General features: G+C 72.8%; 103 protein-coding genes, 1 pseudogene and 1 riboswitch (1 of these 105 running past the window's edge). Of the genes and pseudogenes, 36 read left to right on the top strand and 68 right to left on the bottom strand.

What is annotated here, in order from left to right:
• The 10 genes from AB0D66_RS11210 to hisD all read right to left on the bottom strand — a co-directional run.
• Positions 1 to 323: the beginning of an NYN domain-containing protein gene (locus AB0D66_RS11210; protein ID WP_362300094.1), read on the bottom strand. The gene continues 325 nt to the left of window position 1, outside the view; 323 of the gene's 648 nt are visible here — the first part of the coding sequence; its start codon is at positions 321 to 323; its stop codon lies off the left edge, out of view.
• Between the two features lie 126 nt (positions 324 to 449).
• The gene (locus AB0D66_RS11205; RefSeq protein WP_362300091.1) at positions 450 to 1,652 is read right to left on the bottom strand and encodes a DNA sulfur modification protein DndB; all 1,203 of its coding nucleotides are present in this window, start codon (positions 1,650 to 1,652) and stop codon (positions 450 to 452) included.
• 132 nt (positions 1,653 to 1,784) lie between these two features.
• On the bottom strand, positions 1,785 to 2,540 hold the full coding sequence (gene hisF, locus AB0D66_RS11200) for an imidazole glycerol phosphate synthase subunit HisF (RefSeq protein WP_362300088.1): 756 nt from the start codon (positions 2,538 to 2,540) through the stop codon (positions 1,785 to 1,787).
• Positions 2,537 to 2,932 carry a RidA family protein gene (locus AB0D66_RS11195; protein ID WP_362300085.1) on the bottom strand — a complete coding sequence of 132 codons (396 nt, stop codon included), beginning with the start codon at positions 2,930 to 2,932 and terminating at the stop codon, positions 2,537 to 2,539. The genes hisF and AB0D66_RS11195 overlap by 4 nt, the downstream gene beginning before the upstream one ends.
• Positions 2,929 to 3,666: a bifunctional 1-(5-phosphoribosyl)-5-((5-phosphoribosylamino)methylideneamino)imidazole-4-carboxamide isomerase/phosphoribosylanthranilate isomerase PriA gene (priA, locus tag AB0D66_RS11190; RefSeq protein WP_362300082.1), complete on the bottom strand. Its 738-nt coding sequence runs from the start codon at positions 3,664 to 3,666 to the stop codon at positions 2,929 to 2,931. The genes AB0D66_RS11195 and priA overlap by 4 nt, the downstream gene beginning before the upstream one ends.
• Entirely contained in the window at positions 3,666 to 4,310 is a 645-nt protein-coding gene (gene hisH / locus AB0D66_RS11185) for an imidazole glycerol phosphate synthase subunit HisH (protein WP_362300079.1), read from the bottom strand. The genes priA and hisH overlap by 1 nt, the downstream gene beginning before the upstream one ends.
• Complete coding sequence (locus AB0D66_RS11180) at positions 4,307 to 4,474, bottom strand: hypothetical protein (protein ID WP_031148344.1); 168 nt, start codon at positions 4,472 to 4,474, stop codon at positions 4,307 to 4,309. The genes hisH and AB0D66_RS11180 overlap by 4 nt, the downstream gene beginning before the upstream one ends.
• Before the next feature lies 1 nt (position 4,475).
• The gene (gene hisB / locus AB0D66_RS11175; protein WP_361751629.1) at positions 4,476 to 5,069 is read right to left on the bottom strand and encodes an imidazoleglycerol-phosphate dehydratase HisB; all 594 of its coding nucleotides are present in this window, start codon (positions 5,067 to 5,069) and stop codon (positions 4,476 to 4,478) included.
• Positions 5,066 to 6,181 (bottom strand): histidinol-phosphate transaminase, encoded by a 1,116-nt coding sequence (locus AB0D66_RS11170; protein ID WP_362300075.1) that lies wholly within the window; start codon positions 6,179 to 6,181, stop codon positions 5,066 to 5,068. Before AB0D66_RS11170 ends, hisB begins: the two co-directional genes overlap by 4 nt.
• A complete protein-coding gene (hisD, locus tag AB0D66_RS11165; RefSeq protein WP_362300073.1) occupies positions 6,178 to 7,500 on the bottom strand; it encodes a histidinol dehydrogenase in 1,323 nt (440 codons plus the stop codon). The genes AB0D66_RS11170 and hisD overlap by 4 nt, the downstream gene beginning before the upstream one ends.
• Positions 7,501 to 7,639: 139 nt before the next feature.
• On the opposite strand from hisD, the gene AB0D66_RS11160 reads away from it, so the two are divergent.
• From AB0D66_RS11160 to ybaK, 3 genes are read left to right on the top strand one after another with little or no spacing between them, the layout of a single operon-like run.
• A complete protein-coding gene (locus AB0D66_RS11160; RefSeq protein ID WP_362300070.1) occupies positions 7,640 to 9,235 on the top strand; it encodes an oxidoreductase in 1,596 nt (531 codons plus the stop codon).
• 34 nt (positions 9,236 to 9,269) lie between these two features.
• Complete coding sequence (locus tag AB0D66_RS11155; RefSeq protein ID WP_362300067.1) at positions 9,270 to 10,007, top strand: LON peptidase substrate-binding domain-containing protein; 738 nt, start codon at positions 9,270 to 9,272, stop codon at positions 10,005 to 10,007.
• 23 nt (positions 10,008 to 10,030) lie between these two features.
• Complete coding sequence (gene ybaK / locus AB0D66_RS11150) at positions 10,031 to 10,528, top strand: Cys-tRNA(Pro) deacylase (protein WP_362300064.1); 498 nt, start codon at positions 10,031 to 10,033, stop codon at positions 10,526 to 10,528.
• Positions 10,529 to 10,873: 345 nt separating this feature from the next.
• Here ybaK and AB0D66_RS11145 read toward each other — a convergent pair whose 3' ends face one another.
• The 4 genes from AB0D66_RS11145 to AB0D66_RS11130 all read right to left on the bottom strand — a co-directional run bounded on the left by AB0D66_RS11145 (position 10,874) and on the right by AB0D66_RS11130 (position 14,816).
• Entirely contained in the window at positions 10,874 to 11,500 is a 627-nt protein-coding gene (locus AB0D66_RS11145) for a hypothetical protein (protein WP_362300061.1), read from the bottom strand.
• Between the two features lie 55 nt (positions 11,501 to 11,555).
• Positions 11,556 to 12,443 (bottom strand): ABC transporter permease, encoded by an 888-nt coding sequence (locus tag AB0D66_RS11140; RefSeq protein ID WP_362300058.1) that lies wholly within the window; start codon positions 12,441 to 12,443, stop codon positions 11,556 to 11,558.
• The gene (locus tag AB0D66_RS11135; protein WP_362300350.1) at positions 12,440 to 13,402 is read right to left on the bottom strand and encodes an ABC transporter ATP-binding protein; all 963 of its coding nucleotides are present in this window, start codon (positions 13,400 to 13,402) and stop codon (positions 12,440 to 12,442) included. Before AB0D66_RS11135 ends, AB0D66_RS11140 begins: the two co-directional genes overlap by 4 nt.
• Before the next feature lie 103 nt (positions 13,403 to 13,505).
• Positions 13,506 to 14,816, bottom strand: coding sequence for an NYN domain-containing protein (locus AB0D66_RS11130; RefSeq protein ID WP_362300055.1), 1,311 nt, complete (start codon positions 14,814 to 14,816; stop codon positions 13,506 to 13,508).
• 223 nt (positions 14,817 to 15,039) lie between these two features.
• On the opposite strand from AB0D66_RS11130, the gene AB0D66_RS11125 reads away from it, so the two are divergent.
• Positions 15,040 to 15,204, top strand: a complete 165-nt coding sequence (locus tag AB0D66_RS11125) for a hypothetical protein (protein WP_362300052.1) — start codon at positions 15,040 to 15,042, stop codon at positions 15,202 to 15,204.
• A gap of 74 nt (positions 15,205 to 15,278) precedes the next feature.
• On the opposite strand, the gene dnaE is transcribed toward AB0D66_RS11125, so the two are convergent.
• Complete coding sequence (gene dnaE, locus AB0D66_RS11120; RefSeq protein WP_362300049.1) at positions 15,279 to 18,821, bottom strand: DNA polymerase III subunit alpha; 3,543 nt, start codon at positions 18,819 to 18,821, stop codon at positions 15,279 to 15,281.
• Between the two features lie 168 nt (positions 18,822 to 18,989).
• Between dnaE and AB0D66_RS11115 the strand changes: the two genes are divergently transcribed.
• The 6 genes and pseudogenes from AB0D66_RS11115 to AB0D66_RS11090 all read left to right on the top strand — a co-directional run.
• Entirely contained in the window at positions 18,990 to 20,342 is a 1,353-nt protein-coding gene (locus tag AB0D66_RS11115) for a DUF2252 domain-containing protein (RefSeq protein WP_362300047.1), read from the top strand.
• Between the two features lie 69 nt (positions 20,343 to 20,411).
• A complete protein-coding gene (locus AB0D66_RS11110) occupies positions 20,412 to 21,098 on the top strand; it encodes a hypothetical protein (RefSeq protein ID WP_362300044.1) in 687 nt (228 codons plus the stop codon).
• A 45-nt stretch (positions 21,099 to 21,143) separates the two neighbouring features.
• On the top strand, positions 21,144 to 21,938 hold the full coding sequence (locus tag AB0D66_RS11105) for a DsbA family protein (protein WP_362300041.1): 795 nt from the start codon (positions 21,144 to 21,146) through the stop codon (positions 21,936 to 21,938).
• Positions 21,939 to 22,068: 130 nt separating this feature from the next.
• The gene (locus AB0D66_RS11100) at positions 22,069 to 23,730 is read left to right on the top strand and encodes an alkaline phosphatase D family protein (protein WP_362300037.1); all 1,662 of its coding nucleotides are present in this window, start codon (positions 22,069 to 22,071) and stop codon (positions 23,728 to 23,730) included.
• A gap of 224 nt (positions 23,731 to 23,954) precedes the next feature.
• Complete coding sequence (locus AB0D66_RS11095) at positions 23,955 to 24,908, top strand: zinc metalloprotease (RefSeq protein ID WP_362300348.1); 954 nt, start codon at positions 23,955 to 23,957, stop codon at positions 24,906 to 24,908.
• Between the two features lie 41 nt (positions 24,909 to 24,949).
• Positions 24,950 to 25,771, top strand: a pseudogene (locus AB0D66_RS11090) (serine/threonine-protein kinase); the annotation flags it as partial.
• Between the two features lie 148 nt (positions 25,772 to 25,919).
• Here AB0D66_RS11090 and AB0D66_RS11085 read toward each other — a convergent pair.
• A complete protein-coding gene (locus tag AB0D66_RS11085; protein WP_362300034.1) occupies positions 25,920 to 26,498 on the bottom strand; it encodes a dienelactone hydrolase family protein in 579 nt (192 codons plus the stop codon).
• A gap of 48 nt (positions 26,499 to 26,546) precedes the next feature.
• On the opposite strand from AB0D66_RS11085, the gene AB0D66_RS11080 reads away from it, so the two are divergent.
• Entirely contained in the window at positions 26,547 to 27,590 is a 1,044-nt protein-coding gene (locus tag AB0D66_RS11080) for a mechanosensitive ion channel domain-containing protein (protein WP_362300345.1), read from the top strand.
• 31 nt (positions 27,591 to 27,621) lie between these two features.
• Here AB0D66_RS11080 and AB0D66_RS11075 read toward each other — a convergent pair whose 3' ends face one another.
• The gene (locus tag AB0D66_RS11075) at positions 27,622 to 29,019 is read right to left on the bottom strand and encodes a HAMP domain-containing sensor histidine kinase (RefSeq protein ID WP_362300031.1); all 1,398 of its coding nucleotides are present in this window, start codon (positions 29,017 to 29,019) and stop codon (positions 27,622 to 27,624) included.
• Positions 29,016 to 29,711 (bottom strand): response regulator transcription factor, encoded by a 696-nt coding sequence (locus AB0D66_RS11070; RefSeq protein ID WP_362300029.1) that lies wholly within the window; start codon positions 29,709 to 29,711, stop codon positions 29,016 to 29,018. Before AB0D66_RS11070 ends, AB0D66_RS11075 begins: the two co-directional genes overlap by 4 nt.
• A 72-nt stretch (positions 29,712 to 29,783) precedes the next feature.
• Between AB0D66_RS11070 and AB0D66_RS11065 the strand changes: the two genes are divergently transcribed.
• Together AB0D66_RS11065 and AB0D66_RS11060 are read left to right on the top strand one after the other, a co-directional pair.
• Positions 29,784 to 30,980: a UDP-N-acetylglucosamine--N-acetylmuramyl-(pentapeptide) pyrophosphoryl-undecaprenol N-acetylglucosamine transferase gene (locus AB0D66_RS11065; RefSeq protein WP_362300026.1), complete on the top strand. Its 1,197-nt coding sequence runs from the start codon at positions 29,784 to 29,786 to the stop codon at positions 30,978 to 30,980.
• The gene (locus AB0D66_RS11060; protein ID WP_362300023.1) at positions 30,977 to 31,972 is read left to right on the top strand and encodes an SDR family NAD(P)-dependent oxidoreductase; all 996 of its coding nucleotides are present in this window, start codon (positions 30,977 to 30,979) and stop codon (positions 31,970 to 31,972) included. The genes AB0D66_RS11065 and AB0D66_RS11060 overlap by 4 nt, the downstream gene beginning before the upstream one ends.
• 22 nt (positions 31,973 to 31,994) lie before the next feature.
• Here AB0D66_RS11060 and AB0D66_RS11055 read toward each other — a convergent pair whose 3' ends face one another.
• From AB0D66_RS11055 to AB0D66_RS11035, 5 genes are all read right to left on the bottom strand, one after another.
• The gene (locus tag AB0D66_RS11055) at positions 31,995 to 33,584 is read right to left on the bottom strand and encodes a Na+/H+ antiporter (RefSeq protein ID WP_362300020.1); all 1,590 of its coding nucleotides are present in this window, start codon (positions 33,582 to 33,584) and stop codon (positions 31,995 to 31,997) included.
• Between the two features lie 105 nt (positions 33,585 to 33,689).
• Positions 33,690 to 34,160, bottom strand: a complete 471-nt coding sequence (locus tag AB0D66_RS11050; protein ID WP_362300017.1) for a GNAT family N-acetyltransferase — start codon at positions 34,158 to 34,160, stop codon at positions 33,690 to 33,692.
• Complete coding sequence (locus AB0D66_RS11045; protein ID WP_362300013.1) at positions 34,157 to 35,098, bottom strand: RluA family pseudouridine synthase; 942 nt, start codon at positions 35,096 to 35,098, stop codon at positions 34,157 to 34,159. The genes AB0D66_RS11050 and AB0D66_RS11045 overlap by 4 nt, the downstream gene beginning before the upstream one ends.
• A 41-nt stretch (positions 35,099 to 35,139) precedes the next feature.
• Complete coding sequence (lspA, locus tag AB0D66_RS11040; RefSeq protein WP_362300010.1) at positions 35,140 to 35,700, bottom strand: signal peptidase II; 561 nt, start codon at positions 35,698 to 35,700, stop codon at positions 35,140 to 35,142.
• Between the two features lie 98 nt (positions 35,701 to 35,798).
• Positions 35,799 to 36,737: a TraR/DksA C4-type zinc finger protein gene (locus AB0D66_RS11035; protein ID WP_362300007.1), complete on the bottom strand. Its 939-nt coding sequence runs from the start codon at positions 36,735 to 36,737 to the stop codon at positions 35,799 to 35,801.
• Between the two features lie 578 nt (positions 36,738 to 37,315).
• On the opposite strand from AB0D66_RS11035, the gene ileS reads away from it, so the two are divergent.
• Positions 37,316 to 40,462: an isoleucine--tRNA ligase gene (ileS, locus tag AB0D66_RS11030; protein ID WP_362300004.1), complete on the top strand. Its 3,147-nt coding sequence runs from the start codon at positions 37,316 to 37,318 to the stop codon at positions 40,460 to 40,462.
• 938 nt (positions 40,463 to 41,400) lie between these two features.
• Here ileS and AB0D66_RS11025 read toward each other — a convergent pair.
• The 16 genes from AB0D66_RS11025 to rsmH form a co-directional block, all read right to left on the bottom strand.
• Positions 41,401 to 42,579, bottom strand: a complete 1,179-nt coding sequence (locus AB0D66_RS11025) for a DivIVA domain-containing protein (protein WP_362300001.1) — start codon at positions 42,577 to 42,579, stop codon at positions 41,401 to 41,403.
• Between the two features lie 82 nt (positions 42,580 to 42,661).
• Positions 42,662 to 42,958, bottom strand: a complete 297-nt coding sequence (locus AB0D66_RS11020) for a YggT family protein (RefSeq protein ID WP_362299998.1) — start codon at positions 42,956 to 42,958, stop codon at positions 42,662 to 42,664.
• Positions 42,959 to 43,018: 60 nt separating this feature from the next.
• Complete coding sequence (gene sepF, locus AB0D66_RS11015; protein ID WP_362299995.1) at positions 43,019 to 43,642, bottom strand: cell division protein SepF; 624 nt, start codon at positions 43,640 to 43,642, stop codon at positions 43,019 to 43,021.
• Positions 43,643 to 43,791: 149 nt separating this feature from the next.
• Positions 43,792 to 44,511 carry a YggS family pyridoxal phosphate-dependent enzyme gene (locus tag AB0D66_RS11010; protein WP_362299993.1) on the bottom strand — a complete coding sequence of 240 codons (720 nt, stop codon included), beginning with the start codon at positions 44,509 to 44,511 and terminating at the stop codon, positions 43,792 to 43,794.
• Positions 44,512 to 44,514: 3 nt separating this feature from the next.
• On the bottom strand, positions 44,515 to 45,246 hold the full coding sequence (pgeF, locus tag AB0D66_RS11005) for a peptidoglycan editing factor PgeF (protein WP_362299990.1): 732 nt from the start codon (positions 45,244 to 45,246) through the stop codon (positions 44,515 to 44,517).
• Positions 45,243 to 46,448 carry a cell division protein FtsZ gene (gene ftsZ / locus AB0D66_RS11000; protein ID WP_362299988.1) on the bottom strand — a complete coding sequence of 402 codons (1,206 nt, stop codon included), beginning with the start codon at positions 46,446 to 46,448 and terminating at the stop codon, positions 45,243 to 45,245. The genes pgeF and ftsZ overlap by 4 nt, the downstream gene beginning before the upstream one ends.
• A 278-nt stretch (positions 46,449 to 46,726) precedes the next feature.
• Positions 46,727 to 47,431 carry an FtsQ-type POTRA domain-containing protein gene (locus AB0D66_RS10995; RefSeq protein WP_362300342.1) on the bottom strand — a complete coding sequence of 235 codons (705 nt, stop codon included), beginning with the start codon at positions 47,429 to 47,431 and terminating at the stop codon, positions 46,727 to 46,729.
• 166 nt (positions 47,432 to 47,597) lie between these two features.
• On the bottom strand, positions 47,598 to 48,692 hold the full coding sequence (gene murG, locus AB0D66_RS10990; RefSeq protein WP_362299985.1) for an undecaprenyldiphospho-muramoylpentapeptide beta-N-acetylglucosaminyltransferase: 1,095 nt from the start codon (positions 48,690 to 48,692) through the stop codon (positions 47,598 to 47,600).
• A 6-nt stretch (positions 48,693 to 48,698) separates the two neighbouring features.
• Positions 48,699 to 50,060, bottom strand: a complete 1,362-nt coding sequence (gene ftsW / locus AB0D66_RS10985; protein ID WP_362299982.1) for a putative lipid II flippase FtsW — start codon at positions 50,058 to 50,060, stop codon at positions 48,699 to 48,701.
• A gap of 67 nt (positions 50,061 to 50,127) precedes the next feature.
• Positions 50,128 to 51,573, bottom strand: coding sequence for a UDP-N-acetylmuramoyl-L-alanine--D-glutamate ligase (murD, locus tag AB0D66_RS10980; protein ID WP_362299979.1), 1,446 nt, complete (start codon positions 51,571 to 51,573; stop codon positions 50,128 to 50,130).
• Positions 51,555 to 52,625, bottom strand: coding sequence for a phospho-N-acetylmuramoyl-pentapeptide-transferase (gene mraY / locus AB0D66_RS10975; protein ID WP_069919922.1), 1,071 nt, complete (start codon positions 52,623 to 52,625; stop codon positions 51,555 to 51,557). The genes murD and mraY overlap by 19 nt, the downstream gene beginning before the upstream one ends.
• A complete protein-coding gene (gene murF / locus AB0D66_RS10970; RefSeq protein ID WP_362299975.1) occupies positions 52,622 to 54,046 on the bottom strand; it encodes a UDP-N-acetylmuramoyl-tripeptide--D-alanyl-D-alanine ligase in 1,425 nt (474 codons plus the stop codon). Before murF ends, mraY begins: the two co-directional genes overlap by 4 nt.
• Positions 54,043 to 55,737 carry a UDP-N-acetylmuramoyl-L-alanyl-D-glutamate--2,6-diaminopimelate ligase gene (locus AB0D66_RS10965; protein WP_362299973.1) on the bottom strand — a complete coding sequence of 565 codons (1,695 nt, stop codon included), beginning with the start codon at positions 55,735 to 55,737 and terminating at the stop codon, positions 54,043 to 54,045. Before AB0D66_RS10965 ends, murF begins: the two co-directional genes overlap by 4 nt.
• 46 nt (positions 55,738 to 55,783) lie before the next feature.
• Positions 55,784 to 57,790, bottom strand: a complete 2,007-nt coding sequence (locus AB0D66_RS10960) for a penicillin-binding protein 2 (RefSeq protein WP_362299970.1) — start codon at positions 57,788 to 57,790, stop codon at positions 55,784 to 55,786.
• A gap of 159 nt (positions 57,791 to 57,949) precedes the next feature.
• On the bottom strand, positions 57,950 to 58,393 hold the full coding sequence (locus AB0D66_RS10955; protein ID WP_362300339.1) for a hypothetical protein: 444 nt from the start codon (positions 58,391 to 58,393) through the stop codon (positions 57,950 to 57,952).
• A gap of 98 nt (positions 58,394 to 58,491) precedes the next feature.
• Positions 58,492 to 59,451, bottom strand: a complete 960-nt coding sequence (gene rsmH, locus AB0D66_RS10950) for a 16S rRNA (cytosine(1402)-N(4))-methyltransferase RsmH (RefSeq protein WP_362299967.1) — start codon at positions 59,449 to 59,451, stop codon at positions 58,492 to 58,494.
• 311 nt (positions 59,452 to 59,762) lie between these two features.
• Here rsmH and AB0D66_RS10945 point away from each other — a divergent pair, with 311 nt between their 5' ends.
• The 4 genes from AB0D66_RS10945 to AB0D66_RS10930 all read left to right on the top strand — a co-directional run bounded on the left by AB0D66_RS10945 (position 59,763) and on the right by AB0D66_RS10930 (position 65,242).
• Positions 59,763 to 60,314 carry a carbonic anhydrase gene (locus AB0D66_RS10945; RefSeq protein WP_362299965.1) on the top strand — a complete coding sequence of 184 codons (552 nt, stop codon included), beginning with the start codon at positions 59,763 to 59,765 and terminating at the stop codon, positions 60,312 to 60,314.
• 136 nt (positions 60,315 to 60,450) lie between these two features.
• On the top strand, positions 60,451 to 61,461 hold the full coding sequence (locus AB0D66_RS10940; RefSeq protein ID WP_069919928.1) for a MoxR family ATPase: 1,011 nt from the start codon (positions 60,451 to 60,453) through the stop codon (positions 61,459 to 61,461).
• The gene (locus AB0D66_RS10935) at positions 61,461 to 62,828 is read left to right on the top strand and encodes a DUF58 domain-containing protein (RefSeq protein WP_362299961.1); all 1,368 of its coding nucleotides are present in this window, start codon (positions 61,461 to 61,463) and stop codon (positions 62,826 to 62,828) included. Before AB0D66_RS10940 ends, AB0D66_RS10935 begins: the two co-directional genes overlap by 1 nt.
• Entirely contained in the window at positions 62,825 to 65,242 is a 2,418-nt protein-coding gene (locus tag AB0D66_RS10930) for a transglutaminaseTgpA domain-containing protein (RefSeq protein WP_362299958.1), read from the top strand. Before AB0D66_RS10935 ends, AB0D66_RS10930 begins: the two co-directional genes overlap by 4 nt.
• Positions 65,243 to 65,532: 290 nt before the next feature.
• Here AB0D66_RS10930 and AB0D66_RS10925 read toward each other — a convergent pair whose 3' ends face one another.
• Genes AB0D66_RS10925 through AB0D66_RS10915 form a run of 3 tightly spaced genes read right to left on the bottom strand, consistent with a single transcriptional unit; the run spans position 65,533 to position 69,051 of the window.
• The gene (locus AB0D66_RS10925; protein ID WP_069919931.1) at positions 65,533 to 66,159 is read right to left on the bottom strand and encodes a TetR/AcrR family transcriptional regulator; all 627 of its coding nucleotides are present in this window, start codon (positions 66,157 to 66,159) and stop codon (positions 65,533 to 65,535) included.
• 29 nt (positions 66,160 to 66,188) lie between these two features.
• Entirely contained in the window at positions 66,189 to 68,276 is a 2,088-nt protein-coding gene (locus AB0D66_RS10920) for a YhgE/Pip domain-containing protein (protein WP_362299954.1), read from the bottom strand.
• On the bottom strand, positions 68,248 to 69,051 hold the full coding sequence (locus tag AB0D66_RS10915; protein ID WP_362299951.1) for an ATP-binding cassette domain-containing protein: 804 nt from the start codon (positions 69,049 to 69,051) through the stop codon (positions 68,248 to 68,250). Before AB0D66_RS10915 ends, AB0D66_RS10920 begins: the two co-directional genes overlap by 29 nt.
• Positions 69,052 to 69,223: 172 nt before the next feature.
• Here AB0D66_RS10915 and AB0D66_RS10910 point away from each other — a divergent pair, with 172 nt between their 5' ends.
• The 5 genes from AB0D66_RS10910 to AB0D66_RS10890 all read left to right on the top strand — a co-directional run bounded on the left by AB0D66_RS10910 (position 69,224) and on the right by AB0D66_RS10890 (position 73,440).
• The gene (locus AB0D66_RS10910; RefSeq protein ID WP_362299948.1) at positions 69,224 to 69,706 is read left to right on the top strand and encodes an SAV_6107 family HEPN domain-containing protein; all 483 of its coding nucleotides are present in this window, start codon (positions 69,224 to 69,226) and stop codon (positions 69,704 to 69,706) included.
• Positions 69,707 to 69,825: 119 nt separating this feature from the next.
• The gene (locus AB0D66_RS10905; RefSeq protein WP_362299945.1) at positions 69,826 to 70,584 is read left to right on the top strand and encodes a methyltransferase; all 759 of its coding nucleotides are present in this window, start codon (positions 69,826 to 69,828) and stop codon (positions 70,582 to 70,584) included.
• Positions 70,585 to 70,864: 280 nt separating this feature from the next.
• Positions 70,865 to 71,266: a DUF3040 domain-containing protein gene (locus AB0D66_RS10900; protein ID WP_362299942.1), complete on the top strand. Its 402-nt coding sequence runs from the start codon at positions 70,865 to 70,867 to the stop codon at positions 71,264 to 71,266.
• A 91-nt stretch (positions 71,267 to 71,357) separates the two neighbouring features.
• Entirely contained in the window at positions 71,358 to 71,984 is a 627-nt protein-coding gene (locus tag AB0D66_RS10895; protein WP_362299939.1) for a DUF4126 domain-containing protein, read from the top strand.
• Positions 71,985 to 72,015: 31 nt separating this feature from the next.
• The gene (locus tag AB0D66_RS10890; RefSeq protein ID WP_362299937.1) at positions 72,016 to 73,440 is read left to right on the top strand and encodes an NAD(P)/FAD-dependent oxidoreductase; all 1,425 of its coding nucleotides are present in this window, start codon (positions 72,016 to 72,018) and stop codon (positions 73,438 to 73,440) included.
• A 22-nt stretch (positions 73,441 to 73,462) separates the two neighbouring features.
• On the opposite strand, the gene AB0D66_RS10885 is transcribed toward AB0D66_RS10890, so the two are convergent.
• The 5 genes from AB0D66_RS10885 to AB0D66_RS10865 form a co-directional block, all read right to left on the bottom strand.
• Positions 73,463 to 74,383, bottom strand: a complete 921-nt coding sequence (locus tag AB0D66_RS10885; protein WP_362299934.1) for a hypothetical protein — start codon at positions 74,381 to 74,383, stop codon at positions 73,463 to 73,465.
• Between the two features lie 51 nt (positions 74,384 to 74,434).
• Positions 74,435 to 75,349 carry a methylenetetrahydrofolate reductase [NAD(P)H] gene (gene metF, locus AB0D66_RS10880; RefSeq protein ID WP_362299931.1) on the bottom strand — a complete coding sequence of 305 codons (915 nt, stop codon included), beginning with the start codon at positions 75,347 to 75,349 and terminating at the stop codon, positions 74,435 to 74,437.
• An 84-nt stretch (positions 75,350 to 75,433) separates the two neighbouring features.
• Complete coding sequence (gene thiE / locus AB0D66_RS10875) at positions 75,434 to 76,081, bottom strand: thiamine phosphate synthase (RefSeq protein WP_362299928.1); 648 nt, start codon at positions 76,079 to 76,081, stop codon at positions 75,434 to 75,436.
• 76 nt (positions 76,082 to 76,157) lie between these two features.
• On the bottom strand, positions 76,158 to 76,523 hold the full coding sequence (locus tag AB0D66_RS10870) for an Rv2175c family DNA-binding protein (protein WP_069919941.1): 366 nt from the start codon (positions 76,521 to 76,523) through the stop codon (positions 76,158 to 76,160).
• Positions 76,524 to 76,649: 126 nt separating this feature from the next.
• A complete protein-coding gene (locus AB0D66_RS10865; protein WP_362299924.1) occupies positions 76,650 to 77,870 on the bottom strand; it encodes an FAD-dependent oxidoreductase in 1,221 nt (406 codons plus the stop codon).
• An 80-nt stretch (positions 77,871 to 77,950) separates the two neighbouring features.
• Positions 77,951 to 78,063: riboswitch (TPP riboswitch) on the top strand.
• Here AB0D66_RS10865 and thiO point away from each other — a divergent pair.
• From thiO to AB0D66_RS10835, 6 genes are all read left to right on the top strand, one after another.
• A complete protein-coding gene (gene thiO, locus AB0D66_RS10860; RefSeq protein WP_362299921.1) occupies positions 78,061 to 79,230 on the top strand; it encodes a glycine oxidase ThiO in 1,170 nt (389 codons plus the stop codon). (Overlaps the previous riboswitch by 3 nt.)
• The gene (thiS, locus tag AB0D66_RS10855) at positions 79,227 to 79,427 is read left to right on the top strand and encodes a sulfur carrier protein ThiS (RefSeq protein WP_361751536.1); all 201 of its coding nucleotides are present in this window, start codon (positions 79,227 to 79,229) and stop codon (positions 79,425 to 79,427) included. Before thiO ends, thiS begins: the two co-directional genes overlap by 4 nt.
• Before the next feature lie 5 nt (positions 79,428 to 79,432).
• Entirely contained in the window at positions 79,433 to 80,227 is a 795-nt protein-coding gene (locus AB0D66_RS10850) for a thiazole synthase (protein ID WP_362299918.1), read from the top strand.
• Positions 80,228 to 80,393: 166 nt separating this feature from the next.
• Positions 80,394 to 82,295: a Stk1 family PASTA domain-containing Ser/Thr kinase gene (gene pknB / locus AB0D66_RS10845; RefSeq protein WP_362299915.1), complete on the top strand. Its 1,902-nt coding sequence runs from the start codon at positions 80,394 to 80,396 to the stop codon at positions 82,293 to 82,295.
• Positions 82,296 to 82,304: 9 nt separating this feature from the next.
• The gene (locus tag AB0D66_RS10840; protein ID WP_362300336.1) at positions 82,305 to 83,162 is read left to right on the top strand and encodes a deoxyribonuclease IV; all 858 of its coding nucleotides are present in this window, start codon (positions 82,305 to 82,307) and stop codon (positions 83,160 to 83,162) included.
• 92 nt (positions 83,163 to 83,254) lie between these two features.
• Positions 83,255 to 83,776, top strand: a complete 522-nt coding sequence (locus tag AB0D66_RS10835) for a DUF4396 domain-containing protein (protein ID WP_362299912.1) — start codon at positions 83,255 to 83,257, stop codon at positions 83,774 to 83,776.
• 15 nt (positions 83,777 to 83,791) lie between these two features.
• On the opposite strand, the gene AB0D66_RS10830 is transcribed toward AB0D66_RS10835, so the two are convergent.
• The gene (locus tag AB0D66_RS10830; protein ID WP_362299909.1) at positions 83,792 to 84,424 is read right to left on the bottom strand and encodes a sulfite oxidase-like oxidoreductase; all 633 of its coding nucleotides are present in this window, start codon (positions 84,422 to 84,424) and stop codon (positions 83,792 to 83,794) included.
• Between the two features lie 189 nt (positions 84,425 to 84,613).
• Between AB0D66_RS10830 and bfr the strand changes: the two genes are divergently transcribed.
• Positions 84,614 to 85,090: a bacterioferritin gene (bfr, locus tag AB0D66_RS10825; RefSeq protein ID WP_030037303.1), complete on the top strand. Its 477-nt coding sequence runs from the start codon at positions 84,614 to 84,616 to the stop codon at positions 85,088 to 85,090.
• 81 nt (positions 85,091 to 85,171) lie between these two features.
• On the opposite strand, the gene AB0D66_RS10820 is transcribed toward bfr, so the two are convergent.
• Together AB0D66_RS10820 and AB0D66_RS10815 are read right to left on the bottom strand one after the other, a co-directional pair.
• Positions 85,172 to 85,444 carry a (2Fe-2S)-binding protein gene (locus AB0D66_RS10820; protein ID WP_362299906.1) on the bottom strand — a complete coding sequence of 91 codons (273 nt, stop codon included), beginning with the start codon at positions 85,442 to 85,444 and terminating at the stop codon, positions 85,172 to 85,174.
• A gap of 145 nt (positions 85,445 to 85,589) precedes the next feature.
• Positions 85,590 to 86,939, bottom strand: coding sequence for a class II 3-deoxy-7-phosphoheptulonate synthase (locus tag AB0D66_RS10815; protein WP_362299903.1), 1,350 nt, complete (start codon positions 86,937 to 86,939; stop codon positions 85,590 to 85,592).
• A 339-nt stretch (positions 86,940 to 87,278) separates the two neighbouring features.
• Here AB0D66_RS10815 and AB0D66_RS10810 point away from each other — a divergent pair, with 339 nt between their 5' ends.
• Positions 87,279 to 89,141, top strand: coding sequence for an anthranilate synthase family protein (locus AB0D66_RS10810; protein WP_362299900.1), 1,863 nt, complete (start codon positions 87,279 to 87,281; stop codon positions 89,139 to 89,141).
• 27 nt (positions 89,142 to 89,168) lie between these two features.
• On the opposite strand, the gene AB0D66_RS10805 is transcribed toward AB0D66_RS10810, so the two are convergent.
• The 5 genes from AB0D66_RS10805 to AB0D66_RS10785 form a co-directional block, all read right to left on the bottom strand.
• Complete coding sequence (locus tag AB0D66_RS10805; RefSeq protein WP_362299897.1) at positions 89,169 to 90,167, bottom strand: 2-hydroxyacid dehydrogenase; 999 nt, start codon at positions 90,165 to 90,167, stop codon at positions 89,169 to 89,171.
• Between the two features lie 95 nt (positions 90,168 to 90,262).
• On the bottom strand, positions 90,263 to 91,291 hold the full coding sequence (locus AB0D66_RS10800; RefSeq protein WP_362300333.1) for a 6-phosphofructokinase: 1,029 nt from the start codon (positions 91,289 to 91,291) through the stop codon (positions 90,263 to 90,265).
• Positions 91,292 to 91,436: 145 nt separating this feature from the next.
• A complete protein-coding gene (locus AB0D66_RS10795; protein ID WP_362300331.1) occupies positions 91,437 to 92,081 on the bottom strand; it encodes a response regulator transcription factor in 645 nt (214 codons plus the stop codon).
• A 23-nt stretch (positions 92,082 to 92,104) separates the two neighbouring features.
• Positions 92,105 to 93,316, bottom strand: a complete 1,212-nt coding sequence (locus AB0D66_RS10790) for a DUF5931 domain-containing protein (RefSeq protein ID WP_362299894.1) — start codon at positions 93,314 to 93,316, stop codon at positions 92,105 to 92,107.
• Positions 93,317 to 93,349: 33 nt separating this feature from the next.
• Positions 93,350 to 94,093: a lysophospholipid acyltransferase family protein gene (locus AB0D66_RS10785; RefSeq protein WP_362300329.1), complete on the bottom strand. Its 744-nt coding sequence runs from the start codon at positions 94,091 to 94,093 to the stop codon at positions 93,350 to 93,352.
• Between the two features lie 170 nt (positions 94,094 to 94,263).
• On the opposite strand from AB0D66_RS10785, the gene AB0D66_RS10780 reads away from it, so the two are divergent.
• Together AB0D66_RS10780 and AB0D66_RS10775 are read left to right on the top strand one after the other, a co-directional pair.
• Positions 94,264 to 95,043 carry an alpha/beta fold hydrolase gene (locus tag AB0D66_RS10780; protein ID WP_362300326.1) on the top strand — a complete coding sequence of 260 codons (780 nt, stop codon included), beginning with the start codon at positions 94,264 to 94,266 and terminating at the stop codon, positions 95,041 to 95,043.
• Complete coding sequence (locus tag AB0D66_RS10775; protein WP_362299892.1) at positions 95,036 to 95,635, top strand: hypothetical protein; 600 nt, start codon at positions 95,036 to 95,038, stop codon at positions 95,633 to 95,635. The genes AB0D66_RS10780 and AB0D66_RS10775 overlap by 8 nt, the downstream gene beginning before the upstream one ends.
• Positions 95,636 to 95,917: 282 nt before the next feature.
• Here the strand turns inward: AB0D66_RS10775 and AB0D66_RS10770 are convergent, their stop codons facing one another.
• The 6 genes from AB0D66_RS10770 to AB0D66_RS10745 form a co-directional block, all read right to left on the bottom strand.
• Positions 95,918 to 96,667 carry an endonuclease/exonuclease/phosphatase family protein gene (locus AB0D66_RS10770; RefSeq protein WP_362299889.1) on the bottom strand — a complete coding sequence of 250 codons (750 nt, stop codon included), beginning with the start codon at positions 96,665 to 96,667 and terminating at the stop codon, positions 95,918 to 95,920.
• A 73-nt stretch (positions 96,668 to 96,740) separates the two neighbouring features.
• Positions 96,741 to 97,682, bottom strand: a complete 942-nt coding sequence (locus AB0D66_RS10765) for an ROK family glucokinase (protein ID WP_362299886.1) — start codon at positions 97,680 to 97,682, stop codon at positions 96,741 to 96,743.
• Between the two features lie 61 nt (positions 97,683 to 97,743).
• Entirely contained in the window at positions 97,744 to 98,208 is a 465-nt protein-coding gene (locus tag AB0D66_RS10760; RefSeq protein ID WP_362299883.1) for a DUF5304 domain-containing protein, read from the bottom strand.
• 76 nt (positions 98,209 to 98,284) lie between these two features.
• Complete coding sequence (locus AB0D66_RS10755; RefSeq protein ID WP_362299881.1) at positions 98,285 to 99,487, bottom strand: ArsA-related P-loop ATPase; 1,203 nt, start codon at positions 99,485 to 99,487, stop codon at positions 98,285 to 98,287.
• 11 nt (positions 99,488 to 99,498) lie between these two features.
• Complete coding sequence (locus AB0D66_RS10750; RefSeq protein WP_362299878.1) at positions 99,499 to 99,942, bottom strand: SRPBCC family protein; 444 nt, start codon at positions 99,940 to 99,942, stop codon at positions 99,499 to 99,501.
• An 80-nt stretch (positions 99,943 to 100,022) separates the two neighbouring features.
• A complete protein-coding gene (locus AB0D66_RS10745; protein WP_362299875.1) occupies positions 100,023 to 100,862 on the bottom strand; it encodes a metallophosphoesterase in 840 nt (279 codons plus the stop codon).
• Between the two features lie 230 nt (positions 100,863 to 101,092).
• Here AB0D66_RS10745 and AB0D66_RS10740 point away from each other — a divergent pair, with 230 nt between their 5' ends.
• On the top strand, positions 101,093 to 102,889 hold the full coding sequence (locus AB0D66_RS10740; protein ID WP_362299872.1) for an AMP-dependent synthetase/ligase: 1,797 nt from the start codon (positions 101,093 to 101,095) through the stop codon (positions 102,887 to 102,889).
• Between the two features lie 6 nt (positions 102,890 to 102,895).
• Here AB0D66_RS10740 and AB0D66_RS10735 read toward each other — a convergent pair whose 3' ends face one another.
• The 7 genes from AB0D66_RS10735 to AB0D66_RS10705 all read right to left on the bottom strand — a co-directional run bounded on the left by AB0D66_RS10735 (position 102,896) and on the right by AB0D66_RS10705 (position 111,577).
• Positions 102,896 to 104,506 (bottom strand): GMC oxidoreductase, encoded by a 1,611-nt coding sequence (locus tag AB0D66_RS10735; RefSeq protein ID WP_362299869.1) that lies wholly within the window; start codon positions 104,504 to 104,506, stop codon positions 102,896 to 102,898.
• Between the two features lie 518 nt (positions 104,507 to 105,024).
• A complete protein-coding gene (locus AB0D66_RS10730; protein ID WP_362299867.1) occupies positions 105,025 to 106,167 on the bottom strand; it encodes a glycosyltransferase family 4 protein in 1,143 nt (380 codons plus the stop codon).
• A gap of 32 nt (positions 106,168 to 106,199) precedes the next feature.
• Complete coding sequence (locus AB0D66_RS10725) at positions 106,200 to 107,321, bottom strand: hypothetical protein (RefSeq protein ID WP_362299865.1); 1,122 nt, start codon at positions 107,319 to 107,321, stop codon at positions 106,200 to 106,202.
• 34 nt (positions 107,322 to 107,355) lie between these two features.
• The gene (locus AB0D66_RS10720; protein ID WP_362299862.1) at positions 107,356 to 108,399 is read right to left on the bottom strand and encodes an NlpC/P60 family protein; all 1,044 of its coding nucleotides are present in this window, start codon (positions 108,397 to 108,399) and stop codon (positions 107,356 to 107,358) included.
• A 252-nt stretch (positions 108,400 to 108,651) separates the two neighbouring features.
• Positions 108,652 to 109,680 (bottom strand): NlpC/P60 family protein, encoded by a 1,029-nt coding sequence (locus AB0D66_RS10715; protein ID WP_362299859.1) that lies wholly within the window; start codon positions 109,678 to 109,680, stop codon positions 108,652 to 108,654.
• A 252-nt stretch (positions 109,681 to 109,932) separates the two neighbouring features.
• The gene (locus tag AB0D66_RS10710; protein WP_362300324.1) at positions 109,933 to 111,297 is read right to left on the bottom strand and encodes an NYN domain-containing protein; all 1,365 of its coding nucleotides are present in this window, start codon (positions 111,295 to 111,297) and stop codon (positions 109,933 to 109,935) included.
• A gap of 40 nt (positions 111,298 to 111,337) precedes the next feature.
• A complete protein-coding gene (locus AB0D66_RS10705) occupies positions 111,338 to 111,577 on the bottom strand; it encodes a hypothetical protein (RefSeq protein ID WP_008738811.1) in 240 nt (79 codons plus the stop codon).
• Positions 111,578 to 111,702: 125 nt separating this feature from the next.
• On the opposite strand from AB0D66_RS10705, the gene AB0D66_RS10700 reads away from it, so the two are divergent.
• Positions 111,703 to 112,437, top strand: coding sequence for a rhomboid family intramembrane serine protease (locus tag AB0D66_RS10700; protein ID WP_362299856.1), 735 nt, complete (start codon positions 111,703 to 111,705; stop codon positions 112,435 to 112,437).
• Positions 112,434 to 112,715, top strand: a complete 282-nt coding sequence (locus tag AB0D66_RS10695; RefSeq protein ID WP_008738815.1) for an Lrp/AsnC ligand binding domain-containing protein — start codon at positions 112,434 to 112,436, stop codon at positions 112,713 to 112,715. The genes AB0D66_RS10700 and AB0D66_RS10695 overlap by 4 nt, the downstream gene beginning before the upstream one ends.
• The last annotated feature ends 297 nt before the right edge of the window (positions 112,716 to 113,012 follow it).

The raw sequence follows: 113,012 nt of genomic DNA, 5'->3' as shown, positions 1-113,012 counted from the left end.
CGGCGGGGCGGCGCGCAGCCGCACCGGTAACCCTGTCGGCACGAGGCGCAGCGCGGCTTCTGGACGGTGTAGTGCCCGAGCTCGGTGCGGACGTCCCGGGGGCGGTGCGCGGCGAGGGCGTCCAGGTGCGTCTTCTGGTCCGCGAGTGCCGCGGGGTCCTTCACGACCAGGGTGGTGCAGTACTGGACGCGCTCGAGGGTGTCGTCGGGCCGCAGCCGCTCCACCAGTGCCGCGAGGTCCAGCCACAGGTAGCGGTGGCCGAAGACGGCTCGGATGGAGTAGTCGAGGTTGGGCCCGTCGACGTAGGCGATGACGCTGCTCACAGGTTCTCCCGGCGGGGACGGCCCGCCTGTTACGGTGGCTTCATACGAGTTCGGCGGTCACGCCGACAGGAACGGCCCCGGCGACGGGGCCGTTTTTTCGTGTGCGTCGTGGTGCCCGGGGGCGGCTCAGAGCGCCGGTGAGGCCGGCTCGCCGCGGACGACCGCGTAGGCGGGGCTCTCGGGGTCGCTCAGGGCGCCGAAGACGGCGTAGGCGGACTGCTTGGGCCCGTTGATCGTGTACTTGCCCTGCGGGGTCTTGGTCAGGACCGTGCCCAGCCAGTGGTCGCCCTTGCGCCAGTCCACCTTCCTGAGGCTGTCGAGCAGCTCTTCGAGCCGGTCCGCCCGGTCCTCGGCGGAGGCCTCCAGGATCCCGCGGCCCATCGCCCCGACGGCGGCCAGCACGCTGCCCATCGCGGCGACGCACTGCTCGCGGTCGGCGATCTCCTCCGCGAAGGCCTCGGAGTAGGCCGACAGCCAGTCGCGTGCGGCGGATTCGAGGTCGGCCAGGTCGACGTGGTCGACGGGGGCGGGCTTGGTGCCGTACTGGACGCCGGCGATGCCGTGGACCATGTTGACCACGAACTGCCGCAGGTCCTGGAGTTTGACCACCTTGGGGCTGTTCTTCTTGATCTGGCGGGAGATCCTCTCGACCTTTCCCCGGAAGAACGGGATCTCCTCCGAGAGGCGGCCCACCACCTCCATCAGCGGGTCGGCCGTGTCCATGCTGAGGGCGATGGCCGAGTTCACCCTGACCCCCAGCACGTTGAGGTCGTAGAAGAACTGGCGGGCCTCCAGCGGAGTCCTGTTGTCGTGCACCACCGCGCTCAGGTAGGCGTCGGCGTGCTGCTTGCGCTCCTCGTCCCTGCCGACGAGGGAGCGCTCCAGGTGGTAGTGGCTGGCCAGCTGGGTCTCACCGTCGATGGCGATCAGCTTCAGGCCGTGGGGGACGCAGAGGAAGTTCTGCAGGGCGCCCTGGTGCGTGGACTGCACGATGGACAGGGGGTGTTCGGTCCACAGGTGGATGGGGGGCAGCACGGCGGCGCGCTCGCGGGTCACGTGGCGCTGGATGTAGGCGGCGTACTTGGGGATGTTGGTCTTCTTCCCCAGCTCCAGACCCCGCTGCACCAGCGAGTGCAGCTCGATGTCCTCGTCCGTGACGTCGGTGGGCCGCTGTTTGGCGTTTCCCGACTGGAGCACGACCGGGTCGTGGGTGATCACCTTCAGGTGCTTGAAGGGGACCTGGATGTGCGTGGTCCAGTCGTCGACCGGCAGGCAGCGGATGAACATCCCTGCGGAGAGGTCGATCTCATCGGTGTTCGGCTTGGCCATGGTCCCCACCCGTCTCCTCGGCACCGTTGCCGATGTGAGCCAGGCTAGGGGTCAACTCCAGTTCGCCGCAGGGCTTTCTCGAGAAAAGACTTCCGTCATCTTGAGAAAGCCCCGCGGCGCAACCGGCCGGTCTCAGCGCACCGGGTGGCCCGCCTCGCGCAGGGTGGCCTTGACCTCGGAGATCCGCAGGTCGCCGAAGTGGAACACGGAGGCGGCGAGGACCGCGTCGGCGCCCGCCGCGATGGCGGGCGGGAAGTGCTCCAGCTTGCCCGCGCCGCCCGAGGCGATCACCGGGACCGTCACGTGCCGGCGCACGGCCGTGATCATCTCGGTGTCGTAGCCGTCCTTGGTGCCGTCGGCGTCCATCGAGTTCAACAAGATCTCGCCGGCGCCCAGTTCGGCCGCCCGGTGGGCCCACTCGACGGCGTCCATGCCGGTACCCCGACGGCCGCCGTGGGTGGTGACCTCGAAGGAGCCCGAGGCGGTGCGGCGGGCGTCCACCGACAGGACGAGCACCTGGCGGCCGAAGCGCTCCGCGATCTCCTGGATGAGCTCGGGGCGGGCGATGGCCGCGGTGTTCACGCCCACCTTGTCCGCACCGGCGCGCAGGAGCTTGTCGACGTCGTCCGCCGTGCGGACGCCGCCGCCGACCGTGAGCGGGATGAAGACCTGCTCGGCGGTGCGCCGCACCACGTCGTACGTGGTCTCGCGGTTGCCGGAGGACGCGGTGATGTCGAGGAAGGTCAGCTCGTCGGCGCCCTCGGCGTCATAGAGCCTGGCCATCTCCACCGGGTCGCCGGCGTCGCGCAGGTTCTGGAAGTTGACGCCCTTGACCACCCGGCCGTTGTCCACGTCCAGGCAGGGGATCACCCGTACGGAGAGGGTCATGCGGAGGCCTCCTGCACCGGGCCGTACGCCTCGACCTCCACCTCGACGACCATGCCCGGGTCGACGAAGCCGGAGACGATGAGCATCGTCGCGGCGGGGCGGACGGCGTCGAACAGCTCCTTGTGGGCGCGGCCCACCTCGTCCACGTCACGGGCGTGCGTGAGGTACATGCGGGTGCGCACCACGTGCTCGGGGCCGAGCCCGGCCTGGGCGAGGGCCTTGAAGGCCACGCCGAAGGCGGCGATCGCCTGGTCGTAGGGGCCGCCGGCGTCCGCGGCGGTGCAGCCGGAGACGAGGACCAGGCCGTTCGGGAGCTGGACGGCGCGGGAGTACGCGATGACGTCCTCGTAGGGGCCGCCGGAGGAGATGCGGCGAATCGCGTCGGAGCTCATGCGTTGACCACCTTCAGGGCTTCTTCCAGGGTGAAGGCCTTGGCGTACAGGGCCTTGCCGACGATCGCGCCCTCGACGCCCAGCGGGACCAGCTCGGACAGGGCCCGCAGGTCGTCCAGGCAGGAGATGCCGCCGGAGGCCACGACCGGCCGGTCGGTGGCGGCGCAGACGTTCCGCAGCAGCTCAAGGTTGGGGCCGGTCAGCGTGCCGTCCTTGCCGATGTCGGTGACGACGTACCGGGCGCAGCCCTCGGAGTCGAGGCGGGCCAGCGTCTCGTACAGGTCCCCGCCCTCGCTGGTCCAGCCGCGTCCCTTCAGGGTGGTGCCGCGGACGTCGAGGCCGATCGCGATCCGGTCGCCGTGGTCGGCGATGGCCTTGGCGGCCCACTCGGGGGTCTCCAGGGCGGCGGTGCCGAGGTTGACGCGGGTGCAGCCGGTGGCGAGGGCCGCGGCGAGCGAGGCGTCGTCGCGGATGCCGCCGGACAGCTCGACCTTGATGTCCATGGCCCGGGTGATGTCGGCGACCAGGGCGCGGTTGTCACCGGTGCCGAAGGCGGCGTCGAGGTCGACGAGGTGCAGCCACTCGGCGCCGGAGCGCTGCCAGGCAAGGGCGGCCTCGAGCGGGGAGCCGTAGGAGGTCTCGCTGCCGGACACCCCGTGCACGAGGCGGACGGCCTGGCCGTCGCGGACGTCGACCGCGGGGAGGAGTTCCAGCTTCGCTGCGGGCTCGGTCATCACAGGGTCTCGATCCAGTTGGTGAGGAGCTGGGCGCCGGCGTCGCCGGACTTCTCGGGGTGGAACTGGGTCGCCCACAGGGCCCGGTTCTCCACCGCCGCGACGAAGGGCTCGCCGTGCGTGGCCCAGGTGACGCGGGGGGCGCGGATCGCCGGGTTGGTGACCTCCAGGCTCCACTCGCGCACCGCGTAGGAGTGCACGAAGTAGAACCGGGCGTCGGCGTCCAGGCCCGCGAAGGCCTGGCTGTCGGCCGGGGCCTCGACGGTGTTCCAGCCCATGTGGGGGACGATCGGCGCCTTGAGCGGGCCGACGGTGCCGGGCCACTCGTCGAGGCCCTCGGTCTCCACGCCGTGCTCGATGCCGCGCTCGAAGAGGATCTGCATGCCGACGCAGATGCCCATGACCGGGCGGCCGCCGGACAGCCGGCGGCCGACGATCCAGTCGCCGCGGGCGTCCTTGAGGCCCCGCATGCAGGCGGAGAAGGCGCCGACGCCGGGGACCAGCAGCCCGTCGGCGTCCATGGCCTTGTCGTAGTCGCGGGTGATCTCGACGTCCGCGCCGACGCGGGCGAGGGCCCGCTCGGCGGAGCGGACGTTGCCGAAGCCGTAGTCGAAGACCACGACGGACTTGCGTGCTGCGCTCATTCCCAGATTCCTTGGATTCGCAGGACTCCGGCGGCGAGGCACATCGCGGAGCCGATGGCGAGCAGGATGACGACCGACTTGGGCATCTGCTGCTTCTGGAACGAGTAGACGCCGCCGGCCAGGAACAGGCCGAGGACGATCAGGATCGTGTTGAGCCCGTTCACGCTAGAGGGCGCCCTTCGTCGAGGGCAGGATGCCGGCCGCGCGCGGGTCGAACTCGGCGGCGTAGCGCAGGGCTCGCGCGAGGGCCTTGAACTGGCACTCCACGATGTGGTGGGCGTTGCGGCCGTACGGGACGTGGATGTGCAGGGCGATCTGGGCCTGCGCGACGAAGGACTCGAAGATGTGCCGGGTCATCGTCGTGTCGTAGGAGCCGATCATCGGCGCCATGTTCTCGGGCTCGGTGTGCACGAGGTAGGGGCGGCCGGACAGGTCCACGGTCACCTGGGCGAGGGACTCGTCGAGCGGCACGGTGCAGTTGCCGAAGCGGTAGATGCCCACCTTGTCGCCGAGGGCCTGCTTGAAGGCGGCGCCGAGTGCGAGGGCGGTGTCCTCGATGGTGTGGTGGGTGTCGATGTGCAGGTCGCCGTCGGTCTTGACGGTGAGGTCGAAGAGGCCGTGGCGGCCGAGCTGGTCGAGCATGTGGTCGAAGAAGCCCACACCCGTCGACACGTCGACCCGGCCGGTGCCGTCGAGGTTTATCTCGACGACGACGGAGGTCTCCTTCGTGGTCCGTTCGACCCGTCCGATGCGGCTCATGCGTGCTGCTCCTTCTTCAGTGCGCGAACCGCTTCCAGGAACGCGTCGTTCTCGTCCGGCGTGCCCGCGGTGACCCGCAGCCAGCCCGGTACGCCGTTGTCCCGGACCAGGACACCCCGGTCGAGGATCTTCTGCCAGGCGGTGTGCGAGTCCTCGAACCTGCCGAACTGGACGAAGTTCGCGTCGGACTCGGTGACCTCGTAGCCGATGGCCCGCAGTTCGTCGACCAGGCGGTCGCGCTCGGCCTTGAGCTGCTCGACGTAGCCGAGCAGGGTGTCGGTGTGCTCCAGGGCGGCCAGCGCGGTCGCCTGGGTGACGGCCGACAGGTGGTACGGCAGGCGCACCAGCTGGACGGCGTCGACGACCGCGGGGTGCGCGGCCAGGTAGCCCAGCCGCAGGCCGGCGGCGCCGAAGGCCTTGGACATGGTCCGGGAGACCACCAGGTTCGGCCGTCCCTCGATGAGGGGCAGCAGCGAGTCGCGGTGGCTGAACTCCACGTACGCCTCGTCGACCACCACCAGGGAGGGCTTGGCCGCCTGCGCGGCCGCGTAGAGGGCGAGGACCGTCTCGGCCTCGACCGCGGTGCCCGTGGGGTTGTTGGGAGAGGTGATGAAGACGACGTCCGGGGCCTGCTCGGCGATGGCCCGCTCGGCGGCCGCCACGTCGATGGTGAAGTCGTCCCGGCGCGGGCCGGAGATCCACCCGGTGCCGGTGCCGCGCGAGATCAGCGCGTGCATCGAGTACGAGGGCTCGAAGCCGATCGCCGTGCGCCCCGGCCCGCCGAAGGTCTGCAGCAGCTGCTGGATGACCTCGTTGGAGCCGTTGGCGGCCCAGACGTTCTCCCGCGTGACCGGGTGTCCGGCCGTACGGGTGAGGTAGGCGGCCAGTTCGGTGCGCAGCTCGACCGCGTCCCGGTCGGGGTAGCGGTTGAGGGTGCGGGCGGCGTCGGCGACGCGCTCGGCGATCCGCCGGACGAGCGGCTCGGGCAGCTCGTACGGGTTCTCGTTGGTGTTCAGCTGGACGGGCACGTCGAGCTGCGGGGCGCCGTACGGGGTCTTGCCGCGCAGCTCGTCCCGGATGGGGAGGTCGTCGATCGCGATGTTCGCCGTCATGCGGTCGGCACCTTCCATCCGAAACGCGCCTTGAGGGCGGCGCCGTGCGCGGGCAGGTCCTCGGCCTCGGCCAGCGTCACCACGTGGTGCGTGACCTCGGCGAGGGCGTCCCGCGTGTAGTCGACGATGTGGATGCCGCGCAGGAAGGACTGCACGGACAGGCCGGAGGAGTGGCAGGCGCAGCCGCCGGTGGGCAGCACGTGGTTCGACCCGGCGCAGTAGTCGCCGAGGGAGACGGGGGCCCACGGGCCGACGAAGATCGCGCCGGCGTTGCGGACGCGGGCGGCCCAGGCGGCCGCGTCGGCCGTCTGGATCTCCAGGTGCTCGGCGCCGTACGCGTCGACGACCTTGAGGCCGTCCTCCAGGCTGTCGACCAGCACGATCGCGGACTGCTTGCCCGCGAGCGCCGGCTTGATCCGGTCGTGGATGTGCTTCGAGGCGGCGACCTGCGGCTCCAGCTCGCGCTCGACGGCTTCCGCGAGCTCCGCGGAGTCCGTGACGAGGACGGCGGCGGCCAGCGGGTCGTGCTCGGCCTGGCTGATCAGGTCGGCGGCCACGTGCACCGGGTCGGCCGTGGAGTCCGCGAGGACCGCGATCTCGGTGGGGCCGGCCTCGGTGTCGATGCCGATCTTGCCGGTGAAGTAGCGCTTGGCGGCGGCGACCCAGATGTTGCCGGGGCCGGTCACCATGTTGGAAGGCAGGCACTCTTCGGTCCCGTACGCGAACATCGCGACGGCTTGGGCCCCGCCGGCCGCGTACACCTCGTCCACGCCGAGCAGCGCGCACGCGGCGAGGATCGTGGGGTGCGGCAGGCCGCCGAACTGTTTCTGCGGCGGGGACGCGAGCGCGATCGACTCGACGCCCGCCTCCTGCGCCGGTACGACGTTCATGACGACGGAGGACGGGTACACCGAGCGGCCGCCCGGGGCGTACAGCCCCACCCGCTCGACCGGAACCCATTTCTCGGTCACCGTGCCGCCGGGGACCACCTGGGTGGTGTGCTCGGTGCGGCGCTGGTTGCGGTGCACGATCCGGGCGCGCCGGATCGACTCCTCGAGGGCGGCGCGGACGGCCGGGTCCAGCTGCTCCAGCGCGGCCGAGACGGCCTCCGCGGGCACCCGGACCTGCGAGAGCTCGACCCCGTCGAACTTCTGCGCGTACTCGATCAGCGCCGCCGTGCCACGATGATGGACGTCCTCGCAGATGGGCCGCACCTTCTCCAGGGCGGCTTCCACGTCGAACTCGGCACGGGGCAGCAGATCGCGCAGGGCGCCGCCCTCGGGGAGGGCGTTGCCGCGCAGGTCGATACGAGAGATCACCCCCCAATTCTCTCAGACCGCATCACGCCACCGTTCGCCCGTATCACTGGCTGATACACACCCCGGGTGTCACAGGCCCCCGATAGCTTTGATCACAGACGCTTGCAGGGCATGCAGGTGACAGCGGAGGGGGGCCGCCATGACCGAGGCGCGCGCGGGCGAGGAACCGGCGGATCTCACCGCCGCCGAGCGCCGCATGTGGGAGGCGTACCGCACGGGCAGCGTCTGCGATCTCAGTGTCCGCGCCGCCGACCGGGACGATCCGCACGCCGAGCACGTCTGGGGCCCCGAGCGCGGTGTCCGCGCCGAGGTGGTGGCCCTGCTCCTGCTGCACGGGCCCGCTCCGGTGCCGGGCCGGGTGGCCTCGCTCAAGCTGCGGGGCGTACGGATCACGGGGCGCCTCGACCTGTCCGGGGGCACCGTCGGCCCGTACGTGGAACTGCAGTCCTGCCGCTTCGACAGCGAGATCCAGCTGTCCGAGACCCGGTTCGGCACGCTGCGGCTGATCAACTGCGCGATCCCCCGGCTGGAGGCGGCCCGCCTGCACACCGAGGGCGATCTGCACATGCCGCGCTGCCGGGTGGCCCGGGGCATCCGGCTGACCGACGCGCAGATAGGCACCGACCTGCTGATCAGCCAGGCGGTGGTGCAGCGGGACACCAAGGGCCGGGCGATCACCGCCGACGGGATGTCGGTGGCGCAGGACTTCCAGGGCGAGCTGCTGGAGACGTACGGGGAGGTGAGCCTGCGCGGCGCGACGGTCGGCGTGTCGATGAACCTGCGCGGCGCCCGCCTGCGCAATCCGTACGGGAAGTACGCGCTGAACGCCCCGCAGCTGACCGTCGAGCGGACCCTCTACCTGACCTCGATCGCGCTGGACTACGTCCCCGGCTCGAACTCCTCCACTCCCCCGTACGGGCTGGGCCTGACGCCGACGCGGGGGCAGCGCGCGCAGCACTTCGAGTGCCGGGGCGGGATGCGGCTGGACGACGGCCGCTTCGGGGACGCCATCGACTTCTTCGGGGCCCGCTTCGTGCTCACGCAGGAGCAGGAGATATCCCTGCGCAGGATCCAGACCCCCGAGTTCCGCTTCGTGGGCGAGCGGCCGGAGCGCGGGCGGGTCGTGGTGTCGGGGGCGAAGGTGGTCAAGCTCGTCGACACCTCCACCAGCTGGCCGGGCCCGGGCTGGGTGTCCATCGAGGGCTTCGTCTACGAGACCCTCGCCCCGCGGGGCCACTTCCCCCTGTCGCGCCGGCTCGAGTGGGTGGAGGCGGCGACCCCCGAGTACTCGCCGGAGCCGTACGAGCGCCTGGCGGCCGTGCTGCGGACCAGCGGTGAGGACGCGGACGCCCGCGAGGTGCTGCTGGCCAAGCAGCGGCGCCGCCGGGGGACCCTGCCGCCGGCGGCCAGGGCCTGGGGCTACCTCCAGGACTGGACGGTGGTCTACGGCTACCGCCCGGGCCGGGCCGCGCTGTGGATGGTGGTGCTGTGGGCGGCGGGCGCGCTGCTGTTCTCCCAGCACCGGCCGCCGCCGATCAAGGAGAACGAGCACCCCGAGTGGGATGCCGCCCTGTACGCCCTGGACCTGCTGCTCCCGGTGATCGACCTGGGCCAGCAGGCCCAGTGGAAGGTGGACGGCGGCTGGCAGTGGGGAGCGGCCGCGCTGATCCTCCTGGGCTGGATCCTGGCCACGACGGTGGCGGCGGGCGCGTCCCGCGTGCTGAGGCGAGGGTGACGGCGCCGGCCCGGCGGCCACTACCCTGTGCCTCGTGACCACCGTTCGCCTGCCCCTCTTCCCGCTGAACTCGGTGCTGTTCCCGGGACTCGTCCTCCCGCTGAACATCTTCGAGGAGCGTTATCGCGCCATGATGCTCGAGCTGCTGAAGACGAGCGAGGACGAGCCGCGCCGTTTCGCGGTCGTCGCCATCCGCGACGGCCGCGAGGTCGCGCCGACCGCGCCCGGCCTGCCCGACCAGACGGCCCTTCCCGAGCGGGGCCCGGCCGCGGGCTTCGGCGCGGACCCGGTGCAGGCCTTCCACCGGGTGGGCTGCATCGCGGACGCGGCGACGATCCGCGAACGGGAGGACGGCAGCTTCGAGGTCCTCGCCACCGGCACGGCGCGGGTCCGGCTGCTCTCGGTCGACTCCTCGGGCCCCTTCCTCACGGCGGAGCTGGAAGAGCTCCCGGAGGACGCGGGCGAGGGGGCGGGCGCCCTGGCGGAGGGGGTGCTGCGGGCGTTCCGCAACTACCAGAAGCGGCTGGCGGGGGCCCGCGAGCGGTCCCTGACGGGTGCGGAGCTCCCCGACGACCCGTCGGTGGTCTCGTACCTGGTGGCAGCGGCGGCGGTCCTGGACATCCCGGCGAAGCAGCGGCTGCTCCAGGCCCCGGACACGGCGACGCGGCTGGCGGAGGAGCTGAAGCTGCTGCGCGCGGAGACGGCGGTGATCCGCCATCTGCCCTCGCTGCCGGCGGTGGACCTGACCCGCGCCCCGACCAGCCCGAACTGAACCGACCCGACCCGACTGGACCGATGGCGAAGAAACCCAAGCAGGCGGCGGCCGGAACCCCGGCGATCGCGGCCCTCACGGCGGCGGGCGTCGCCTTCACGACGCACGCGTACGAGCACGACCCGGCGCATCCCTCGTACGGCGAGGAGGCGGCGCAGGCGCTCGGCGTCTCGCCGGCCCAGGTCTTCAAGACCCTGGTCGCGGACGTGGACGGGGCCCTGACGGTGGCGGTGGTCCCGGTGTCGGGATCGCTGGACCTGAAGGCGCTGGCGGCGGCGGTGGGCGGGAAGCGGGCGGCGATGGCCGACCCGGTGCTGGCGGAACGCACCACGGGCTACGTGCGGGGCGGCATCTCGCCGCTGGGCCAGCGGCGGCCCCTGCGCACGGTGCTCGACGCCTCTGCTTCGGCGCACGCGACCATCTGCTGCTCGGCCGGCCGCCGGGGCCTGGAGGTCGAGCTCTCCCCCACGGACCTGACCACCCTGACCAACGCCACGGTGGCCCCGATCGCCCGCCCGTAGCCTCCGGCGGTGGGCTGGGACCGACAGCCCAGGCTCCGCCACAACCCGGGCCGGCACACCGCAGCGCAAGCTCCGCGGGCCCGGCCCACACCCGCGCCTCAAACGCCGGCGGGGCTGGTTCGGGCCGACCGCCGCTGCCACGGGGCGTCACCCGCACCCGAAGGCGTACGCCGGGCACATTCAGCCCCGCCGGCGTTTGAGGCGCGGGGTCCGGGGCGGAGCCCCGAGCTGTGACGCGCGTACAAGAAGGACGCGCAGGCCCCCCAGCCCCGCCGGCGTTTGAGGCGCGGGGTCCGGGGCGGAGCCCCGAGCCGTGCCGCGGGCCGGCTTCGAGGCGGGGGCCGGTCAGGCGGGGGGCTGCGGGGGGTGGTGGTAGCCCGTCCAGCCCGGCGGCGGACCCGGGTCAGGGTCCCGGGGGGTCCACAGGGCCGTGAGGGCCAGGTGGACCAGCACGGCGGCCATCGGCCAGACCAGCAGCGCCCCGTGCGCCATCAACTCCAGCGGCGCGTCGAACGGCACCCCCTTGCCCGCCCCGGCAGCAGCCGCGGCCAGGTCCGTAGACGGCCCCAGCCACAGCCCGAACCGCCACCCCACCACCGCGGCGAACAGCGATCCGACCGCGAGCCCGACCACCAGCGGCACACCGCCGGCCCGGCGCCACAGGAAGGTGCCGGCCGCGCTCAGCACGCCCAGCCCCGCCGACAGCAGGAAGAACGTCCCGTCGGACCCGATCCGCGCCTCGCTCTCGGTGTTGCGCAGGAAGACCGCCTCCCCGTTGGAGACGTACTGCACGCGCGGCGCGAGCCACACCCACAGCAGTCCGAGCAGCACTCCGGCCACCCCGACGGCCAGGGCGACGGCGGCCCCGTCCCGGACGTCCTCGGGGGTGACGGCCACGGCGGCGGCCTCCGGCTTCTCGGGCGGGAGCGACGGCGGGTCGTAAGGCGACGGCGGGGTCACGGCTTCGGTCACCCCCACATCGTGCCAGGTCCCGAACGACACGGACCGCCCGGCACCGCCGCCGGCATCAGCGGACCGCGGCCCGCCGGTACGCCCATGTGGCGACGGCCAGCGACAGGACGCCCACCGCCCCGCACACCCCGAGGTCGAGCGCGACGACGGCCCAGTCCGGGTCCGGGGCGAAGGTCTGCGCGAAGGCCTCGACCCCGTACGTGGACGGCAGCAGGTCCCGCGCCCACACGATCACCTCCGGCATCCGCTCGGGCGGCAGCACCCCCAGCAGCAGCGCGGCCGACATGCCGAGCTGCCCGGCCAGCGTGGCCAGCTCCTGCCGCGGCGCCAGCAGCCCGAGCGCCGCGCCGAGCCCGGCCAGCGCCGCCCCGGCCAGCGGCACCACCGCGGCCAGGATCCACAGCCCGCTCATCGGCAGCCCGAACAGCAGGCACCCGAACACGGCCGTGACCAGCGTCCCCGGCAGGGTGAAGGAGGCGTACGCCGCGGCCGCGCCCAGCACCACCGAGGCGGGCGGCACCGGCAGCGTGGCGTAGTGGTCGAGCCCGCCGCTCGCCCGCAGCTGCCCGAAGTACTGCGCGAGCAGGTTCAGCGCCACGAAGGCCACGACGAGGACGGAGGAGCCGGCCACGACCGCCCGGGCCTCCGAGCCCCCGTCCACCACCCCCCGCATCAGGATCATGATCCCGACGGACTGGAAGGTGGCCACGAACAGCAGTGGGATCCGCGCCACCCGCGCCCGGGACAGCTGCGCCCGGTACACGGCGGCCAGCGCCGGGAGCAGCCCGGCCCGCGGGGCCAGCGGCGCGGCGGCCGGCTGCCGGTCCCCGGCCGGCGCGGCGGCGGCCGGTCCGGCGGCTCCCGCTCCGGCGGCTCCGGCCCCGGCGGCGCCCCGCCCGGCGCCGGCGACCGGCGCGACAGTGCCCGTCGTACGGTCGCTCACGACTTCACCAGCCCCTTCGTCTTCCCGCCGAGTGCCAGGTAGACGTCCTCCAGGCTCGGCGTGGCCAGCGTGAAGTCGTCGAGGGCGGCGAAGGCCGGCCCTCCGGTGACCGCGGCCACCGCGGCCCGCGCGTCCTCGGCCGGCAGCCGCAGCACCCAGCGCCGCCCGGACTCGGCGGCGAGCCCGCGCAGCGCCGCGACCTCCGGCACGTCCAGCGGGGCGCTCTCGCGCCACACCAGTTCCAGGCGGACCTCGCCCGAGACCATGGCCTTGAGTCCGGCCGGGGTGTCGCAGGCGATGACCTTGCCCTGATCGATGACGGCGACCCGGTCGAGGACGGTCTCGGCCTCGATGACGTTGTGGGTGACCAGTACGACGGTGGCCCCGTGCCGCTCGCGCCGCCGGTCCACGGCCGACCACACGGCGCGCCGGGCCACCGGGTCCATGCCGGTGGTGGGTTCGTCGAGGACCAGCACCGGCCGCTCGCCCACCAGCGCGGCGGCGAAGCAGGCGAGGCGCCGCTGGCCGCCGGAGAGCTTCTTCAGGGGCCGCCCGGCGATCCCGGTCAGCCCGAGCTCCTCCAGTACGTCGTCCCGCGCGGCCCGGGCCGCGCGTACGTCGAGCCCGCGCAGCCGGCCGGTGGTCTCGGCGGCGAGCGACACGGTCAGCTCGTCCAGCGCGGTCGACTCCTGGCCGAGGTAGGCCAGCAGGCGGGCGGCCCGCTCGGGGTGGCGTACGAGGTCGTGGCCGAGCAGGGTCACACTGCCGGCGTCGGGCCGCATCAGCCCGGTGAGCTGGCGGACCAGGGTGGACTTGCCGGCGCCGTTGGGGCCGAGCAGGCCGAAGATCTCGCCGCGCCGGACCTCCAGGCAGACGCCGTCGCTGGCGCGGGTCTCGGGCAGGGCCGGGGCCCCCCGCCGACCGCGTACGGCGGGATAGGTCTTGACCAGGTCACGCACCGCGCAGACGACGTCGGGACCGGCTTCCGCGCCTGCCGCTGTGCCGCTCTGCTCTTGTGCTGTGCCCGTGCTCACGAGGGAGCAGCCTACGCGGCTCCCGCCCCTACTCGGCCCCCGGGGTCGCCGGGGAGGCCGGGTTCAGGGGGGTGGTTCCCGGGGCGGCTGCGGGTACGGCGGCCACGTGTTCGGCGGCGGCGCGGACGTCGATCTCGCGCCAGAACCCGGCCCGGATGGCGTAGCGGTCGTGCTCGTCGATCTGGTCGTCCTTGTGCGCGAGCAGGCCGAACCGGGCGGCGTAGCGCAGCAGCTCGCCGTCGATCCGGTGCGGGATGCGCGGGTACATGGTGGCCAGTTTCTGGAGGTGCACGGTCTCCGGGAGCCGCTCCATCCAGCGCCGGGCGAACACCTGTCCCACCTCGAAGGGGTCGCCGCCGACGGTGGTGATGTCCTCCTCCCGGTCGGCCCACCGCTGCTCGGCGCTGGTGAGCTGGGCGAGGGTGGGCAGGGAGGCGGTCTCGGCGGGTTCGCCGAGCGGTCCGGCGCGGTCGATCCAGCCCTTGTCGGAGGACCAGCGCAGGGCGCTGCCGGCCGGGGCGGGCCCGCTCTGCTGCCCGTTCGGCGGTGCGGCCTGCTGGCCGGGGGCGCGCAGCGAGCCGGCGAGGTCCTTGGGCGTGGGGACGGCCCGGCCGGCGCCGGTGGCGGGTGCGGGGACCGGCAGGCCGTCGCCCTCGTCGTCCCCGGCGCCGGCGGTGCTGTTGCGGGCGGCCTCGGCGAGCGCGGCCTCGGGCAGCGGGGCGGAGAGGATGGCGGCGATGTCGGGGCGCGGGGCGGGCGGCGGGGAGCACAGGCCGGTGAGGTCCTTGGCTCGGACGGCCCGGGTGATCCAGGCCCGGTCCAGGACGCGGCGTTCGTCGGCTTCCGCGACGAGGTCCTCGGACTGGTTGTAGTCCCCGTCGGCGGCCTGTACGGCCCACAGGTGGACGGCGACGCCGTGTTCCTTGGCGGACATCAGGCCGGGCAGCAGGTCTCCGTCGCCGGTCACCAGTACGACGTCGGAGCAGGCGCGGTTGCGGGCCAGCTCGGTGAGCTCGGCGTGCATGGCGGCGTCGACGCCCTTCTGCGCCCAGCGGCCGTCGCTGCGGGTCAGGGCGCCGAGGCGGACGGTGACGCGGGGCATGACGCGCAGCCGGCGGTGCTCGGGCTGAGGCACCCGGTCGGGTGCGCCGTCGAACCAGTAGATGCGCAGCAGGGGCTGCTCGGTGTCGGCTTCGGCCCGCTCGCGCAGTCCCTGGATGAGGGCGGCGTGGTCGACGGTGATGCGGGAGCGGGAGGGCTCCCCTGCGAGGAGGCTCGCGGCGGCGCCCAGCAGATAGCCGGCGTCCACCAGGACGACGCAGCGGTCCACGCGTTCCACCCTCTTCCCTGGGGGTCCTCTGTGCTTTTCGTCGGGTGCCCCGAGTCTGCCCGACCGCAAGGGTGTTGACGGCCGGAACTCGATCATCGGCGTGGCGGATCTCACAAGGGGGCGGGGCGGGGCTCGCGACTACGCGCGGTAATGATCCAAAATGCGCGGTTTCGGGCGTTGTGTGAGTGTGAAGGCGGTCCTGGCCCCTAGACCCCATCACGGAGGCTCCACCATGGCCAAGAACAAGCAGCAGAAGCAGCCGAAGCAGCAGACCCGCTCGTCCTCGCAGGACCCGTCGAGGAGCTCGACGGAGTCCTCGCCCGAGTCGGCCTCGCAGGCGCCGAGTCCGATGGATCTGGCGCACAAGAGCAAGTCGAAGAAGTTCGGCCACAACTGACGCGGCCGCTTCGGATGGCGTGAAGGGCCTGCCCGGCGGTGCCGGGCAGGCCCTTCACGCGTCGTCCGGCCGGGTTATCCGGCCAGGCAGGACGGGCCGAGCAGCACCTTGAGGTCGCCGAACAGGGCGGGGTCGGGCTGGACCCGGTGCTTGTCGAGGCGCAGCACGGTGGTGGTCCGCGGGCCCTGGAGCTTGATCCGCACCTCGGTGTTGCCCTTGTGGTGGCGCAGGATCTCCCCCAGTCGGGTCACCATCGGCGGGGTGACCTTGACGGTGGGGATGGTGAGGACCACCGGGGCGTTGGTGCCGGCGGAGGTGAGGTCGGGGACCATCATCTCCATGGCGACCAGCCGGGGCACGTCCTCGCGCTTGTCGAGGCGGCCCTTGACGAAGACGACGGTGTCCTCGACCAGCTGGGTGGAGACGAGCTGGTAGGTGGCGGGGAAGAACATGCACTCGATGGAGCCGGCCAGGTCCTCGACGGTGGCGATGGCCCAGGCGTTGCCCTGCTTGGTCATCTTGCGCTGGAGGCCGGAGATGATGCCGCCGATGGTGACGACGGCGCCGTCGGAGTGCTCGCCGCCGGTCAGCTGGGAGATGCCGGCGTCGGTCTTGTCGGAGAGCACGTGCTCCAGGCCGAAGAGCGGGTGGTCGGAGACGTAGAGGCCGAGCATCTCGCGCTCCTGGGCGAGCAGGTAGGACTTCTCCCACTCCACGTCGGAGAACTCCACGTCGAGCCCGAAGCCGGGTTCGTCGGCGCCGCCCTCGTCGCCCATGCCGCCGAAGAGGTCGAACTGCCCCTCGGCCTCCTTGCGCTTGACGGCGACCACGTTGTCGATCATCGGTTCGTGGTGGGCGACCAGGCCCTTGCGGGTGTGGCCCATCTCGTCGAAGGCGCCGGCCTTGATCAGCGACTCGACGGTCCGCTTGTTGCAGACCACCGCCTCGACCTTGTCCAGGAAGTCGGGGAAGGAGGAGAACTTCCCCTTGGCCTTGCGGGTCTTGATGATCGACTCGACGACGTTGCTGCCGACGTTGCGCACCGCGGTGAGGCCGAAGAGGATCACGTCGTCGCCCTGGGCGGCGAAGTTCGGCTCGGACTCGTTCACGTTCGGGGGCAGGACCTTGATGCCCATGCGCCGGCACTCGTTCAGGTAGATCGCGGACTTGTCCTTGTCGTCCTTGACCGAGGTGAGCAGGCCCGCCATGTACTCGGCGGGGAAGTTCGCCTTGAGGTAGGCGGTCCAGTAGGAGACCAGCCCGTACGCGGCGGAGTGGGCCTTGTTGAAGGCGTAGCCGGCGAAGGGGACCAGCACGTCCCACAGGGCCTTGATCGCCTGGTCGCTGAAGCCCTTCTTCTTGGCACCCGCCTCGAAGATGACGAAGTTCTTCGCCAGTTCCTCGGGCTTCTTCTTGCCCATCACGCGGCGCAGGATGTCGGCCTCGCCGAGCGAGTACCCGGCGATGATCTGGGCGGCCTTCTGGACCTGCTCCTGGTAGACGATCAGGCCGTAGGTGACCGCGAGCACCTCTTCGAGGGGCTCCTCCAGCTCCGGGTGGATCGGGGTGATCTCCTGCTGCTTGTTCTTGCGCAGGGCGTAGTTCGTGTGCGAGTTCATGCCCATCGGGCCCGGCCGGTACAGGGCCGAGACGGCGGAGATGTCCTCGAAGTTGTCGGGCTTCATCAGGCGCAGCAGGGAGCGCATGGGGCCGCCGTCGAACTGGAAGACGCCGAGGGTGTCGCCGCGGCCGAGCAGTTCGAAGGTCTTGGGGTCGTCGAGCGGGAGGCCCAGGAGATCGATGTCGATCCCCTTGTTGGCCTTCACCATCTTGACGGCGTCGTCCATGATCGTGAGGTTGCGCAGGCCGAGGAAGTCCATCTTCAGCAGGCCGAGCGACTCGCAGCTCGGGTAGTCCCACTGGGTGATGGTGACCCCGTCGGTGTGCCGCACCCAGACGGGCACGTGGTCCGTGATCGGCTCGCTTGACATGATCACGCCGGCCGCGTGCACGCCCATCTGGCGGACCAGGCCCTCCACGCCGCGCGCGGTGTCGATGACCTTCTTCACGTCGGGCTCGTTCTCGTACATCCCGCGGATCTCGCCGGCCTCGCCGTAGCGGGGGTGCGTGGGGTCGAGGATGCCGGAGAGGGGGATGCCCTTGCCGAGGACGTCGGCGGGCATGGCCTTGGTGAGCCGGTCGCCCATGGCGTACGGGTAGCCCAGGACGCGCGCGGAGTCCTTGATCGCGTTCTTGGCCTTGATGGTGCCGTAGGTGCCGATCATGGCGACCTTGTCGGCGCCGTACTTCTCGGTCACGTACCGGATCACCTCGACGCGCCTGCGCTCGTCGAAGTCGATGTCGACGTCGGGCATGGAGATGCGCTCGGGGTTCAGGAAGCGCTCGAAGATCAGCCCGTGGGTGAGCGGGTCGAGGTCGGTGATGCCCATGGCGTACGCCACGATCGAGCCGGCCGCGGAGCCTCGGCCCGGGCCCACCGCGATGCCCTGGTTCTTGGCCCACATGATGAAGTCGGCGACCACGAGGAAGTAGCCGGGGAAGCCCATCGAGATGATCGTGTCCATCTCGTACTCGGCCTGCTTCATCCGGTCGTCCGGGATGCCTCCCGGATAGCGGCGGTGCATGCCGCGCATGGTCTCCTCGCGGAACCAGGTGACCTCGGTGTAGCCCTCGGGGATGTCGAACTTCGGCATCAGGTTCCGCTCGACGAACATGCCGTCGGTGTCGATCTGGTCCGCGACCAGCCGCGTGTTGGCGCAGCCCTCCTGCCAGGCGTCCGAGGAGTCGATGGCGTACATCTCGTCCGTGGACTTCAGGTAGTAGCCGGTGCCGTCGAAGCGGAAGCGGTCCGGGTCCGAGAGGTTCTTGCCGGTCTGGATGCACAGCAGGGCGTCGTGCGCGGTGGCCTCGCTTGCGTACGTGTAGTGCGAGTCGTTCGTGACCAGCGGCGGGATGCCGAGCTTCTTGCCGATCTCCAGCAGCCCGTCGCGGACCCGGCGCTCGATCTCGATGCCGTGGTCCATCAGCTCCAGGAAGTAGCGGTCCCTGCCGAAGATGTCCTGGTACTCGGAGGCCGACTTCAGGGCCTCGTCGAACTGGCCGAGGCGAAGGCGCGTCTGGAGCTCGCCGGAGGGGCAGCCGGTGGAGGCGATCAGCCCCTCGGACCACTTCGAGATGGTCTCCTTGTCCATGCGCGGCCACTTCGTGAGCCAGCCCTCGGCGTAGGCGTCGGAGGACAGCCGGAAGATGTTGTGCAGGCCGGTGGCGTTCGAGGCCCAGATCGTCTTGTGCGTGTAGCCGCCGGAGCCGGAGACGTCGTCGCGCTTCTGGTGGGGCTGCCCCCACTGGATGCGCCGCTTGTTGCGCCGGGACTCGGGAGCCACGTAGGCCTCGATGCCGATGATCGGCGTGACCCCGGCCTTCTTGGCGGTGTGGAAGAAGTCGTAGGCCCCGTGCAGGTTGCCGTGGTCGGACATCGCGATGTGCGTCATGCCCATCTCGTTGCACGCGTTGAACATGTCCTTCAGCCGCGCGGCACCGTCCAGCAGCGAGTACTGGGTGTGGACGTGCAGGTGCGTGAACGGCGGCTTGGTCACGGTGGGAGTCCTCCGGGGGGAGAGAGGGGCGGCAGCTCTGAATCCTACGTCTCCCGGCTGACACATCCGGGGCACCGACGGGTACCTTCATCCGTTGCAGAGCCAAGGACACCTGTCCGGAATGCGATCGACGACCGATCCACCCCGCACCACCAGGAGGCATCCGCCATGGCGGTTCCCGAGACGACCGACGAGCAGCGCGCCGAGCAGATACTGGATGTGTTCGACACCGCCTTCGGCGAACTGCTCGCCGCCGACCCCGCCGCCTTCCAGGTCAAGTTCCGGAAGATGGCCGCCTCGGCCTTCGCCTTCTACCGGGGCACCGCCTGCCTCTTCTACGCGGACCTGGAGCGGGACCGGCACGGCGGCCCCTACCTGGACGAGCGGACGGGCCGGGTGTGGATCCACGGCGACCTGCACGCGGAGAACTTCGGCACGTACATGGACTCCCACGGCCGGCTGGTCTTCAACGTCAACGACTTCGACGAGGCCTACGTCGGCCCCTTCACCTGGGACCTGAAGCGGTTCGCCGCCTCCGTGGCCCTGATCGGCTACACCAAGGCGCTCAGCGACGAGCAGATCAGCGGGCTGGTCCGGGTCTACGCGGACGCCTACCGGGAGCGGATCCACGCCCTGGCCACGGGGGCCAAGAACGACGAGGTGCCCTCCTTCACCCTGGACACCGCCGAGGGCCCGCTGCTGGGCGCGCTGCGCTCGGCCCGTGCCCGCACCCGCTTCTCCCTGCTGGACTCGATGACGGAGATCCGCGACTTCGAGCGCCGCTTCGCCCCGGGCCCCGGCACCGTCGAGCTGGACGCGGCCACCCGCTACAAGGTGCTGGCCGCGTTCGACGGGTACCTGGAGACCCTGCCCGACGAGTCCCTGGTCCGGCCCGACTCCTACCGGGTCAAGGACGTGGTGGGCCGCCGGGGCGTCGGCATCGGCTCCGCGGGCCTGCCCTCCTACAACATCCTGCTGGAGGGGCACAGCGACGCCCTGGAGAACGACGTCGTGATCTACCTCAAGCAGGCCCAGACCCCGGCGGTCTCCCGCCACATCACCGACCGGGCGGTGCGGGACTACTTCCACCACGAGGGGCACCGCACGGTGATCTCCCAGCGCGCCCTGCAGGCCCACGCCGACCCGTGGCTGGGCTGGACGGAGCTGGACGGTTCCGGCCAGCTGGTGGCCGAGGTCTCCCCGTACGCGGTGGACCTGGACTGGTCGGACCTGGACGACCCGGAGGAGATCGCCGCCGTGGTCGCCGACCTGGGCCGGGCCACGGCGACCATGCACGGGGCGGCGGACGCGGCCGAGAGCGGCCAGACCCTGGTGCCCTTCTCCACCGAGCGGGCCATCGACGCGGCCATCGCGGCCGACGAGGAGGGCTTCTCGGGGCTGCTGGTGGACTTCGCCCACGCCTACGGCGCCCGGGCGCGCGCCGACCACCAGATCTTCGTGGACCTCTTCCGCAACGGGCGGCTCGCCCCTTCGGCCGGCGCCGGGCGGAGCCCGCTGTAGTCCCCCGGTGAGGGGCGCGACCGGGACCTGCGGGGCGCCTCCACAGGGACGCATGGCACACTCGCGGCGATGGACATATCAGGGGTGGGACTCAGGGGGCTGCGGGCCGCGCTGTTCAGCGCGCTCGTCGTGCTGCTCTCCGCGGGCTCGCACGTCCTCATGTCCCAGGTGCCCCTGCCGCCCCTGCTGGTGGGCGGGGCCTTCGCCGCCGTGTTCACGCTCTCGTACGCGCTGGCCGGGCGGGAGCGGGGCTTCGGCCCGATCGCCGGGCTGCTCGTCCCGCTGGAGCTGGCCGCGGACACCGTCTTCACCGCCGGCCAGCACCTCTGCTACGGCCCGGCGGGCGGCCCGGTCTCGGGCCCGCTGCGCGCCCTGGGCCTGGAGGAGCTGTGCGGCGGCCCGCCGGTGGGCGGGCCGCTCACCGAGGTGGCCGGGCCCGCCGGCGACCCGGCGGCGCTGCTGTCCTCGCCCGGGCCCTGGTCGCCCTGGCTGCTGCTCGCCGCCCACGTCTCGGTCGGGCTGCTCGCCGCCGGATGGCTGCGCCACGGCGAGCGGGCGCTGGGCCGGCTGCTGCGCGCGCTGGCAGCCTTCGCGTTCCGGCCGCTGCTGCTGGCGGCGGCCCCGGCGGTGGCCGCCGGTCCCGCGCGGCCGATGCCGCGGCCGGTGCTTCCGGGCGCGGGGGCCCGTACGCGCTTCCCCGCACACTCCGTGGGACGGCGGGGGCCTCCCGTGCGCGGCGCGCTCGCAAGCGCCTGACGCACGTACGGCACCCCCATCACGCCACACCCCACGGAGATCACGATGAGTTCACGCAACAGCCAGGCCAACAAGGCTGCCGCCCGCGAGCGGCTGCGCGCCGAGCGCGCGGCGCAGGCGAAGAAGGACAAGGTGCGCCGCCAGGTGATCGTGGCCGGCGCGGTCGTGGCCGCGCTGGCCCTGGCCGGCGGCGTCGGCTACGCGGTCGTGCAGGCCAACCAGCCGGGCTACTGGGACAAGGCCGCCAAGGCGGCGCTGGTCAAGCCGAAGAACACCGAGGGCGAGGACGGCACCACGGTGGTCGTCGGCAAGCCCGAGGCCAAGAAGACCCTCGAGGTCTACGAGGACTCGCGCTGCCCGGCCTGCGCCCAGTTCGAGCAGGCGGTCGGCGAGCAGATCACCAAGGACGTCGACGCCGGCAAGTACAAGCTCCAGTACTTCGGCGCCACCTTCATCGACAACGGCGTCAAGGGCGAGGGCTCGAAGAACGCCCTGAGCGCCCTGGGCGCGGCGCTCAACGTCAGCCCCAAGGCCTTCCTCGACTTCAAGGCCGCGCTCTACTCCAAGGAGCTGCACCCCGAGGAGACCGTCGACAGCTTCGGCAAGGACGACTACCTGCTGAAGGTCGCGGACACGGTCCCGGAGCTCAAGGGCAACGCCGAGTTCAAGAAGGCCGTCGAGGACGGCACGTACGACCGGTGGGCGCTGGAGATGGCCAAGGCCTTCAACAAGTCCGGTGTCACGGGCACGCCGACGCTGAAGATGGACGGCAAGAAGATCGACACCCCGGGGACCCCGGAGCAGTTCACGGCCGCGATCGACAAGGCCCTGCAGGGCTGACCCGGCCATTCCGGAGGCCACTTTTCCGGACAGGCACGTCCCAACGGGCGGGCGGACTCCCAGAGTTCGCCCGCCCGTCGCCTTTCCGGCCCTGTTCCGGTGACCATACCCGTCAGTAATATGATCGTCCGTGACCAGTCATCTCTCCTCCGACGTGGCCGCGGCGAACCCCCGCCGCCGCACGGTCGTTCTCGCTGCCGCGGCCACGGCCGCCCTGGCCCCCCTCACCGCGCTGGGCGCCCCCGCCGCCCATGCCGCCGAGGGCGTACCGGCCTTCCTGCACGGCGTCGCCTCCGGCGACCCGCTGCCCGACGGGATCCTGCTGTGGACCCGCGTCACCCCCACCGCCGAGGCCGTGCCCGGCTCCGGACTCGGCCCGGCCGTCCAGGTCGGCTGGGAGGTGGCCGCGGACCGGAACTTCGCCGGTGTCGTCGCGAGCGGCACCACCACGGCGAGCGCCGCCACCGACCACACGGTCAAGGTGGACGTGCGCGGACTGCGGCCGCAGACGCCGTACTGGTACCGGTTCACGGCCGGCGGGGCGCTCTCGCCCGTCGGGCGCACCCGGACCACCCCCGGCCACGACGTGACCACCTCCGGGGTGCGCTTCGGCGTGGTGTCCTGCGCCAACTGGGAGTCCGGCTACTTCTCCGCCTACCGGCACCTGGCCGCGCGCACCGACCTCGACGCGGTCCTGCACCTCGGCGACTACATCTACGAGTACCAGACCGGGGGGTACCCGGAGGCCAAGTACACCGTCCGCGCGCACGAGCCGAAGCACGAGATCGTCTCGCTGGCCGACTACCGCACCCGGCACGGCACGTACAAGACGGACTCCGACCTCCAGGCTCTGCACCAGGCCCATCCGGTCGTCGCGATCTGGGACGACCACGAGTTCGCGGACGACACCTGGTCCGGCGGCGCCGACAACCACACGCCGGGCACCGAGGGCGACTGGGCGGCCCGCGCGGCCGCCGCCAAGCAGGCCTACTTCGAGTGGATGCCGGTCCGCACCTCCATCGCGGGCACCGTCTACCGCCGCCTGCGCTTCGGCACCCTCGCCGACCTGCACCTGCTCGACCTGCGCTCCTTCCGCTCCCAGCAGGTCAAGGTGGGCAGCGGTTCGGTGGACGACCCCGAGCGCACGCTCACCGGGCGCGCCCAGCTCGACTGGCTGAAGTCGGGCCTCGCGGGCTCCACCGCGACCTGGAAGCTGGTCGGCACCTCGGTGATGATCTCGCCGGTGGCCTTCGCCTCGCTGCCCGCGCACCTGGCCGGGCCGCTCGGCAAGCTGCTCGGCCTGCCCGAGGGCGGCATAGCGGTCAACGTCGACCAGTGGGACGGCTACACGGACGACCGGAAGGAACTCCTGGGCCACCTGAGGGACCGGGGCGTCAAGAACACGGTGTTCCTGACCGGCGACATCCACATGGCGTGGGCGAACGAGGTCCCGGTGAACATGGCCACCTACCCCGGTTCGGGGACGGCGGCGACCGAGTTCGTGGTCACCTCGGTGACCTCGGACAACCTGGACGACATCCTGCACGTGCCGGCGGACACCGCCTCCCTGGTCGCCGAGTCGGCCGTCAAGGCCGCGAACTGGCACGTGAAGTGGCTCGACATGGACGCGCACGGCTACGGCGTGCTCGACGTGACGGCGGAGCGCTCGCAGATGGACTACTACGTGGTGTCCGACAAGCGCCGGCAGGACGCCTCGGCCGCGTGGTCCCGCTCGTACCGGACCCTGAACGGCACGCAGCAGGTGGAGCGGTCCTACCAGCCGGTTCGCTGATCCACCGTCAAATCTCCCGTCACAGGGGGCGCCTGGTCCAGACCAGGCGCCCCCTGTGCGTTTGTGGCAACAAATCTTTTACGCAGGGATCTTGACCTGAATATGTCATGCACACATAAGCTTCGCGCCAGCTGAAGAAGATCCTTCAGGCCACCACCCCCCACTCGCGAGGAGCACACGTGCGCGCGAACGCCCGCATATCCCCCCTTCTCCGCCGCCGCCTGATGAGCACGGCGGTCCTGGCCGGAACCTTGGCCTTCACCCCGCTCGCCGCCCCCACCACCCTGGCCGCAGCCAAGACCCCCGCCGAGGTCTGCGCCGAGGAGGGCACCACCGCGGGCGCCGCGAACGCCCGCGTCTCACGTGCCCACGAGGCGCACGCGGACGAGCCGAACGAGGTCACCGAGGCCGAGGCGAAGGCCATGGACGCCGACCTCAAGGCGAAGCTGGACAAGGCCCTCAAGAACCAGCCGCAGCGCAGCCTGCGCGCCGCCGAGGCCGTCACGAACATCCCCGTGTACTTCCACGTCGTGCACTCGGGCAGCGCCGGCAAGCTCACGTCCACGGACGTCGCCAAGCAGCTCGCGGTCCTCAACGCCGCCTACGGCGGCCAGGGCACCGGCAACGTGAACTCCAACTTCCAGTTCACCCTCGCCGCCACCGACTACACGGACAACGCGTCCTGGTACAACCTGGCCTCCGGCTCCCAGGCCGAGAAGGACATGAAGAACACCCTGCGCAAGGGCGGCCCGGGCGCGCTCAACTTCTACACCGCCAAGCTCTCCGGCGGCCTGCTGGGCTGGGCGACCTTCCCGACCTCCTACGGCTCCGCCCCCAAGATGGACGGCGTGGTCGTCCTGGACAGCTCGCTGCCCGGCGGCTCCGCGGCCAACTACAACGAGGGCGACACCGCGACCCACGAGGTCGGCCACTGGCTGGGGCTCTACCACACCTTCCAGGGCGGCTGTAACGGGAACGGCGACTACGTCTCCGACACCCCGGCCGAGAAGAGCGCCGCGTACGAGTGCCCGACCGGCCGCGACAGCTGCGCGAGCAAGCCGGGCGCCGACCCCATCCGCAACTTCATGGACTACACGTACGACTCCTGCATGTACCAGTTCACCGCCGGCCAGGTCGCCCGCATGACGAGCAGTTGGACGGCCTACCGAGCCGGCTGAACCCCGGGACCCGGCGGGGGCCGCGGGGCTACCCTGGCGGCATGAGCGCGCCGGGGGACGTGATCGACGGACGGTTCGAGCTGGTCGAGAAGATCGGCAGCGGGGGCATGGGCACGGTCTGGAAAGCTCTGGACCGTGTCCTGCACCGCGACGTGGCCGTCAAGGAGGTCCGCCCGCCCGCCGGCCGCGAAGACGGCGGGGCCTCGCGGCAGTTGCGCGCACGCGTACTGCGCGAGGCCCGCGCCCAGGCCCGGATCAACCACCCCCACGTGGCCACCGTCCACCACGTCGTGGACGAGGACCCGTACCCGTGGCTGGTGATGGAGCTGCTGCCCGGCCCCTCCCTCCAGCACCGCCTGGACCGGGGCCCGCTCACCCCGGCCGAGACCGCCCGGACCGGCCGCGAGGTCCTCGCCGGACTGCGCGCGGCCCACGCCGCCGGGATCCGGCACCGGGACGTGAAACCCGCCAACGTCCTGCTGCGGGCCGACGGTTCCGCGGTCCTGACCGACTTCGGCATCGCCGCGATCCAAGGCGCCCCCTCGCTGACACCCGCCGGGGACGTCATCGGGACCCCCGAGTACCTGGCGCCCGAGCGGATCCGGGGCGAGGACCTGCCCGCCTCCGACCTCTGGTCGCTCGGCGTGCTGCTCTACGTGTGCGTCGAGGGCGTCAGCCCGCTGCGCCGGGCCACCGGCCTGGCCACGCTGGCCGCCGTCCTCGCCGACCCCGTCCCGCCCGCCCTGCGGGCCGGCGCCCTGGGCCCCGTACTGGCGGACCTGCTGGTCCGCGATCCGGCGGCCCGGCCGTCCGCCGAGGAGCTGGACGCCCGGCTCGCGGCCGTCGCCGCGGGGGCCGCGCCACCGCCCGCCCCGGCCGACCGGCTCCCGCAGTCGTCCCCGCCGCAGTCGTCCCCGCCGCCACCGCCGCCGTCCCCGTCAGGGACGTCCGGCAGCCGTTTCGGCCCGCCCCCGCCGCTGCCCCGCACGCCGGCACCGCGCGGCTGACCGCCTACAGGGCGTCGAGGAACCCGATCGCGACCTTCCAGGCCTGCTCGGCGGCCTCGGCGTCGTAGTCGTCGAGGCCCGGGTCGGTGAACAGGTGCCCGGCGCCCGGGTAGCTGTGGACCTCCACATCCGCCCCGGCCCGCTGCATCCGCAGGTACCAGGCCGTCAGCCAGTCGTGCGGCTCGAAGGGGTCCGGGTCCGCGACGTGCAGCTGCACCGGCAGGTCGTCCACCGAGGCCGCGTCGTCCAGGTCCGCCGTCCCGTGCAGGAGCAGCAGCCCGCGCGCCTTGTCGTCGGCCAGCGCCAGGTGCTGCGCGAGGGAGCCGCCGAAGGAGAAGCCGGCATAGACCAGACCCTGGTCGGAGTAAGGGGCGGCGGCCAGTACCGCGCGCTTGAGCAGCTCGTCCCGGCCGATCTCGTCCTGGTGGGCCATGCCCTCCTCGACCGTCTCGAAGGTGCGTCCCTCGAAGAGGTCCGGCACGTGCACCTGGTGCCCGGCCGCGCGCAGCCGGCCGGCCGCCTCGTGCACCGCGGGCCGCAGCCCGTACGTCGAATGGAAGAGCATGATGTTCATACCCACCATCGTGCCAGTTTCCGGTGACCGCTTCCGGTTACCTTCCTACCCATGGAGATGGACACCGTCCTGCGCCCCGTCCTGGTCATCGGCGGCGTGCTGGTCGTCACCCTGATCGCCGGCTGGCTCCTCGACCTGCTGCTGCGCCGGGCCGACGCCCGGCATCCCGAAACCCCCCTGTGGGGCCTGCTGCGCCGCTGCCGCCTCCCCTTCCAGCTGGTGCTCTGCACCTCCCTGCTGCGCGGCTCCTACCGCCAGGCGGGCATCCTCCCCGACCACCCCTTCAGCGTCGGCCGCTTCCTCACCCTGGTGCTGATCGCCTCCACGGCGTGGCTGGCCGTGGGCATCGCGACCGCCGCGGTCGACTCCACGTACGCGCGCTACGCGGCCGGGGCCGCCGACGACGCCCGGGTCCGCCGGGTCCGCACCCAGGTCACGCTGATCCAGCGGGTGGTGACCGCCGTGGTGGTCGTGGTCGCGCTGGCGGCCATGCTGCTGACGTTCCCCCCGATGCGGACGGTCGGCGCCTCGATGCTGGCCTCCGCGGGGGTGCTCGGCATCGTGGCGGGCATCGCCGCGCAGTCCTCGCTGGGCAACCTGTTCGCCGGCCTGCAGATCGCCTTCGGCGACACCGTGCGCATCGGCGACACGGTCGTGGTCGACAAGGAGTGGGGCACGGTCGAGGAGATCACGCTGACCTTCCTGACCGTCCGCACCTGGGACGAGCGCCGCATCACGATGCCGGTCTCCTACTTCACGAGCAAGCCGTACGAGAACTGGTCGCGGGGCGGCGCGCAGAAGACCGGCACGGTCTTCTGGCACCTGGACCACAGCGCCCCCATCGAGCTGATGCGGGACCAGCTCCGGACCATCCTGAAGGACATCCCCGAATGGGACGGCCGCGGCGCGGGCCTCGTGGTGACGGACACCACACCGCACACGGTCCAGGTCCGGGCGGTGGTGACGGCGAAGGACGCGGACGACGTCTGGACGGTCCGCTGCGCGGTCCGCGAGCGCCTGATCACCTGGCTCCTGGCCCACCACCCCTACGCCCTCCCCCGCATCGCCACCTCCGAGGCCGCCCCCCGCCCGGAAGCCTGACGACGGCTCCCCGGGCAGGGCCGGCCGCGCCTCAGAACGTCAGCCGGAACAGGGCTCCCCCGCCCGGGGCGGCCTCCGCCACCAGCTCCGCCCCGTGGGCCCGCGCGATCTGCCGCGCCATGGCCAGCCCCAGCCCGGACCCCGGCAGGGCCCGCGCGGCGTCGGCCCGGTAGAAGCGGTCGAAGACGTACGGCAGGTCCTCGGCCGAGATCCCCGGCCCGTGGTCCCGCACGGTCAGCTCCGGACCCGCCGGCAGCACCGCCAGCTCCACCTCCACCGGCAGCCCGGCCGGGCTGAACTTCGCCGCGTTGTCCAGCAGGTTCCCCAGCAGCCGGCTCAGCCGCGCCGGCACCCCGGGCACCACCACCCCCCGGTCCGGCAACCGCACGCGCACCGGCACCCCCGGCCAGTGCGCCCGCGCCGCCTCCGCCCCGTGCTCCACGAGCGAGTCCAGCCGGACCTGCTCCACCAGCGGCTGCGGCTCCTCGTCCCGCGCCAGCTCGATCAGGTCGCTCACGAGCCCCGTCACCTCGCGCAGCTGCCGCCCCAGCGCGGCCGAGGCCCGCTCCCGCTGCTCCGGCGTCAGCCGCTCCGCCCTTGCCAGCAGCTCCGCGTTGGTCCGCAGCGCCGTCAGCGGGGTCCGCAGCTCGTGCGAGGCGTCGGCGACCAGCCTCCGCTGGGCGGTGACCGACTGTTCGAGCTCCCCCAGCATCGTGTTGAAGCTCCCGGCGAGCCGGGTGATCTCGTCCTCCCGCCCGGCGGGCCCCGGCGGCAGCTCGATCCGGTGCCGCGGATCCCGGGTGGCGGCGATCCGCTCGGCCGTCGCCGTCAGCCGGGTGACCGGGGCCAGCCCGGTCCGCGAGACCCAGTGGCCCAGCACCGCCGCGAGCAGCACCCCGGCCGCCGCCGTCAGGAGGAGCAGGCGCGCGGCCTTCTCGATGCCGTCCTCGACGGTGTCGGCCCGCAGCGCGACCTGGATCGCCCGGCCCCTGGCGTAGTCGGTCGTGAGCATCCGGGCGGGATGCCCGGCCAGCGTGATGTTCGTGACGTACGGCTTCCGCCTGCCCTCGGCGACCTCCCGCGCGGCCGGGCTCACGGGCAGCAGCCACGGTGCGCGGGGGTCCTTGGCCGGGTCGGCCGGCACCACCTGCGCACAGGCGGGCGCGGCCAGGAAGCGGCACTCGCCGGCCAGCGTGCCGGGCGCCGCGCCCGGTTCGCGCTGCGCGGCGAGCCCGGCGGACTGCACGAGGGTGAGGTCGAGCTGCCGGTAGAGCGCTGACCGCACGACGAGGAAGGCCGCGGCGCACACCCCCAGTGCCACCAGGGCCACGGCCGCGGTGACCGCCAGCGCCAGCCGGGTCCGCAGCGGCCGCCGCCTGCGCCAGGCGGCACCGAGCCGCCGGCGCCCCCGCCCCTCGGAGCCGCTCATACCGCGTCCAGCCGGTACCCGACCCCGTGCACCGTGTGGACCAGCCGGGGCTCGCCGCCCGCCTCCAGCTTCCGGCGCAGGTAGCCGACGTACACCGCGAGGGAGTTGGAGTCCGGCCCGAAGTCCCGCCCCCACACCAGCTCCAGGATCAGCTCCCGGGGGAGCACCTGGCCGGGGTGGCGCAGCAGCAGTTCCAGCAGCGCGGCCTCGGTGCGGCTGAACTCCAGCGGCCGTCCGCCGCGCCGCCCGGTCCGGGTCCCGGGGTCCAGGACGAGGTCGGCGAAGGCGAGCGGGGCGGCGCCCGGCGGCTCGGGGGCGGCCCGCCGCAGCAGCGCCCGTACCCGCGCGACCAGCTCGTCCAGGGCGAACGGCTTGACGAGGTAGTCGTCGGCCCCGGCCTCCAGCCCGTCCACGCGTTCGCTGACGGAGGTCCGCGCGGTCAGGACGAGTACGGGCGTACGGTCGCCCAGCGCGCGCAGCTGCCGGCACACGCCGAGCCCGTCGAGCACCGGCATCATCACGTCCAGCACGACCGCGTCGGGCTCCCAGGCCGCCACCTGCGAGAGCGCGGCCAGTCCGTCCGCAGCGCCCCGCACCTCGAACCCCTCGACGGCCAGCCCGTCCTCGACGGCGGCCCGCACCTCGGGCTCGTCGTCGACCACCAGAATCCGATGCCTGTTCAGGGAGCTCATGGGCAAAGCCTGCCAAAGGTGCCGTCGCGAACCTCTTAGAACCTTCTTAGGGCGCACCGGGAGTGTGCGGCCATGACCACTCGAAGCACGCGACACACATCCGCGGCGCTCTCCGTCGTGATCGGTGCGGGCGGCACCGGCGGGCACATCTACCCGGGGCTCGCCCTCGCCGAGGCGCTACGCGCGGCCGTCCCCGGCGCCGCGGTCTCGTTCATCGGGACCGAACGGGGCCTGGAGACCGAGCTGATCCCGGCTGCCGGCTACCGCCTGCACACCGTCGACATGATCCCCTTCGACCCGGCGCTGGGCGCGAAGCGCTACCTGCTGCCCGCGGCCCTGCTGAAGTCGGCGCACCAGGCCCGGTCGGTGATCCGGGCGCAGGGCGCGCAGGTCGCCGTCGGCATGGGCGGCTACCCGAGTGCGCCCGCCGTGCTCGGGGCGCGGCTGGCCGGGCTGCCCGCCGTGATCCACGAGTCCAACGCGGTGCCGGGCCGCGCCAACCAGTTCGCGGCCCGCCTCACCCCGCACATGGCCGTGGCCTTCGACCGCAGCCGGAGCCACCTGGCGGGCGGGGAGCGGGCGCTGACCACCGGAATGCCGATCTCCGCGGCCCTGTCCGGCCTCGCGGAACTGGCCGGGCCGGACCGGGCGGCGCTGCGCGCCGAGGCGCGCCGGGCCCTCGGGGTCCCCCCGGGGCGGCGCCTGGTCGTCTTCAACGGCGGCAGCCTGGGCGCGGTCCGCCTGACCCGCTCCGCCGCCTCGCTGGCCGGGCTGTGGCAGCACCGGGACGACGTACAGCTGCTGGTCAAGACGGGTCCGGCGGCGCTGGCGGGCACCGTCGCCGAGCTCGCGGCGTCGGGCGGGCAGCGCATCGCGCGGGCCCTGCCCTACCTGGACCGGATGGACCTGGTGTACGCGGCCGCCGACCTCGTGGTGTGCCGGGCCGGTTCGGCGACGGTCGCGGAGCTGGCGGCGACCGGGGTCCCGGCCGTGCTCGTCCCCTACCCGTACGCCCCTGGCGACCACCAGACCCACAACGCGCGGGTGCTGTCGGACGCGGGGGCCGGGCTGCTGCTGCCCGACGCCGAGACCACCGCCGAACGGCTCGCCGCGCTGATCGGCCCGCTGCTGGCCGATCCGGCCCGGCTGGCGTCCATGGCCGGCGCCGCCGACCCCGGCCCGCACGGGCGGGCCGCCGAACTGCTGGCCGCGCAGGTCCTGCGCGTGGCCGGCTTCCCCCTCCCCCTCACCACCCTGGAGCGAGTATGAACAGCTGGACCGACCGCACCGTCCTCGTCACCGGCGCCGAGGGCTTCATCGGCTCGACGCTGGTGGACCTGCTGGTGGCACGGGGCGCGCGGGTGCGGGCCTTCGTGCACTACAAGCCGTACGCGGAGAAGGGCCACCTGGCGCGCTACCTCGCCGACCCGGACGGCCCGGTGGAGATGTGGGCGGGCGACGTCCGCGACGCGGGCCGGGTCAGCGACGCGGTGGCGGGCTGCGACACCGTCTTCCACCTGGCGGCGCTGATCGGCATCCCGTACAGCTACGCCTCGCCGGGCGCGTACGTGCAGACGAACGTGACGGGTACCCAGAACGTGGCGGAGGCCTGCCGCCGCCACCGCGTCCGCCGCCTCGTGCACACCTCCACCAGCGAGGTCTACGGCACGGCCCGCACCGCGCCCATCGCCGAGAGCCACCCGCTGCAGCCCCAGTCCCCGTATTCGGCGTCGAAGATCGGCGCGGACATGATGGCGCTCTCCTTCCACCACGCCTTCGAGCTGCCGGTGACAGTGGTGCGCCCGTTCAACACGTACGGGCCGCGCCAGTCGGCGCGCGCGGTGATCCCGACGATCCTGGCCCAGCTGCACGCGGGCTCCAGGGAGATCCGGCTGGGCTCGCTCACCCCGACCCGGGACTTCACGTACGTGACGGACACGGCCGCCGGCTTCCTCGCGGTGGCGCAGTGCGACCGGGCGCTGGGCGAGGTGGTCAACCTGGGCAGCGGCGAGGAGATCTCCGTCGGCGACCTGGCCCGCGCGCTGATCGCCGCCTCGGGACGGGAGGCGGAGGTGGTCGTGGACCCCTCCCGGCTGCGCCCCTCGGGCAGCGAGGTCCAGCGCCTCCTCTCGGACAACTCCCGCGCCCGCGACTGGGCGGGCTGGAAGCCGGAGGTCCCCCTCGCGGAGGGCCTGCGCCGCACCTCGCAGTGGACAGCGGCGAACCTCGCCCTCTTCGCCCCGGACCGCTACCAGGTCTAGGCCGTCCCCTTCGGATCTTGCACTAGCTCCGCAGGCTCCGTACGTCGAGGTACCGCAGCACCCGGTCCACGATCTCCGGATCGGCGCCGGGTTCGCTGCGTGCGGAGAGCACCTCGTGGCGGGCGGCCGACATCATCTCGCGCTGGATCCGCTGGATGTCCCGGATCCGCGCCACCCGCTGCACGTACGCCTCCCGCCGCTCCTCGTCCACCATCTCGGGGCTGATCCGGGCTCCCACGTCGTACGCGCGCCGGTACAGCGTCTCCACCAGGTCCTCGGGGAGCTCCTCCACCTCCTCGATCTCCTTCAGCCGCCGCTTCGCGGCCTTCGCGGCGCGGATCGCCAGCTGACGCTCGGTCTCCTTCTCCGCGTCCGAGTCGGCCTCCACCCCGAGCCGCCGCACGAGCCACGGCAGGGTCAGCCCCTGGAGGACCAGCGTCGCCATGATCACGGCGAAGGCGATGAAGACGATCTCGTCCCGCGCGGGGAAGTCGTCGCCCGCCTCCGTGTGCAGGGGGATCGCGATGGCCAGGGCCACGGAGGCCACTCCCCGCATCCCGGCCCACCACATGACCACGCTCTCCCGCCAGCTCAGCGGGATCTCCTCGTCGTAGTCGCGCCGCGTGTGCAGCTTCTTGGCGAGCCAGCCGGCCGGCAGCAGCCAGACCAGCCGTACGCCGACCACCACCCCGATCACGGTCGCCGCCCATCCGGCCATCTCCCACTCGCGTCCCTGCGCCGTGCCGAAGACGTTGTGGAGCTCCAGCCCGATCAGCCCGAACGCCACCCCCGTGACCAGCATGTCGACGACCTCCCAGAAGGTGTGCCCGGCGAGCCGCCCCAGCACGTCGTCGGCGTCGTTCGCGTACTCGGCCAGGAACAGGGCGGTCGTCAGCACGGCCAGCACCCCCGAGCCCTGCAGCTCCTCGGCCGCCACGTAGGCGACGAACGGCACGAGCAGCGTCAGCCCGATCTGCAGCGTGGCATCGCCCAGCAGCCCCATCAGCCGGTGGGCGGCCCAGCCGAGGGCGAGCCCGACGGCGACGGCGACGACCGCGGACAGCACGAACTCGCCGAGCGCGTCCGGCCAGGAGAAGGTCCCGCTGACGGCGGCGGCGATGGCCACGTGGTAGAGCACGATCGCCGTCACGTCGTTGAAGAGCCCCTCGCCCTCCAGGATCGACACCATGCGGCGGGGCAGCCCGAGCGAGCCGGCCACCGCGGTGGCCGCGACGGGGTCGGGCGGGGCGACGAGCGCGCCGAGCGCGACGGCGGCGGCGATCGGCAGCCCGGGCACGATGGCGTGTGCGGTGGCGGCGACGGCCGCGGTCGTGACGAACACCAGGGCCACGGCGAGCAGCAGGATCGGCCGGAAATTGGCCGCGAACTGCCGCCAGGAGGTCCGCTGCACGGAGGCGTACAGCAGCGGCGGCAGCACGAGCGGCAGGATGAGATCGGGCGGGATGTCGACGTTGGGTACGGCGGGCACCCACGCGAGGGCGGCTCCGCCGATGGTCATGAGCACGGGCGCGGGCAGGCCGAGCCGGTCTCCGAGCGGCACGGTGACCACGGCCCCGAGCAGCAGCACGAACAGAAGAGCAAGCTGATCCACTCCCCCACCCTGCCAGGCCGCCGCGCCCCGCTCGTGCGGCGACGGGGCCGCGGCTCCGTGTCGGGCCCCGCCCAAACCCCGGCGGCGGCCCTCCGCGCCCGCCCGCTAGGGCAGGGGACGCCGCATCGCGCGGTGCGCGATGCCCGCGTCCTGGAACTCCGGGCCGTACGCCACGTACCCGAGCCGCTCGTAGAAGCCGAGCGCATGCGTCTGCGCGCCCAGGTCCACGGCGCTCAGCCCCAGCCGGACCGCCTCGGCCTCGATGGCGCGGACGAGCGCGACGCCGACACCCAGCCCGCGCGCGGCCTTGCGCACGGCCAGCCGCCCCAGCGAGCCGACCGCCGGGTCACCCGTCTTGGCGCGCGCCGCGGATCCGTGCAGCAGCCGCCCGGTGCCCAGCGCCACCCCGTCCGGCCCGACGGCCAGCACGTGCACCGCGTCCGCGTCGTACGCGTCGTACTCGATCGACTCCGGCACGGACTGCTCGCCCACGAACACCTCGGTGCGGACCGCGAAGCACGCCGCCGTGTCGGCCTCGCCCGAGGCAACCCGGACCGTGAAGCCGGCGGACGTCACTCGCTCTCGGCCCGGATCACGTCCAGCGCGTGCTGGAGGTCCGCCGGGTAGGTGCTCTCGAACTCCACCCACTGCCCGTCCGACGGGTGCTCGAAGCCCAGCCGCACCGCGTGCAGCCACTGCCGGGTCAGCCCCAGGCGCTTCGCGACCGTCGGGTCCGCGCCGTACGTCAGGTCGCCCACGCAGGGGTGGCGGTGCGCGGACATGTGCACGCGGATCTGGTGCGTGCGCCCGGTCTCCAGCTTGATGTCCAGCAGCGAGGCGGCCCGGAAGGCCTCGATCAGGTCGTAGTGGGTGACCGACGCCTTGCCTTCCTGGGTCACCGCCCACTTGTAGTCCGCGGTGGGGTGGCGGCCGATCGGGGCGTCGATCGTGCCGCTCATCGGGTCCGGGTGGCCCTGCACCAGCGCGTGGTAGCGCTTGTCCACGACCCGCTCGCGGAACTGGTTCTTCAACGAGGTGTAGGCCCGCTCCGACTTGGCGACGGCCATCAGGCCGGACGTGCCCACGTCGAGGCGGTGCACGATGCCCTGGCGCTCGGACGCGCCGGAGGTCGAGATCCGGTAGCCGGCCGCGGCCAGGCCGCCGATGACGGTGGTGCCGGTCCAGCCGGGGCTCGGGTGGGCGGCGACGCCCACCGGCTTCATGATGACGACGATGTCGTCGTCGTCATGGACGATCTCCATGCCCGGGACGGGCTCGGCGACGAGCTCGACCGGCCTCGGCGGCGCGGGCATCTCGACTTCGAGCCAGGCGCCACCGTGCACGCGCTCGGACTTCCCGACGACACTGCCGTCGACCGACACCTTCCCCGCGGCCGCGAGTTCGGCCGCCTTCGTCCGGGAAAAACCGAACATACGGGCGATGGCGGCGTCGACGCGCTCGCCCTCGAGGCCATCGGGAACGGGCAGGGTGCGGATCTCGGGAATCGTACTCACCTGTCGAGTATGCAGGACTCGGCAGTGGAGCTTTCCCGCGATCAGTCCTTGTGGACGGTCCCGTCCGGGTCCAGGCCCCGGAAGGAGAGCAGGACGATCAGGATGCCGCCGCACACGATCGCCGAGTCCGCGAGGTTGAAGACGGCGAAGTGGGAGGGCGCGATGAAGTCGACGACCGCACCCCGGAACACGCCGGGCGAGCGGAAGATCCGGTCGGTCAGGTTGCCCAGCGCACCGCCGAGCAGCAGGCCGAGCGCGATCGCCCACGGCAGGCTGTAGAGCTTGCGCGCCAGCCGCACGATCACCACGATCACGGTGGCCGCGATGAAGGTGAAGATGATCGTGAAGGCCTCGCCGAAGCCGAAGGCGGCGCCGGCGTTGCGGACCGCCTCGAACCTCAGCACGTCGCCGATGATCTCGATCGGAGGCTGGTGCTCCAGCTTCGCCACGACCAGCATCTTGCTGCCGAGGTCCAGCAGGTACGCGAGGAGGGCCACGACGAGCAGCGCCACGATCCGCCGGTGCCCCTTGGGCCCGGCGGACTCCGGCTGGGTGTCGTCCCCGACGTCCGGCGTACCGATGATGCGCTCCGCCTCTGCCACGTGAGTCCCTCGAACTGGATCGGACCAGGCTCCTGCTGGACCCTGACGAGACACGAGGGTACGTCAGGGCACCCGCCCGCCGCCTGCCCCCCGCCCCGCTAGTGCCGGCGCTCCTGCTTCTGCTTGCAGTCCACGCACAGGGTGGCGCGCGGGAAGGCCTGCATCCTGGCCTTGCCGATGGGCTTCCCGCAGTTCTCGCAGATCCCGTAGGTGCCCGCCTCCAGGCGTTCCAGGGCGCGCTCGGTCTGCTCCAGCATCGAGGTGGCGTTCGCCGCGAGGGCCAGCTCGGACTCCCGGGTGATGTTCTTGGTGCCGGTGTCGGCCTGGTCGTCGCCCGCGCCGTCACCCGAGTCCCGCATCAGGCCCGAGATGGCCACTTCCGAGGCGTCGAGCTCGGCGCGCAGTCTGAGCACCTCGCTCATCAGCTCGCTGCGGGCCTCGTCGACCTCTCCCTGCGTCCAGGGGTCCTCCCCGGGCCGTACGGCGAGCTCACCGGGCGTGGTGGCCGCCGTGACCCTCGCCTTGGGCAGTCCGCTGGTCGCGGCCGCGGCCGTCTTCCTCGCCGCACCGGTGCTCTTCTTGGCAACCACTGTTCCGACTCCCGTCTTCTCCGCGGCCTGCGCCGCCCCCTCGGCCCCGGCCGATTTGGCCGTGGCCTGCCGCTTCGCGACGGCAGTCGCCTTCTTGACGGCGCTCGCCTCCTTGGACGGCGTCTTGCCGGCGGCCACCGCCACGGTGGCCGCCGCCTTCTTCGCGGATGCCTTCGTCGTCGTCGGCGCCTTCTTCGCCGGCACCTTCTTCGCGGACGTCTTCTTGGCCGCGGCCTTGGCCGCCGCCTGCTTGACGGCCGCCTTCTTCACGGCCGCCTTCCCGACGTCCGCCTCCTCGGCCGCCGCCGTCCCGGACGGTGCCGCCTTCTTCGCGACGGCCTTCTTCACGACCGCCTTCTTCACGGTCGCCCTCTTCGCCGGCGCCTTCTTCACGGGTGCTTCGGCCAGCGCCTCTCCGGCAGTACCGGCGGTCTTCTTCGCCACCATGGCCGCGGCCCCTTCACATACTGTGATCATTGCTCGCGAATCGTGCCGGAACGATAAATCGGCTCCAGCCCCGCGGCAACGGGGCACGCATCCGTCGAGGCCAACCTGCATCCGTTGTGCCCATCCGCAGGCCCGGTAATCCGCCCCACGCGCCCCACGGGAGCCCGTACCGGCGCGCAGGCCCGTTCGGGTCACCCGGGCGGCCCTCCGGAGCCCCCGCCACGCCGTGCCGGGCGCCCCCGCGCGGGCGCCCGTAAACCGGTCTGCCGGGCGCCCCCCGGCCCCGTACACTGGGCCCAGCGAAAGGCATGGATGGGGACGAGTAGCGTCGGACGCAGCCAGGAGCGACCCGGGGACGGTGAGAGCCCGGGGGCGAGCGCGATGTGAAGGATCACCCCGGAGCCGCCGGAAGAAAGCCCGTACGGATCCCCGTAGGGCCGGTAGAACCGGCTTCGCACCCCAATGAGGGGGCCACCGGACCCGTCCGGCGGCCAAGGAGGGTGGTACCGCGGGAGCAGCAGTCGGCTCTCGTCCCTCCGGACGGACGTGACATCCCGCCGGAGGAAGAGTTCAGCCTCATGACCACACCGCCGCAGTACCGCCCGGTACCCGCCCAGGTCGACCTGCCCGCCCTCGAGCACGCAGTCCTCGACTTCTGGCGCGAGAGCAAGACCTTCGCCAAGACCCTGGAGCAGTCCGAGGGCCGCCCCGAGTGGGTCTTCTACGAGGGCCCGCCGACCGCGAACGGCATGCCCGGCGCGCACCACATCGAGGCCCGCGTCTTCAAGGACGTCTTCCCCCGCTTCCGCACCATGCGCGGCTACCACGTGGCCCGCAAGGCCGGCTGGGACTGCCACGGCCTGCCCGTCGAGCTCGCCGTCGAGAAGGAGCTCGGCTTCAACGGCAAGCAGGACATCGAGGCCTACGGCATCGCCGAGTTCAACGCCAAGTGCCGCGAGTCCGTGACCCGCCACACCGACGCGTTCACCGAGCTCACGACCCGCATGGGCTACTGGGTCGACCTGGACGACGCCTACCGCACCATGGACCCCGAGTACGTCGAGTCCGTGTGGTGGTCGCTCAAGGAGATCTTCAACAAGGGCCTGCTCACCCAGGACCACCGCGTCGCCCCCTGGTGCCCCCGCTGCGGCACCGGCCTGTCCGACCACGAGCTGGCGCAGGGCTACGAGACGGTCGTCGACCCCTCGGTCTACGTCCGCTTCCCGCTGACCTCCGGCCCCCTCGCCGGCGAGGCCGCGCTGCTGGTCTGGACGACCACCCCCTGGACCCTGGTGTCCAACACGGCGGTCGCCGCGCACCCCGAGGTCACGTACGTGGTGGCCACCAACGGAACCGAGAAGCTGGTCGTCGCCCAGCCGCTGCTGGAGAAGTCCCTGGGCGAGGGCTGGGAGGCCACCGGCGAGAGCTTCACCGGCAAGGAGATGGAGCGCTGGACCTACCAGCGCCCCTTCGAGCTGGTCGAGTTCCCCGAGCCCGCCCACTACGTCGTGAACGCCGAGTACGTCACGACCGAGGACGGTACGGGCCTGGTCCACCAGTCCCCCGCCTTCGGCGCCGACGACCTCGCGGTCTGCCGGGCGTACGGCCTGCCCGTCGTGAACCCGGTCCGCCCCGACGGCACCTTCGAGGAGGAGGTCCCGCTGGTCGGCGGCGTCTTCTTCAAGAAGGCCGACGAGAAGCTGACCGCCGACCTCGACGCCCGCGGCCTGCTCTTCAAGCACATCGCCTACGAGCACAGCTACCCGCACTGCTGGCGCTGCCACACCGCCCTGCTCTACTACGCGCAGCCGTCCTGGTACATCCGCACCACCGCCGTCAAGGACGCGATGCTGCGGGAGAACGAGAAGACCAACTGGTTCCCCGACTCGGTCAAGCAGGGCCGCTTCGGCGACTGGCTGAACAACAACATCGACTGGGCGCTGTCCCGCAACCGCTACTGGGGCACCCCGCTGCCGATCTGGCGCTGCGAGGAGAACCACCTCACCTGCGTCGGCTCCCGCGCCGAGCTGAGCGAGCTGACGGGCACGGACCACTCCGGCCTGGACCCGCACCGCCCGTACATCGACGACGTGACCTTCACCTGCACCCACGAGGGCTGCTCCCTCGAAGCGGTCCGCGTGCCGGAGGTCATCGACGCCTGGTACGACTCGGGCTCGATGCCGTTCGCGCAGTGGGGCTACCCGTACAAGAACAAGGAGATCTTCGAGAAGCGCTACCCGGCGCAGTTCATCTCGGAGGCGATCGACCAGACCCGCGGGTGGTTCTACACCCTCATGGCGGTCGGCACCCTGGTCTTCGACAAGTCCTCCTACGAGAACGTGGTGTGCCTGGGCCACATCCTCGCCGAGGACGGCCGCAAGATGTCCAAGCACCTGGGCAACATCCTCCAGCCGATCCCGCTGATGGACCAGCACGGCGCGGACGCGGTGCGCTGGTTCATGGCGGCCGGCGGCTCCCCGTGGGCGGCCCGCCGCGTGGGCCACGGCACGATCCAGGAGGTCGTCCGCAAGACCCTCCTGACGTACTGGAACACGGTCGCCTTCCAGGCGCTGTACGCCCGTACGTCGAACTGGGCGCCCTCGGCCTCCGACCCGGCCCCGGCGGAGCGCACGGTCCTGGACCGCTGGCTCCTGTCGGAGCTCCACACGCTCGTCGCCGAGGTCACCGACGCGATGGAGTCGTACGACACCCAGCGCGCGGGCAAGCTGCTGTCCTCCTTCGTCGACGACCTGTCGAACTGGTACGTCCGCCGCTCGCGCCGCCGCTTCTGGCAGGGCGACGCCGCGGCCCTGCGGACCCTGCACGACGTGGTCGAGACGGTCACCCGCCTGATGGCTCCGCTGACCCCCTTCATCACGGAGCGGGTCTGGCAGGACATGATCGTCCCGGTGACCCCGGAGGCCCCGGAGTCGGTCCACCTGTCGTCGTGGCCGGTCGCGGACACGGCGGCGATCGACCCGGCCCTGTCGCAGCAGATGCTGCTGGTGCGCCGCCTCGTGGAGCTGGGCCGCGCGACGCGCGCCGAGTCCGGGGTCAAGACCCGCCAGCCCCTCTCGCGGGCGCTGGTCGGCGCGGCGGGCTTCGACGCGCTGTCCCCGGAGCTCCAGGCGCAGATCACGGAGGAGCTGAACGTCTCCTCCCTGGCCTCGCTCTCGGAGGTCGGAGGCTCCCTGGTGGACACCACGGCCAAGGCCAACTTCCGTGCGCTGGGCAAGCGCTTCGGCAAGGGCGTCCAGGACGTGGCGAAGGCGGTGGCCGCGGCCGACGCGGCGGCCCTGTCGCTGGCGCTGCGCTCGGGCGAGGCCTCGGTGGAGGTGAACGGCGAGCCCGTCACCCTCACCCCGGAGGAGGTCATCATCACGGAGACCCCGCGCGAGGGGTGGTCGGTGGCGTCCGACTCCGGCGCGACGGTCGCCCTCGACCTGGAGATCACCCCCGAGCTGCGGCTCGCGGGGCTGGCGCGTGACGCGATCCGCCTGATCCAGGAGGCCCGGAAGAACTCCGGCCTCGACGTGGCGGACCGGATCGCCCTGCGCTGGACCTCCACGGACCCGGAGGTCACGACGGCCCTGTCGGACCACGCCCCCCTGATCTCGGACGAGGTCCTGGCCACGGACTTCGCGACGGGCGAGGCCGACGCCACGTACGGCGAGGCCTTCACGGACGAACCCCTGTCCCTGACCTTCCGCCTCCGCAAGGCATAACCCAGGACCGAACGGCCCGCCCTTCCCCGCCGGGGGGGCGGGCCGTTCTGCGTTTGCGTGCCCGTGGCCACCCTCGCCCTCGCCGGGCGGTGCCGCTGCCCTCGCCGGGCGGTGCCGCTGCTCTCCGGGTGCGGGCCGGTGGCCGCGCCTCAAGCGCCGGCGGGGCTGGTTTGGTGCCCCTGGGCGGGGTCGGGATCGGGGGGTGGGGGTGCGGGGCCGCCGGGGGGTGTCTCCTCGGCTCGGCGCGTGCGGGTGTGTCTCGGCCGTACGGCCCGGGTCGCGCGCTCGACCTGCGGGGACACCCCCCACCGTCCCCACACCCCCACCCCGGCAGACACACCCCGCCTCAGACGAAGCGAGCTCGTGGGGGGGGGTGTCTCCTCGGCTCGGCGCGTGCGGGTGTGTCTCGGCCGTACGGCCCGGGTCGCGCGCTCGACCTGCGGGGACACCCCCCCACCGTCCCCACACCCCCACCCCGGCGGACACACCCCGTCTCAGACGAAGCGGGGCCGTGGGGCGGGGACACTCCGGGGGCTCCCCGCAGGACGAGCGCGCGACCCGGGCCGTCTGGCCGAGACCTGGCCGCACGCGCCGAGCCGAGGAGAGCCCCCGGAGGGGCACCGCCCCACCCGAAGCCACCGCCCGCCCGACGGGTCACACCCCCGCCAAGGGAGACAAACCCAGCCCCGCCGGCGCTTGAGGCGCGGCCACCGGCCCGCACCCGGGAGCGATACCGCCCGGCCAGGGCAAAGGCGGCAACCGGCCCGCACCCAGGAGCGATACCGCCCGGCCAGGGCAACCGCGGCCACCGGCCCGCACCCGGGAGCAACACCGCCCGGCCAGGGCAACGGCACCGCCCGGGAACGGGAACGGGCCGGGCCCGGTGCCCCCGAAGGGGAACCGGGCCCGGCCCGTGGCTGCCGACTGCGCGGCGGCGCTTAGTTGTCGTCCTCGTCGATCAGGAAGCCCCGCATGGGAGACGGCGCCTGCTGCATCGGCTGCGGCGCAGCCGGCCGCACCGGAGCCATCGGCTGGGTCATCGCCGGGGACATCTGCTGCTGGCCGCCGTACGACGGGCCGCCCATCGGGGAGGGACCGCCCATGGGGGACGGGCCGCCCATCGAGGGACCACCCATGGAGTGCCCCATCGCACCGGCCGGAGCCATCGAAGGCGACGGCGACGGCGGCAGGGCCGGACCGGCCGGGTTCCGCGGCGGGGCCAGGGAGTCGTCGGCCTGGGTCTCGAGCTGGCGCAGCTGCGACTCCAGGTACGACTTCAGGCGCGTACGGTACTCACGCTCGAAGCCCCGCAGGTCCTCGACCTTGCGCTCCAGCGTGGCGCGGGCGGACTCCAGGGAGCCCATCGCGACGCGGTGCTTCTCCTGCGCGTCCCGCTCCAGCGCGTCGGCCTTGGCGCGGGCGTCCCGCTCCAGGCCCTCGGCGCGCGAACGGGCCTCGCCGACGATCTTGTTGGCCTCGGAGCGGGCCTCCGCGATCGCCTGGTCGGCGGTCTGCTGCGCCAGGGACAGGACGCGGGCGGCGCTGTCGCCGCCGGGGCCCTGCTGCGGGAGCTGCTGCGGCTGCTGGTGCATCTGCTGCCCCATGGGCTGCATCTGCTGCCCCATCGGCTGCATCTGCTGGCCCATGGGCTGCATCTGCTGGCCGAGCGGGTTCTGGCCGCCCATGGACTGCTGACCCATGCCCTGCGGTCCGCCCATGGGGTGCTGCTGCATGGGGCCGCCCATGCCCGGACCCTGCGGTCCGTGTCCGCCGGGGCCGGCGGGCAGCTGCGGCTGGCCGCCCGGCAGCTGCGGCGGGCCCATCTGCGGCTGCTGCTGCTGCTGCGGCGGGCCGGATATGGCCGCGGGCACGGGGGCGCCGGGGCCACGCTGGTCCTGGGGTTCCGGCTTGCGCATGCCCTGCTGCTGCTGGTTCTGCGCGGCGGCACGCGTGGCGGCGGCCAGCTTGGCGCGCAGGTCCTCGTTCTCGCGCAGCAGGCGCGTCAGCTCGGATTCGACCTCGTCGAGGAAGGCGTCGACCTCGTCCTCGTCATAGCCTTCTCGGAGGCGGACGGTCGTGAACTGCTTGTTCCGCACGTCCTCGGGAGTCAGCGGCATGTCTTCTTCACCTCTACGTAGTCGTCGGCAGTCGGCAAGACCGTATCGGGACTGTCCCCGCGCGCGCGGAGAAGTTCATCGTTCACACGCTTCTCGCAGCGGTGCTCACGAAGCTGATGAGGATGTAAACGATGATCATCAGAACAAAGAAGGACAGGTCGAGTGCCACGCCCCCGAGACGCAACGGCGGGATGAACCGCCGAAGAAGCTTGAGCGGTGGATCGGTAAGAGTGTAGGTGGCCTCCAGAACGACCACCATCGCCTTGCCGGGTGCCCATGAACGTGCGAACTGGAACACGTAGTCCATGACCAGTCGGAAGATCAGCACGATGAGGAAGCACATCAGCGCGATGTAGACCACCTGTAGTGCGACGCCCATCCCGCGCTTCCCTCTCCCCGTTTCCCGCTCTGTTCCCGGTCCCGTATCTGACGGATCGGTCTAGCTTTGGTTGAAGAACCCGCCCTCCGCGATGCGGGCCTTGTCCTCCGCCGTGACATCGACGTTAGCAGGCGACAGCAGGAACACCTTCTGTGTCACGCGTTCAATACTGCCGTGCAGACCGAAGACCAGACCGGCGGCGAAGTCCACGAGACGCTTCGCGTCGGTGTCGTCCATCTCCGTGAGATTCATGATCACCGGAGTGCCCTCACGGAAGTGTTCCCCGATGGTACGGGCCTCGTTGTAGGTCCGGGGGTGCAGCGTCGTGATGCGGTACGGCTCCCGCTCGGAGACGACCTTGGGCATGATCACGGGGGCGTTCTTCTCCAGGTTGGTGCGGTCAGGTGTGATGGATGCCACGGGGGCAATTCGCGCAGGACGTCCGTTTTCCACCGGAATTGGGATGGGGTCCCGCTGCGCCGGAGGCTGTACGGATCGCACCGGTTCGTCCGTTACGGGCGATTGGTGCACGGGCTGACGGTCTCGCTCCCGGGCCCGGTCCCGCGGCCGCTCCGGTTCCGGCTCGGGCTCGAACTCGTCGTCGGGGTCATACCCCGGGTTGTCGTACCGGTCGTCCTCCACGAGGCCGAGGTAGACCGCCATCTTGCGCATCGCGCCGGCCATTCTCCGAGTCCTCCGCTCTGTGGTGGATCGCCCTGTCGCAGGTGCCGCTGTGTCACGAATGTCACCAACTGCCCGCGATCCACGTGGTCTGCCCGCCCATCAGCGGTAATGACCATATTTTCTGCTGTGGTCCGACTTTCTTGGCGACGTTACCCGAGCCGGGGTCTCGCGCCGAGTACCGCAGTGCCGACGCGTACATGTGTCGCACCGGCCATAACGGCCTGTTCCAGATCCGTGCTCATCCCGGCCGACACCATCGTGGCAGCCGGATGGTCCGCGCGCAGGCGGGATGACAATTCCACCAGCCGCTCGAAAGCGGCCTGTTCGCGTCCGGCGTACGGACCGGACAGCGGGGCGACGGTCATCACGCCGTCGATCCGCAGTCCGGGGGCGCCGGCGACGAGGTCCGCCAACTCCGCGAGCTGCTCGGGCGCAGCGCCGCCGCGGGATCCCCGCTCGCCCGACTCGGCGTCGAGGGCGATCTGCACGAGGCAGCCGAGTTCGCGGCCCGCGTTCACGGCGGCCGCCGACAGGGCGGTCACGAGCTTGGAGCGGTCGACCGACTGCACCACTTGCGCGTATCCCGCCACGGAACGGACTTTGTTCGTCTGCAACTGGCCGACGAAGTGCCAGCTGAGCGGCAGATCCGCGCAGGCAGCGGCCTTGGGGGCGGCGTCCTGGTCACGGTTTTCCGCAACATGACGGATGCCCAGCTCCGCCAGGAGTCGTACGTCGCTCGCGGGATAGGTCTTGGTGACCACGATGAGCGTCACCTCTTCCCGCTTGCGCCCCGCGGCCGCGCAGGCGGACGAGATACGTTCCTGCACCCGCGCCAGGTTGTCCGCGAGCTCCGACTTACGGTCCGTCATTTCCTATTCCAACCAGACATATCCGGCAAGCCGCCCGGTCACCCGGTCGCGGCGGTACGAGAAGTGGTCCCGCGACTCCAGTGTGCAGACCGCCGACCGGAGACGATCCGCCACCCCCGCCTCCGCGAGCTGGGCGTGCACCCCGGCGACCACGTCCACGGCCGGAGTACCCCAGCTGGTCTCGGCCCGGGCGGCCGGCACCACCGCGGACACCTCGTCCCGCATCGCGGCGGGCACCTCGTAGCAACGGCCGCAGACCGCGGGCCCGGTCCGGGCGACGATCCGCCCGGGCTCGGCGCCGAGGGCGACCATGGCCTCCACCGCGGCGGGGACCACTCCGGCGACCAGTCCCGGCCGCCCGGCGTGGGCGGCCCCGGCGATCCCGGCGACGGGGTCCGCCAGCAGGACCGGCGTGCAGTCGGCGGTGAGCACGGCGAGGGCGAGCCCCCGGCGGGCGGTCACCACCGCGTCCACGGCGGGGATCCGCGCGTCCGGCCCCCAGGGGCCGTCGACCACCGCGACGTCGCGGCCGTGCACCTGGTTCATCCAGACCACCAGGTCCGGGTCGATCCCCAGGGATCCCGCCGCGCGTGCCCGGTTCGCGCGAACGGCGGCCGGGTCGTCTCCGACCGCGCCGCCGAGGTTGAGCTCTTCGTACGGAACGGCGCTCACCCCGCCCCACCGGTCGGTGAAGGCGAAGTGGGCGCCGCCCACGTGATGCTGCTCCGGTGTCACTTCAAGAAGTCCGGGACATCCAGTTCCTCCGCCGGGCTGTCCTGGTACGGCCGGGCCGTCGGGACCTGCGGCGCGGGGGCCTGGGCCTCGGCCGGGACCGGCTCGACCGGAGCCGGGGGGTCCTCGCGCGGGGTGACCGTGCCGAGTCCGCCGAAGGCCGGGCGGGCCGGCTCGGCGGCGCGGACCGGAGCCGGGGCCGGCTCCTCGCGCTTGGTGGACGCGGCGCCGATGACGTTGTCCCGGCGGGCCGGGGGCTGTCCGCCGTCGAACCCGGCCGCGATGACGGTGACCCGCACCTCGTCGCCGAGCGCGTCGTCGATGACGGCGCCGAAGATGATGTTCGCCTCGGGGTGCGCGGCCTCGCTCACCAGCTGCGCGGCCTCGTTGATCTCGAAGAGACCGAGGTCCGAGCCGCCGGAGATGGAGAGCAGCACGCCGCGGGCGCCGTCGATGGACGCCTCGAGCAGCGGTGAGGAGATCGCCATTTCGGCGGCGGCCACGGCGCGGTCGTCGCCGCGGGCCGAGCCGATGCCCATCAGTGCCGAGCCGGCCTCGGACATCACGGACTTGACGTCGGCGAAGTCGAGGTTGATCAGACCCGGGGTGGTGATGAGGTCGGTGATGCCCTGGACGCCCGAGAGCAGGACCTGGTCGGCCGACTTGAAGGCGTCGAGCACGCTGACCTGGCGGTCCGAGATGGACAGCAGCCGGTCGTTGGGGATGACGATGAGGGTGTCGACCTCTTCGCGGAGCTCGGCGATGCCGTCCTCCGCCTGGTTCGCGCGGCGCCGGCCCTCGAAGGTGAACGGCCGGGTGACCACACCGATCGTCAGGGCGCCCAGCGAGCGCGCGATGTTGGCGACGACGGGTGCGCCGCCGGTGCCGGTGCCGCCGCCCTCACCGGCGGTGACGAAGACCATGTCGGCCCCCTTGAGGACCTCCTCGATCTCCTCGCGGTGGTCCTCTGCCGCCTTGCGGCCGACGGCCGGGTTGGCTCCGGCGCCGAGGCCCCGGGTGAGTTCGCGGCCGACGTCGAGCTTGACGTCGGCGTCGCTCATCAACAGCGCCTGGGCGTCCGTGTTGATGGCGATGAACTCGACGCCCTTGAGACCGACCTCGATCATTCGGTTGATGGCATTGACACCACCGCCGCCGACACCGATGACCTTGATGACTGCGAGGTAGTTCTGCGGTGCTGCCACGTCGAAGGCCTCTCGCCTCGAGTTACGTGTCGCCGCCTCGCGGGCCTGCGTTGCGACGACTGATGCCGAAATGGGGCGGTCCGAACGCGCCGACCCGAACCCTCACCCTGAAGTTTAGGGTTAGGGGTGTGTCTGTTCTCTGGACTCTTCCGAACAGGACACTAAGTCGACAAGTAGCGCGTGTTCAACGAACACGCCGAACCTCCCGTTTTTCTTTTCACCCTATGTGATCACCCGTATCGCTGGCCAACCAGGGTGCGTCGCTGTTCGACCGGACGTCAACTCCCGGACACCGCAGGGGCGGTGGGAACGCTCACGTCGAAGTGTGCGGCCTTGGGCGCGGCCTTCAGCAAAGCGGTCAGGGCGCGCCCCTTCGCCTCGCTCTGTTCGCCGCTCCCCCACGCCACCGTCCGGCCCCCGGCGAGCAGCAGCACCACCGAATCGTACGAACCCACCTTGACCTGCAAGGTCTCCTTGGCGATCGGCTCCGGCAGGGATCCGGCGACGAGCACGGCCTCGTGCAGCAGCCGCTCCTCGTCGAAGCGGCGGGCGCTCGGTGACTGCTTCGCGTTCAATTCGAGGACCGGAACGCCCGCGGGTGCTTTCGGAACCGTGTCGAATCGCACACCCGAAGCGTCCACTTCCACGAAGTTGGCGTCCTTTTTGATGAGCAGGACGGGTTTGCGTTCCGTCACCTTCAGCCCGATCCCGTGCGGCCAGGCCCGCACCACATCGACCGAATCGATGCGGGACAGCCGGCCGCGGACGCGGCTCTCGATCTCCTCGGTGTCCACGCCCACCATCGGGGCGCCGACCGGGACGGCCGCCGCGGACAGCACCTGCTCGGGGGTGAGCACGTCGGTGCCGGCCGCGGTGACCTTCTCCACGCGGAGCCAGGAGGAGCCGTACAGGACCCAAGTGCCGCCCCCGGCGATGAGCGCCACGGCGACCAGGGAGGCCAGCAGGGGGCCCCGGCGGCGCAGGCGTGCGCCGGGGCCCCGGGGGCCGGATCCCCGCGACGGCTTCGGGGCCTTGGGCGGCTTGGGAGAGCCGCCGCCCTTGCGGGCGGACGGGCCGGGGCCCGGGGTCCCACGCTGTGCCGTCGTCGCTCCGGCCACTGCTGCGCCTCCTGCGTCTGTGCGTCCCGCCTCAGCGGTTCCGGTGGGCCGCGATCGCCTCGTACACCATGCCGACCAGCAGCTCGTCGGCGTCGCGACGGCCGAACTCACCGGCGGCGCGGGACATCTCGTACAGCCGGTGCGGGTCCGACAGCACCGGGAGGACCTGGCTGAGCACCCACTCGGGCGTCAGTTCCGCGTCGTCCACGAGCAGGCCGCCGCCGGCCTTCACCACCGGCTGGGCGTTGAGCCGCTGTTCGCCGTTGCCGATCGGCAGCGGGACGTAGGCGGCGGGGAGCCCGACGGCGGACAGTTCGGCGACGGTCATCGCACCCGCGCGGCACAGCATCATGTCGGCGGCGGCGTACGCGAGATCCATCCGGTCCACGTACGGTACCGGCACATAGGGCGGCATCCCGGGCATGTTGTCGACACGCGGCAGTTCGTTCTTCGGGCCGACGGCGTGCAGGATCTGGATCCCGGAGCGCTGGAGGGTCGGCGCGACCTGCTGGATCGTCTCGTTGAGGCGCCGGGCGCCCTGCGAGCCGCCGGAGACCAGCAGCGTGGGCAGGTTGGGGTCCAGGCCGAAGGCGGCACGCGCCTCGGGGCGGACGGCGGCCCGGTCGAGGGTGGAGATGGAGCGCCGCAGCGGGATGCCCACGTAGCGGGCACCGCGCAGTTTGCTGTCGGGGGTGGAGACCGCGACGGCGTGCGCGTACCGGGAGCCGATCTTGTTGGCCAGTCCCGGCCTGGCGTTGGCCTCGTGGACGATGATCGGCACACCGAGCCGCTTGGCCGCGAGGTAGCCGGGCAGGGCCACGTAGCCGCCGAAGCCGACGACGCAGTCGGCCTTGGTGCGCTCCAGGATCTCCTCGGCGGCCTTGATCGTGCCGCGCAGCCGCCCGGGGACGGTGATCAGCTCAGGGGTGGGCTTGCGGGGCAGCGGCACGGCGGGGATCAGGCCCAGCTCGTAGCCGCGTTCCGGCACGAGGCGGGTCTCCAGCCCGCGTTCGGTGCCGAGGGCGGTGATGCCCACTGAAGGGTCCTGCCTGCGCAGGGCGTCCGCGAGGGCGAGCGCCGGCTCGATGTGGCCGGCGGTCCCCCCACCGGCGAGTACGACATGCACCGAAATTCACCGCTCTCCGGACGGACGCTTCTTGACGCGCCGTCTCATCGACTTCCATCTGGGCCCGGTCCGCCTCCAGCCGGTCTTCGGCTGGCGCATCGCGAGCGCCGCGCGCGCCGCCGGCTCCTCCCGCGCGAACGCGATGAGCAGTCCGACCGCGAACATCGTCGGCAGCAGGGCCGACCCCCCGTAGGAGAACAGCGGGAGCGGGACTCCGGCGATCGGCAGCAGGCCGAGCACCGCACCGATGTTGATCACGGCCTGGGCCGTGATCCAGGTGGTCACGCCTCCCGCGGCAAACCGTACGAAGGAGTCCTCCGTGCGTCCGGCCACGCGGATACCCGCATAGCCTAGAGCCGCGAACAGGGCGAGGACCGACAGCGTCCCCGCCAGTCCCAGTTCCTCCCCGGTGATGGCGAAGATGAAGTCGGTGTGGGCTTCGGGTAGTTGCCCCCATTTTTCCACACTGGCACCCAAACCGGAACCGAACCATCCGCCCGAGGCCAGGGCATAGATCCCGTGCACGGCCTGCCAGCAGAGGTCGTTCTTGCCCGGGTCCGTGGCGCCGAGGCACTCCAGCCGGTCCATCCGGTGCGGGCTCGTCTTGATCAGCAGTGCGACGATCACACCCGCGAAGACCAGCACTCCGGCGAACAGCCGGGTCGGGGCGCCCGCCAGCCAGAGCAGGCCGAACAGGATGGCGCCGAGGATCATCGCGGTGCCCATGTCCCCGCCCAGCATGATGAGCCCGAGCAGCAGGAAGGCCACCGGGACCAGCGGCACCAGCAGGTGCTTCCACTGGCTGAGCAGGCCCTTGTCGCCCTTGCGCGCCAACAGGTCGGCGCCCCACAGGATCAGGGCCAGTTTGCCGAACTCGCTGGGCTGCAACATGAACGGACCGCCGAGGGAGATCCAGTTCTGGTTGCCGTTGATGGCGACCCCTATCCCCGGGACCTGGACCAGCACCATCAGGAACAGGGTTCCGGCGAGCACCGGATAGGACAGCGCCCGGTGCAGTTTCACGGGCATCCGGGAGGCGACCAGCAGCAGGCCGGTGCCGATCAGGGCGGCCAGGAACTGCTTCTTGAAGAAGTACGCGTCCCCCAGGCCGAGCTGGAGCGCCTTGATCATCGAAGCCGAGTAGACCATCACCAGGCCGAGCACGGTGATGAGCAGCGAACTGCCGAAGATCAGGTAATACGCCGTGAGGGGACGGTCCCAGGCCTTGCGCAGCTGTTCCTGCGTACGCCTCAGCCGGGTCAGCGGCCCGCGCCCGGCGGGCCGCCGCACGCTCACCGCGGGGCGTTTGCGGCCCTGCGCCTTGACGGCGGACGGCCGCCGCCCCGGCAGCATCTGCTTGGCCGGCATCTGTGATCTTCCCCTCCACTCGTACGGGGCGAGCCGCCGGCCGGCCGGAGGGAACCCGTTCCGGAACCTAGGCCTGGGCCGTGTCCGCACCGCTCTCGGCGGCCAGTTCGCGCACCGCGTCGGCGAACGCGTCCCCGCGCTTGTTGTAGTTCGCGAACATGTCCATCGAGGCACAGGCCGGCGCCAGCAGGACGGTGTCGCCGGGCTCGGCGAGCCGGGCCGCTTCCCGGACCGCCGCGAGCATCGCCCCAGTGTCGGTCCGCTCGAGGTCGACGACCGGGACCTCGGGGGCGTGTCGCGCCAGCGCCTCGGCGATCAGCGCCCGGTCGGCGCCGAGCAGCACCACGCCGCGCAGCCGCTTGGCGGACTTCTGGACCAGCTCGTCGAAGGTCGCGCCCTTGGCGAGGCCGCCGGCGATCCACACGACCGTGTCGAAGGCGGCCAGGGAGGCCTCCGCCGCGTGCGTGTTGGTGGCCTTGGAGTCGTCGACGTAGGCGACCGCGTCCACGTCGGCCACGTGCGCCACCCGGTGGGCGTCGGGGCGGAAGTCGCGCAGCCCGTCGCGGACCGCGCGCGGCTCCACGCCGAAGGCGCGGGCCAGGGCCGCAGCGGCGAGCGCGTTGGCGATGTTGTGCGGGGCGGGCGGGGTCACGTCCTCGACGTGCGCGAGCTCCTGGGCGTTCTTGTGCCGGTCCTCGACGAAGGCGCGGTCGACGAGGATGCCGTCGACGACGCCGAGCATGGAGGGCCCGGGGGCGCCGAGGGTGAAGCCGATCGCCCGGCAGCCCTCTTCCACGTCGGCTTCCTCGACGAGCTTCTCGGTGGCCGGGTCGGCGACGTTGTAGACGCAGGCCACCGTGTTGCCTTCGTAGATGCGGCCCTTGTCGGCGGCGTACGCCTCCATGGAGCCGTGCCAGTCGAGGTGGTCGGGGGCCAGGTTGAGCACGGCCGCCGAGTGGGCGCGCAGCGAGGGCGCCCAGTGCAGCTGGTAGCTGGAGAGTTCGACGGCGAGCACGTCGTACCGCTGCTCGCCGAGCACCACGTCGATGATGGGCGTGCCGATGTTGCCGACGGCCGCGGTCCGCAGGCCGGCGGCCTTGAGGATCGACGCCAGCATCTGGGTGGTGGTGGTCTTGCCGTTGGTCCCGGTGATGGCCAGCCACGGAGCGGCGTCCTCGCCGCGCAGCTGCCAGGCGATCTCCACGTCCCCGACGACCTCGACGCCCGCCTTCGCGGCGGCCTCGAACAGCGGGCTGTCGGGCTTCCAGCCGGGCGAGGTGACGATCAGCTCGGTGCCCTCGGGAAGGGTCCGCGCGTCGCCCAGGCGTACGGAGACGCCCAGTTCGGCCAGTTCGGCGGCGCGGGCGCGGTGGCCCTCGCCGTCGCCCCCGTCGACGACGGTCACGACCGCGCCGAGGCCGGCCAGGGCGCGGGCGGCGCTGACGCCGCTCACGCCGAGGCCGGCGACGGTGATGTTCATGCCCTGCCAGGAGGTCACTTGTCGGCTGCCCATCCCGCGTAGAAGAGACCCAGACCCACGATCACGCACATGCCCTGGATGATCCAGAAGCGGACCACGACAAGGACTTCGGACCACCCCTTGAGTTCGAAGTGGTGCTGCAGCGGGGCCATCCGGAAGACGCGCTTCCCGGTGAGCTTGAAGGAGCCGACCTGAATGACGACCGACATCGTGATCAGGACGAACAGGCCGCCGAGCAGGGCGATCAGGAACTCGGTGCGGGAGCAGATCGCCAGGCCGGCGAGCGCGCCGCCGAGGGCCAGCGATCCGGTGTCACCCATGAAGATCTTGGCCGGCGAGGTGTTCCACCACAGGAAGCCGAAGCAGGCGCCCATCAGCGCGGAGGCCACGACCGCGAGGTCCAGCGGATCTCGCACCTCGAAGCAGGCGCCCGGGTTGGTGAGGTCCTGCGCGTTCACGCAGGACTCCTGGTACTGCCACACGCCGATGAAGGTGTACGCACCGAAGACCATCACCGCGGCGCCGGTGGCCAGGCCGTCCAGGCCGTCGGTCAGGTTCACGCCGTTGGACATCGCCAGGATCATGAACAGCGCCCAGACCACGAACAGCACCGGGCCGATCGACCAGCCGAAGTCCGTGACGAACGACAGCCTCATGGAGGCCGGGGTCAGCCCGCGCGAGTCCTTGAACTGGAGCGCGAGCACCGCGAAGGCGATGCCGACGATCAGCTGGCCGGACATCTTCGCCTTGGCCCGCAGGCCGAGGGAGCGACGCTTGACGATCTTGATGTAGTCGTCGAGGTAGCCGACCAGGCCCATGCCGGCCATCAGGAACAGCACGAGCAGGCCCGAGAAGCTCACCGGTTCACCGGTGATGACCTTCGTCAGGGCGTACGCGATGAGCGTGGCCAGGATGAAGGAGATGCCGCCCATGGTGGGCGTGCCCTTCTTCCCGGCGTGGCCGCGGGGGCCGTCGTCGCGGATGAACTGGCCGTAGCCCTTGCGGGCCAGCAGCTTGATCAGCAGCGGAGTACCGGTGAGCGTCAGGAACAGGCCGATGACGCCGGCGAACAGGATCTGCCTCATCGGTCGGCGCCCTCGCCCTCGCGCTCCAGCAGCGCCAGCGCGACCCGCTCCAGACCGATCGACCTGGAAGCCTTCACCAGCACGACGTCTCCCGGGCGCAGTTCACTGCGCAACAGGTCGACCGCCGCCTGCGCGTCGGACACGAGCACCGACTCCTCACCCCACGAACCCTCGTTATATGCGCCCAGTTGCAGCCAGGACGCTTCCCTGCCCCCGACTGCGACGAGCTTGCTCACGTTGAGCCGGACGGCAAGCCGTCCCACCGCGTCGTGCTCGGCCAACGATGCGTCACCGAGTTCGGCCATGGGGCCGAGCACCGCCCACGTGCGTCCCCCGTTCGCCCTGGCGCTGCCGCCCATCGCGGCAAGCGCGCGCAGGGCGGCCCGCATGGACTCCGGGTTCGCGTTGTAGGCGTCGTTGACGATCGTCACGCCGTCGGCCCGCTCGGTGACCTCCATCCGCCACCGGGACAAGGTGCCCGCCCCGGAGAGCGCGGTGGCGATCTCCTCGACGGACATGCCCAGTACATGGGCCACGGCGGCCGCGGCGAGCGCGTTCGACACGTGGTGCTCACCGTACAGCCGCAAGGTCACATCACTGCACCCGGTCGGTGTGTGGAGTGTGAAGGCGGGCTGTCCCCCCGGGGTCATCCGCACCTCGGTGGCCCGGACATCGGCGTCGTCGGCCTCTCCGAAGAGCACCGTGCGGGCCTTCGTACGGGCGGACATCGCGCGCACCAGCGGATCGTCGGCGTTGAGGACGGCGACTCCGCCCTCCGCCTCGGACGGCAGGGCCTCGACCAGCTCTCCCTTGGCCTGGGCGATCTGCTCGCGGCCGCCGAACTCGCCGATGTGGGCGGTGCCGACGTTGAGGACGAGGCCGATGCGCGGCGGGGTCAGGCCGGTCAGGTACGCGATGTGGCCGATCCCGCGGGCCCCCATCTCGAGTACCAGGTGGCGGGTTTCCGCGGTGGCCTTCAGGGCGGTGAGCGGCAGGCCGATCTCGTTGTTGAGGGAGCCGGGGGTCCACACGGTGGGTGCGTGGGCCTGGAGCACCTGCGCGATGAGGTCCTTGGTGGAGGTCTTGCCGGCCGAGCCGGTCAGGGCCACCACATCGGTGCCGAGGCGCTCCACGACGGCCCGGGCGAGGGCGCCGAGCGCCTTCTCCACGTCGGGGACGACGATGGCGGGTACGCCGACGGGCCGGGCCGCGAGGACGGCCGCGGCTCCGGCGGCGACGGCGCGCTGCGCGTAGTCGTGGCCGTCGACGTGTTCGCCTTCGAAGGCGGCGAACAGGCTGCCGGCCTCCACCTGGCGGGAGTCGATGACGACGGGACCGCTGACCCGCGCGGACGGATCCGGTATGTCGTGGGGCCGCCCGCCGGTGATGTCGGCGATCTCGGCGAGGGAGAGGGCGATCACTGGTTCTCCTCGGCCTGTCGGGCACTGCTCTGCTGTGTCTCGATGGCCGCGCGGAGCACCTCGCGGTCGTCGAAGGGGCGTACGACGCCCCCGGTGTCCTGGCCCTGCTCGTGGCCCTTGCCGGCCACCAGCACGGTGTCGCCGGGCCGGGCGCGCGCGACGGCGGCGGCGATGGCCGCGGCCCGGTCGGCGTCGACGAGGACGGTGCCCCGCTCGGCGGGCGGCACGGAGACGGCGCCTTCGAACATCGCGGCGAGGATCGCGAGGGGGTCCTCGGAGCGCGGGTTGTCGGAGGTCAGGACGGCCACGTCGGCGTACCGGGCGGCCGCGGCCCCCATCGGGCCGCGCTTGGTGGTGTCGCGGTCGCCGCCGCAGCCGAGCACGATGTGCAGCCTGCCCTCGGTGACCTCGCGCAGCGCGCGCAGGACCGATTCGACGGCGTCCGTCTTGTGCGCGTAGTCCACGACGGCCAGGTACGGCTGCCCCGCGTCCACCCGCTCCAGCCGGCCGGGGACCCCGGGGACCGCGGCGACGCCGTCGGCGGCGGTCTGCGGGTCGAGGCCGGCGGCGGCGAGGGTGACGATCGCCGCGACGGTGTTGGCCACGTTGAACGGGCCGGGCAGCGGCGCGGCGGCGCGGACGCGCTGCCCTTCGGGGCCGAGCAGGGTCAGGGTGGAGCTCGCCGGTCCGAAGACGACGTCCTCGGCGCGCCAGTCGGCGGCCGGGTCGCCCGCGGCGGAGAAGGTGACGACGGGGACCGACGCCTCCTTGACCAGGCGGCGGCCGTACTCGTCGTCGAGGTTGACCACGCCCAGGCGGGCGCGGCGGGGCGTGAAGAGCCCCGCCTTCGCCTGGAAGTAGTCCTCCATGTCGGAGTGGAACTCCATGTGTTCCGGGCTCAGGTTGTTGAAGACGGCGACGTCGAAGACGCAGCCGTCGACCCGTCCGAGCACCAGGGCGTGGCTGGACACCTCCATGGCGACGGCGTCGACCCCGCGTTCGCGCATGACCGCGAAGAGGGCCTGGAGGTCGGTGGCCTCGGGGGTGGTCCGCTCGGACTTGATGCGCTCGTCGCCGATGCGCATCTCGACGGTGCCGACCAGTCCGGTGCTGCGGCCCGCCGCGCGCAGGCCGCCTTCGACGAGGTACGCCGTGGTGGTCTTGCCGGAGGTGCCGGTGATGCCGATCTGGAGCAGGTCCTCGCCGGGGGTGCCGTAGACCGTCGCGGCGAGTTCGCCCATCCGGCCGCGCGGGTCGGCGACGGTGAGGACCGGCAGGCCGGTCGCGGCGGCGCGCTCGGCGCCCGCGGGGTCGGTCAGCACGGCGGCGGCGCCGAGGCCGGCCGCCTGCGCGGCGAAGTCGGCGCCGTGCGTCCTGGCTCCCGGCAGGGCCGCGTACAGGTCTCCGGGGCGCACCGCACGGGAGTCGTGCGTGATGCCGGTGATCTGCGCCGCGCCTGGCGCTCGGATGCCCAGCAGGGCGGCCAGCTCGTCCAGGGGGATCGGGCGGGCGGACACGGGCCGGGGCGCTCCCGGCGGCGCTGCCGGGGCGTCTTTCTGGGTGGTTCTGGGCTGATCAGCGTGGGGCACGGCGGTGAGCGTACCGGGCGCGGCGGGCCGCCCGCGAAGTGAGGGCCCGGCCTCGCCGCCGGCGGCCGACTGGTTCCCGGGTTTCGGGGTGATCGTTGTCACTGATGGTGCCTCACGCGTTTCTGGCGGGCCGGCCGGGTGCTGGGGGTCACCGGCCGGGCTGCGGACTGGGCTGCGTACTCGGCTGCGTACTGGGCTGCGGGCCCGGGTCGAAGGTGACCGGGAGCCCCGCGGGGGCGCTGCCGGTGGGGGCGACCTGGAGGGTCTTCAGGGCGAACTCCATGACCTTCTTGTAGATCGGTCCGCAGATCTGGCCGCCGAAGTAGCTGCCCTTGGTGGGGTTCTGGATGGCGCAGTAGACGGTGATGCGCGGGTTGTCGGCGGGGGCGAACCCGGCGAAGGAGGCGGTGTAGCCCTTGTAGCGGCCGGTGGCCGGGTCCACCCGGTTGGAGGTGCCGGTCTTGCCGCCGACCCGGTAGCCGGGGATGCGGGCCTTGGTGCCGGTGCCCTCCTGGTCGTCGACCACGGATTCGAGCATCTCGGCGAGGGTCTTGGCGGTCTCCGGGCTGACCACCTGCCTGCGTTCGGGTGCCGGAGCCGGGGTGAAGCGGCCGTCGGGGCCCTTGGTGCCGCGGACCAGGGTCGGTTCGGTGCGGACCCCGCCGTTGGCGATGGTCGAGTACACGGAGGCCGCCTGCATGGCGTTGAGGGACAGGCCCTGGCCGAAGGGGATCGTGTACTGCTGGGAGGTGGACCAGTCCTCGGGCTTGGCGAGGATGCCGCGGGACTCGCCGGGGTAGTCCAGGCCGGTGGGCTGTCCGATGCCGAACTTGGTCAGGTAGGAGTGCAGGACCTTGTTGGCCTCGGGCTGGGTGGGGCCGAGCTGGCCGGTGGCCAGGATGGTGCCGATGTTGGAGGACTTGGCGAGGACCCCGTTGAGGGTCAGGTACCAGGTCGGGTGGTCGATGTCGTCCTTGAACAGCCGGTCGCCGCGGTGGAGCCGGTTGGGGACCTCGACGTGGGTGCCGGGGGTGGCCTTCTTCTCCTCGAGCACGGCGGCCATCGACATCACCTTGGCGGTGGAGCCGGGCTCGTACACGTCCTGGAGCGCGGCGTTGCCCATGGCGGCGGAGCGGGCCCGGGTCAGGTCGTTGGGGTCGAAGCCGGGGGCGTTGGCCATGGCCAGGATCTCGCCGGTGCGGGTGTCCTGGACGATGACGTAGCCGCGGTCGGCCTCGGACTTCTGGACCTGCTCGGCGATGGCGCTCTGCGCCGCCCACTGGATGTCGCGGTCGATGGTCAGTTCGATGTCCTCGCCGGGCACGGCGGGCTTCTCGCTGGAGCCGGCGGTGGGCACCCGGCGGCCGCCGGACTGGGCGTAGGTGACCTCGCCGTCCTTGCCGGACAGCTTCTTGTCCAGGGAGGACTCCAGGCCGCCGCCGCCCTTGCCCTCGGCGTTGACGTAACCCAGTATCCCGGCGGCGAGGTCGCCGCCCGGGTACACGCGCTTGCTGCTGTTCTCGTTGAACACGCCGGCCAGGACGTTCGCGCCGGGGCCGTTGTTCTTCTTGTCGGCCGTCGCCTTCTCCGCGAAGACCCGCTTGAGGTCCTTGATCTGGTTCCAGACCTGCGGGGTCTGGCGCTGGGCGAGGACGACGTACCGGGTGTTCTTGGTGCTCAGCCGTGCGGCGAGCTCCTTGGCGTCCTTGCCGAGGATGGGCGCGAGGAGCGCGGCGGCCTGCTGCGGGGCGTCTGGCGCCTTGCTGTCCTGCGGGGTGAACATCTTCGGGTCGGCGGTGATGTCGTACGCGTCGACGCTGGTGGCGAGGGCCACGCCCTTGCGGTCGGTGATCTCACCGCGTTCGGCGGCCAGTTTGACGCTGGTGTAGCGGTTCTTCGAGGCCTCGGCGGAGACGGCCCGCGCGTCGACGGCCTGGACCTGGAACAGCCGGACGACGAAGGCGAGCATGACGAGGGTGAGGCCGACGCTGACGAGGCGCAGGCGGGGGCGGGGGCGGCCGAGCCGGATCGTGTGCGGCTTGCGCTGCGGGGTGGGCTGCCGGGTCGCCGGGCGCGAGGCCGCCGGACGCGACGAGGCCGCGCCGCGGGGCCGCCCGGGCCCGGGCACCCGACGCCTGGGCTCCTGCGGGCTCATGCCGCCACCGCCGCGGACCGGGCCGCTCCCGGCCTCCCGGGGGACCTGGGGCGGAGCCCCTGGCGGGTCCGGGCGGAGCCCGGGGAACGCGGGAAGGGCGGGGTGGGGAAGAGCCCCGCAGGGCTGCGCAACGGCACCGCGGCCATCGGCGTCACGACGTCACCTGCCTGGATCGGGGGTGGGCTGCTGCGGAGGCTGGGACTGGGGGGCCGGGGCCCCGGAGGTCGGCGCGGCCGAGGCAGCGGCCGAAGGAGCGGCCGTAGGCGCGGCCGCGGCGGGGGCCGAGGCCGGCGGGGACGGCGGAGGCGGCGGAGGCGGCGCCTCGGCGGCCGCCGGGGTGCCGGCGATCTTGCCGTCCGGGCCGATGAAGACCGGGCTGCCGCCGGGGACGAGCCCCAGCTCCTGCGCCCGCCGCTGCAGCGCGTCCGGAGCCGAGTACCCGTCCACGTCCCGCTGCAGGGCCTGCTCCTCGTCCGTGAGCGCGGTGGTCTCCTTCTTCAGCCGGCTCAGCTGGAAGGAGCCCTCGTTCAGCGCCGAGTTCAGCAGCAGCAGGCTGATCAGCCCGCCGCCGAGCAGTGCCACCACCAGCAGGACGAACGGCATCCGCGCCGCCTGCCCGCCCGGACGCGGGCGGGGCCGGGGGCGGACGGGGCGCCCGCCGATCACCCGGCCGAGCCGCGTGGCGGCCTTCCCGCCCTTGGTCACAGTCGCGCCTCCCGGATGCGTTCGACCCCGCGGAACCTCGCCGGGGCGGCCCGCCGGTTCTCGGCGATCTCCTCCTCGGTCGGCAGCTCCGCGCCGCGCGTCAGCAGCTTGAGCTTCGGCTGGTACTTCTCCGGGACGACCGGCAGCCCCGGCGGGGCCGTCGAGGTCGCGCCCGCCGCGAAGACCTGCTTCACCAGCCGGTCCTCGAGCGAGTGGTACGAGAGCACGGCGATCCGGCCGCCGACCGCGATCCGGTCCACCGCCGCCGGAATGGCCCGCTCCAGCCCCGAGAGCTCCCCGTTGACCTCGATCCGCAGCGCCTGGAAGGTCCGCTTGGCGGGGTTGCCGCCGGTCCGCTTCGCGGCCTGCGGCAGGGAGTCGCGGATCAGCTCGACCAGCCGGGCGCTGTTGGTGAAGGGCTCCTTCTCCCGCTCCCGGACGACCGCGGACACGATCCGCTTGGCCTGCTTCTCCTCGCCGTACTGGCGCAGGATCCGCACGAGCTCGCCGGGCGCGTAGGTGTTGAGCACCTCGGCGGCGCTGATCCCGGTCGTCTGGTCCATCCGCATGTCGAGCGGGGCGTCCTGCGCGTAGGCGAACCCGCGGTCGGCCTCGTCCAGCTGCATGGAGGAGACGCCCAGGTCGAAGAGGATGCCCTGGACGGCCGGGATGCCCAGGCCGTCGAGGACCTCGGCGAGGTCGGCGTAGATCGCGTGGACGAGGGTGGCCCGGTCGCCGAAGGGCGCGAGTCGCTCGCCGGAGAGGCGCAGGGCCTCCTTGTCGCGGTCGAGGCCGATCAGGTGGGCCTCGGGGAACCGGGTCAGCAGGGCCTCGCTGTGGCCGCCGAGGCCGAGGGTGCAGTCGACGACGACGGCCCCCGGCCTCTCCAGCGCCGGGGCCAACAGGTCCAGGCACCGCTGGAGCATCACCGGGACATGTCGGGACTCGCTAGTCAAAGCGCCCTCTCAGATAACGGCGCGGCAGGCATACGCCGCGCCGCGCACGCGGAGTGTTACCAAGGGGCCGGGCGGCCGGTCAGGGCCGGGCTCCGGCCGGTTCGCGCCACTTTAGTGCAACGGTCGCCGCGGTCAACGAACCGCCCCGCGCGGCGTCCGGACGGCTCCGGCGGAACCCGCAAAAGCCGCGAATCACCCGGACGGCCGCCTCCTCCCCACTCCTGTGGGTTAGCTCACAACAAGGCTTGTTGACCTTCTTTGTCCACCCTCACTCGATGCCCGTACCCGCTGTGACCACTACCGTCGTACGCATGACGACTTCCGCACCCCTGCCCGCCGACTCCGCGCCCCTGGCGGCCGGTGCCGGCTCCGTCACCGACCGCCTCGTCGAGGCGAACCGGCGCTACGCCGGCAAGTTCGCCGACCCCGGCATGGACGCCCGTCCGGTCCTCCAGGTGGCCGTCGTCGCGTGCATGGACGCCCGCCTCGACCTGCACGCCGCCCTCGGCCTGGAGCTCGGCGACTGCCACACCATCCGCAACGCGGGCGGCGTGGTCACCGACGACACCATCCGGTCGCTCACCATCAGCCAGCGGGCGCTGGGCACCCGCGCGGTGATACTCATCCACCACACCGGCTGCGGTCTCGAAAGCCTGACCGAGGACTTCCGGCACGAGCTGGAGGACGAGGTCGGCCAGCGCCCCGCCTGGGCCGTGGAGGCCTTCCGGGACGTGGACCAGGACGTACGCCAGTCCATGCAGCGGGTCCGGACCAACCCCTTCCTGCCCCACCGGGACGATGTGCGAGGCTTCGTCTTCGATGTGCACACCGGCCTCCTGCGGGAGATCGATCCCAGCTCCTGAGTGACACGGGGCCGCAACGCCGTCAACAATGCGGGGAGACGCCCCCCGGGAACCCCCCGGGGCCGGTGTCCGTGTGTGGGGTGGGCCGGTCATGCGCCAAGGGCGTCGGCCCTGGAAATGGGCCGAGGAGAACCTGGTGACGACGTATGACGACCGAGCGAGCCTCGCGGATCTGACCAGCACGGCCGAGCGGGTCCGCCACTCGGTCGAGAGCGTGATCGAGGGCAAGCCCGAGGTCGTGCGCCTCGCGCTGACGGTGCTGCTCGCCGAGGGACACCTGCTCATCGAGGACGTCCCCGGCGTCGGCAAGACGATGCTCGCGAAGACCCTCGCCAAGTCCATCGACTGCTCGGTGCAGCGCATCCAGTTCACGCCGGACCTGCTGCCCTCGGACATCACCGGCGTGAGCATCTACGACCAGCAGCGCCGCGAGTTCGAGTTCAAGCCGGGCGCGATCTTCGCGCAGATCGTCATCGGCGACGAGATCAACCGCGCCTCGCCGAAGACCCAGTCCGCGCTGCTGGAGTCGATGGAGGAGCGCCAGGTCACCATCGACGGCACCACCTACACGCTGCCGAGCCCCTTCATGGTCGTCGCCACCCAGAACCCGGTGGAGATGGAGGGCACCTACCCGCTGCCCGAGGCGCAGCGCGACCGCTTCATGGCGCGGGTCTCCGTCGGCTACCCCAGCCCCGAGGCCGAGCTGCAGATGCTTGACGTGCACGGCGGGCTCTCCCCGCTCGACGACCTGACGGCCGTCGCGCACGCCCACGAGATCGTCAAGCTCATCGAGGCGGTCCGCGAGGTGTACGTGGCCGAGCCGGTCCGGCGCTACGTCGTCGACCTGGTCTCGGCCACCCGCAGCCACCCCGACCTGCGCCTGGGCGCCTCGCCCCGGGCCACCCTGCACCTGCTGCGCGCCGTGAAGGCCTCCGCCGCGCTCGCCGGCCGGGACTACGTCCTGCCCGACGACGTCCAGGCGCTGGCGGGTCCGGTCCTCGCGCACCGGCTGCTGCCCACCGCCCAGGCCCAGCTGAACCGGCGCACCGCCGAACAGGTCGTCGGCGAGATCCTCCAGCGCACCCCGGTCCCGGCCGCGCACGCCCGCGGCGAGATGCCGCCCGGCGCGGGCATCCGGGGCTTCTGATGAGCGCCGGTGCCCCGCGCGGCGCCGGCGGTCAGGGCGGCGGGCTGCGCGCGTCGCTCTCCGGTCTGACCACCCGCGGCCGCTCCTTCCTGGCCGCCGGGGTCGCCGCGGCCGTGTGCGCGTACGTGCTGGGGCAGGGCGCACTGCTCCGGGTCGGACTGCTGCTCGCCCTGCTGCCGCTGTTGTGCGTCTACGCCCTGCACCGCACCCGCTACCGGGTCTCCGGGAGCCGCCGGCTGACCCCGGGGCGGGTCCCCGCGGGCGCCGAGGCGCGGGTGCAGCTGCGCATGGACAACACCTCCCGGCTCCCGACCGGCCTGCTGATGCTCCAGGACCGGGTGCCGTACGTCCTCGGACCGCGGCCGCGGTTCGTCCTGGACCGGGTCGAGCCCGGCGGCCGCCGCGAGGTGTCCTACCGGGTCCGCTCCGACCTGCGCGGCCGCTACCCGCTGGGCCCGCTCCAGCTGCGGCTGACCGACCCCTTCGGGCTGGTCGAGCTGACCCGCTCGTTCAGCGCCTTCGACACCCTCACGGTCATTCCGCGCACCGAGCCCCTGCCGCCGGTGCGACTGTCCGGCGAGTCCTCCGGCTACGGCGACGGCTCGCGCCGCTCGCTGGCCCTGGCCGGGGACGACGACGTGATCCCGCGCGGCTACCGGCGCGGCGACGACCTGCGCCGGGTGCACTGGCGCTCCACCGCCCGCTACGGCGAGCTGATGGTCCGGCGCGAGGAGCAGCCGCAGCGCAGCAGGGCCACGGTCCTGCTGGACACCCGGCAGCTCGCCTTCGAGGGCGCCGGCCCCGACTCCGCCTTCGAGTGGGCCGTCTCCGCGGCCGCCTCCAGCCTGGTCCACCTCCTGGAGCAGGGCTACGCGGTACGGCTGCTCACCGACACCGGGGACTGCGTGCCCGGTCTGGGCGGCGGCGGCTTCTCCTCGGGCGGGCACGAGTCCGCGGAGGCCGCCGGGCTGATGATGGACACCCTCGCGGTCGTCGGGCACTCGGACGGCACCGGGCTCACCCGGGCCTACGACGCCGTGCGCGGCGGCGGGGGCGGTTTCGGCGAAGCCGGCGGGGACGGGCTCCTCATCGCCTTCCTCGGCGACCTGGACGACGTACAGACCGAGCTCGCGGCCAGGATGCGCCAGCGCACCGGGGGCGCTGTGGCCTTCGTGCTGGACTCCGCGACCTGGGCCGGGCAGCCGGCGCGGGACCCTGCCCTGCCCCCGCTGGAACAGCGGCTGCACCGGCTGCGCGACGCGGGCTGGACGGCCCTGGCCGCCCCGCCCGGGGCGGCCTTCGGCGAGCTGTGGCGGCGTGCCGGGAGCACGTCGTTCGGTACGGGAACCTCTGGAGGCCGGGTATGAGCGGGCGCGCGAGGGTGACGCTGTTCGCGGCGCTGGCGACGCTGCTCACCGCGTGGTCGCTGGTCCCGCTGGTCGAATCGGCGGGCTGGCTGCTCCAGGCGGCGCTGCTGCTGGCCGTGCAGAGCGCGGTGGGGGCTGGGGCCCGGCGGGTGCCGCTGGCGCGGTCGCTGACCGTGGCCGCGCAGCTGCTGGTGTCGCTGCTGGTCCTCGCGGTCCTCTTCGCGGGGAAGGGCGAGTCGACCGGGAGCGGGCCGCTGGCCTACCTGGTCACGGACTTCGGTACGCTGTTCCAGCGCGGTGCGCAGGACGTGAGCGAGTTCGCGATCCCGGCCCCGCTGACGGACGGCATCCGGCTGCTGCTGGTGTCCGGGGTGCTGCTGATCGGGCTGCTGGTGGACACGCTCGCGGTGACCCTGCGGACGGCCGCCGCGGCCGGGCTGCCGCTGCTCGCGCTGTACTCGGTGGCCGCCGGCCTGTCGGGCGGCGGGGACGCCTCCTGGCTCGCCTTCCTGCTGGCGGGCTGCGGCTACCTGATGATGCTTCTGTCGGAGAGCAGGGACCGGCTGGCGCAGTGGGGCCGGGTCTTCGGCGCGGCCCCGCGCGAGCGGATCTCGGCCGCCTCCGGCCTCGGCGGCGGCAAGGAGGGCCGGCTCACGGCCCCGGTGCGGACCGGCCGGCGGCTCGGCGCGATGGCCCTGGGCCTGGCGCTGGCGGTGCCGGCGGCGCTGCCCTCCCTCGGCGGCGGGCTGATCGGCGGCCCGGGCGAGGGCGAGGCGACCGACGGCGGGGTCGGCGGGACGATCTCGGCGGTGAACCCGCTGGTCTCGCTGCAGAGCAACCTGAACGCGCAGGACAACCGGGTGGTGCTCAAGTACCGGACGGACAACCCCCAGCAGGGCGAGCAGTACCTGCGGATCCTGGCGCTGGACGAGTTCAACGGGAGCAAGTGGGAGGCCTCCGGGCGGTCCCTGGCCGACGTCCCGGAGCGGCTGCCGAACCCGCCCGGGCTCAGCGGGGATCTCCGCCAGGGCGCGGCCGAGGTGCAGACCAACGTGTCGGCCGCGGAAACCTACACCCAGCGCTACCTGCCCATGCCGTACCCGGCCACCTCGGTGGACATCAAGGGGAAGTGGCGGTTCGAGCCGGCCGGGCGGACCCTGGTCGGGGACCAGCTGGGCAAGGACAAGTTCCAGAACGTGCAGGGCGCGCAGTACTCCGTGCGGAGCCTGCTGCTGAAGCCGACGGCGCAGCAGCTGCGGAGCGCGCCCGAGCCGGACCCGGCGGTCCGCGCCGAGTACACGAAGCTGCCGGACAACCTGCCGCCCGTGGTCGGCGACACGGCGCGCCAGGTCACGCAGGGGGCCAAGGACGACTACACGCGGGCCGTGAAGCTCCAGGACTTCTTCGCCGTGAACGGCGGGTTCCGCTACAACACGAAGACGGCCTCGGGCACCGGTCCGCAGGCGGTGGCCCGCTTCCTGGCCGACAAGGAGGGCTTCTGCGTCCACTTCGCCTTCTCGATGGCGGCGATGTCCCGTTCGCTGGGCATCCCGGCGCGGGTGGCGGTGGGCTTCACGCCGGGCGAGAGGCAGGCCGACGGCAGCGTCAACGTGTCGATGCGGGACGCGCACGCCTGGCCGGAGCTGTACTTCGAGGGCGTGGGGTGGACCCGGTTCGAGCCGACGCCCCGCTCGGGCATCAACGTGCCGGACTACTCCCGGGCGCAGGCTCCCACGGCGCAGCCGTCCGCGCCCGCGGCCCTGCCCTCGCAGGGCGCGGCGCAGCCCTCGGCCGCGCCGTCAAAGGCGGACGAGTGCCCGCCGGAGCTGAAGAAGCTCGGCGAGTGCGGGGCCGCCGCGCCGCAGCAGAGCGCCTCCGGTGGCGGCGGGCCGTCGGTGTCGGCGGTGCTGGGCTGGGCCGGCGGGGTGCTGGCGGTGCTGGTCCTGCCGCTGCTCCCGCTGCTGTGGCGCACCCGGGTGCGGGCGCGCCGGCTGGGCGCCGGGGACGTGCGGGCGGCGTGGCGCGAGCTGGGCGACGCCGCGTGGGACGTGGGCGTCCGGCCGGACGAGGCGCTGTCGCCGCGGCGGGCCGCCGTGCGGGTGGTGGAGCTCGGCGGGCTGGACGCGGAGGCCGGCGCCGCGGTGCACCGGGTCGCGGGGGCGCTGGAGCGGGCCCTGTACGCGCCGCCGGGCGCGGCCGTGTCGTACGAGGGGCTGGCGGACGACGTCCTGCTGGCGCGGGCGGGGCTGCTGGCCGGCGCCGGCCGTCCGGGCCGGCTGCGGGCGCTGCTGCTGCCGCGCTCGGCGGCCCGTCTCGCCTGGTCGGCGTCCCGCCGCTGGTCGGCCCTGGCCGACCGGGCGAGCGCCCTGTCGGCCCGCGTCCGCCTCCGCATCCCCCTGCGGGGCCGCGGCTGAGCGCGGGCGCGGCACCGGTGGACGCACGAACGCGGCGAGGCTCGATCCCCCCGAGCCCCGCCGCGTTCGCGTACCACGTCACGGAGGAGGTACCCGGTCCGCTCCGCAGCCCCGTGTCCGCGGTGCGGACCGGGCCTCCTGTCCGTTGCCCCCAGTCTGGCGTCCGCGCAGGTGGGGGCCCATCCGCGCAGGTACTCATTTCCGTGCCTAGGTACGGATACTCAGCCGCCGCGGCGGGCCCCACCAGTTGTACGGGCTCCGCCGCCGCGGCGGCACCGCCGACTGGGGGGTCAGTGCCCGCTGACCCGGCCCCGCAGCAGCAGCGACAGCGCCGAGTGCACGTCGTCGAGCGACCGCTCGCTCTGGAAGGACTGCCAGTCCAGCGCGGCCACCAGCACCATCCCGACCATCGCGGCCGCGGTCAGCGGCACGTCGATCTCGGCGCTCAGCTCACCGCGCTCGACGCCCTCCCGCAGCACCGTCTCCACGACGGCCACCGCCTCCTGCCGGACGACCATCAGCGTGGACTGCCACGCCCGGTTGGTCCGCCACAGCTCGGCGACGTACAGCTGGGTGAAGGCCGGGTAGCGGTCGATGAAGACGAGGCCGGCCCGGATCATCGCGTCGAGCGCCTCGACGCGGCTGCCGCCGCGCGCCTCCGTCTCCTCCGCTGCCGTGCGCAGCGAGACGGTCAGCAGCCCGACCCCGTGCCGCAGCAGCTCCTCGAAGAGGTCGTTCTTGCTCGCGAAGTTGTAGTAGACGGTGCCCTTCGCCACGCCCGCCCGCTCGGCGATCTCCTCGACCGTGGTCGCTGAGAAGCCCTGTTCGGCGATGAGGGTCACGGCCGCTTCGTAGAGCTTCTGGCGGGTGGCCTGCCGCCGGCCGCCCACGGCGGCGGAGGTGCTGCTGCTTTCCATGGCGCTGATTCTCACAGGTCACCGGCTCCTCAGAGGCTCAGTTCGGGGTGGAGCCGGTCCATGGTCCATACCTGCTTGCCGCGGGCGGCGAGGGCGGTGAGGGCGAGGGCGCCCGCCGTGAAGGCCAGCAGGACCGCGCCGCCCTGCCACACGGGGGCGAGGTCGCCGCCCGTGATGAGCCGGCGCAGGCTCTCGACGACGTACGACATCGGCAGGTACGGGTGGATGGCGTTGAAGAAGCCCGGGCTGGTCTGGACGGGGTAGGTGCCGCCCGCGGAGGTCAGCTGGAGCATCAGGACGGCGAGCACCAGGATCCGCCCGGCGGCGCCGAACTTGGCGTTGAGCCACTGGACGATCGCCGCGAAGCAGCCGGTGACCAGCATCAGGAAGCCGACGGTGAGGGCCGGGCGGGCCATCTCCAGGCCGAGGCCCCAGTGGAGCACGGCCATGAGCAGGCTCACCTGCGCGGCGCCGAGGCCCGCCACGGGCAGCCAGCCGGCCAGCGCGACCCGCCAGGGCGAGGCGCCGGCGGCCAGGGCCCGCCGGTTGAGCGGGGTGATGAGCATGTAGGCGACCATCGCGCCGACCCACAGGGAGAGCGGGATGAAGTACGGGGCGAAGCCGGTCCCGTAGTTGGGCGCCTTGTGCAGGGACTGGTTGGCGAGGCGGACCGGGTCGGCCATGACCTCGGTACGGGCGTCGCGCTGCTGCTGGTCGTAGTCGGGGATCTTGCCGGCGCCGTCGTGGAGGCCGCCGGCGAGCTCGCCGCTGCCGTCGACGAGCTTGTACATGCCGCCGCTCAGGGTGTGCGCGCCGTCGCCGAGCTTGCCCACGCCCTCGCTGAGGGCGCCGGAGCCGGTGGTGGCGGTGCCGATGCCGGTGTGCAGCTCGGCCATGCCGCCGGCGACCTGGTGGGCGCCGTCGTTGAGGGCGTTGACCTGGGCGACGGCCGCGTCGAGGTCGGAAGCGAGGCCGGGGGCCTTGTCGACGAGGAGGCGGGCCTTCTTCTCCAGGTCGGTCAGCTGGGTGCGGAGCTTGGCGACGTCGCCGTTCGCGTTCTTGACCAGGGTGCTGACGTCACCGGTGAGTTCGGCGGCCTCGGCCGCGTCGTCCTTGATCTTCTTCAGGTCGGGGCAGGAGGCCAGGTGCGGCTCCTTGCCGGGGGTGACGCAGTGCTTGGTGTAGTACGCGTCCGCGCCCTGGGAGGCCTTCTGGGCGGCGGAGGCGGCGGCGGGGGCCTTGTCGGCGAAGGTGTCGAGGTGGTTCTTGACCACCTTGGCGGTGTCGGCGACGAGTTCGGCGGTGTCCGCCAGGTTCTTGGGGTCCTGGACGAAGGGGCGGGCCTTGTCGGCGGCGCCGTTGACCTTGTTGGCGAGCTTCTGGGTGCCGGACGCGACGTCCTTGGAGCCGCTTTCCAGCTTGCCGGCGCCCGAGTTCAGCTTCCGGAGGCCGCCGGCGAGCTCGCCGGTCTTCTCCTTGGCCGTGTCGAGGCCGTCGGCGAGCTCCTTCGCGCCCTCCTGGGCCTTGCCCGCGCCGTCCTTGAGCCGGTCGGCTCCGTCGGCGGCCTCGGCGGTCTTGTCGTGGAGGTCGGAGAAGTTCACGAAGATCTTGTCGAGGAAACCGCGGGAGGCGTTGGTGGACGCCGCCGAGCGGACCTCGGAGAAGACCGTGCGCGAGATCGAGCCGACGATGTAGTTGTTGGCGTCGTTGGTGCGCACCTGGAGGGCTCCGGTGGCGGGGTCCTCGCCCGAGCTGGAGGCGATCTTCTCGCTGAAGTCGGCCGGCATGGTGAGGGACAGGTAGTACGTCCCGTTCTCCAGGCCCTTGGCGGCCTCCTCGGCGCTGACCTCGCGCCAGTCGAAGGTCTTGCTGTCGTGGAGCTTCTTGGTGATCTCGTCGCCGGCGTCGATGCGCTTGCCGTCGACGGTGGCGCCCCGGTCGGAGTTGACGAGGGCGACGGGCACCTTGTCGAGGCGGCTGTACGGGTCCCAGAAGGACCAGAGGTACAGGGCTCCGTAGAGCAGCGGCAGCAGGAGCAGTGCGACGAGAGCGGCCCGGGGCAGCTTCCCCCGCCCGAACCGCTTCAGCTCAAGCGCGGCCAGCTTCGGCGAGCGCATCGTCCGCCCCCTTCGTGTCGTCGTCGTTCTCGGTGTCGGTGTCGGTGTCGGTGTCGGTGTCCTGCCCGGCGGCCGGTTCCGCCGGGCCGGTCCGCAGGACGAGCGCGTCGTCGGGGGCCTCGCTGCACACCGCGAGGACGGTGGTCCCCTCGGCGGCGACCGAGCGGAGCAGGGCCCAGGCCTCGGCGCGTTCGGCGTCCGAGAGCTTCATGTCGAGGTCGTCCAGGGCCAGCAGCCGCGGCGAGCCGAGCAGTGCGATGGCCACGGACAGCCGTACGGCCTCCAGGCGTTCCAGGTCCCGTACGGAGGTGCGCGGCCCCTTGGGCAGCGTCGCGAGGTCCAGTCCCGCGGCGTCCAGGGCGGCCTCGATCCGGGCCCTGCTGCTCGCGCGGCGTTCGCCGCGCGGGCGCAGCAGGGCGCGGAGCGGGGCCTCGTAGCGGCGCTGGAGCAGGGCTCCCTCGCGCAGCTGCTCGGCGACGGTGAGGGCCTGGTCGAGCTCGTTGACGCCGCAGACCGGTCCGAGGGCGGCGATCCGGCGGACCGCGGCCATCCTCTTCGGCAGCCGGTGGCCGCCGACCTCGGCGTGTCCACTGGTGGGTTTCATCCGTCCGGTGAGGGCAAGGAGCAGGCAGGTACGGCCACTGCCGGAGGGGCCCTCGACCGCGATGAGCGAGCCGGGCCGCGCATCGATGCCGACGCCCCGGAAGGCCCAGCCGCGCGGGCCCTTGAGTCCGAAGTCCTCGGCTTTGACGGCCGCGCCGTGCGGGCTGTCCACACCGTCCCCCTTCGTTTTGAACTGACCGGTCAGTTCAAAAACTATCAGCTTGTGGTGCACCAGGCGCGCAGCGGGGGGCAGTTGCCCTGACGAAACCACAAAAACCGCAGGTCAGGGCGATTGTCAGTGGGGCCGGTCACGATGGAGGCAACGCATCGACAGGAGGTTCGTCATGGCCACACCGTCCCCGTCCCCTGTCCACCCCGTCCTGCGGAGGTCGGCGGCTCCGCCGGCTGCCCTCGACCTGCTCGCCAAGGCCCGCAGCGGCCTGACCGAGGCCGTCCGGCTGTCCCGTCCCAACGAGCGTTACGCCACCGCCCACCTGGCCGCGCTGCGCACCGCCGCCGCCGTGCTCGCCGCCCGCGGGCGGCCCGAACCGGTGAACCCCCGGCGGCGGCCGAGGATCCGCAGCGCGTGGGAGGTGCTGCCGGAGATAGCGCCGGAGCTGGCGGAGTGGAGCGCGCTCTTCGCCTCCGGCGCCGCCCGCCGGGCCCGGGCGGAGGCGGGGATACCGGACGCGGCCACCAGCCGGGACGCGGACGATCTGGTGCGCGCGGTCTCGATGTTCCTGCGCCTGGTGGAGCGGATGCTCGCGATCCAGCCGCCCCAGCAGACCCTGCCGCAGCCCCGTCCGGAACATCCGGAGGCGGGATGAGCCGCCGGGGGGCCGGCCCGGGGCCGAAAGACGGGCCCCGGGTGCGGAAGGCAATAGGGTGGGGCCGGGTGGGGCACTGACCGCCCACCCCTGCCTACCGCGCCGAGGAGCCATCAGCCGTGTCGGACACTTCCCGCCCCCGTGCCTCCCTCCGCACCGCCGTGGTGTGGGAGGTCCTCAAGGAGGCGCTCGACCGCCGGGTGAAGGCGACCGGCCGGGATGTCCTGGACGTGCTCGACACCGGGGGCGGCACCGGGAAGTTCGCCGTACCGGTGGCCCGCCTGGGCCACCGGGTCACCGTCGTCGACCCCAGCCCGAACGCGCTGTTCGGGCTGGAGCGCCGGGTGGCCGAGGCCGGAGTCGCCGATCTCGTCCGCGGGGTCCAGGGCGATGCCCAGGGCCTGCTGGACGTCGTCGAGCGCGACGCCTACGACGTGGTGCTCTGCCACGGCGTACTGGAGTACGTGGACGACCCGGCCGAGGGCGTGGCCAACGCGGTGGCGGCCCTGCGACCCGGCGGCACGCTCAGCCTGCTGGCCGCCGGGCTCGGCGGAGCCGTGCTCGCGCGCGCCCTGGCCGGGCACTTCACGGAGGCCCGTACCGCCCTCACCGACCCGGCCGGCCGCTGGGGCTCGGGCGACCCGGTCCCCCGCCGCTTCACCGCCGAGACCCTCGCCGAGCTGGTCGGCGGAGCCGGCCTGGAGGTCGGCGCGGTGCACGGCGTGCGGATCTTCGCCGACCTCGTCCCGGGGGTCCTGGTGGACACCGAGCCGGGCGCCGTGGAGGCGCTGCTGCGCCTGGAGGAGGCCGCCGCGGAGCTGCCCGCCTTCCACGCGGTCGCCACGCAGTTGCACGTCCTGGGCGAGAAGCAGTCCTGATCTGCGATCTTCATCGGACGGAGTCGGCCACACACCCTCCGAACCGGCGATCGGCCCCGTATGATCGGGGCAGTGACCGGCATGGTGGACGTGCCATTGGGGAATAAGCGCCTCAGTGAACGCTACCGCGGCGGCACTGATCGTTTTCGATACGGATCCATGACTGATCTATTCGAGAACGTGGCGTAGAGGGCGGGTATCACGGGGGCGATTCCCCGCCTATCCTGAAGGGGACCCCTGGTCGCTACCCCCCCGCGACCGACGGATGAGGAGGACTCCCGTGCCGCTCTCGGAGCACGAGCAGCGCATGCTCGAGCAGATGGAGCGAGCGCTGTACGCCGAAGATCCCAAGTTCGCGACAGCGCTTGAGGGAAGCGGACTGCGCACGTACACCCGGCGACGGGTCTACCAGGCAGTCGCAGGCATTGTGGTGGGTATCGCGCTCCTCATGGCCGGCGTGATCTGGCAGGACGTGCTCTGGGTCAGTGTGGTGGGTTTTCTCGTCATGCTGGGTTGCACGGTCCTCGTGGTCACCGGTTGGCGCAAGGCACCCAAGCCTGGCGAGCAGCCCGTCTCCGAAAGTGCAGGCGGTTCGGCCCGTGGCCAGAACCGGCAGCGTCGGTCGATGATGACCCGCATCGAAGAACGGTGGCAGCGCCGCCGTGACGAACAGGGGCAGTAGCGCCCCGGACACACGTGAGTGAGGGGACGGAAGCCCGCCGGCTTCCGTCCCCTCACTGCTCTGCGGCACGACACTGCGGCATGATGTGGGGGTGAGTGTGCTCCCCCTGGTCTTCACCAGCGGCTGGGCCAGTGGGATCAACGCCTACGCCGTGATCCTCCTGCTCGGCATCTTCGGCGCGACCGGCCTGACCGACGAGGTCCCGGCCTCCCTGCAGCGCACCGACGTGCTCATCGTCGCCGGTGTGCTGTTCCTCTGCGACGTGGTCGCCGACAAGATCCCTTATGTGGACTCGGTCTGGGACTCGGTCCACACCGTGATCCGCCCGGTCGCCGGCGCCACGGTGGGCGCCCTGCTGGCCGGACAGAGCGGTTCGCTCTCCGACATCGCCGCCGGCGCGGTCGGCGGTTCCACCGCCCTGGTCAGCCATTTCGTCAAGGCCGGCACCCGGATGGCGATCAACACCTCGCCCGAGCCGTTCAGCAACATCGCCATGAGCATCGCCGAGGACCTCGGCGTGGCGGGCCTGGTCACCTTCGCGATGTTCAACCCCCAGGCCGCCGCCGTCATCGCGGCCGTCCTGCTGGCCGCCGGGCTGGCCCTGCTGATCTTCCTCTGGACGCGGATCCGCCGCTTCCTGCGCCGCCGCGCCCAGCGCCGCGAGGAGAAGCGGCTCGCGGCCGAAGCACGCGCGCAGACCTCCTCCCCACCCCGCTGACCGCGCGGGATGCCTCGATAGGCTCAGCCGCATGGCACGAATTGCGGTGATCGGCGCCGGGATGGGCGCGATGGCGACGGCGGCCCGGCTGGCCGTGGCAGGGCACCGGGTGACGGTGTACGAGCGCGGGGCGACGTACGGGGGCGCGGTCGGCCGGTACGAGCGCGAGGGCTTCGCCTTCGACACCGGGCCGGGCCTGCTGCACCTGCCCGCCGTCTACCGCGACCTGTTCGTCAAGACCGGCAAGCGGCCGCTGGAGACCTGCGTGGACATGGCGCAGGCGGACCCGGCCGTCCGGCACCTCCTCCCCCACCACGGCGTGGACGTCGCCCTCCCCGGAGCCTCCCGCGGCGGCGTCGCCGCCGCCCTCGACGGGGCCTTCGGCCAAGGCGCCGGCGAGCGCTGGAACGCCGTACTGGGCCGCGCCCGCGACGCCTGGGACGCCACCCGCCGCCCCCTGCTGGAGGAGCCGCTGCCCGCCGACCGCCGGGGGCTGGCGGCCGACCCGTACCCCGCCCTGCGCCGCGGCGGCCTGCTGCGCCGCCGCCCCCCGACCCTCGCCGAGGTGGCCGACCGGGAGCTGGGCGGCGGTCTCGGCGAACTGCTGGCCGGCCGGGTGCGCGCCTACGGGATCGACCCGGACCTGGCCCCCGGCTCCGCCGCCGTGCTGCCGTACATGGAGCAGACCTTCGGCAGCTGGTACGTGCGCGGCGGGATGCGGGCCCTGGCGACCGCCGTCCACGAGCGCTGCCGGGAGCGGAAGGTCGAGTTCGTCTTCGGCGCGGAGGTCCGGGAGGTCCGCACCGCCGGGGGCCGTGCGGCCGGTCTGCTGCTGGCCGACGGCGGCGAGGTCGCGGCCGACTCCGTCGTCTGCGGGATCGACCCGCGGCTGCTGCCCGCCGCCTCCCTGCCCTGGCCGCGCGGGGCGGTCCCGGCGCGCGGGGCGGACCTGCCGAGCCGGCTCACCCTCTTCCTCGCGCTGCGCGGCGCCCGCCCCCCGGGGACCGTCCACCGCACCCTCGTGCACTCCCCGGGCCTGGACGTCACCGTGCTGCGCCCCGACGACCCCGCCACCCGCCCCGACGCGGACCACGAGGCGGTCACGGTGACCGCCGTGTGCGGGCCCGGGGACGCGGCGGGCGCGTCCCCCGACCGGCTGCTGGAGCTGGCCGGGCGGGCGGTGCCGGGGCTGCGGGAGCGGCTGCTGTGGCACGAGGCGCACACGCCCGCCGATATCGAGGCGGCGACGGGCGCCCCGGGCGGCGCGGTGCCCGCACCCGCCCTCGCGGGAGCCGGCGGGCGGCTGCTCTACCCGGCCAACGCCACGGCCGTGCCGGGTCTGTACCTGGCGGGCGGCTGGGCGCATCCCGGCGGCGGGCTGGCGCACGCCGGCATGACCGGGGCCCTGGTGGCCGGGCTGATCGTGGAGGGCGCGGAGTTCCGCGGCTCCCAGTGACCCGCCCCCGGCCGGCCCGGGCTCAGTAGCGGTACTGCTCGTACTCGCCCTGCTGGGGGTACGGGTACTGCTGCGGGGGCTCGCCCTGCTCCTCGCCCGGGTAGGGCTGGCCGCCCCCGTCGGTGGTGCGCTGCTGCGGGACCCAGACCCCGCCGGGCGGGGTGTCCGTGGAGTACTGCTGCCCGTGGTCGGGGTACGGGGGGTAGGCGGCGTACGGGGCGTAGTTCGCGTCGCTCCCGTAGTCGTAGGCCGCCGGCTGGCCGAGACCCCCGCCGGTGCCGATGTACGGGTCCGAGTAGGCGGCGTAGACCTGCTGCTGCTCCCCCGTCTGGTAGCCGCCGGAGTAGTCGTAGCCGGCGCCCCCGCCCTGGCCCGTGGGGTCGTAGTACGCGGCGTACTGGTGGGCGTCCTGCTCGGCCGTGGTGAACGGCGAGGCGAACGCGGCCGTCTGGCCCGCGTCGGCGGTGGGCGCGAAGCTCTGTATCCCGTACGAACCGGTGTCCTCGGGCATCGGCTGCGGGCTGTAGACCTCGTCGGCGGCGGTCTGGAACTGCCGCTCGGACACGCGGTCTTCGCCCGCTTCCGGGGCTCCGTCCGCACCCCCGTACTCCAGCGCGGTGACCTCGAGTGCCGGTTCCGGACGCGGACCGCCGGAGCGGCGGCGGCTGGACTGCCGTACGGGCTCCCCGCCGCGGCGCAGCGCCCAGCCGGCCACGAAGCCCTTGCGGAAGGAGAGCGTCACCAGGGTCTGGCCCACGGCGAACGCGGCCGCGCCGGCGCCGATGACCGGCACCGACGGCAGGATGACCCCGGCGACCACGCCGAGGAAGCCGGTGAAGGCGAGCAGGCGCCAGCGGAGCCGGGCCTTGTACTGCATCAGGACCTCGGCAAGCAACCACAGCGCGACGAAGCCGAACGCGATGTAGAGGACCGTCATACCCATGCATGGCCCCTCTCGGTACGGCCGACCGCCCAGGGAACGGGGGCCCGCCGGTCAGGCCCGCTGGTGCAGGCCCAGGTTCTCGTAGATCTCGAGAGTCGCCGTGGAGTTGTTCAGCGTGATGAAGTGCAGCCCTGGGACACCCTCGGACAGCAGCCGCGCGCAGAACTCCGTGGCGAACTCGATGCCAATGGAGCGTACAGCGGCCGCGTCGTCCTTGACGGCGAGCATGCGCTCTTTCACGTCCGCGGGGAAGACCGCGGTGCTCAGTTGGGGCAGCCGGTCGAGCTGCTTGATACCCACAACAGGCATGACCTCGGGGATGATCGGGGTGTCGCAGCCCGCCTTTTCGACGCTGTCGCGCAGCCGCAGATAATTCTCCGGATCGAAGAACATCTGGGTGATCGCATAGTCGGCGCCCGCGCGGCACTTGTCCACGAAATGCCGGATGTCCGTATCCCAGTCCGTCGAGCGCGGGTGCATCTCGGGGAAGGCGGCGACGCCGACGCAGAAGTCGCCGGACTCCTTGAGCAGTCGGACCAGGTCGGCGGCGAAGTGCACGCCCTCCGGATGCGCCACCCACTCGGCCATCGGGTCGCCCGGCGGGTCACCGCGCAGGGCGAGCATGTTGCGGATGCCGGCGTCGGCGAACTGGCCGATGACGTGGCGCAGCTCGGCGATGGAGTGGTCCACGGCGGTGAGGTGGGCGACCGGGGTCAGGGTGGTGTCCGAGGCGATCTGCTCGGTGGCCTTGACGGTGCCGCCGCGGGTGGAGCCGCCGGCTCCGTAGGTCACGGAGACGAAGCTCGGGGAGACCGCCTCGACCCGCCGCAGCGCGTTCCAGAGGTTGCGTTCGCCCTTCTCCGTCTTGGGGGCCCAGAACTCGAACGAGTACGAGCGCCCGGACGCGAGGAGGTCGCGGACCGTGTGCGCACGGTCCGACCAGGTGGAAGCGGTACCAGAGGCCATACGGGCAGGTTAGACGCGGGCCGCCGGAGGCCGAAGCGCTGTCCGCCTTTTGGACACGTTTTTGGACACCCTCCGGCGCCGGGGTCAGGCCTGGTCGAGGCGGGCGCGGACCCGCTTGGCAAGTTCCGCCGCGGCGGCGCCGGGGTCGGCGGCCTCGGTGAGGGCGCGCACGACGACGACGCGGGTGGCTCCGGCGTCCAGCACCTCGTCCAGATTGGCGCTGTCGATGCCGCCGATCGCGAACCAGGGCCGGTCCTGCTCGAGCGAGGCCGCGTACCGGACGAGCCCGAGGCCGGGGGCGTGGCGGCCGGGCTTGGTGGGGGTGGGCCAGCAGGGGCCGGTGCAGAAGTAGTCCACGCCGGGCTCGGCCACGGCGGCGTCGACCTCGGACTCGGCGTGACAGGAGCGGCCGATGAGCACGGAGTCGGGGCCGCCGAGGATGGCGCGGGCGGCGGGCACGGGGATGTCGCCCTGGCCCAGGTGGAGGACGTGGGAGCCGATGGCGTGGGCGACGTCGGCGCGGTCGTTCACGGCGAGCAGCTTGCCGTGGCGGCGGGCGGCCTCGGCGAACACCTGGAGGTGTTCGAGCTCCTCGCCCGCCTCCATGCCCTTGTCCCGGAGCTGGACGATGTCCACGCCGCCGGCCAGTACGGCGTCGAGGAACTCGGGGAGGTCACCCTGCCGCTTGCGGGCGTCCGTGCACAGGTAGAGCCGGGCGTCGGACAGCTGCATGGGTGTACCCCCCGTGATGGAGGCGGTGTACGGGCCCCGGGGCCCGTACACCGCGGTGGAGCGGATGCGGATCAGGTCAGAGGGCGAGCGCCTGAGCGCGGCGCTTGACCTCCGTGCCGCGATTCTCGCTCAGCGCCTGGGCGGGGGTGCCGGGCAGGGTCGGGTCCGCCGTGAAGAGCCACTCCAGGATCTCCTCGTCGGAGAAGCCGTCGTCGCGCAGCACGGTCAGCAGGCCGACGAGGCCCTTGACGACCTTGTCGCCGTCGATGAAGGGGGCCGGTACCTGCAGGGCGCGGTTCTCGCCCCGGCGTACGGCGATGAGCTGCCCCTCCTTGACCATCTGGCGGACCCGGGTCACCTCGATGTCGAGCATCTCCGCGATGTCGGGGAGGTACAGCCACGAGGGGACAAGGGCATCGATCTTTGCGTCAATCTCGGTCACGGGGACAAGCCTGCCACCTCGGATCGGCCGCCGGTACCGGGGCGACCCGTCCGTGGCCGCGGCGCTCCGCCCCGTACCCGCGGTTCGGCCGTCCGCGGGCGCGGCCGGGGCGGAGCCTGCCGTCCGTCAGGCCGCGGCCGACTTGAGGGCGATCGCCGGGTCGCGGACCTTGGCCGGGTCCAGCGGCGCCCCCGTCTCGATCAGCTTGCGGCCCTGCGCGAGGTCGCGGGGGCGGCCGACGGCCAGCAGTGCGACCAGGGCGCCGTCCTTCAGCCAGCACACGGACCAGGCCGGCTCCCCCGGGTCGCCCCGCCACAGCAGGGTGTCGGCCCCGCCGTGGTGGCCGGCGTACTGGACGAAGCGCCCGAACTGCTCGGACCAGAAGTACGGCACCGGGTCGTAGGCCTCGGCCGGCTCCGCGGCCAGGATGTTCGCGGCGACCGTCCGCGGCCCCTGGAGCGCGTTGTCCCAGTGGTGCACGAGCAGCCGGGCCCCGTAGCGGGCCGACGGGAAGGAGGCGCAGTCGCCGACCGCGTACACCCCGGGCAGCGAGGTGCGCAGGTGGGCGTCGGCGGTGACCGAGCCGTCGGGGCCGAGCGATACGCCGGTCCCGGCCAGCCAGCCGGTGGCGGGGCGGGCGCCGATGCCCACCACGACCGCGCCGGCCGGCAGGGCCCGCCCGTCCGCGAGCAGCACCCGGTCCCCGTCGATCCCGGCGACCTTCGCGCCGGTGACCAGCTCGGCGCCCGCCTCCGCGTACCAGCGGGCCATGGGCTCGGCGACCTCCGCGGGCAGCGCGCCCGCCAGGACCCGGTCCGCGGCCTCGACCACGGTCACCTCGCAGCCCGCCTCCCGGGCCGCGGTGGCGAACTCCGCGCCGATCCAGCCCGCCCCGACGACCACGATCGAGGGCGCGGCCGCCAGTACGGGGCGCAGCCGCTCGGCGTCGTCCAGGGTGCGCAGCAGGTGCACGCCCGGGACCCCGTCGGTGCCGGGCAGGGTCAGCGGCTGGGCGCCGGTGGCCAGGACGAGGACGCCGTACGGGACCGGTCCGGCCTCGGTGTCCAGTTCGCGTGCGGCGGCCCGGAGCCCGGTGACCTCCGTGCCGAGCCTCAGCTCGATGTCCAGCGCTTCGAAGTCCACGTCGAAGGCGGAGTCCTCGGCCTTGCCGAGCAGGACCGCCTTGGACAGCGGGGGCCGGTCGTAGGGCTGGTGGGGCTCGGCGCCCAGCAGGGTCACCGGTCCGGTGAATCCGCGCTCGCGCAGGGCGACCGCGGTCTGCACACCGGCCATTCCGGCGCCGACGATCACGACGCCGCTCTCAGTCTGTTCCGTCTGCTCGTTCACCCGGCCACCCTAATCACCTGACGACTCGTCAGGAATAGGTGCCCCTTACCCGGTGTCGGCGGCGGGGTTAGTCTGGCCACCGTACCTATCGCGGGAGTCCGGGCGCACCGGGCTGAGAGGGAGGCTGGACGGCCTCCGACCGTACGAACCTGATCCGGGTCATGCCGGCGAAGGGAGGGGCTGGACGCCCATGCACTCATCTCGAAAGGGATCCGACGTCCTCGTCATCGGGGGCGGGATCATCGGGCTCGTCACCGCCTGGCGGGCCGCCCGGCGGGGCCTCGGCACCGTACTGGCCGACCCCGCCCCCGGCGGCGGGGCCGCCCAGGTCGCGGCGGGGATGCTCGCCCCGGTCACGGAGCTGCACTACGGCGAGGAGGCCCTGCTGGGCCTGGGCCTCGCCTCCGCCGCACGCTATCCGGGGTTCGCCGCCGAGCTCGCCGAGGCGAGCGGCGGGGTGGACATCGGCTACCGCGCCTGCGGCACCCTGGCCGTCGCCCTCGACGCCGACGACCGGCTCCACCTGCGCGAGCTGCACGCCCTCCAGCGCCGCTGCGGCCTGGACTCGGAGTGGCTCACCGGCCGCGAGTGCCGCCGCCTGGAGCCGATGCTGGCCCCGGGCGTGCGCGGCGGGCTGCGCGTGGACGGCGACCACCAGGTCGACCCCCGCCGGCTCGCGGCCGCCCTGCTGGCCGCGTGCGAGCGGGCCGGCGTGGACGTCCGGCGGGCGAGCGCGGAGCGGCTGCTGGTCACCGCGGACCGGGCGGCCGGCGCCGTCCTCGACGACGGTACGGAGCTGCGCGCGGACCAGGTGGTGCTGGCGGCGGGCTCGCTCAGCGGCCGGCTGGCGGGCGTACCGGCCGAGGTGGTGGCACCCGTACGACCGGTGAAGGGGCAGGTGCTGCGCCTGTCCGTGCCCCCCGCCTACGCGCCGTTCCTGTCGCGGACGGTCCGGGCCGTCGTGCGCGGCAGCCACGTCTACCTGGTGCCGCGGGAGAACGGCGAGCTCGTCATCGGCGCCACCAGCGAGGAACTCGGCTGGGACACCACGGTCACCGCGGGCGGGGTCTACGAACTCCTGCGCGACGCCCACGAGCTGGTGCCCGGCATCACCGAACTCCCGCTGGTGGAGACCCGGGCGGGGCTGCGCCCCGGCTCGCCCGACAACGCGCCGATGCTCGGCCCGACCGACCTGCCGGGCCTGCACCTGGCCACGGGCCACTACCGCAACGGGGTGCTGCTGACCCCGCTCACCGGCGAGGTCATGGCGGACCTGCTGACCACCGGCGAACTGCCGCCGATCGCCCGCCCCTTCACCCCCCGCCGGTTCTCCGCCGCACGTCAGGAGTCGTACGCATGACCATCTCCGTCAACGGCGAGCCGCGCGAGGTCGCGGCCGGCACCACGCTCGACGCGGTGGTCGCCACCCTGACCGCGGCGCCCTCCGGGGTCGCCGCCGCCCTCAACGAGACCGTGGTCCCGCGCGGGCAGTGGCCGGCCACGCCGGTGGGCGACGGCGACCGGGTCGAGGTCCTCACCGCGGTCCAGGGAGGCTGAGCGGCATGGCGGACGACCTCTTCGCACTCGGCGGCCGCACCTTCTCCTCCCGCCTGATCATGGGTACGGGCGGGGCCCCGAGCCTGGACGTGCTGGAGCGGGCCCTGGCGGCCTCCGGCACGGAACTCACGACGGTGGCGATGCGGCGGCTGGACCCGACGGTCCAGGGCTCCGTCCTCTCCGTGCTCTCGAAGCTCGGCATCGCGGTCCTGCCCAACACGGCGGGCTGCTTCACGGCGGGCGAGGCCGTGCTGACGGCGCGGCTCGCGCGGGAGGCGCTGGGCACGGACTGGGTCAAGCTGGAGGTGGTCGCGGACGAGCGGACCCTCCTGCCGGACGGGGTGGAACTCCTCGACGCGGCCGAGACCCTCGTGGACGAGGGCTTCACCGTCCTTCCCTACACCAACGACGACCCGGTGCTGGCGCGCAAGCTGGAGGACGTGGGCTGCGCGGCGATCATGCCACTGGGGTCGCCGATCGGCTCGGGGATGGGGATCCGCAACCCGCACAACTTCGAGCTGATCACGGAACGGGCGGGGGTCCCGGTGATCCTGGACGCGGGCGCCGGGACGGCCTCGGACGTCGCCCTGGCGATGGAACTGGGCTGCGCGGCCGTGATGCTCGCCTCAGCGGTGACCCGGGCCCAGGAGCCGGTGCTGATGGCCGGCGCGATGCGGGACGCCGTGTCGGCGGGGCGCCTCGCCTTCCGCGCGGGGCGCATCCCGCAGCGCCGCTTCGCCGAAGCCTCCTCTCCTGCGGAGGGCCGCGCCACCCTGGACCCCGAACGCCCGGCGTTCTGACCCGCGGGGGCCGGGGCGGAGCCCCGATCGTCGAGCCTCGCCGGCGATCGAGGCGGATGGTCTGCGGCCGGCCCCCGGCAACGGTTCGCAGGCGGGTGCGTCACAGGTGCGCTGCAAGGGGACCCGCCCCGGCCGGGCCGCGTCGGCGCGCCAATAGAATCGCCGGGTGGATACGACCCTGGATGACCCCCTCGTCGGGCGCGTGCTCGACGGCCGCTACCGCGTTGACGCCCGTATCGCGGCCGGCGGCATGGCCACGGTCTACCGGACCGTCGACACCCGCCTGGACCGCGTCCTGGCCCTGAAGGTGATGCACCCGGCCCTCGCCGCGGACGCCGCCTTCGTCGACCGGTTCATCCGCGAGGCGAAGTCCGTGGCCCGGCTCGCCCACCCCAACGTCGTCGCCGTCTTCGACCAGGGCACGGACGGGCCGTACGTCTACCTCGCCATGGAGTACGTCTCCGGCTGCACCCTGCGCGACGTGCTCCGCGAGCGCGGCGCGCTCCAGCCGAGGGCCGCCCTCGACATCCTGGAGCCCGTGCTGGCCGCCCTCGGCGCCGCCCACCGGGCCGGCTTCGTACACCGCGACATGAAGCCCGAGAACGTCCTGATCGGCGACGACGGCCGGGTCAAGGTGGCCGACTTCGGGCTGGTCCGGTCCGTGGACTCGGTGACCCACACCACCGGCTCCGTCCTCGGCACCGTCTCCTACCTGGCCCCCGAGCAGATCGAGAACGGCGTCACCGACACCCGCGTGGACGTCTACGCCTGCGGTGTCGTCCTGTACGAGATGCTCACCGGCACCAAGCCGCACACCGGCGGCTCCCCCGCGCAGGTGCTCTACCAGCACCTCAACGAGGACGTGCCGCCCCCGTCCGCCGCCGTCCCCGGCCTCCCCGTCGGCCTCGACGAACTCGTCGCGCAGGCCACCGCGCGCAACCCGGAGCTGCGCCCCTACGACGCCGCCGCCCTGCTCGGCCTCACCCGCGAGGCCCGCGCACAGCTCAGCGACCCCGAGCTGGACGCCGTACCGCCGCAGGCGCGCGCCGAGGAGCGGACGGCCGCCGAGGACCGCACCAGCGTGATCCCCCGCCCGGTCACCGCGCACCAGCCCGTGCACCAGACCTCCCGGCTGCAGGCTCCGCCGCCGCCTCCGCCCGCCCCGCCGGCCGCCCGCGGGCCCCGGCGCGGCGTGCTGCTGGTCGTCGCGGGCGTGCTGCTCGCCCTCGGGCTCGGCACGGGGGTCTGGTACATCAACTCCGGCCAGTTCACCAAGGTGCCGAACCTGCTCGGCAAGACCGAGGAGCAGGCCAAGTCGCAGCTCTCGGCGGCCGGCCTCGGCGTGAAGCGGATCGAGCGGAAGTTCAGCACCTCCTTCGACCGCGGCACCGTGATGAACACCGACCCGCCGGGCGGCAAGCGGATCCGCGGCAACGGCACGGTGACCCTCACCATCTCCCGCGGGCCCGAGGTCGTGGCCGTGCCCAACCTCAAGGGCCGCCCGCTGGAGGAGGCCAAGGCCGAGCTGGCCAAGTCCGGGCTGGCCCCCGGCATCGTCACCCAGGCCTTCAGCCAGGACGTCGCGCAGGGCTCGGTGATCAGCACCGACCCGGCGGGCGGCGAGAAGCGGGCCCCCGACACGGCCGTCGCCATGATCGTCAGCAAGGGCCGCCCGGTCCCGGTGCCGAGCGTGGCCGGCGCCCCCTTCGAGCAGGCCCGTTCGACGCTGGAGGGCCTCGGCCTGAAGGTGGCCGCGGCACCCGAACAGGTCAACGCCCCCTCCCCGGCCGGCACGGTCGCCAACCAGTCGGTCGGCGCCGGAACCCAGGCCGCGGCCGGGGACACCGTGACGCTGACCCTGTCCAAGGGCCCCCGTCAGCTCCCCGTCCCGGACGTGACCGGCCAGGACGTGGACGCGGCCCGCAAGGCGCTGGAGGGCGCGGGCTTCAAGGTGAAGGTGGAACGGCCGCTCATCTCCTTCAGCAAGACCGTGGAGTCGCAGTCGGTGGCCGGCGGCCAGAACGCCCCTGAGGGCACCACGGTCGTCATCAAGACCAAGGGGCTGTGAGCAGTGGTGATACGCAATCCGGTGGGCGGGCACGTCCCCGTCGCGGGCGGGCTGGCCTCGGTGGGGCTGACGTACGCCCGGGAGATGGGCGCCGAGGCGGTCCAGGTCTTCGTCGCCAATCCGCGCGGCTGGGCCACTCCGGTGGGCAACCCGGCGCAGGACGAGCTGTTCCGGTCGCGGTGCGCCGAGGAGTCGCTCCCGGCCTACGTCCACGCCCCGTACCTGATCAACTTCGGCTCGCACACCGAGGCGACCGTCGAGAGGTCGGTGGAGTCCCTGCGCCACTCGCTGCGCCGGGGCCGGCAGATCGGTGCGCTGGGGGTGGTCGTGCACACCGGCTCGGCCACCGGAGGGCGCCCGCGCGAGGCGGCGTACGCGCAGGTCAGGGAGTTCATGCTGCCGCTGCTGGACGAGCTGACGCAGGACGACGACCCGTTCCTGCTGCTGGAGTCGACGGCCGGGCAGGGCTCTTCGCTGTGCTCGCGGGCCGAGGAGTTCGGGCCGTACTTCGACGCCCTCGACCGCCACCCGAAGCTGGGGATCTGCCTGGACACCTGCCACATCTTCGCGGCGGGACACGATCTGGCGGAGCCGGGCGGGACGAAGCTGACGCTGGACCTGCTGGTGGACACGGTGGGCGAGGGCCGGCTGAAGCTGGTCCACGCGAACGACTCCAAGGAGGGGGTCGGCGCGCACAAGGACCGGCACGCCAACGTCGGCCAGGGCCACATCGGCCGCGAGGCCTTCGCCGAGCTGTTCACGCACCCGGCGATGGCGGGCGTACCGCTGATCATCGAGACTCCCGGCGGCAAGGAGGGGCACGCGGCGGACGTGGCCCTGCTGAAGGAGCTGCGCGGGGCCGAGTGATCGCGCGGCTCGTTGAGGAATACCCCTGGGGGGTATACGGTTCTGCTCTATCGGCGGAACCGCTGCCCGGCTGTTCCCACCAGGGGGTCGACATGGAGCACGCGCACCACGCACACGACCGGCACGACGACCGGCACCTGCACGACGGCCACGAGCACCACGGCCACGGACGGCAGGGGCGCGCCGGCTGGGGCATGGCCGCCCGGGCCACCCTGCACTGCCTCACCGGGTGCGCCATCGGCGAGGTGCTCGGCATGGTCATCGGAACCGCGCTGGGCTGGGGAAACGTCCCGACGATGGCCCTGGCCATCGCCCTGGCGTTCCTCTTCGGCTACGCGTTCACCCTGCGCGGGGTCCTCGCGGCGGGCGTTGACTTCCGTACGGCCGTCCGGGTGGCGCTCGCCGCGGACACTCTTTCGATCACCGTCATGGAACTGATCGACAACGGGGTGATCGCCCTGTGGCCGGGCGCGATGGACGCCCACCTGTCGGACCCGATGTTCTGGACGGTCCTGGCGATCGCGCTCGCGGCCGCTTTCGTGATCACGGTCCCGGTCAACAAGTGGCTGATCGGCCGCGGCAAGGGGCACGCGGTCGTCCACCGGTACCACTGACCTGCCGGACGCGCCCTACAGCTCGGGGCCGTCCCCCGGCTCCTCCTGGTACGAGTAGCGCTGCTCCCGCCAGGGGTCGCCGATGTTGTGGTAGCCGCGCTCCTCCCAGAAGCCGCGGCGGTCGGCGGTCATGTACTCGACGCCGCGGACCCACTTGGGGCCCTTCCACGCGTACAGGTGCGGGACGACCAGGCGCAGCGGGAACCCGTGCTCCGCGGTGAGCAGTTCACCGCCCTCGTGGGTGGCGAAGACGGTCCGCTCGGAGGCGAAGTCCGCGAGCCGCATATTGGAGCTGAAGCCGTACTCGGCCCACACCATCACGTGCGTGACCTGCGGCGCGGGCGGCGCCAGGGCGAGGATCGTACCGGCGAGCACACCGCCCCATTCGGCGCCGGGCATGCTGAACTTCGTCACGCAGTGCAGGTCGGCCACGACCGATTCGAACGGCAGCGCCGCGAACTCCTCGTGGTTCCAGCAGTGCTTGTCGCCGTCGGCCGTCGCGCCGAAGACGCGGAACTCCCAGCGGTCGGGCTTGAACTTGGGCACCGGACCGTAGTGGGTGACCGGCCAGCCCCGCTGCAACCGCTGCCCCGGTGGAAGCTCCGACTGCTCTGCTCCCGGAGATTCCCGGCTTTCCGGCTGACCCATGACTCCATGGTGACAGACGCGGTGGGGTGGTCATGACCAGGTCTGGACCGATTCGGGCAACTCCCACTAAGGAGGCACTTACTGGACGCCCTTCAGTGGCGGTGCAAGGATGCGCGCAATCCCCCGGCCACGGCTGGGAGGTGCCCCCAGCCCCGTCATTGATGACATTGCCTGGAAGGAGCCTCTGCGATGCAGGGCGACCCCGAGGTCCTTGAGTTTCTGAACGAGCAGCTGACCGGCGAGCTGACCGCCATCAACCAGTACTGGCTGCACTACCGCATCCAGGACAACAAGGGCTGGACCAAGCTCGCCAAGTACACGCGTGAAGAATCCATCGACGAGATGAAGCACGCGGACAAGATCACCGAGCGCATCCTGATGCTCGACGGTCTGCCGAACTACCAGCGCCTCTTCCACGTGCGGGTCGGGCAGACGATCACCGAGATGTTCCAGGCGGACCGCCAGGTCGAGGTCGAGGCCATCGACCGGCTCAAGCGGGGCATCGAGGTCATGCGCGGCAAGGGCGACATCACCTCCGCCCGCCTCTTCGAGGAGATCCTGGAGGACGAGGAGCACCACATCGACTACCTCGACACCCAGCTGGAGCTCATCGAGTCCCTGGGTGAGGCGCTGTACATCGCGCAGCTGATCGAGCAGCCGAGCTAAGAGCGCCCGAACGGGTCACGCCGAACGGGTCACGCCGGGCGGACGGCCGGCGGCCTGCGCGGCCTGCGCGGCCTGCGGGATCTACGCGGCTTCCGCGAGCGAGGGTGCAGGGAGCGGGCCGGGCGAGACCTCGGCGGCGAGCACGGCCGCCGCGTTGCCCTTCTCCAGCAGTTCCCGGCGCGGGCACGCACCGCGGCCGAGTATGCCCTGGATGGTGCGCACGCAGGAGCCGCAGTCGGTGCCGGCCTTGGTGGCCGAGGCGATCTGGCGGGGGGTGCACGCCCCGGCTGCCGCGTGGTCCTTGACCTGCTTGTCGGTGATCCCGAAGCAAGAGCAGACGTACACGCGGTTCACCTCCCTGGGGGACTGGTTCTGCGAGCCACCCCGATTCGGTGAGGCTTACCTAACCGTACCCAAAGTTAGGGTCGCCTAAAAGCCCCCGATACGACGATGGGGCGCGGATCACATCGATCCGCGCCCCATCGTCGTACGTTTCTCCCTACTGATCGCGGTACATCTCCGCGACCAGGAACGCCAGGTCCAGGGACTGGCTGCGGTTGAGCCGCGGGTCACAGGCCGTCTCGTAGCGCTGGTGCAGGTCGTCGACGAAGATCTCGTCGCCGCCGCCCACGCACTCGGTGACGTCGTCACCGGTGAGCTCGACGTGGATGCCGCCCGGGTGGGTGCCCAGGCCCTTGTGCACCTCGAAGAAGCCCTTGACCTCGTCGAGCACGTCGTCGAAACGGCGCGTCTTGTGGCCGGAGGCCGCCTCGAAGGTGTTGCCGTGCATCGGGTCGGTGACCCAGGCGACGGTCGCACCGGAGGCGGTGACCTTCTCGACCAGCTCGGGGAGCTTGTCGCGGACCTTGTCGGCGCCCATGCGGACGACGAAGGTCAGCCGGCCCGGCTCGCGCTCCGGGTCCAGCCGGTCGATGTAGGTCAGCGCCTCGTCCACCGTGGTGGTCGGGCCGAGCTTGATGCCGATCGGGTTGGCGATCTGCGAGCAGAACTCGATGTGCGCGTGGTCCAACTGGCGGGTGCGCTCACCGATCCAGACCATGTGGCCCGAGGTGTCGTACAGCCTGCCGGTCCGCGAGTCGGTGCGGGTCAGCGCACCCTCGTAGTCGAGCAGCAGCGCCTCGTGGGAGGCGTAGAACTCGACGGCCTTGAACTCGGCCGGGTCGGTGCCGCAGGCCTTCATGAAGTTCAGCGCGTTGTCGATCTCCCGCGCGAGCTGCTCGTAGCGCTGCCCGGACGGGCTGGACTTCACGAAGTCCTGGTTCCAGGCGTGCACCTGGCGCAGGTCGGCGTAGCCGCCGGTGGTGAAGGCGCGCACCAGGTTGAGCGTCGAGGCGGACGCGTTGTACATGCGCTTGAGCCGCTCGGGGTCCGGGATCCGGGCCTCTTCGGTGAAGGCGAAGCCGTTGACGGAGTCGCCGCGGTAGGTCGGCAGGGTGACGCCGTCGCGGGTCTCGGTGTCCTTGGAGCGCGGCTTGGAGTACTGGCCCGCGATGCGGCCGACCTTGACGACCGGCACGGAGGCCGCGTACGTCAGGACGGCGCTCATCTGGAGCAGCGTCTTCAGCTTGGCGCGGATGTGGTCGGCGGACACGCCGTCGAAGGCCTCGGCGCAGTCGCCGCCCTGCAGCAGGAACGCCTCGCCCTTGGCGACGGCTCCCAGACGGGCACGCAGCTGGTCGCACTCGCCCGCGAAAACGAGGGGAGGATACGACTCGAGGTCCGCGACGACAGCGCGCAGAGCCTCGGCATCGGGGTACGAAGGCTGCTGCGCCGCGGGAAGGTCTCGCCAGGTCGCCTTGGCGGCGGGGGCTTGGGTTTCAGCGTTCACGGTCACCTCGTACACATTACGGTGTCATTCGCCCCGTCCAGCCTTGCGCCCACCTGATGAGACGCAAGAGGCTCGAAGGTTGACGGGTCCCGAAGATTCGGAATCCATGGTCATCCCGCGCCCTGAGACGCATCCGGCGCCCGGGGGCGGATCTGGGCTAAGGTGCGCTGCATGTACGCGCACATGAACCTGAACTGGTGGTGGCCCGCTTCCGGCGGCCCACTCCTCGCGCGTACGTAGAGACGACACGACCGACGCGAAGGCCGCCCCGAGGGGCGGCCTTCCGCGTTCGTGCGCGGAACAGGGGCCGCTCCTCCCACCGGAAGGACGCCGCCCCGAATGAACCTCAGCCGACTGCTCGACGACTCCTGCCCGCCGTTCGCCCTGCTGCGCCGGCGGACCCCCGGCCGCGACCACGACACCGTCGAGGTGCTGCTCGGCCCGGTCCACGAGGCCGCCCGCCTCGCCGACCTGCCCGTCCGGGAGCTGCCCACCCTCGCCCTGGTCCCCTTCCGGCAGATCCGGGAGCGCGGGTTCGACGTGCGCGACGACGGCACGCCGCTGAGCGTGCTGGCCGCCGAGGAGGCGTACGAGATCCCCCTCGCCGAGGTGCTGGCCGCGCTGCCCGCGCATGCCGTTCGGGTCGACGGGGGCGGCTTCGACGTTCCCGACGAGGAGTACGCGGCCACGGTCGAGCGGGTCATCGAGGACGAGATCGGCCGCGGGGAGGGCGCGAACTTCGTCATCCGGCGCACCTACGAGGGCCGGATCGACGGCTTCGGCCGGGCCGACGCCCTGGCCCTGTTCCGGCGGCTGCTGGAGGGCGAGCGGGGCGCGTACTGGACGTACGTCGTGCACACCGGGGACCGCACCCTGGTCGGGGCCAGCCCCGAGGTCCACGTGCGGATGTCCGGCCGGACCGTCGTGATGAACCCGATCAGCGGCACCTACCGGTATCCCGCCGGGGGCCCCACGGCGCAGTCGCTCCTCGCCTTCCTCGGCGACCGCAAGGAGACCGAGGAGCTGTCGATGGTGGTCGACGAGGAACTGAAGATGATGTGCACCGTCGGCGACATGGGCGGGGTGGTCGTCGGGCCGCGGCTGAAGGAGATGTCCCACCTCGCGCACACCGAGTACGAGCTGCGCGGCCGCTCCTCGCTGGACGTGCGCGAGGTGCTGCGGGAGACCATGTTCGCCGCGACGGTGACCGGCTCGCCGGTGCAGAACGCCTGCCGGGTGATCGAGCGGTACGAGGCGGGGGGCCGCGGCTACTACGCGGGGGCGCTGGCCCTGCTGGGCCTCGACCCGGCGGGCGGCCAGACCCTCGACTCCCCCATCCTGATCCGCACCGCCGACATCGACGGGGACGGGGTGCTGCGGGTGCCGGTCGGCGCCACCCTCGTGCGGCACTCCGATCCGGCGGGCGAGGTGGCGGAGACCCACGCGAAGGCGGCCGGGGTGCTGGCGGCGCTGGGGGTCGGGCCCGCGGCGCCCCGCCCGGCCTTCGAGGGGGCCGGCCTTGCGGACGATCCCCGGGTGCGGGCGGCCCTGGCGGCCCGGCGGGCGGACCTCGCCCCGTTCTGGCTGCGCATGCAGGAGCGGCCGGCCGCTCCGGCCGGCCACGCGCTGGTGGTGGACGGCGAGGACACCTTCACCGCGATGCTGGCGCACGTCCTGCGGGTGGCCGGGCTGGAGGTGACCGTACGCCGCTACGACGATGCGGGTCTGCGGGCGGCGGCCCTGGCCTGGGAGGGCCCGATCGTGCTGGGCCCGGGCCCGGGCAACCCGGCGGACACGGCCGACCCCAAGATGCGGATGCTGCGCGGGCTGGCGGCCGAGCTGCTGGCCTCGCACCGGGGCGGGCTGCTCGGGGTCTGCCTGGGCCACGAGCTGCTGGCCGCGGAGCTGGGGCTGCCGCTGGTCCGCAAGGCCGAGCCGGCGCAGGGTGCGCAGACGCGGATCGACCTGTTCGGGGCCGCGGAGGTGGTCGGCTTCTACAACACGTACACCGCGCGGTGCGAGGCCGGCGGCGAGCCCGCGGGGGTGGAGGTCGCCCGGGACCCGGTGACGGGGGAGGTCCACGCGCTCCGCTCCGCCTCGGGCCGGTTCGCGGGGGTCCAGTTCCACCCGGAGTCCGTGCTCACCCTGCGCGGGGCGGAGCTGCTGCGCGAGCTCCTGACGGGGGTCACGGCCCCGGCCTGACCGCGGGACGGGCCCGCCCGCCGCGGGCTACGCGGCGGGCGGGACGAGCGTGTTCTGCGAGCGGCGGCCCGCCAGGTAGTCGGCGACGTTGGCGACCGTGGTGTCGATGATCTGGCCCACGGCGTCGGCGGTGTAGTACGCCTGGTGCGAGGTCACCACCACGTGCGGGAACGTGACGAGCCGCGCCAGGGTGTCGTCCTCGACGGCCTCCAGGGACTTGTCCAGGAAGAACACCCCGGCCTCGGCCTCGTACACGTCGAGGCCGACCCCCGCGAACCGTCCCGCCCTGAGCTCCGCGACCAGCGCGTCCGTGTCCACCAGGCCGCCGCGGCTGGAGTTCACCAGGAGCGCGTCGTCCCGCATCAGCCGCAGCGCCGCCGCGTCGATGATGTGGTGGGTGGACTCCAGAAGCGGCACGTGCAGGCTGATCAGGTCCGAGGAGGCGAGCAGCTCGTCCTTGTCCACGTACTTCATGCCGAGCTCCACACAGGCCGGGTTCTGCGCGACGTCCCAGCCCAGCAGGTTCATCCCGAAGCCGTGCGCGATCCGGGTGAACGCCTCGCCGATCTTTCCGGTGCCGAGCACGCCCGCCGTACGGCCGCGCATGTCCCGGCCCATCAGCCCGTTCAGCCGGAAATCGAAGTCCCGGGTCCGGTTCGAGGCGCGGACGATCCGCCGGTTCACGGCCATCGCCAGCGCCCACGCGAACTCGGCCACCGAGTAGGGGGAGTAGTACGAGACCCGGCTGACGGTCATGCCCAGCTGCCGGGCCACGTCCAGGTCGATGTTGTTGAAGCCGGTGGAGCGCTGGGCGATCATCCTCGTCCCGCCCGCCGCCAGGGTCCGCAGCACCCGGCCGTTCAGGTCGGCGTTCACACTGGAGGAGACGATCTCGTACCCGGCCGCGATGGGCGCGGTGTCCTCGCTCATGAAGACGTCGAGGCAGCGCACCTCGTGCTGCCCGGCGAAGGCGCGCTCCAGGAGCGGCCTCTCGTCGGCGGTCACACCGAATGCCAGGATCTCCACGCCGGCTCCCGTACCTCGTACCCATGGGTCGTTTGTCACCATACGACCCATGGGTCCGGGCCGCCGCTCGCCCCGCGTCCCGCGTCCCGCGCCGCTCAGCCGAAGAAGACGCCGACCTCCCGGTACAGCGCCGGGTCCACCGTCTTGAGCTTCGCCGTGGCCTCGGCGATGGGCACCCGCACGATGTCCGTGCCCTTGAGCGCGACCATCTTGCCGAAGTCCCCGTCGCGCACCGCGTCGATCGCGTGCAGCCCGAAGCGGGTCGCCAGCCACCGGTCGAAGGCGCTCGGCGTGCCGCCCCGCTGGATGTGCCCGAGCACCGTCGTACGGGCCTCCTTGCCGGTCCGCGCCTCGATCTCCTTGGCCAGCCACTCGCCGACGCCGGACAGGCGGACGTGGCCGAAGGAGTCCTTGGTGGCGTCCTTGAGGACCATCTCCCCGTCCGTGGGCATCGCACCCTCGGCGACCACCACGATCGGCGCGTAGCTCGCCTTGAACCGGGAGGTCACCCAGGCGCACACCTGGTCGACGTCGAAGCGCTGCTCCGGAATGAGGATGACGTTGGCGCCGCCCGCGAGCCCCGAGTGCAGGGCGATCCACCCGGCGTGCCGGCCCATCACCTCGACGACCAGGACCCGCATGTGCGACTCGGCCGTGGTGTGCAGCCGGTCGATGGCCTCGGTCGCGATGCCGACGGCGGTGTCGAAGCCGAAGGTGTAGTCGGTGGCGGACAGGTCGTTGTCGATGGTCTTCGGCACACCGACGCAGGGGATGCCGTACTCCTCGTACAGCTTGGCCGCGACCCCGAGGGTGTCCTCGCCGCCGATCGCGATGAGGGCGTCCACCTCGTACTTGGCCAGGTTGTCCTTGATGCCGCGGACGCCGTTCTCCGTCTTGAACGGGTTGGTGCGCGAGGACCCGAGGATGGTGCCGCCCCGCGGCAGGATGCCGCGGACGGCCGGGATGTCCAGGGGGACCGTCGCCCCTTCGACCGCGCCCCGCCAGCCGTCCTTGAACCCGACGAACCCGTATCCGTACTCCTGCTCGCCCTTGCGGACGACGGCCCTGATCACCGCGTTGAGCCCGGGGCAGTCACCGCCGCCGGTCAGCACTCCGACCTTCATGGAATCTCCCTTCGCCATGACGGCCACGCTAGTGGTGACCCAGGTCACAGCGAGAGGTCCGGAAGAGTCAATTCGGGCGGAATCACGGGGCGTTGCCGACATCCGTTCACTCGTACGAGGACATAAGTACGACCGACGCCACCGGCTACGCGTCGTCGAGGCCCCGCTCGATGGCGTACCGGACGAGCTCGACGCGGTTGTGCAGCTGGAGTTTGCCGAGGGTGTTCTGGACGTGGTTCTGGACCGTCCGGTGGGAGATGACCAGCCGCTCCGCGATCTGCTTGTACGAGAGCCCCTTGGCCACCAGCCGCAGCACCTCGGTCTCCCGGTCGGTCAGCTGCGGAGCCTTCGCCTCGTCGGAGGCGGCCGGCGCCGGATCGGTGGCCAGGCGCCGGTACTCGCCGAGCACCAGCCCGGCCAGGCCCGGGGTGAAGACGGGGTCGCCGGCGGCCGTGCGGCGGACCGCGTCGATCAGCTCCTGGGCTCCGGCCGACTTCAACAGGTAGCCGGTGGCGCCGGACTTGACCGCCTCCAGCACGTCCGCGTGCTCGCCGCTGGCCGACAGCACCAGCACCCGCAGCGCGGGGTTGGCCCCGACCAGCTCCTTGCAGACCTGGACCCCGGGCATGCCGGGCAGGTTGAGGTCGAGGACCAGGACGTGGGGGGTGACGGCGCGCGCCCGGCGCACCGCCTCGGGGCCGTCTCCGGCGGTGGCCACCAGGTCGAACCCCGCGGCGGCCAGGTCGCGGGCGACCGCGTCCCGCCACATCGGATGGTCGTCGACGACCATCACCTTGATCTCGTGCAACTCGCTCACTGGGTCCTCCCCCTCGGTACCTTCAGTTCCACCTCGGTGCCCTGCCCGGGGACGGACACCAGCTCGGCGCTGCCGCCGAGGTCACGCAACCGCCCGCGGATGGACAGGGCCACGCCCATCCGGCCCTCGCCCTCCGCCTGGTCGAGCCGGCCCGCCGCGATGCCCGGCCCGTCGTCCCGGACGGTCACGATCACCTCGTCGCCCCAGTCCTCGAGCAGGATCCAGGCGCTGGCCCCTTCCCCGGCGTGCCTGCGCACGTTGTCCAGGGCAGCGCCGACGGCAGCGGCCAGCTCCTTCGCCGCGGGCACCGGCAGCGGCACCGGGGTGCCCGGCTCGGCGAAGCTCACCCGGGACCCGGCGTGCGGGGCGAGCAGCGTCCGCAGGTCCAGCTCGCCCTCGTCCGCGCCGGGCTCCTCGACCTCGTACGCGTCCACCAGCGCTCCCCGGGACCCGTCGCGGGAGATCCGGGAGGGCTGCACCAGCCCGCTGGTGACCAGCGTGCGCAGCGCCACCTCCTGCTCCCCGGCCATCCGCCCCAGCTCGGCCGCCTCGCCGCCCAGTTCGGTGCCGCGCCGCTGGACCATGGCGAGGACCTGGAGGACCCCGTCGTGGATGTCGCGGGCGAGGCGCTCGCGTTCGCGGGTGGCCGCCTCGATCTCCAGGGCGCGGGCGAGGGTCGCCTCACTGGCCCGGGCCACCTCGACGACGTAGCCGATGGCCACCGAGGCGACCCAGACCAGCAGGACGTTGTGCAGGGCGTCCCGGGTCGGTTCGCCGCCGTGCACGGCGATGTTGGCCGCGGCCACGAAGGTGGAGGCGACGCACGCCCAGCGCCAGCCGCCCTTGATGGCGAAGGCGAGGACCGAGCCGGCCGTCCAGATGGAGGGGAGGGTCGGACCGCCGGCCGCGATCCGCTCGTGGGTGTCGGCGAGCGGGGTCAGCAGGATCCCGACGAGGGCGACCGTCAGGTCGGCGCCGAGGAAGCGCTTGGTGCAGCTGACGGCGTTCGCCGCCTTGCCGTGCGTGGCCAGGGTCCAGACCGCGAGGACGGCGAGGTAGCCGGCCGCGATCCCGGGGCGGTCGAACCGCTGGTACGCGGCGCCGAACAGCACCACGGCGTAGACCATGGTCAGCAGCCGGTAGACGGTCAGGGCGCGCCAGAGCGGCTGCTCGACCGACATGCGTACGACGCGTTCGCGTTTCGCCATCTCCCCCACCCCCCGCGGGCGGTGCGCCCGTTGCTACTCAGCCGCGCCGTCTGCCCGTTCCGCCTTCTCGGCCTTCTCGGCCTTCTCCGCCTTGGCGGCGGCCTTCTCCGCGTCGGCGATCTGGCGCTTGGCCGCGGTCGCGTAGATGTCCACGTACTCCTGGCCGGAAAGCTTCATGATCTCGTACATGACCTCGTCGGTCACCGAGCGCAGGATGAAGCGGTCGCCGTCCATGCCGTGGTAGCGGCTGAAGTCCAGCGGCTTGCCGATCCGGATGCCCGGCCGCATCAGCTTGGGGACCACCTTGCCGGGCGGCTGGATCTTCTCGGTGTCGATCATCGCCACCGGGATCACGGGGGCGCCGGTGGCCAGGGCCACGCGGGCCAGGCCGCCGGGCTTGCCGCGGTAGAGCCGGCCGTCGGGTGAACGCGTCCCCTCGGGGTAGATACCGAACAGCTCCCCCCGCTCGATGACGTCGATGCCGCTCTTGATGGCGGCCTCGCCGGCCCCGCGCGCACCGGAGCGGTCCACCGGGAGCTGGCCGACGCCCTTGAAGAAGGCGGCCGTCAGCTTGCCCTTGACGCCGGGGGAGGTGAAGTACTCCGCCTTCGCGATGAAGGTGACCTTCCGGTCCAGCACGGCCGGGAGGAAGAAGGAGTCGGAGAAGGACAGGTGGTTGCTCGCGAGGATCGCCGGCCCCTCCGCGGGAATGTTCTCGAGGCCCTCCACCCACGGCCTGAAGGCGAGCTTCAGGGAACCGCCGATGGAGAACTTCATTGCGCCGTAGATCAACTCGAAAGCCTTCCTGTGTCTGTCGAACAGACCATATCCCGTGGCTCTCCCGGCAGCGGCCCGACGACCCTGGTCGGTGCCACCCCGGTCGCGTACGGTGAAGTCACACAGAGCAACGCACCCACCTGATGTACATCATGATCAAGGAGACCCTGGTGCCCGTCCTCCCTGGAGCCGAGCCGTTCCGCCACGAGGGCGGAGAGGTCGGCGTCCTCCTCTGCCACGGTTTCACCGGTTCCCCGCAGTCGCTGCGGCCCTGGGCCGACCACCTGGCCGGGCGGGGGCTCACGGTGTCGCTGCCCCTGCTGCCCGGGCACGGCACGCGCTGGCAGGACATGCAGCTCACGGGCTGGCAGGACTGGTACGCGGAGGTGGACCGGGCGCTGAGGGAGCTGCTGGACCGGTGCGAGCAGGTGTTCGTCTTCGGTCTGTCGATGGGCGGTGCGCTGACCCTGCGGCTGGCGGCCAAGCACGGGGACGCCATCAGCGGCATCGTCCTGGTGAACCCGGCCAACAAGGTGCACGACCCGCTGGCCTTCGCCCTTCCGGTGGCCCGGCACTTCGTCCGGTCGACGCCGGGCATCGCGAGCGACATCGCCAAGCCGGGCTCGGTCGAGGTGGGCTACGACCGGGTCCCGACGCGGGCCGCGCACTCGCTGCGCAAGTTCTTCAAGCTGGTGGACACCGAGCTGCCGCAGGTCACGCAGCCCGTGCTGCTGCTGCACAGCCCGCAGGACCACGTCGTACCGCCGGTCGACTCGGCCCGGATCCTGGCGCGGATCTCGTCCACCGACGTCACCGAGACCCTGCTGGAACAGAGCTACCACGTCGCGACGTTGGACCATGACGCGGAGCGGATCTTCGCGGACAGCTATGCGTTCGTCGGCCGACTGGCGGAGAGCGTGGGCAGGGAGGGGGCGCAGGCGGGTGGCTGAGCACGAGGAGCAGTCGGGCGGGGTTCCGCCGCTGGACGAGGAAGCGGCGTGGGCGGCGATCGTCGCCGGGTACGGGCAGGAGCCGCCGGACCCGCCGGGGGCCCGGCCGTTCAAGCCGATCGAGAACCTTCTGCTGCCGGAGGAGGACGTGAAGCCGCTGCCGCCGGAGCCGGAGCCGGACCCCGAGGCGGAGTCGAAGCCCGAGTCCTTGCCCAGACCCGAGACCGAGCCGGAGCCGGAGCCCCCGAAGGCGCTGGGCAGCTCGGTCGTCTTCGCCCCGGGTGTCGGCGCGGGCCCGGGCGTCGGCCCGGGGCCGCGCGACCACTCGCTCGCGGAGCCGGCGGACGAGGGGCACTTCGTCCCCCCGGAGCCGGAGCTGCCGGAGGCGGACACCACGTCGAAGTTCGCCTGGCTGGCCGTGGTCGGCGGGCCGGTGCTGCTGCTCCTGGCGGTGCTGTTGCAGTGGGAGATGACCTGGTGGCTGACGACGCTGGGCATCGGCGGCTTCCTGGGCGGCTTCGCGACGCTGGTCGCGCGGATGGCCCAGGGCGACGACGAAGACGACGACCCGGGCCGCGGAGCCGTGGTCTGACCCCCGGCCCGCCACCGGGGCTCCGCCCCGCGCCCCGCGCCAGACTCCGCCCGGGGCCCTGGCTGCGGGGCCAGGGCTGCGCCCAGCCCCTGGGGCTCCGCCCCAGACCCCGCGCCTCAGCCGCCGGCGAGGCTGGATTTGGCCGGCCACAGCCCTCGGGGAATCCGGGCCCACCACCCGCACTTGGCGACGGCAGCGGCCAGATCCAGCCCCGCCGCGGCGTTTGAGGCGCGGGGGTTTGGGGGGCGGAGCCCCTGAACGGCGGGGCGCCGCACCGGCGGGCTACCGCGCGGCCGGCAGGCGGAGGGCGGCCAGCACCGGCAGGTGGTCCGTCGCCGCCGCCAGGTCCGCCGCGGTCACCCCCGCCAGCCCCGTGGGGACCCCGCAGGCCAGCACCTCCACACCTCCCGTGGCGAACACCCCGTCGATCCGCCGGTCCGGCGCCGCCGCCGGGAAGGTCCGCTCCCCGCCCCAGGGGGCGACCGACCAGCAGTCCTGCAAGGCCCCCGCGAGCGCCCCGAAGGCCGGGCCGTCCGGGCCCTCGTTCACGTCGCCCGCCACGATCCCGTACGGGGTGTCCAGCCCCGCCAGCCGCTCCAGGAGCAGACCCGCGTGCGCCGACCGCTCCCTCCGGTCCAGGGACAGGTGCGCGCAGACCAGCCCCGCCCGGACCCCGCCGATCCGGACCACCGCCGTCGCGAAGCCCCGCCGGTGCAGGCCGGGGGTGCGCGGCAGCAGGATGTCCTGCGTCCGCTCCGCGAAGACCCGCAGCGAGCACATCAGCAGCGGTCCGGCCGCCGTCGCGCCCCCGCCCAGCACCACCAGGTCACACTTCGCGGCGAGCCTCGCCGCGTGCTTGCGCCAGCGGAAGAACCGCGGCGCCTCCTGTACGAACACGAGGTCCGGGGCGCAGGCCCGGATGACCCGGGCCAGTGCCTCCTCGTCGTCGCGCAGCGAGCGGATGTTGTAGCTGAGCACCCGGATCACGGCAGAACCGTCGGGCTCCGTACGGGACTTCGGCAGCTGGTCCATGCACCGCAAGATATGACGGCGCCCGCCGCTCCCCCAAGGGGCGCGGCGGGCGGTCACGTACGAGCAGGACGGGTCAGCCCTGGCGCGCCAGGTCCGCCGCGCCCACGAGTCCGGCCTTGCCGCCCAACTGGGCGGCCAGTACCTGGGCGTGCGGACGCCAGGCGCCGCCGACCAGCCAGCGCTTGAAGGACTTGCGGATCGGGTCGAGGACGAGGTCGCCCTCGTCGGAGACCCCGCCGCCGACGATGAACGCCGACGGGTCGAAGAGCGAGGCCAGGTCGGCCAGGCCCGCGCCGGCCCAGCGGGCCAGCTCGCGGAAGGCGTCGATGGCCACCAGGTCGCCCTGCCGCGCGGCCTGGCTGATGTGCTTGCCCTCGATGCCCTCGGGGGTGCCGTCGCCGAGGGAGAGCAGGATCGCCGCGTTCTCCGGGGTGGCGTTGGCCCGCTGCTTCGCGTAGCGGACGAGCGCGCGCCCGGAGGCGTACTGCTCCCAGCAGCCCTGGCTGCCGCAGCCGCACAGCAGGCCGTCGGGGACGACCCGGATGTGGCCGAACTCGGCGGCGACGCCGAAGCGCCCGCGCCGCAGCTTGTTGCCGATGATGATGCCGCCGCCGAGGCCGGTGCCGAGCGTGATGCAGATGACGTCGTCGTGGCCTTGGCCGGCGCCGAAGCGGTACTCGCCCCAGGCGGCGCAGTTCGCGTCGTTCTCGACGACGACGGGCAGGCCGATGCGCTGCTCGACCTTGTCCTTGAGCGGCTCGTGGCGCCAGTTGATGTTGGGGGCGAAGAGCACGGTGGCGCGCTTGTCGTCCACGTAGCCCGCGGCGCCGATGCCCACGGCGTCGATGGTGTGGTTGCTGCTGACTTCGGAGACGGCGGCGCAGATGGCCTCCGTCACTCCGTCCGCGGTCGGCGGGGTGGGCACCTTGTACGTCTCAAGGATGGTGCCCTCTTCGTCGACCACGCCGGCCGCGATCTTCGTGCCGCCGATGTCGACGCCGATGGTGAGTCCCATTAGTCCCTCGGTTTCCGGTCAAACCCCGCCACGGCCCACCGTACCCGAGGGCGGAGGGGGTTCAGTCGAGATCGATCCGCTCGGCCGGGCCGTCGTCGGGGCCCTCGTCACGGGGGTCGCGCTCGCCGGGCGTCGGCCGGGGCGTCGGGGGCTCGCCCTGGGTCCAGCGGCGCTCGTGGCCCTCGACGGCGGAGCGGTAGGCGGCGAGCAGCTCGGATCCGGCGGCCGCGAGGTGGTCGAAGACCTCGGGGTTGCGCTCGATGACGGGCTTGGCGGCGGTCTTCGCCTGGTTGACGAACTGGCGCACGGCTCCCTGCGCCGCACTGCCGATGAGGGGGTTGTTCAGCCCTGAGACCTTGTCGGCGACGGCCTCGAAGAGTTTGAACAGCTCCTCGGCGGCGGTCCCGGTGGCCTGGCCCCCCGTCCCGCCCTGCCCGCGCAGGCGCTCCTTCTCGGCGGCGAGGTCCTCGGCGCAGGCCTTGGCCCAGGCGTCGTCGTCGGTGGGGCGGTCGGTGGCCTCGCTCATGGCGGACTCTCCTGCGGCAGCTGCGGTGCGTGCGGTACTGGCTACCTTCGACGGTACCCGAACGGCGGTACGCGGATCAGGTCGTGCGGGGCCAGAGTCCGGGATCCGGGGTGAACCGGATGCGCAGGCCGTCCTCGGCCAGGGCCGCTCCGGAGACGGTGCAGCGGCGCAGCGCCGCGGGCAGCGGAACGATCCTTCGGTACGGGCCCACGCTGAGCAGCAGCTCGTCGCCCCGGCGGATCAGGTCGAGCTCGCGCTTGTGCGCACCGGGCAGCGGGACCACCCAGACGAGCACCCCGTCCTCGGCGAGCCGGTCCTCGACCGCCCAGGCCCGGCGGGGTGCGGGCGGCCGCGGTACGAGGGCGCCGGCGGCGGCGAGCGGTTCCAGGTCCTGCGGGCCGCGCGGGTCGCGGCCGAGGTGGTCGAGCCGGACCACGGGCAGCTCCCCGGCCCACAGGGAGGCGTACTTCTCCTGCTGGGCGGCCAGCCCGGCGAGCCAGGGGTCGACGGAGCCCCCGGGCAGCAGGCGGTTGACGACGACGGCGGCCACGGGCAGCTGCTGGAGGGCGAACCCGAGGCGCCCGGCCCGGACCGCGTCGGCGGCGGCCGGCCCCGGTTCGGCGACCAGCCGGACCTCGGTGGTGGGGGCCTCTATGACCTCCTGCACCGCGGCCAGCTCCTCGTCCCACCGGGCGGCGGCCTCGTAGAGCCACTGCGCGGGCATCGGCACGCCGGCCAGCTGGGCCAGTACGGGCCGCAGGGCGCGGGCGGCCTGCCGCTGCGCGGGGAGCAGCCGGGCGAGGTAGCGGCGCAGCTGGGCGGGGAGGGCGAGGGTGGCCAGGGCCTGGTGCAGCGGGGGCAGGTCGACGACGACGAGGTCGTGTCCCGGGGCGGCGGCGGCCCGCCGCAGGGCGCGCAGCAGGGCGAACTGCTCGGCGCCGGGCAGTTCGGTGAGCTCCTCGGCGCCCAGCGGCCGGGCCCCGAGCATGCCGAGGAGGGCGGATCCGCGCTCCTGGAGGGCGACGAGTTCCTCGCGGAACTCCTCGCCGGAGTCGACCCGGGCCACCCGGATCCCGCCGGCCACCGGCACGGCCGGCAGACCGGGGGCGGCCTCGGCGGGCTCCCCCACCGGTTCCCCGGTCAGGGCCGCGAGGGGGTCCCCGACGTCGCCGGACAGCAGCAGCACCCGCCGCCCCTGCCGGGCCGCGGCGAGGGCGGTGGCCGCGGCCACGGTGGTCCGCCCGGCCCCGCCGGGGCCGGTGATCAGCAAGGTGTGCACGGTCTCGGGCCTCAGCCGGTCGATTCCACGCGCTTCTTCAGGCCGGCCAGGGCGCGGTCGATGATGACCTTCTCGGCCTTGCGCTTGATCATGCCGAGCATGGGGATCTTGACGTCCACGGTCAGTTGGTAGGTGACCTCGGTGCGCTTGCCGCCGTCCAGCGGGGCCAGCCGGTACGAGCCGTCCAGCTGGCGCAGCATCTGGGACTTGTCCAGGGTCCAGCTGACCTCGTGCTCGCCCTTCCAGGTGTAGGAGAGGGTGTGGTCGTCCTTGATCGCGCCCGCGTCGAGCAGCAGCCGTACCTTTTCGGCCCGGCCGTCGGCGCCGGCGGCCAGTACCTCGGCCTCCTTCACCTCGCCGGTCCACTCCGGGTAACGGGCGAAGTCTGCGATCACGGCCATCACGTCGGCCGGCGCAGCCTCGATCGTGATGCTTGAGCTGGTGTGTTCCGCCATCGCAGTCGCTCCTCCGTGGAGTTATTCGAGGAAGTGTGCGGCCTCCGGCCGCCGCTCGAAGGCTACCGTGCGTGCGGAGCTCACCACTCCAGGGCCCAGGGCCTGCCGGTCGCCGCGAAGTGCCCGACGTTCACGCACTCCGTGCCGCCGATCCGCATCCGCCGGGCGAGCGGCTGGTGGACGTGCCCGAAGAGGGCGTACCGGGGGCGGGTGCGCCGGATCGCTGCGAGCAGGGCCTCGCTGCCGCGTTCGAAGCGGCGGGCGACCGTGTCGTAGCAGAGCTCCGGCACTTCCGGAGGGATGTGCGAGCACAGTACGTCGACCTCGCCCAGCGCCTCCACCTTGGCGGCGTACTCCTCGACGTCCACCTCGTACGGGGTCCGCATCGGCGAGGGCAGGCCGCCCCCGACGAAGCCGAAGACCCGGCCGCCGATCTCCACGCGCTGCCCGTCGAGCACGGTGACGCCGGGGCGGTCGGCGTACTCCGGCCACAGGGACGGGATGTCGACGTTGCCGTAGGTGGCGTACGTGGGGGTGGGGAAGGCGGCGAACATCTGCGCGTACTGGCGGCGCACGGCGTCCTCGATCAGCCGCTCCCGGTCCAGCCCCGCCCACAGCCGGCGCCCGAGGGCGTGGGCCTCGGCGAAGCGGCGTGCGGTGCGCAGCTCGACGATCCGGTCGGCGTTCTCGACGCCGAACAGGTCGGGGAAGATCCCGCGCGAGTGGTCGGCGTAGTCGAGGAAGAGCACGAGGTCGCCGAGGCAGATCAGTGCGTCCGCACCGTCCCCGGCCCGGGCGAGGGCCTCGGCGTTGCCGTGCACGTCGCTCACGACGTGGACCCGGGTGCGGGCCGCGGAACGGAGCCCGGCGCGGCTCGATCCGCTCGTGTCCGACGTCCCGCCCCGCCTGCTGCCAGCCATGCGGCCACCCTAGGGCGGCCGGGTGCCGGCGGGGTAGCGGGGGTGCCGGATACAGCCGGACCTGCGGTTACTTCCGAGTCGCCGACGGGGTCGACTAGTGTCGCCTGGAAAAGGCCGCGGCATGTGACGCAGGGAACATCTGGCCGGTTCCCTCTATCCGGAACCCACTACCGGTGGGTAACGTCCGGTCGGTCCACATGGTGGCGATGGCGCCCAGAGGAGCAGCAGTCTTGCGCGAGTTCAGCCTTCCGGCCCTGTACGAGGTCCCGTCGGACGGGAACCTGACGGATCTCATCCGCCGCAACGCCGCGCAGCATCCCGACACCGCCGTCATGAGCCGCAAGGTGGACGGCCGGTGGCAGGACGTGACCGCGACCGAGTTCCTGGCCGAGGTCCGGGCCGCGGCCAAGGGCCTGATCGCGGCGGGCATCCGCCCCGGCGACCGGGTCGCCCTGATCTCCCGCACCCGCTACGAGTGGGTGCTGGTCGACTTCGCGATCTGGACCGCGGGCGGCGTCACCGTCCCGGTCTACGAGACCAGCTCCCCCGAGCAGATCCAGTGGATCCTCGGGGACTCCGGCGCCGTCGCCGCGGTCGTCGAGAGCGCCGGGCACGGCGCGGCCGTGGCCTCGCTGCGCGACCGGCTGCCGGAACTGCGCGACGTCTGGGAGATCGAGCAGGGAGCCCTGGAAGCGCTGAAGAGCGCGGGCGCCGGGATCACCGACGCCGAGGTCGACGAGCGCAGCAGCCTGGCGTGCGCCGACGACCCGGCCACCATCGTCTACACCTCGGGCACCACCGGCCGCCCCAAGGGCTGCGTGCTCAGCCACCGCAACTTCTTCGCGGAGTGCGGCAACGCCGTGGAGCGGCTGAAGCCGCTGTTCAAGACCGGCGAGTGCTCGGTCCTGCTGTTCCTCCCGGCGGCGCACGTCTTCGGCCGCCTGGTGGAGGTGGCGGCCGTACTGGCGCCGATCCGGCTGGGCTGCGTACCGGACATCAAGAACCTGACCGACGAGCTGCAGTCCTTCCGGCCCACCCTGATCCTCGGTGTGCCGCGCGTCTTCGAGAAGGTCTACAACTCGGCGCGCGCCAAGGCGCAGGCCGAGGGCAAGGGCAAGATCTTCGACGCGGCTGCCGAGACGGCGATCGCGTACAGCCGGGCGCTGGACACCCCCCGCGGGCCGTCCTTCGGCCTGAAGCTCAAGCACAAGGTCTTCACCAAGCTCGTCTACAGCAAGCTGCACGCGGTCCTCGGCGGGCGCGGCGAGTACGCGATCTCCGGCGGCGCCCCGCTGGGCGAGCGGCTCGGGCACTTCTTCCGCGGCATCGGCTTCACCGTGCTGGAGGGCTACGGCCTGACGGAGTCCTGCGCGGCGACCACCTTCAACCCGTGGGACAAGCAGAAGATCGGTACGGTCGGCCAGCCCATGCCGGGCTCCGTGGTGCGCATCGCGGACGACGGCGAGGTGCTGCTGCACGGCGAGCAGATCTTCACCGGCTACTGGAAGAACGAGGCGGCCACCGCCGAGGCGCTCACCGACGGCTGGTTCCACACCGGCGACGTCGGCACCCTCGACGAGGACGGCTACCTCACGATCACCGGGCGCAAGAAGGAGCTCATCGTCACCGCGGGCGGCAAGAACGTCGCACCCGCCGTGATCGAGGACCGGATCCGGGCGCACGCGCTGGTCGCGGAGTGCATGGTCGTCGGCGACGGGCGGCCGTTCGTGGCCGCGCTGGTCACCATCGACGAGGAGTTCCTCGGCCGGTGGGCCGCGGAGAACGGCAAGCCGGCCGGTGTGACGGCGGCGGAGCTGCGCGACGACGCGGAACTCAACGCCGCCGTCCAAAAGGCCGTCGACGACGGCAACGCGGCGGTGTCCAAGGCGGAATCGGTGCGGAAATTCCGCATTCTGCCCTCCCAGTTCACGGAGGAGTCGGGCCACATCACGCCGTCTCTGAAGCTCAAGCGGAATGTGGTCGCGAAGGACTTCGCGGACGAGATCGAAGCCCTGTACCGGGGTTAGCCGGAGCTAGTCCTCGGCGAGGATCCGGGCCATGTTCCGCTCGGCGAGGGCGGTCACGGTGACGAACGGGTTCACGCCGAGCGAGCCGGGGATCAGGGAGCTGTCGACCACGTACAGCCCCTGGTAGCCCTTGGCCCGGCCGTAGAGGTCGGTCGCCTCCCCGAGGACGCAGCCGCCGAGCGGGTGGTACGTGAAGTTGTCGGCGAAGGCCCTGTTGCCGCCGAACAGGTCGTAGCGGTAGATCGTGAAGTTGCGCCGGTTGATGCGGTCGAAGAGGTTCTTCGCCGCGTTCACCGAGGGCGTGTTCTGCTCCCGCCGCCAGTTGAGGCGGGCCGAGTCGGTGGCCGCGTCGTACGTGAAGTGCCCGCGCTCGGGGTTCTTGGTGATGGCCAGGTACATCGAGATCCAGTGCTCGAGGCCCATGGGGAGCGGGGCGATCTCGGCGAAGACCGGGTTCGCGGGGTTGTCCCAGTCGTCGATGCCCAGGGCGGGCATGGTGGCCTGGTTGGCGCCGACCGTGTCCCACAGGTGGTTGGCGCGGGCGGTCATCACGTTGCCGTTGGGGCCCCAGCCGTGCCCGACCCGGTCGCTGAGCGCGGGCAGCGCCCCGGTCTCGCGGGCGCGCAGCAGGATCTCGGTGGTCCCCAGGCTCCCGGCCCCCAGGAAGAGCTGCCGGCAGCCGAGTTCGCGGACCTGGGTGACCCGGCCGGCCAGGTCGCTGGTCCGCACGGTGAGGACGTAGCCCCCCGCGGGGTCCTGCCGTACGCCGACCACGCGCTGCAGGGTCTCGATGGTGACGTTGCCCGTGCCGACCGCTGCCGCGAGGTAGGTCTTGTCGACGCTCTTCTTGCCGTGGTTGTTGCCGTAGATGACCTCTCCGGCCAGCGCCGACCTGGGGGCGGTGCCGGCCGCCTCGCGCTTCATGTAGGCGAAGTCGTAGACGTTGGGGACGAAGACGGTCTTCAGGCCGGTGTGGTGGGCGTGCTTGCGGGAGATCCGGGCGAAGCGGTACCACTCGGTGGACTCGAACCAGGCCGGGTCGATGTCGTTGACGCCGAGCATGGCGCGGGCGCGCGGGTAGTAGGTGCCGTACATCTCGGCGGCGTCGACCCCGGGCAGCACCTCGGAGAAGTACGAGCGGCGGGGCGTCGGGGCCATGCCCCCGTTGACGAGCGATCCTCCGCCCACCCCCCGCCCCACGTACACGGACATGTCGCCGTGGTTCACGCGGTCCAGGACGCCGGGGTACGGGCTGATGTCGCGGTTGACGACGTCGAGCCAGAGGAACTGGGCGAGCGGGGCCTCGGTGCGGGTGCGGAACCACATGGAGCGGTGGTCGGGGGCGGAGGTGGAGGGGAAGACCTTGCCGTCGGGCCCGGCGGTGTCCCAGAGCCGGCCCATCTCGAGGACGACGGTACGGATGCCGGCCTGGCCGAGGCGCAGCGCGGCGACGGCGGCGCCGTAGCCGGAGCCGACGACGATGGCGGGCGCGTAGTGGGCTGCGCCCGGCTCGGCGGCGGAGGCGGAGCCGAGGCCGATCCGCGTGAAGCCGAGCGCGGCGGCGGTCTGCAGGGCGCCGAGGCCGAGAAGGTGACGGCGCGTCAGGTTTGGTGTCATGGCCGCATGATGGGCGGAATCAACCCCTCCACCCATACGCTGCGCTGCCAGACATCGGAGAGACAGTCCCCCATGTCGCCCGCCCCACCCCAGACACCCCACCGGCCCCACGCCGGGCCCCGACTCCACCCACGCGCCGCCGCTGTCAGGGGCTCCGCCCCCGAACCCCCGCGCCTCAAACGCCGGCGGGGCTGGAGGTGCCTGATGCCGCCGCCGAGGACACCTTGACCTCCCACAGGGGGCACCAGGCAAGCCACATCCAGCCCCGCCGGCGTTTGAGGCGCGGGAGCTCGGACCAACGGCGCCGCACCCGACCCGGCACCGCCAGGCCACATCCAGCCCCGCCGGCGCTTGAGGCGCGGGGCCCGGGGCGGAGCCCCGATCTTTCAGCCTCGCCGGCGTTTGAGGCGCGGGGTGCGGGGCGGAGCCCCGGTCTTGAAGCCGCGCCCGCGATCGACGCAGGGCGCCAGGGCGCAGCCCGGCCCTCCCAGCCCCGCCGGGCCAATGGCGGTGGCGGGTCAGAGGAGGGCGCGGAGGCGGGACGCCAGGAGGTCCCAGCGCCAGCGCTCCTCGACCCAGGCCCGGCCCCGCTCGCCCATCCGCTCCCGCAGCGCCGGATCCAGGAGCAGCGCGGTGATCCGGTCCGCCGCCTCGGACGGCTCGCCGCCCCGGACGACCCACCCCGTCTCCCCGTCCAGCACCGCGTCCGGCGCCCCGCCGGAGTCGCCCGCGACCACCGGCAGGCCCGTCGCCGAGGCCTCCAGGTAGACGATCCCGAGCCCCTCGACGTCCAGCCCGCCCCGCCGGGTCCGGCACGGCATGGCGAAGACGTCCCCGGCCCCGTAGTGGGCGGGCAGTTCGGACCACGGGACCGGACCCGTGAAGACCACCGAGTCCGCGACGCCCACGGAGACCGCCAGCTTCCGCAGGTCGGACTCGTACGGCCCGCCGCCCACGATCAGCAGCACCGCGTCCGGCACCGCCGCCAGGATCCGCGGCATCGCCTCGATCAGCGTGTCCTGGCCCTTGCGCGGCACGAGCCGCGACACGCACACCACCACCGGCCGGTCGGTCAGCCCGAGCCGCGCCCGGACCTCCGCCCCGCCCGACTCCGGGTGGAAGGTCTTCTCGTCCACCCCCGGCGGCAGCTGCACCATCCGCTCCGCCGCCCGGTCCGTCACCGCCGAGGCGATCCGGGAGCGCGTGTACTCCCCCAGGTAGGTCAGCGTGTCGGTGCCCTCGCCGATGCGGCGCAGCAGCTGCCGCGCCGCCGGCAGCTGGGCCCAGCCCGCCTCGTGCCCGTGCGTGGTCGCCACGATCCGCTCGGCCCCCGCCCGCCGCAGCGCCGGTCCCATCAGGCCGAGCGGGGCGGCCGCGCCGAACCACACGGACCGGCAGCCGTGTTCGCGCAGCAGGCCCACGGCCCGCCGCGTCACGCGCGGGGTCGGCAGCAGCATGGTCGTGCGGTCGCGCACCACCTGGAAGGGCTGCTCGGCGTCGAAGGCGGCGGTGGCCTCGCGGCCCTCCGCGCCGTGCTTCCACGTGGAGGCGTACACGACGACCCGGTAGGGATCCAGCCGCAGTGCCATGTTGTGCAGGAAGGCCTGGATGCCGCCCGGTCGCGGGGGGAAGTCGTTGGTCACGATCAGCGTCTTGTGCATTGCCTGCCGACAGTACCGGACGCCCGCCGCCCTCAGCCGAGCCAGCCGCGCAGGGCCTCCTGCCAGGCCTTCGTGAGCCCCGCCTGGTCCACGCCCAGCGCCTCGTCCAGGGCCGTCGGCAGCGGTTCGCGGCCCGCCCTCTCGTACAGGCCGACCAGCGCCTCCTCGCCCCACTTGTCGGCGATCAGCCGGCAGGCCAGCCACGCGCCCTCGTACGCCCGGGCCAGCGCCTGCGGGTCGCCGCCGAAGGCGAAGGCCTCCGTCGCCGGCAGCCCGGCCGGCACCTCGCCCCGCCGTACGGCGCGGGCCAGCGCCGGGGCGCCCTGCTCCGGCGTGGTGGGGCCGCCGCGGTACGCCGCCCAGTCCGCGAAGCCCTCGGAGAGCCACAGCGGGGTGGTGGCCGTGGTCGCCGCCCGGGTGGCCACGTGGGTGACCTCGTGGGTCAGCACGATCCGGCGGCCCGCCTCGCCCAGCCCGGCGTACCCCTCCGGGTTGACCACGACCCGGTCCGCGGGGGCGGGTCCCGCGCCCACCCGGCCCGTGGTGACCGCCCCCATGCCCCGGTAGGCGCCGGCCGTGCCGCCCAGCAGTTCCGCCATCCGCTCCAGCGACCCCGGGACCAGCACCACCACGCGCCCGGCCCACGGCCGGGGCCACGCGGCGCTCGCCGCGGGAACCGCCCGGTCCGCCTCGGCGGCGATGGCGCGCAGGGTCTCCCCACTCTGCCCGGAGCCGCCCAGCACCAGCGTGTGCGTGCCACGGACCACCGAGACCGGCCCCTGGTCCCACAGCTGCGGAGGGGTGCCCGGGGCGGGCCGGTCCGCGGTGACCCGCCAGGTGCCGCCCTCCTGGAGCAGCTCGAGTTCGCGGGCCGAGCCGCCCGGGGCCGGGTCGTAGCCGGTGAGCCGGTAGCGCAGCTGGGCCCGGACGTGGGCCCGTACGCCGTCCCGCCGCACCGAGTCGACCTCGTACGCCCAGTCCTCGACCGGGATCCCGGCGAGCCGCTCGGGCGGCGTCCGCGACCACTCGGCCACGGCCCGGCGGACGTCCTGCCCGGCCGTGTCCGCCGGCCGCACCGCGCAGCCGGCGGACAGCAGGCACAGCAGGAGCGGCAGGAGCGGCAGTACGCGGACGAGACGGCGACCCGGGAGCATCAGCCGATCGTACGCATGGGCCGGCGTCCCGGCGTCAGGGCCGGGTCACGGCCGACACCGGCATCATCCCGACGGGGTCGTAGCGGACCCGGGCCCCGGGGTACGGCGCGTGCACCACCTGGCCGTTGCCGACGTACATGCCGACGTGGCTGGCGTCCGAGCGGTACGTCACCAGGTCGCCCGGGCGGGCCTGCGACAGCGGGACCTGGCGGCCGGCGTGCCGCTGGGCCTGCGAGGTGCGCGGCAGCGAGACCCCGGCCTGGCGGTAGGACCAGACCATCAGCCCCGAGCAGTCGAAGCCGGAGGGGCCGGTGGAACCCCACACGTACGGGCGGCCGACCGCGGCCCGGGCCGCCATCACGGCGGTCGCGGCGCGGCCCGAGGAGGCGCCGGGCGAGGGCAGGTCGGGCAGGGCGTCGGGCCGGCCGCCCGAGCGGGAGGCGCGCTCGAAGTCGGCCCGCTCCTCGGAGGGCATGGCGTTCAGCAGCCGCCGGGCGGCCGCGAGCTTGGCCGTGACGGAGCGCTTGTGCCGGGCCACGTCGGCGCGCAGCGCGTCGAGCTCGGCGAGCTTGCGGGAGGCCTCCCGGCGCTCCTGGCCGAGCCGGCGCTGCTCCTCGCGCAGTTCGTCCAGCTGCCGCGCCTGGCGGCCCGTCAGCCGGTCCAGGGCGGCGGCCTGTTCCAGGTAGGCGTCGGGGTCCTCGGCCAGCATCAGGCCGACGGCGGGGTCGATGCCGCCGCTGCGGTACTGGGCCCCGGCGAAGGTGCCGAGGACGCCCCGCATGGTGTTGATGCGCTCCTGGCCGCGGGCGACCGCGTCCTGGGCACGGTCGACCTGGGCGCGCAGCCGGTCGGCCTTCTCGCCCGCCTCGTTGAAGCGCTCGGTGGCCTGCTCGGCCTCCTCGAAGAGCCGGTCGACCTGGGCTCGGGAGCCCGCGGCCGGGTCCTGCGGCAGGCCGGGGGCCGCGCCGGCGGGTGCGCCCGCCATGGCGACCGCTGCGGTGGCCGCGGCGGCGGTGAGGACGGTGACCTTCGTGTTCCGGTCGAGGCTGCCGAGCCCGGGCCGACGATGGGACGCCACGTGAAACCGCTCCCTTCCGCTGGGCGTGGCCCGGGTCCGCCCCCCGTGGACGGACGTGTGCCGGGTTACGCGCTGGCAGACAGTAGCGGCGCCACCGGGCACCGACCAACGACCGCCGACGGGCACGCACGGTGACGCCCCGCCGGAGACGCAGGTCACCGGCGGGGCGTGGGGTCAGAGCGAGGTCCCGCAATTCGCCCGGATGGGCGGTGTACGGCGCGTCCCGCAGCGGGGACCGCGGCGCGGGGAGGGTCAGCCGATGCGGACGCCGAACTGGAACGGCATGTTGTCCATCGACTCGTACTTGACGCCGCCGCGCGGGTTCGAGGCGTGCAGCGTCATGTTGTTGCCCGCGTACAGGCCGACGTGGTGCAGGTCCCCGTAGAAGAAGACCAGGTCGCCGGGCTGGAGCTGGCTGCGGCTGATGCGCGTGCCGTCGTTGGCCTGGGTGTAGGTGACGCGGCTGATGCTGACGTTGGCCTGTTTGTAGGCCCACTGGGTCAGCCCGGAGCAGTCGAAGGAGCTGGGGCCCTCGTGGCCCGAGATGTACGCGCTGCCGACCTTGGTCTTGGCGGCCGCGAGGGCGGCGCCGGCACGGCCGGAGGCCTTCTCGTTGCCGAGGTCGACGCGGCCCGCGTCGCTGCGGCTGGCGCGGGTCTCCTCGTCCTTGAGGGCGGCGCGCTCCTGGGCGGTGAGGGTGTTGAGCAGGGCCTGGGCCGCGGCGAGCTTGTCCTGCGAGACCTTCTTCTTCTCGCCGAGCTCCTTGCGCGTGGCGTCGAGGTCGGCGAGCTTGCCGGCGGCCTCCTGGCGCTGTTGCGCGAGGGTGCGCTGCTTGGCCTGGATCTTCTGGACGGCCTCGACCTGCTTGCCGCTCAGGTGCTCCAGGGAGGAGGCCTTGTCGAGGTAGCTGTCGGGGTCCTCGGAGAGGAGGAGGGCGACCGAGGGGTCTATGCCGCCGTTGCGGTACTGCGCGCTCGCCATCGAACCGAGCGTGCTGCGCAGCTCGTTGAGGTCGCCCTGGCCGCGCGCGACCTGGTCCTGGAGCTGCCCGATCTCCTTCTCGAGCTTCTCCTGGCGCTCCTTGGCCCCGTTGAACTTCTCGGTGGCCTGCTCCGCCTCCTCGTAGAGGGCGTCCACCTGGGACTTGACCTCGTCCTTGCCCGGCTTCGCCGGAGCGGCCGAGGCGGACTGGGAGGTGAGGGCGACCACGGCGGCCGCGGTCGCACCGAGGACGGTCACACGGGCGCGGTTCGGCTGCTTGGGTCGACGGTGGGACGCCACGGAGGCGAGCTCCTTCTTCCTAGAGCCGCCGAAGAACGCAACTCGGCAGCACCTCCGCCGCCACCCCGAATGAGTGATCTACCGCACGAAGGTTTGAACGCACCCTAGTGACCTCGCTGTGATCAGTTCAAATCCCGCCGGGTAAAAATCCGCTCGCCGACCAGCTTCTTTACCTACAGCGCACGCTCTGTGCCGGGCACTTGACGGTACGTTCCCTGAGACCCCTGCCAATTCGGGCATGCGGGGCAGGAGTTATGAAACGCGCGAAAGCCGCTTCAGCAGCAATGCGGACGCCACCGGCCGCGCACCCGCCTTGGCCACCCCGTCGGCGACCTCCCGGTCGGTCGAGACCACGACCACCGGCCGGCCGGGCGGCTCCGCCCGCACCAGCTGGCGGATCAGCTCGTCCGCCGTCACCCCGGCCTTGGAGAACAGCACCCGCACCCCGCGCGGCGGCGCGAGCAGCACCGGGGCGGCCAGTTCCGCCCCGTCGAAGACACAGGTCATCTCCGCGCCCGTCTGCGCGGCCAGCATCGACAGCCCGCCCAGCAGGCGCAGCCGCTGCTTCTCCAGCGGCATCGTCGGATACCCCGTCTTGGTCACGTTGTAGCCGTCGACCACCAGATGGGCCTGGGGCAGCGCCAACAGCTGGTCCAACAGCGCCGGATCGGTCTCCGACAGGGCGCGCGCCGCGATGTCCTTCGGCGTCATCCGGCCCGGCTCCACGGCCTCCACGGTGTCCGCCGGGCGCGTGGACACCGGGGGCAGCGCCAGCTCGCGGCGCAGCCCCGCCGCCGCGTCCAGCACGGTGTCCAGCAGCAGCCGCAGCCGCATGTCCTCGATGCTGCGCCCCTCGCGGGTGGCCCGGCGCGAGGTCTCCAGCGACGCCTCCACCTCCGCCAGACGGGACTTGAGCCGCCGGGTCTCGCTCTCGGCGGCGGCCACCCGCGCGGCCGCGTCGCCGCGGACCCCGTCGATCTCCGCGTTCACCTTGCGCAGGGCCGCCTCACCGCGCTTGACGTCGCTGAGCGCGCTGCGCAGTTTGCGCTGAAGCGATTCCGCTTCCTTGCGGGCCTCGTCCAGCTCGGCCCGCACCTGCTCACCGCCGGACCGCTGCACGTCCCGTACCTGCGCCAGCTCCTCGCGCAACCGGTCCAGCTCGCGCCGGGTCTCCTCGCCGACCCGCTCGGCGTCGGCGCGCTGCGCCTCCTCGCCCGCTGCGGCCACCAGCTTGACCCAGCCGACCGGCCGCAGCACGTACGCGGCGGCCGCCACGTCCAGCGGATCCGCGGCGGCGGGCGGAGCACCGGACTCCAGGGCGCCGGCCAGCTCCGCCTGCCCCTCGCGCAGCTTCTCGGCGACCCGGCTGCGGAACACCGGGTCGGTCTCGACCGCCGCGGCCATCGCGTTGCCCGCGAACTTGGCGCGCCGGGTCGGGGTGAAACGGGCGTACTGGCGCAGCTGCGCCGGGAGGTCCCCGACCGTCAGTCCGCCGAAGGCGTCCGAGACGAGCGCGACGACCCGGCGCCGCACGCCTTCCGGCAGCGGGCGGTCGAGCACCTCGGCGGCGTCGCCGGCCGCATCGGCCGGCTCAGCGCCGCTTGCTGGCTCCACAATCCGTCACCCCTACCGTGATCTACCTGTGGGCGGGGCTCCGTCAGGAGTCCGCGCCCGGCCTGTCCACGAGCTCGATCTGGTCCACCGCGTTGCACCAGCGGCAGCGGACCGACTCGATGGTCTCATTGACCACCTCGCGCTCCTCGACCTTGGGCTCCCCGGCGAGGTCCAGGTGGACGTACTCGACGACCTTCGACGAACGGGTGACGTCGAAGCGCGTGAGGTTGCCGCACAGGGTGCAGCGCCACCGGGTGGTGTCGGTCGGCAGGGGAACCGTCATCAGGCCGCTCTCTCCTTCGTAGCTGATTCAATTAAAGCCGTCGGCTGAGCCGTCCGCGCCGATTGGCCGGACGCCGGCTCGTAACCCTACGGCCTGCCACCGCCCCGGGTGGGGTCGGTTGCGTCATGCTCTGTCACATGATCGTAAGGTGGCAGGCCGTTCGCGAGGCCGCCCGGGGACCGGTGGTCACCCATGCGCTGATCGCGGGCTGCGCCGTGGTGTTCGTACTCGGCCCGGCCTCGGGGCTGAACCCGGCGTACGGGACGGGCGAGGGGCTGCTGACCGCCGGGACGGACTACTTCCGGCGCTGGGGCGTGGTCCCCGACGAGTTGTTCACGGGCCGCCCGAGGGCCTGGCTGACCCCGCTGACCGCGCTGTTCGTGCACGGCAGCTGGCTGCACCTGCTCGGCAACATGCTCTTCCTCTACGTCTTCGGCGCGATGACGGAGGAGCGGATGGGCCGCCCGGCGTTCCTCGTCTTCTACGTCTGTACGGGGTACGTGGCCCTGGCGGTGTACGCGGCGGCCAACGCGGGGTCCTCGCAGACGCTGGTCGGCGCCTCCGGAGCCATCTCGGCGGTGCTGGGCGCGTTCCTGTACCTGCTCCCGCGGGCCCGGGTGACGAGCCTGTTCCCCTTCCTGTTCTTCCTGCCGCTGCGGTTCCCGGCGTGGCTCGTGCTGCTGTTCTGGTTCGCCCTCCAGGGGGTGGCCGCGCACCGGGCGGGCAGCGGCCCCGGGGTCGCCTACCTGGCCCATCTGGTGGGCTTCTCCGTCGGCTTCCTGTACGCGTGGGTGCGGTATCGGGGTGCGACTAGAGTGGTGCGACCAGCGACGGCCATCGAGGGAGACAGCCAGCCGTGATCACCGCGATCGTGCTCATCAAGACCAGCGTGGACCGCATCCCCGAGATCGCCGAGTCCATCGCCGCGCTGGACAGTGTCAGCGAGGTCTACTCCGTCACGGGGACGTACGACCTGATCGCGCTGGTCCGCGTGGCCCGCCACGAGAACCTGGCGGACATCATCCCGGGCCGCATCAGCAAGATCCCGGGCGTCGAGGCCACGGACACGCACGTGGCGTTCCGCACGTACTCGCAGCACGACCTGGAAGCGGCGTTCGCGATCGGCCTGGACGCTTAGCGCTCGGCTTCGGCGGTATCCCCAGGCCCCGCCAACTCGCCCCGCCGGGCCCCGCCCCCCCTTCGCCTCAAACGCCGGCGGGGCTGGGTTTGCCCCCCTCAGCGGGATCGCCCTGCGGGGCCTGCCCCCCTTCGCCTCAAACGCCGGCGGGGCTGGGTTTGCCCCCCTCATGGGGATCGGCTTGCTGGGCCTGTCCCGGGTTGTCCCCTGGGCGGGATCGGTCTGTCGGGCTGTGCGCGGGGTCCCTCCGGGGCGTCTCCTCGGCTCGCGCACCAAGCCGTGTCCCGGCCGCTGGGC

It is taken from the genome of Streptomyces sp. NPDC048270, assembly GCF_040652335.1.
Lineage (GTDB): Bacteria > Actinomycetota > Actinomycetes > Streptomycetales > Streptomycetaceae > Streptomyces.
This window is presented reverse-complemented; position numbering and strand designations above follow the sequence as displayed.

Excerpts from the sequence above, each read along its gene's own strand:
- AB0D66_RS11205 (WP_362300091.1), bottom strand. The coding sequence starts at position 1,652 with ATGGCCAAGCCGAACACCGATGAGATCGACCTCTCCGCAGGGATGTTC.
- hisF (WP_362300088.1), bottom strand. The coding sequence starts at position 2,540 with ATGACCCTCTCCGTACGGGTGATCCCCTGCCTGGACGTGGACAACGGC.
- AB0D66_RS11195 (WP_362300085.1), bottom strand. The coding sequence starts at position 2,932 with ATGAGCTCCGACGCGATTCGCCGCATCTCCTCCGGCGGCCCCTACGAG.
- priA (WP_362300082.1), bottom strand. The coding sequence starts at position 3,666 with ATGACCGAGCCCGCAGCGAAGCTGGAACTCCTCCCCGCGGTCGACGTC.
- hisH (WP_362300079.1), bottom strand. The coding sequence starts at position 4,310 with ATGAGCGCAGCACGCAAGTCCGTCGTGGTCTTCGACTACGGCTTCGGC.
- hisB (WP_361751629.1), bottom strand. The coding sequence starts at position 5,069 with ATGAGCCGCATCGGACGGGTCGAACGGACCACGAAGGAGACCTCCGTC.
- AB0D66_RS11170 (WP_362300075.1), bottom strand. The coding sequence starts at position 6,181 with ATGACGGCGAACATCGCGATCGACGACCTCCCCATCCGGGACGAGCTG.
- AB0D66_RS11160 (WP_362300070.1), top strand. The coding sequence starts at position 7,640 with ATGACCGAGGCGCGCGCGGGCGAGGAACCGGCGGATCTCACCGCCGCC.
- ybaK (WP_362300064.1), top strand. The coding sequence starts at position 10,031 with ATGGCGAAGAAACCCAAGCAGGCGGCGGCCGGAACCCCGGCGATCGCG.
- AB0D66_RS11125 (WP_362300052.1), top strand. The coding sequence starts at position 15,040 with ATGGCCAAGAACAAGCAGCAGAAGCAGCCGAAGCAGCAGACCCGCTCG.
- AB0D66_RS11115 (WP_362300047.1), top strand. The coding sequence starts at position 18,990 with ATGGCGGTTCCCGAGACGACCGACGAGCAGCGCGCCGAGCAGATACTG.
- AB0D66_RS11110 (WP_362300044.1), top strand. The coding sequence starts at position 20,412 with ATGGACATATCAGGGGTGGGACTCAGGGGGCTGCGGGCCGCGCTGTTC.
- AB0D66_RS11105 (WP_362300041.1), top strand. The coding sequence starts at position 21,144 with ATGAGTTCACGCAACAGCCAGGCCAACAAGGCTGCCGCCCGCGAGCGG.
- AB0D66_RS11095 (WP_362300348.1), top strand. The coding sequence starts at position 23,955 with ATGAGCACGGCGGTCCTGGCCGGAACCTTGGCCTTCACCCCGCTCGCC.
- AB0D66_RS11085 (WP_362300034.1), bottom strand. The coding sequence starts at position 26,498 with ATGGTGGGTATGAACATCATGCTCTTCCATTCGACGTACGGGCTGCGG.
- AB0D66_RS11080 (WP_362300345.1), top strand. The coding sequence starts at position 26,547 with ATGGACACCGTCCTGCGCCCCGTCCTGGTCATCGGCGGCGTGCTGGTC.
- AB0D66_RS11075 (WP_362300031.1), bottom strand. The coding sequence starts at position 29,019 with ATGAGCGGCTCCGAGGGGCGGGGGCGCCGGCGGCTCGGTGCCGCCTGG.
- AB0D66_RS11070 (WP_362300029.1), bottom strand. The coding sequence starts at position 29,711 with ATGAGCTCCCTGAACAGGCATCGGATTCTGGTGGTCGACGACGAGCCC.
- AB0D66_RS11065 (WP_362300026.1), top strand. The coding sequence starts at position 29,784 with ATGACCACTCGAAGCACGCGACACACATCCGCGGCGCTCTCCGTCGTG.
- AB0D66_RS11060 (WP_362300023.1), top strand. The coding sequence starts at position 30,977 with ATGAACAGCTGGACCGACCGCACCGTCCTCGTCACCGGCGCCGAGGGC.
- AB0D66_RS11035 (WP_362300007.1), bottom strand. The coding sequence starts at position 36,737 with ATGGTGGCGAAGAAGACCGCCGGTACTGCCGGAGAGGCGCTGGCCGAA.
- ileS (WP_362300004.1), top strand. The coding sequence starts at position 37,316 with ATGACCACACCGCCGCAGTACCGCCCGGTACCCGCCCAGGTCGACCTG.
- AB0D66_RS11025 (WP_362300001.1), bottom strand. The coding sequence starts at position 42,579 with ATGCCGCTGACTCCCGAGGACGTGCGGAACAAGCAGTTCACGACCGTC.
- AB0D66_RS11020 (WP_362299998.1), bottom strand. The coding sequence starts at position 42,958 with ATGGGCGTCGCACTACAGGTGGTCTACATCGCGCTGATGTGCTTCCTC.
- sepF (WP_362299995.1), bottom strand. The coding sequence starts at position 43,642 with ATGGCCGGCGCGATGCGCAAGATGGCGGTCTACCTCGGCCTCGTGGAG.
- AB0D66_RS11010 (WP_362299993.1), bottom strand. The coding sequence starts at position 44,511 with ATGACGGACCGTAAGTCGGAGCTCGCGGACAACCTGGCGCGGGTGCAG.
- ftsW (WP_362299982.1), bottom strand. The coding sequence starts at position 50,060 with ATGCCGGCCAAGCAGATGCTGCCGGGGCGGCGGCCGTCCGCCGTCAAG.
- murD (WP_362299979.1), bottom strand. The coding sequence starts at position 51,573 with ATGGGCAGCCGACAAGTGACCTCCTGGCAGGGCATGAACATCACCGTC.
- mraY (WP_069919922.1), bottom strand. The coding sequence starts at position 52,625 with ATGAGGCAGATCCTGTTCGCCGGCGTCATCGGCCTGTTCCTGACGCTC.
- AB0D66_RS10960 (WP_362299970.1), bottom strand. The coding sequence starts at position 57,790 with ATGAGCCCGCAGGAGCCCAGGCGTCGGGTGCCCGGGCCCGGGCGGCCC.
- AB0D66_RS10955 (WP_362300339.1), bottom strand. The coding sequence starts at position 58,393 with ATGCCGTTCGTCCTGCTGGTGGTGGCACTGCTCGGCGGCGGGCTGATC.
- AB0D66_RS10945 (WP_362299965.1), top strand. The coding sequence starts at position 59,763 with ATGACGACTTCCGCACCCCTGCCCGCCGACTCCGCGCCCCTGGCGGCC.
- AB0D66_RS10935 (WP_362299961.1), top strand. The coding sequence starts at position 61,461 with ATGAGCGCCGGTGCCCCGCGCGGCGCCGGCGGTCAGGGCGGCGGGCTG.
- AB0D66_RS10930 (WP_362299958.1), top strand. The coding sequence starts at position 62,825 with ATGAGCGGGCGCGCGAGGGTGACGCTGTTCGCGGCGCTGGCGACGCTG.
- AB0D66_RS10925 (WP_069919931.1), bottom strand. The coding sequence starts at position 66,159 with ATGGAAAGCAGCAGCACCTCCGCCGCCGTGGGCGGCCGGCGGCAGGCC.
- AB0D66_RS10920 (WP_362299954.1), bottom strand. The coding sequence starts at position 68,276 with ATGCGCTCGCCGAAGCTGGCCGCGCTTGAGCTGAAGCGGTTCGGGCGG.
- AB0D66_RS10910 (WP_362299948.1), top strand. The coding sequence starts at position 69,224 with ATGGCCACACCGTCCCCGTCCCCTGTCCACCCCGTCCTGCGGAGGTCG.
- AB0D66_RS10890 (WP_362299937.1), top strand. The coding sequence starts at position 72,016 with ATGGCACGAATTGCGGTGATCGGCGCCGGGATGGGCGCGATGGCGACG.
- AB0D66_RS10885 (WP_362299934.1), bottom strand. The coding sequence starts at position 74,383 with ATGGGTATGACGGTCCTCTACATCGCGTTCGGCTTCGTCGCGCTGTGG.
- metF (WP_362299931.1), bottom strand. The coding sequence starts at position 75,349 with ATGGCCTCTGGTACCGCTTCCACCTGGTCGGACCGTGCGCACACGGTC.
- thiE (WP_362299928.1), bottom strand. The coding sequence starts at position 76,081 with ATGCAGCTGTCCGACGCCCGGCTCTACCTGTGCACGGACGCCCGCAAG.
- thiO (WP_362299921.1), top strand. The coding sequence starts at position 78,061 with ATGCACTCATCTCGAAAGGGATCCGACGTCCTCGTCATCGGGGGCGGG.
- thiS (WP_361751536.1), top strand. The coding sequence starts at position 79,227 with ATGACCATCTCCGTCAACGGCGAGCCGCGCGAGGTCGCGGCCGGCACC.
- AB0D66_RS10850 (WP_362299918.1), top strand. The coding sequence starts at position 79,433 with ATGGCGGACGACCTCTTCGCACTCGGCGGCCGCACCTTCTCCTCCCGC.
- AB0D66_RS10835 (WP_362299912.1), top strand. The coding sequence starts at position 83,255 with ATGGAGCACGCGCACCACGCACACGACCGGCACGACGACCGGCACCTG.
- AB0D66_RS10830 (WP_362299909.1), bottom strand. The coding sequence starts at position 84,424 with ATGGGTCAGCCGGAAAGCCGGGAATCTCCGGGAGCAGAGCAGTCGGAG.
- bfr (WP_030037303.1), top strand. The coding sequence starts at position 84,614 with ATGCAGGGCGACCCCGAGGTCCTTGAGTTTCTGAACGAGCAGCTGACC.
- AB0D66_RS10810 (WP_362299900.1), top strand. The coding sequence starts at position 87,279 with ATGAACCTCAGCCGACTGCTCGACGACTCCTGCCCGCCGTTCGCCCTG.
- AB0D66_RS10800 (WP_362300333.1), bottom strand. The coding sequence starts at position 91,291 with ATGAAGGTCGGAGTGCTGACCGGCGGCGGTGACTGCCCCGGGCTCAAC.
- AB0D66_RS10795 (WP_362300331.1), bottom strand. The coding sequence starts at position 92,081 with ATGGTCGTCGACGACCATCCGATGTGGCGGGACGCGGTCGCCCGCGAC.
- AB0D66_RS10790 (WP_362299894.1), bottom strand. The coding sequence starts at position 93,316 with ATGGCGAAACGCGAACGCGTCGTACGCATGTCGGTCGAGCAGCCGCTC.
- AB0D66_RS10785 (WP_362300329.1), bottom strand. The coding sequence starts at position 94,093 with ATGAAGTTCTCCATCGGCGGTTCCCTGAAGCTCGCCTTCAGGCCGTGG.
- AB0D66_RS10770 (WP_362299889.1), bottom strand. The coding sequence starts at position 96,667 with ATGGACCAGCTGCCGAAGTCCCGTACGGAGCCCGACGGTTCTGCCGTG.
- AB0D66_RS10765 (WP_362299886.1), bottom strand. The coding sequence starts at position 97,682 with ATGGGACTCACCATCGGCGTCGACATCGGCGGCACGAAGATCGCGGCC.
- AB0D66_RS10760 (WP_362299883.1), bottom strand. The coding sequence starts at position 98,208 with ATGAGCGAGGCCACCGACCGCCCCACCGACGACGACGCCTGGGCCAAG.
- AB0D66_RS10750 (WP_362299878.1), bottom strand. The coding sequence starts at position 99,942 with ATGGCGGAACACACCAGCTCAAGCATCACGATCGAGGCTGCGCCGGCC.
- AB0D66_RS10745 (WP_362299875.1), bottom strand. The coding sequence starts at position 100,862 with ATGGCTGGCAGCAGGCGGGGCGGGACGTCGGACACGAGCGGATCGAGC.
- AB0D66_RS10735 (WP_362299869.1), bottom strand. The coding sequence starts at position 104,506 with ATGACACCAAACCTGACGCGCCGTCACCTTCTCGGCCTCGGCGCCCTG.
- AB0D66_RS10730 (WP_362299867.1), bottom strand. The coding sequence starts at position 106,167 with ATGCACAAGACGCTGATCGTGACCAACGACTTCCCCCCGCGACCGGGC.
- AB0D66_RS10725 (WP_362299865.1), bottom strand. The coding sequence starts at position 107,321 with ATGCTCCCGGGTCGCCGTCTCGTCCGCGTACTGCCGCTCCTGCCGCTC.
- AB0D66_RS10705 (WP_008738811.1), bottom strand. The coding sequence starts at position 111,577 with ATGACGGTTCCCCTGCCGACCGACACCACCCGGTGGCGCTGCACCCTG.
- AB0D66_RS10700 (WP_362299856.1), top strand. The coding sequence starts at position 111,703 with ATGCTCTGTCACATGATCGTAAGGTGGCAGGCCGTTCGCGAGGCCGCC.